The following is a 104,445-nucleotide window of genomic DNA, read 5'->3' as shown; positions in this document are numbered from 1 at the left end:
CGGCGGTCACGGCCCGGTCGCGCCGGTGGAGCTCGGCGGGGAGGCTGTCCAGGGCTTCGGCGAGGGAGGCCGGGTCGGCGCTGCCTCCGCGCGCCGGTGGTGCAGAATCGTCCTTGCGGTCCGCCCGCGAGGACGATTCGCACATCGCCGGACCCACCTGCCCACCCGCCCTCCTTGCCCGCCGCCGGGCAGGAGGGGCCCATAGCCCGTACGGAGCCACGCCTTGAACGACGCCGCGCACGACCTGCACGCCCCGCACTTCATCGGCATCGGCGGCGCCGGGATGTCCGGTCTGGCGAAGATCCTCGCAGTGCGCGGCGCCAGCGTCTCCGGCAGCGACTCCAAGGAGTCCGAGACCGTCCTCGCGCTGCGCGCCCTCGGCGCGACGGTGCACGTCGGCCACGCCGCCGAGCACGTGCCGAACGGCACCAGCAGCGTGGTCGTCTCCAGCGCGATCCGCGCCGACAACCCGGAGCTGGCCGCCGCCCGCGAGCGCGGCATCCCGGTGGTGCACCGCTCCGACGCGCTGGCCGCGCTGATGGGCGGCCGCCGGGCGCTGGCGGTGGCCGGCACCCACGGCAAGACCACCACCACCAGCATGCTGGCCGTCGCCCTCGGCGAGCTGGGCCTGGACCCGTCCTACGCGATCGGCGGCGACCTCGACGCGCCCGGCTCCAACGCCCACCACGGCGTCGGCGAGATCTTCGTCGCCGAGGCCGACGAGAGCGACCGCAGCTTCCACAAGTACGCGCCCGAGGTGGCGATCGTGCTCAACGTGGAGCTGGACCACCACGCCAACTACGCCTCGATCGAGGAGATCTACGAGTCCTTCGAGACCTTCGTCGGCCGGATCACCCCCGGGGGCACCCTGGTGGTCTCGGCCGACCACGACGGCGCCCGCGAGCTGACCGCCCGGGTGGCCGGCCGTGAGGGGCTCGACGTGGTGACCGTCGGCTCCGCCGAGGACGCGGACGTCCGGGTGCTCTCGGTGGTCGCCCGCGGCATGACCAGCGAGGTCACCGTGCTGCTGGACGGCGCCGAGCTGACCTTCACCGTCTCCGTCCCGGGCCGCCACTACGCCCACAACGCGGTGGCCGCGCTGGCCGCCGGTGTCGCGCTGGGCGTCCCGGCCGCCGACCTGGCCAAGGCGATCGGCGCCTACACCGGCGTGCGCCGCCGGCTGCAGCTCAAGGGCGAGGCGGCCGGTGTCCAGGTGATCGACTCCTACGCCCACCACCCGACCGAGATGACCGCCGACCTGGAGGCGATCCGCGAGGGCCTGGACGGCGAGGGCCGCGTCCTGGTGGTCTTCCAGCCCCACCTGTTCAGCCGCACCCAGCAGCTCGCCGAGGAGATGGGCCGGGCCCTCGCGCTGGCCGACGCCTCGGTGGTGCTGGACATCTACCCGGCCCGTGAGGACCCGATCCCGGGCGTGACCAGCGAGCTGATCATCGACGCCGCCCGCCGGGCCGGCGCCGACGTCACCGCCGAGCACGACTTCGCCGCCGCCCCCGCCCTGCTGGCCGGTCTGGCCCGCCCGGGCGACCTGCTGCTCACCATGGGCGCGGGCGACGTCACCAACCTCGGGCCCGCCGTCCTCGACGAGCTGGGGGGAAGTCTCAACCACCTCGCGAACGTTGCCTCCAACGTCTGACGTACGCCGAGCGGGAGTCGTGATGAGCTACGAGATCCAGAAGACCGAGGCCGAGTGGCGCGCCCAGCTCAGCCCCGAGGAGTACCACGTGCTCCGCGAGGCGGGCACCGAGCGCCCGTTCGCCGGTGAGTACACCGACACCAAGACGGTCGGCGTCTACAGCTGCCGCGCCTGTGGAGCGGAACTGTTCAGCTCCGAGACCAAGTTCGACAGCCACTGCGGCTGGCCCTCGTACTACGCGCCGCTGGCCGAGGACCGGGTCGAGTACATCGAGGACGACTCGCTCGGCATGCGCCGGGTCGAGGTCCGCTGCGCCCGCTGCGGCGGGCACCTGGGGCACGTCTTCGAGGGTGAGGGCTACGGCACGCCGACCGACCAGCGCTACTGCATCAACAGCATCTCGCTGACGCTCCGGCCGGCCGAGTAGTACCGGCGGTGGAAGGCCCGGACGATGGCCGTCCGGGCCTTCGGGCTATCCGGCCAGCGGCGCGAAGCGGACCGGCAGGTGCACCAGGGCCCGGTGGAACGGGCCCGGACGCCAGAGCAACTCCCCCGCCGGGGTGGCCAGTTCGAGGTCGCTGAGCCGGCTGGTCAGCTGCTCGATCGCGGTGATCGCGATCAGCAGGGCCGGGTCGCGGGCCGGGCAGGCGTGCGGGCCGGCCGCCCAGGCCAGGTGGGCGCTCTCGCCGCTGCGCAGCTCGGCGCCGTCGGTGGCCGGCGCGGCCTGGGAGTTGGCGGCCGCGTACGAGACCAGCACCAGCGAGCCGGCCTTGATCTCCCGGCCGTGGAAGGTGATGTCGTAGCGCGGGTAGTGGGCGGAGAGGTTGGCCATCGGCGGCTCGTGCCAGAGCACCTCGTCGATCGCCTGGTGGGCGGTCATCGCGCCGCCGAACAGCGAGCCGGCGTAGCGGGCGTCGGTGAGCAGGCGCAGCAGGGCGTTGCCGATCAGGTTGGTGGTCGGCTCGTGCCCGGCGATCATGGTCAGGGTGATCTGGCGGATCACCTCGTCGTCGTCCAGCCCGACCGGGTGGGTGACGAACCAGGAGGCGAGGTCGTGCCGGGGGCGCTCGCGCCGTTCGGCGACCATCGCGGTGACCACCCCGACGAGGTCCCCGTAGGCGGCTCCGGCCCGCTCGCTGGACTCGATCAGCCCGGTGATCGCGGCGACCACCCGGGCGTGGTGCTCCTCGGGCACGCCGAACCAGGTGGTGAGCACGAAGGCGGGCAGCTGGCGGGCGTACTCGGCGATCAGGTCGGCGCGGCCGACCGCCGCGAAGCGGTCGATCAGCTGGTGGGCGACCTCGGCGACCCGCCGTTGCAGCTGGTGCGGCTCGAACAGGGCGAGGCCGTCGGTGATCACCGCACGGTAGCGGGCGTGGGTCCCGCCGTCGCTGAACAGGGCGGTGGGGCGGTAGCCGAGCACCGGCAGCAGCGGGGAGTCCGGCGGGATCGTCCGCTGCCAGGCGCGGGAGTCCTTGGAGAAGGTGTCGGTGTCGCGCAGCAGGTCCAGGGCGGCCTGGTAGTCGGTGACCAGCAGGGCGTCCACACCGGGTGCGATCTCCACCGGGGCGACCGCGCCGTGGCGGCGGAGCCGCTCGTACACCAGCTGCGGGTCGGCCGCGAAGACCGGTCCGTAGATCGGGGTGGGGCGGGTCTCGACGGTCACGGGCGCTCCCGGGCGGCGGTGGAGGCGGCGGGCAGGGTGTCGAGCACGTGCTCGGCCAGGGCGATCAACGCGTCGAGGCTGCTGCCGTGCTCGCGGGCGTCACAGATCAGCAGCGGGGTGGCGGCGTGCAGGTCCAGGTGGGTGCGCAGCACCTCGACCGGGTGGTCCGGGGAGTCCGGGAAGTGGTTGACGGCGACGGCGTACGGCAGGCCCTGCTCCTCGACCATGTCCATGATCTCGAAGGAGTCGGCCAGTCGGCGGGTGTCGGCGAGCACCAGGGCGCCCAGGGCACCGCGGGCGATGTCCTGCCAGAGCGGGAAGAAGCGGCGCTGGCCGGGGGTGCCGAACATGTAGAGCACCAGGTCGCCGGGCAGGGTGAGCCGGCCGAAGTCCACCGCGACGGTGGTGGTGGACTTCTCCGGCAGACCGGCCAGGTCGTCCACCGGCCGTCCGGTCTCGGTCATCGCCTCCTCGGTGTGCAGGGTGGCGATCTCGGAGAGGGTCCGGATCAGTGTGGTCTTGCCGACCCCGAACGGGCCGGCGACCACCAGTTTCATCAGCGTCTGGTCCCGGTCGGTCAGGTAGCCCACCCGGCTCGGCTGCCCCTCGGGGGAGCCGGCCCGGTCACCGGAGCGCACGGAGTCCAACGAGGAGCCTCTCGACGATGGAGCGGTCGGCCTGCTGGGCGCGCGGGATCGGTGCGCGGGCGTGCAGGCATCCCGCCTCGACCAGATCGGCCGCGAGGAAGACGGTGGCGCTGACCGGCAGACGCAGGTGCGCGGCGGCCTCCACCACGGTCAGCGCGCCGGGGCGCAGCAGTTCCCAGAGCCGGCGGTGTTCGGGTTCGAGTTCGGTCGGCGGTTCGGCGCGGTCGGACCGGTCGGCGAACAGCACGGTCAGCCGCTCGAAGCCCTCGGTGCCGGGGCGGCTGCGGCCGCCGGTGGCCAGGTAGGCGGGCACCATCCGCCTGCGGGGGACGGCGTTCATGCGCCCGCCCCTCCCCCAGCCTCCGGCCGGGGGTACCCCCACCGCTCGGCAGGGGCATTCACCCACGCGCGCCTGTCGATGATTCGCTCTCCCCCAGCCTCCGGCCGGGGGTACCCCCATCGCTCGCTCATGAGCCTGCGGTGGGGTCCTGCCGCCGGGACGGACTGGCGAGCGCGCGGCCCAGGGCGGCGACCTGGAGCTGCATCTGGTAGGCCACGTTGCCGAGTTGGGCGTCCGGGGCGGTGAACACGGCGAGCGAGGTGTTCTCCCCGGCGGGGACGACGACGGCGTAGCCGAGGTCGGACTCCACCACGGTCTGGGCCAGTCGGGGCCGTTCGGCGTCGGTGAAGGCGGTGGTGAAGGCGCGGGCGGCGGCGTGCACGGTGGCGGTCATCGCGGCGACCCGCTCCGCGGAGGCCCGGCCGAGGCCGTCGGAGGCGGCCTCGACGAGGCCGTCGCCGGTGGCGACGACCGCGTGCAGCACCCCCGGAAGCTCCAGCAGCGGGTTCAGCACCCAGGAGATCTCGTCGGTGGCGGTCGGGCTGGGCGAGCTGCTCACTGCTCGGCTCCTTCTAAGGTCGGGCCGGTGGTGTGGTCACCGGTGGTGCCGCTTTCGGTGGTCGCGCTGTCTTCGGGTACGGCCCCCTCACTGACGGCGCTGCCGCGGGCGGCCCGCGCCACGGCGGCCCGGCCGGAGCCGGTGCCCTGCTGCAGTGCCTGCCAGTGAGCGGCGGCTCGCTCGGGGGTGCGGGCGTGCGGTCCGGCCGCGGGTCCGCCCGGTTCCCCGGCCGGCTCCCCCGCGGGCTCCTCCGGCGCGAGCGGACGGCGGCGGCGCCGGGTGGGCAGGCCGCTGCCGTCGTCCGTCGCGGCGGGGGCTTCCGCGGCCGGGCCGGGCACCACGTGGACGGCCGGTGCGGGGAGCGGGCCGGGCTGGTTGTGGCGGTCGGCGAGCACCGGCTCGTCCTGCTCGTCGGCGTCGCGCATCGGCGCGACCGCCTGAACCGGGCCGGCCGGGACCGGCACGGCCTGGCCGGTGGGCGCCGGCGCCGGGCCGCTGCCGGCGCGCAACGGCAGCGGGGTGAGCACCGACAGCGGCTGCCCGTCGTCCACCACCGTCACCAGCGCGGCCGGGATCCGCAGGATGGTCCGCATGCCGCCGTACGGCGAGGGCTCGATGTGGCAGGTGAACCCGTACTGCCGAGCCAGCTTGCCGACCACCGCGAAGCCGGTCCTGGGCGGATTGCCGAGCTCGGTGAGCAGCACGTCCGGCGGGCCGGCCAGCAGTCGACGGGCCCGGCGCAGCTGGTCCTCGTCCATGCCGATGCCGCTGTCGTCGATGATCACCAGTGCGCCGCGGCCGCCTTGCTGGACGGTGACCGGGACGTCGGTCTCCGGGTGGGAGTAGGCGGTGGCGTTGGCGAGCAGTTCGGCGATCGCGATGGCGATCGGCTCGGCGGCCCGGGCGACCGCCGCGAGCCGCTGCTCCCGCAGGTGGTTGGCGACCTTGATCCGGGCGTAGCCGGGCACCCGGGAGAGCGCGCCGACCACCACCTCGGTGAGCGGGGAGTCGGTGCGGGCCAGGCCCGGCCAGGCCTCGCAGAGTACGGCGACGGTCTGGATCCGGCGCAGCGCGACCTCGTTACGGAAGTCGACCTCCAGCAGCCGGGGGTCGTCGTCGTCGTGCTGGAGCTGCTGGACCAGGCTCTGGATCTGGTACAGCAGGGTCTGGATCCGGGAGGTGGCGCCGCGCATGGCGGCCCGGGCGGCGGCGTCGACCCGCTCGCGCTCGTCGGCGAGGGCGGCGGTGGCGGCGTCCAGGACGGACTGCAGCGCCCGGACGGCCTCGGGGCCGACGGCCTGCGGGTCGAGCGGGCCGACCAGCGGGGCGTTGGCGTGTGTCAGCCGTACGGCGGTGGCGGCGACCCGCTCCTGGGCGAGGTGGCCGATCTCGGTGAGCAGGGCGGCGGCGTGCTGCTCGGCGGCGGCGAGCCGGCGTTCGGCCTCCTCGGCGCGGGTGGTCGCGGCGGCACCGCGCTGCTCCGTCTCCCGGGCGGCCTGCTCCGCCCCCCGGGCCCGCTGCTCGGCGGCCCGGCGGTGCTCCTCGGCCCGCCGGGCCTGCTCGGCGGACTGCCGTGCGGCCTCCCGGGATTCACGCGACTCCTCCTCGGCGCGGGCGAGTCTGGCCTCGGCGGCGCGGGCGCGCTCCTCGTCGTGGGCGCGGGCGGTCTCGGCGGCCGTGGCCCGGACGACGGCCCGGGCCCGGCCGCGGGAGAGCACGACCATGGCCGCGGCGGCGACCAGCGCCAGGGCGATCAGCGCGATCAGCGTCATCGAAGTCCTCGGAGTCCTCGGGTGTCCTGGCCGTCCTGGCTGTCCTCGGGCGTCCTGGCCCGCCGCCCCGGGCCGTCGCCCGGGGATCGGGTCCGGCCGGAGTGTCAGTTCCGGCCGGAGCGGGGCTGCGGGATGCGGGCGGTGTCCTCGGCCAGTTCGCGGGCCACCAGGGCGACCTGGCCCATCGACTCCAGGATGCCGGGCTTCTCGGAGCCGTCCAGGTGCCGGTACTCGGCCGCGACGGTGAGCACCAGCCGCTCGGGCAGCCCGAGTTCGGGGTGGCGCTGCTCGGCGATCACCCGCCGGGCGGCGTCCAGCGCGGGTATCCCGGCGCCGTGCAGGGCGTGGGCGCGCTCGCGGACGTAATCGAGGTAGCCGATGTGCTGCTGGACGCCGTCGCGGTCGAGCACCGGGCCGTGGCCGGGGACGAAGATCTCGGCGCCGGTGGCGAGGGCCTGCTCGCAGGCACCGATGATGTTCGCCAGTGGTCCGGCCCAGTGCGAGGGGTGGTCGCCGGGCTGTTCGGGGGTCGAGGAGAAGATCACGTCGCCGGTGAACACCGCGCGCTGGTGCGGGAGGTGGACCATCAGGTCGCCGCCGGTGTGGGCGGCGGGCAGGCTGGTGATCTGCACCGGGTAGCGGCCGACCTTGAACTCCAGCTCGCCGGTGAAGACGGTGTCCGGGTGCACCGGCTCGGTCTCGGACCAGTCGAAGCCCCCGAAGTGCTCCCGCAGGTAGCCGCCGAGCGGGGAGTCCGGGTCGCTGTTGGCGATCAGTGCGTGCTGCTGCTGCGGGGAGGGCTCCCAGTGGATGTGGTCCAGCGCCTCGCGGGTGGCGATCACCTCGGCGTCCGGGAGCACCCCGGCGCCCCACAGGTGGTCGCCGTTGGCGTGGGTGACGACCACCCGGTCGATCTCCACCCCGGTCGGCAGCAGGCGCCGGCTCGCGGCGAGGAACTCCCCGGCCAGCGAGGGGTCGTACGGGGTGTCGATCCAGAGCGCGGTGGTGTCGGAGGCCAGCAGGCCGCAGTTGGCCAGGCCCCAGCCCCGCTTCGGGGGGAGCCACACGTACAGGTCCTGGGCGATCGCGCTCACGTTCGCACGGTTGATCGTCATGCGCGCGATTATGCCCATGTCGTGTCGGATCCGGGGCAGAACCTGCGCGGACGACTGGAGTTCCTGCCCCGAACTCGCCCGGGCTGTCCGAATTCGCACCCCGAGGTCGAGACCGATCGTCTCGGACTCCGGAATGATTGGTCTACACCGCAGAGGCCTCGGGGCCCCGGGCTCACAGCGGCGGCAGGATCCGGCAGACCTCGACCGTGACGTCCACGGTGTCCAGGCCGATCACCCTGCCCTCCACCGCGACGAATCCCTTCTCTCCTGAGCGGAACAGCGCCGCCAGCGGCGACGTCCGGTTCGCCGTCGTCAGCGCCTCCACCGCCATCGCCGAGCCGAAGGCGAACACCCCGCACAGCACGATGCACGGCGCGTGCCGGGGCGTACGGGTGACGAAGATGAAGCCGTGGTCGCGGATCAGCTCCCCGGTCGCGTTGTACAGCGCCTCGAAGGTCATTCCGCCCCAGCGGGCGCGGGCCGCGTCCGGGTACTCGATCCGGAAATCCGGGAATACCGCGTCGAGCACCCCGCCCGAGTAGGAGTTGACGCCCGGCCCGCCGATCGAGAAGGTCGGCATCCGCGGGTCCTGCGCACCCGCCACCACCAGCTCGATGGTCGCTTTCCGGTTGACCTTCCGCAGCAGGTCGATCAGCTGCGCTATCGCCCTGGCCTCGGCCATCGGCACGAACAGCACGTTCCGCGGCTCCCGACTGGCCAGCAGGCAGCCGTCCGTGGCGTAGGCGAACTCCGCGACCTCCAGGCTGGGCGTGATGATCTGCACCCGGCTGTACGGCGCCAGCAGCGCCCGCAGGAAGCCGTACCGCAGGAACACCCTGGTCCGGGCGAGGGAGCGGGCGGCGAGGAAACCGATCACGGCCGGAACCGAAGCGATCAGGACCTGGAGCAGGATCTCCATATCATCCCCCCGGAGGAAGACTCGGCCACGAACTGTGCACCGATGGACAATTTCCCGCCCATGGCCGGAAATACCCCCTCACGCACAATTCGCCGCCGTGCCTCTCCGGACTTCGCAGGACTCCGTAGGAATTCACCACCCCTCGCGACCCCGCACACTATCGACGGCGCGTCGGATTCGCGGCTCGGCCGGCTACGTAAGCCGCTTGATCCCCTTGCGCTCCCCCGCGCAGCGCTCGTACCCCAGCCAGGCGTTGATCGCCAGCATCGGCGCGTTGGTCATGTCGTTGCTGGTGTACGCGTGCCGGTAGCCCGCCGTCGCAGCGAGCCGCAGCGACTCCAGCTTGGCCAGCTTGCTCAGGCCGCGGCCGCGGAACTCCCGGCGGCAGGCGGTGAACGCGGACCAGTAGCGGTCCACCCCGTCGGTCTGCACCATGGTGAACGCGGCCGGTGCGCCGTCCACCACGGCGACCACGGTCAGCCCCCGGTCCAGGTCCGGTCGGGCCCAATCGTCACGCAGCCACTCCTCGTAGTCCAGGGCGTCAATCGACACCTCGCCGGGCTCGTCCCGGATGGCCTCCGCCTCCACCAGGAACAGCGGGCGCGGATCGTCCGCCCAGTCGGTGGCCGGGCGCAGCTCGACACCGGCCGGCCGTACCGGCGCCTGGGGCAGCGGCAGCGTCAGGTCCCTCCCGCCGAACTGCGCCGTGCTCCCGAGCTCGTAGCCCCGGGCGGAGGCGAAGGCCAGTGAGTCGGGCTCCTCGTCCAGCCAGGTGTGCAGCTCCGTCACCCCGTGCCCGGCCAGGTGCCGTTCGGCCGCGGCCAGCAGCGCGGTCGCCGCGCCGCGCCGCCGGAACCCCGGCAGCACACTGCCGTTGGCGTAGCCGACGCCGGTGGTCGTCGTCCCGAGCACCAGGCCGCAGCGCACCGCGCCGACCACCCGGCCGTCCGACTCGACGACGAAGGTGCGGAAGTGCTCGTCGGGATTCTGTCGGGCGTTCATCCAGAGCAGGGCCTCGGCGGTCATCACCAGGTGCTCGCGCCCGGCCCGGTGGGCGGTCGCCACCGCCTCGGCGTCCTCGGGGCGGAAGTCCCGGATCGTCAGTTCAGTCGAAGTCATGGGTTCGCACGCTATACGGGGCCCCCGCCCGGCGCCTCCGGTTTTCCCGTCCGCGGGCCACCCCACCTGCGCGGACGGCCCGGGCCGGGGGCCGGAGTCCCTCCTCACCAGGACGGCAAGCTCAAATAATGCTCTGAGAAGACCGGGTGAGGCTTGGCAGCCACCCCACTCGGGGACATCCTCAGCAACACGGCCACGCGGTCCTGGCGACGACGCCCGCACCGCCCGACGGCCTCCCCGTCCAGCCCTCCGAAGGGGGCGAACCGATGACTTCCCCTGCCCTGGACCTGCCCGGCTCCGCCGCCGTCACCCGGCTCGGCGTGGGCCTCGGCTGGCGCAGCGAGATCGACACCGTGGTCGAGCGCCAACCCGGCCTGGACTGGGTCGAGGTGGTCGCCGAGAACATCTGCGCCGACCACCTGCCCACCTCGCTCACCGTGCTGCGCGAACGCGGCGTCACCGTCGTCCCGCACGGCGTCGGCCTCGGCCTCGGCGGCGCCGACCTGCCCGACCCCGACCGGCTCGGCAGGCTCGCCGGGGCGGCGCTCGCGCTCGGCTCCCCGCTGGTCACGGAGCACCTGGCCTTCGTCCGGGCCGGCGGACTGGAGGCCGGCCACCTGCTGCCCGTACCCCGCACCCGGGACTCGCTGCGGGTCATCGCCGAGAACGTCCGGATCGCCCAGGACCAGCTGCCGGTGCCGCTCGCCCTGGAAAACATCGCCGCCCAACTCGCCTGGCCGGACGACGAGTTCACCGAGGGCGAGTTCCTCGCCGAACTGGTCGAGCGCACCGGTGTCCGACTGCTGATCGACGTCGCCAACCTGCACACCAACCGGGTCAACCTGGGCGTCGACCCGGCCGCCGAACTCGACCGCCTGCCGCTGGAGGCGCTCGCCTACGTGCACGTCGCGGGCGGCACCCTGGTCGACGGCGTCTGGCACGACACCCACGCCCACCCCGTCACCGAACCGGTGCTGGAAGTCCTGGCCGAACTCTGCGCGCGGGTCGCACCGCCCGGCGTCCTGCTGGAACGGGACGCCGACTTCCCGCCGCCCTCGGAGCTGGCCGGTGAACTGGACGCCATCCGCCGGGTGCTGGAGGGGAGCACCCTGCAATGAAGGACCTGGAAGACGCGACTGAGACCGGCAACCGCGCCGAGCCGAAGAGGCGCGCCGGTACCGAAAGGGAGAAGCGAGGAGGCCCCGAGGAACGAGGGGCATCCAAGCGCCGACCGTCGGCACCGGGTTCGGAGCGCCTCGGAGGCGAGTGCGCGACCGGCACGGCCCGGGAGAGGTTGGCCCGGCGCCAGGCGGAGCTGCTGACCTCCCTGGTGGCCGGCGGGCCCGTCCCGCCCGGCTTCGACCCGGACCAGGTCCGCGCCCAGTCCACCGGCCTCGCCGCCAAACGGCGCGACACCACCACGAAGATCGCCCCCGACCTGCCCCTCCTGCTCGGGTCCCGGTACGGGCCGCTCTTCCTCGACTACGCCCGCACCCACCCGCAGACCGGCGGCTACCGCGCCGACGCCCGGGCCTTCGCCGAGTGGGTGCACACCGACGGCGGCCCGCTCGCCGCCGACCGCCGCCGGGCCCTGGAGCAGTGGCTCCACCCGGCACCCGAGCGGCCGCCCGGCCCGCTCGCCCGCCTGCGCCGGGCCCTGCGCGGACGCTGATCCAACGTCATCTCGGGGGAACCGCCCATGTGGCACAACAGCTACTTCCTGATCCCGGCCGTCCTGTTGGCCGCCGCCGCCCTGTACGCCATCCGGACCCGGCAGCGGGTCGGCCACGTCCCGCACCCTCAGGGCCTGCCCGGCCGCGGACTGCCGCTGCTGGACACCGCGTTCCTGGCCGGCGGCCCGGGTCGGGTCTTCGACACCGCGCTGGTCCGGATGCACCTCGGCGAGCAGGCCGTGATCAGCCGCGCCGGTCTGGTCACCCTCACCGGCGGCAAGCCGTACGACGCTGTCGACCAGGCGGTCCACGACGCCGCCGGCCCGACCGGCAGCCGTCAACTCGCCCCGCTGCGCCGTATGGTGATGCGCTCGGCCGCGGTCCAGGAGATCGGTGACCGGCTCGCCGACCGCGGCCTGATGCGCCGCCCCGAGCGGCTGCGACACGCCCGCAAGGCCCGTCGGCTGCTCTGGCAGACCGTGCTCCTCGTCGCGGCCTCCATCCCGGTCTCGCTGCTGCTCGACAACGGCGACCTCCTCGGCGACCGCCCCAACCTCTTCATCCCGGGCTTCCTGCTGTTCGCCGGCGCCGTCGCGCTGGTCACCACCGCACCGGCCAAGGGCCTGGTCACCCCGGCCGGGCAGCGCCAACTGACCCTGATGCAGGGCACCCCGTGGACGCCCGCGTCCGGTGTCTCACCGAAGCTGGCGGGCGGCGCGGTGCTGGGCGCGGTCGCCCTGGGCGGGCTGGCCGCGGCCTCGCTGGACAACCAGGAGCTGGAGGCCGCGATGCTGGCCGTGGCAGCCGAGGAGGAGGCGTTCCGGCAGGCTACCTCGGCCTCGGCCTCGTCCTTCTTCTCCTCCTCGTCCTCGCCCTCGTCCTCGTCGTCCTCCTCCTGCGGCGCCTCCACGACCTGGTACGACTCGCCGGACTCCGGTTCGACGCACCACTCCTCGTGCGGCTCCTCGCACCACTCCTCGTGCGGCTCCTCGCACCACTCCTCGTGCGGCTCCTCCTCCAGCTGCGGCTCCTCGTCGAGCTGCGGGTCCTCCTCCAGCTGCGGGTCCTCGTCGTCCAGCTGCGGTTCGAGCTGCGGGAGCAGCTGCGGTGGGTCCTGACGTCACAGTTCGGTATCGCGGTCCGGGAAGTCGTTCCCCACGCCGTCGACCCAGGCATACAACAAGCCCATGTGGTTGCTGTTCCTGATCCCGGCCTGCGTCGCGGCGGTGCTGTCCTGCCTCCGGCTGGTGCGGATGACCGCCACCGCCGACGCCCTGGCCGACCAGGAGCGGCTGCGCCCGCCGGAGGCCGTCGGTATCGGGCTGTACGAGACCGCCTACCTGGCCGGCGGCCCGGACCGGGTGGTGGAACTCGCCCTGGTCCTGATGGCCGGCCGGGGCCGTCTGCACCTCGCGCACACCGGCTGGACCACCGTGGTCGACCCCAAGGGCCGCAGCCGCCTGGAACGCGCGATCATCGCCACCGTCGGCCCCGAGGGCCAGTGCCGTACGGACGAACTGCGCCGGGCGATGGGCGAGCACCCCACCGTGCTGGAGATCGGCGCCCGACTCGCCCTGGCCGGCCTGGCCACCCCGGCCCTGGTGCAGCGCAACACCGTGGTGGTGGTCCGCCAGGTCCGGCACGCCATGCTGCTGACCCTGCTCCTGCTCGCCGCCTCCCTCTCGCTCAGCGGCTTCACCGGCGGCGACACCCTCGCCCCGCTCGCCTGGTTCTCGCTGCCCCTGGTCCTCACCTCGGGCACCCTGCTGATGGCCCGCGTCGATGTCTACCCCTTCACCCGCTGGGCCTCCCCCATCGGCCAGGAAGTCCTCCGCGAGGTCCGCCCCGCCCGCCAACGCGGCCTCGCCGACGACGAGGAACGCGAACTCCTCACCGCCGTCGCCATGAACGGCCCCGCCGCCCTCCCCGACCCCCGCCTGCGCGCCGCCCTCCGCCCGCACCGGACGTGAACCGGGCACGGCCCCGGAAACGGCCGGAGGCCGCCTCCCCCTTGCCGGAGCAGGGGGAGGCGGCCTCCGTCGTCACGGCCGAAGCGGTCAGACCAGGCCGTTCAGCAGCTCGCTCACCGGCTTGCGGCGGCCGGTGAAGAACGGCACCTCCTCGCGGACGTGCAGCCGGGCCCGGGAGGGGCGCAGGTCGCGCATCAGGTCGACGATGCGGTGCAGCTCGTCCGCCTCGAAGGCGAGCAGCCACTCGTAGTCGCCGAGGGCGAACGAGGCGACCGTGTTGGCCCGCACGTCCGGGTAGCCGCGGGCCATCTGGCCGTGCTCGGCGAGCATCGCGCGCCGCTCGGCGTCCGGCAGCAGGTACCACTCGTAGGAGCGGACGAACGGGTAGACGCAGACGTAGTCGCGCGGACGCTCGTCGGCGAGGAACGCCGGGATGTGCGACTTGTTGAACTCGGCCGGGCGGTGCAGCGCCATGTTCGACCAGACCGGCTCCAGGTGGCGGCCCAGGCCGGTGCGGCGGAAGCGGTTGTACGCCTCCTGCAGGTCGTCCGAGTCGCCGGCGTGCCACCAGACGAGGATGTCGGCGTCCGCGCGCAGACCGGACACGTCGTACGTGCCGCGGACCGTCACGTCCTTCGCGGCCAGCTGGGCGAACAGCTCGTCCACCTCGGCCGCCAGGGCCGTGCGGTCCTCGGGCAGGGCGCCCTTGAGCTTGAACACCGACCACATGGTGTAGCGGATGACCTGGTTCAGGTCGCGCGCCTTCTTCTTCTCGGGCTGCTGCTCCGGCTGCTGCTCAACGGTCTCAGTCATGCGCCCATTGTCCTCTCCGTGGAACCTTCCCCGGTCGCCGGGGTCAACAGTCTGTCGATGGCCGCCGCGGCGGCGGCCGCGGCGGCGGCCGCCGAACCGATACAGGCCGGAATGCCGACCCCGTCGTACGCGGCGCCGCACAGCGCCAGCGCGCCCACCGCCTCCGCGGCCGCCCGCACCCGGGCCACCCGGTCCAGATGGCCCACCGGGTACTGCGGCAGGCCGGCGGTGAAGCGCGAGACGAAGGTGTCGTACGGTCGGGCGGTCAGCCCGACCGCCTCCTCCAGGTCCGCCAGCGAGCGGGCCACCAGCTCCTCGTCCGGCAGCTCCAGCGCCTCGTCCTCGCGGTAACGGCCCAGCGAGGTGCGCAGCAGGAAGGCGTCCGGGGCGGAGCGCTCCAGCCAGCCCCACTTGTTGGAGGAGAAGGTCGAGGCCTTGATCCGCCGGCCGTCCACCGGCGGCACCAGGAAGCCGCTGCCGCTCGGCGGCTCGGCCAGGTCGGCCCGGCGGAACGCCAGCGTCACCAGCGCCATGCCCGCGTACTCGACGGAGTCCAGCTCGACGGCGGCCGCCGGGGCGTCCGTGCGCAGCAGCCGGGCCGCGGCCGGGGCCGGGACGGCCAGCACCACGGCGTCGGCGTGCAGCACCTCGCCGCCGGCCACCACGCGCCAGCCCTCGGGGGTGCGGCGCAGCTCGTCCACCGGGGTGTCGGTGCGCAGGTCCACGCCCGCCTTGACGCAGGCGGCGGCGACCGCCTCCGGCAGGGTGCCGAGGCCGCCGCGCAGCCCCTGGAACACCGGGGTGCCGACCACCTGCGGCCGGGAGGCCAGCTCGCGCACCCCCTCGACCAGCGAGCCGCCGCCCTGCGCGATCGGCAGCAGCTGCGGTACCGCGGCGCGCAGCGAGATCTCGTCGGAGCGCCCGGCGTAGACGCCGCCCAGCAGCGGCTCGACCAGCCGGTCCACCACCTCCTGGCCGAGCCGGTCGGCGACGTAGCGGCCGATCGCGACATCCGCCCCGACCTCGGTCCCCCGCTCGTGCCGGGCCCGCTCCAGCCCCTCGGCGGTCAGCACCCCCGAGGCCGCCAGCGCCTCCAGGTCACCCGGGACGCCCATCACCTGCCCGCCCGGCAGCGGCCGCAGCGCGCCCCGGGTCCAGATCGCCGCCTTCGCGGTGGTCGGCGGCTCCAGGTCCTCCCCCAGCCCGACCGCCCGCGCCAGCTCCACCGCCTCCGGCCGCCGCGCCAGCACCGATTCGGCCCCGAGGTCCACCCGGACCCCGCCGACCTCCCCGCCCCACAGCTTCCCGCCGACCCGCCCCGACGCCTCCAGCACCGTCACCCGGGCCCGCGCCGGCCCCCCGGCCGCCCCGCTCAGAAAGGCGGCCGCAGCCAGCCCCGCGATCCCACCACCGACGACGACGACCTGTGCATCCGACATGCTTCGCAGTCTCGCAGGTCTTTACGTCAGCGCCTCAATCCGCTGCACGCCCGCTGTTGGGCACCAGCCCGTCCAGGTCGATCTCGATCGGGAAGGGCACCGGACGTACGAGCTTTCCTCGGAAGATCCCGGCCGAGACGTAGGAGGAGGTCACGGGCTCCAGCTCGAAGACGTGCACAACCGGCAGACCGACCTCCTCCTCGACGATCCAGTAGTGCGGGATACCTGCCTCCGCGTACTTGCGGAACTTGACCGTTCGGTCGCGGTGCGCGGACTCCGGGGAGACGACCTCGACGACGAGGGCCACCTCATCGGGAGCGAACTGGGTGCGATCAGGCTCGAACTCGGCTCGGACTACGAGCACGTCCGGCTCGGGGCGGTTCCGCTTGTCGAGCTTGATCGACATCTCCCTGCCGACCCGGTGCCCCTTCGGCACCTGGCGACGCAGCGTGTACACGAGGTCCGTAACGACGTCGCCGTGCCACCAGCGCTGGGGAGACATCATGAAGACCAGGGCTCCGTCGATCAGTTCGGTGTGCCGCGGCGCCTGCGGCAAGTGGTCGAGGTCGTCGGCAAACCAGCCCTCGTCTCTGGGCGCGTACATCCAGTCCGGCAGCTCGCTCATGCCCCCAAGATAGCGAGTTCCGAGGCACTGCGACCCGCCGCTCAGAGCGTGTGGTAAGGAGGGGCCATGGTGCACCTGTGGGGCGGGCGGTCGTGGTCTGTCCGGAGGGGGCGGGTGGGTTGCCGACGCCTCGGCCGACGGCGGAGGTCTTGGGTGGGGACGGGCGGGCGCGGGTCGTGGACGCGACCGGGGCGGACTGCACCGAGGAGTTCGTCGCCGGTGCCCGGGCGGCGCTCGGCACCGCCGCGCCGGGCGGGGATCGAGGTCACGGCGGGATGGATCGCGTCCGTCCCGGCGCCGCGCTGTGACGGGGTCGCGATCTCCCGGGCGGGTGGCGGGCCCGCCGCAGTCGAAGGGCCCGCCACCGCCGTACGTCGGTACGCCGACGCGTCAGTGCGTCAGTGCGTCAGCGCGCACTGGCCTCGTGCACGAAGGCGACCAGGCGGGAGAGCGCGTCCGGGTCCATGGACGGCAGCACGCCGTGGCCGAGGTTGAAGATGTGGCCGCTGGTGCCGAGCGCCTGGGCGGCGTGCAGCACCTCACGGGCCTTGGTCTCCACGACCTTGGTCGGCGCGAACAGCACCGCCGGGTCGAGGTTGCCCTGCAGGCCCTTGCCGGGGCCGACCCGCTCGGCGGCGACGTTCAGCGGCACCCGCCAGTCGACGCCGACGATGTCCGCGCCGGCCTGGCCCATCAGCCCGAGCAGCTCGCCGGTGCCGACGCCGAAGTGGATCCGCGGCACCCCGTAGTGGGCGACGGAGTCGAAGACCTTGGTGCTGGCCGGCATGACCGAGCGGCGGTAGTCGTCCGGCGCGAGCGAGCCGACCCAGGAGTCGAACAGCTGGATCGCCGAGGCGCCCGCCTCGATCTGCACCTTCAGGAAGGCCGAGGTGATCTCCGCGAGCCGGTCCACCAGGGCTGCCCACAGCTCGGGCTGCCCGTACATCATGGCCTTGGTGTTCTCGTGGTTCTTCGAGGGCCCGCCCTCGACCAGGTAGCTGGCCAGGGTGTACGGCGCACCGGCGAAGCCGATCAGCGGGGTCTCGCCGAGCTCGTCCACCAACAGGCCGACGGCCTCGGTGATGTACGGGACGTCGTCGGGCTCCAGCGGGCGCAGCCGCTTGAGGTCCTCGAAGGTGCGGATCGGATCGGCGATGACCGGACCGATGCCGGGCTTGATGTCCACGTCGATGCCGACGGCCTTGAGCGGCACCACGATGTCGCTGAAGAAGATCGCCGCGTCCACCTTGTGCCGGCGCACCGGCTGGAGGGTGATCTCCTTGACCAGTTCGGGCCGCATGCAGGACTCCAGCATGGGGATGCCCTCGCGAACCTTCAGGTACTCGGGCAGCGAGCGGCCCGCCTGGCGCATGAACCACACCGGGGTGTGCGGCACCGGCTCGTGCCGGCAGGCGCGCAGGAACGCGGAGTCGTGCGCGGCGCCGCGGCGCGCGGGGGTGGGTCGGCCGTCGAGGGTGGCCGCCGTCGTGTCTGCCGTAGTCTCGCTCACGGGTCAAATCTTCGCATGCGCCTCGGTCCGCACTCCCCGGGCGGCCTCGTCGCTTCCTCCAAGATCTGGCCGGGTTTGCCGTTCCGGCACGCCGCGCGGACGGAAGTTGCGGCGATAACCCGGGTTTTCGACCTAGTCTTCGGGTCATGGCAGCGGTCGGCGGGCACCCCGCGCAGGGTGGCGGAGCAGGTGGCGGAACGGGTCGGGAGGGGGCGCCGAGTGAGTTCCGGGCCGCCGTGGAGGCCCTGAACGGGGCGCGGCTTCGGCCCGAGATCCAGCTCTCCCCCGCGCCGGCCCCGCGCCGGCTCGCCCCGCACGCGGTCGCGCTGACCGCCACCGTGGAGGTGGACGGCGAGGAGCTGGCCGACGGCCGGCTGGTGCTGCTGTACGACCCGGCCGGGCAGGAGGCCTGGAACGGGGAGTTCCGGGTGGTCACCATGACCCGGGCCGAGCTGGAGCCGGAGATGGCCGGCGACCCGATGCTCTCCGAGGTCGGCTGGGCCTGGCTGATGGACGCGCTGCAGGCGCACGGCGCCGGGTACACGGAGCCGTCCGGCACGGTGACCCGCTGCGCCTCGCAGTACTTCGGCGGCCTGGCGGACCGCCCGTCCTCGACCGAGATCGAGATCCGCGCCTCCTGGACGCCGGCCGACGGCCGGTTCGAGCGGCACCTGGCGGCCTGGGGGGACCTGCTCTGCATCAGCGCCGGGCTGCCGCCGGCCACCCCGGACCCGCAGCCGGCGGCCGAGGTCACGTCACTCGGCGGGGTGGTCCCGATGCCTTCCCGGCGACGCCCGCGGTCGCACTGACGAGTGGCGTCCGGGCCGGGCGGCACCTCCCGCCCCGACGCCACCCCCAGGACTGACGGAGTGTGACTTCAATCCCACTCTGCGTCAATTAACCGGCCAGAATCGACCGATCGGCGACGCTTCTGATCGATTTTGTACGAATTCGAAGCATGTTGCATCAGTCATATGCACGATTTGTCCGTATTGCTACTCACTAGATCGTGATCTTTCGCTAAAGCCGCACGCGGTAGCTGCCGAAGCAGACTGTGACCCTTTCCAAACGCGGAACACTCCGACCGCCCCCATCGGGGTTCCGTCCGCCACTCCCCGCAGGAGGCCTGGTGTCGGTCCTTCTTGAGCACCCCGCAAACATGGTCGCCTACCGCCCGACCAAGCCCACCGCCATGGTGGTCATCGCCGATCCCCGCGTCCGAAACACCGTCACCCGCCACCTATGGGCGCTCGGCGTCCGCGACGTGATCGAGGTGTCCTCAATCGCCGAGGCCCGCCCCCGGGTCTCCACTCCGCGCGACATCTGCGTCGCCGACGTGCACCTGCCCGACGGCTCCGGGCTGACCATCCTCGCCGAGACCCGCGCCGCGGGCTGGCCCAACGGTCTGGCCCTGTCCGCCGCCGACGACATCGGCGCCGTCCGCTCCGCCCTGGCCGGCGGCGTCAAGGGCTACGTGGTCACCGGCACCCGCACCAATGTCGCGATGTCCGGCCGCCCGGGCCTGCCGCTCGGCGCCGCAGGGCTGGCCGGACGGATGCGCCGCCCCGGGATGCCGGGCATGCCGGGTGCCGCCGGGGCACCGGGCGCTCCCGGTGCCCCCGGTGCCCCCGGTGCCCCGGGCCCGCAGCAGGCCGCCTACCGCGAGCTGTCCGGCCGCGAGGTCGAGGTGCTGCGGCTGGTCGCCGAGGGCCAGTCGAACAAGGCGATCGGCGTGGCGATGGGCCTGTCCGCGCTCACCGTGAAGAGCCACCTGGCCCGGATCGCCCGCAAGCTCGGCACCGGTGACCGCGCCGGGATGGTCGCGGTCGCGCTGCGCACCGGCATCATTCACTGAGCCGATCGGGGCCGAACCACTTGTCGAACCACTGCGGCGGCTCAGGAGGAACGTTTCCTCCTGAGCCGCCGCAGACGTGAGAAGAGGGACGCCGCAGGCGTAACAGGAGCTGCCGCAGGGATGCGTGAGGGGAACCCCGGGCGTGGGAAGGGGCGCCGCGGCCGTGCGCGGAGGGACCCGCCGCCTCCGCCGGCAAGGGTCTGACCAGTCCGACAACACTCCCAGTTCCGGGGACCGTCGTACCCTTGGTGGGTGACCGACGCCGTAGCAGCCATCCCAGAAGAAGCAGCCCCGGTCCCGCTCCTCGAACCGAAGGAGGGGATCCCGCCCGTCGTGGCGGACGAGCGGGCGCTGGCCGCCACGGTCGCCGCCTTCGCCGCGGGCACCGGACCGGTCGCCGTCGACGCCGAGCGGGCCTCCGGCTACCGCTACGGGCAACGCGCGTACCTCATCCAGCTGCGCCGCGCGGGCTCCGGCTCCGCCCTGATCGACCCGATCGCCTGCCCCGACCTCAGCGGGCTGGGCACCGCCATCGCGGACGCCGAGTGGGTGGTGCACGCCGCGACCCAGGACCTGCCCTGCCTGGCCGAGGTGGGGATGAGACCGCAGCTCCTGTTCGACACCGAGCTGGCCGGGCGGATCGCCGGCTTCGCCCGGGTCGGCCTCGGGCCGATGACCGAGAACGTGCTCGGGCTGAGCCTGGCCAAGGAGCACTCCGCGGTCGACTGGTCCACCCGCCCGCTGCCCGAGCCCTGGCTGCGCTACGCGGCTCTGGACGTCGAGGTGCTGGTCGAGCTGCGCGACGCACTCGAACAGGAGCTGGACGCCCAGGGCAAGCTCGACTGGGCCCTGGAGGAGTTCGCCGCGATCGCCGCCGCGCCCCGCCCGGCGCCGCGCACCGACCCCTGGCGGCGCACCTCGCAGCTGCACAAGGTCCGTCGGCGCCGCCAGCTGGCCGTGGTGCGCGAGCTGTGGCTGACCCGCGACCGGATGGCGCAGGAGCGCGACGTCTCCCCCGGCCGGGTGCTCTCGGACGCCGCGATCGTCAACGCCGCGCTGGCCATGCCCCTGAACATCGCCGCGCTGCAGGCCGTGCAGGGCTTCGGGCCGCGGCTGCACCGGCGCCAGCTGGACCAGTGGCTGGCGGCGGTGCAGCGCGGCCGGGAGATCCCGGAGAACCAGCTGCCGCCGGCCGCCGCGCCGCACGACGGACCGCCGCCGCCGCGGGCCTGGGCCGAGAAGGACCCGGTGGCCGCCGCCCGGCTGTCCGGCGCCCGCGCCGCGGTCAGCGAGCTGGCCGAGCGTCACCACCTGCCGGCCGAGAACCTGATCACGCCGGACCTGGTGCGCCGGGTGTCCTGGGAGCCGCCGGGCGAGCTGAACGCCGACGGCGTGGCCGCCGCGCTGCGTCGGCTCGGCGCCCGGCAGTGGCAGGTCGACCTGGTGGCGCCGCCGGTGGCCGCCGCGTTCGTCGCCGCCGCCGCGGCCCAGAGCTGACCCGGCGGTACTTCGAAGACAGGGCTCCGAAAAGGGGATGCCGTCCGTACGGACGGCATCCCCTTCGGCGTCTCCGGGAAGCCTTCCTGGTCGGACGTGTCGCGGGACACATGGTCCGAACCCTCCGAGGGGCCTGGGCAGGTTGGTTACCGACCGGTAGCATGGCCGTGATGCGGCGCCGCTCGGGTCTTCACCGGCGGCAGCCTGCCCACCTCGAAATGTTGGTCCCTGGGAGGAGAGCCCCCGTGCCTCGTACCGCGAGGGACGTCGTCTTCGTCGATGGCGTCCGCACCCCGTTCGGCAAGGCCGGCCCGAAGGGCATCTACCACGAGACCCGCGCCGACGACCTCGTCGTCAAGTGCATCCGGGAACTCGTGCGCCGTAACCCGAACCTGCCCGTCGAGCGCATCGACGAGGTCGCCATCGCGGCCACCACGCAGATCGGCGACCAGGGTCTGACGATCGGGCGCACCGCCGCCCTGCTGTCGGGCCTGCCGAAGTCCGTCCCCGGCTACGCGATCGACCGCATGTGCGCCGGCGCGCTGACCGCCGTGACCACCACCGCCGGCGGCATCGCCTTCGGCGCGTACGACGTGGTCGTGGCCGGCGGCGTCGAGCACATGGGCCGCCACCCGATGGGCGAGGGCGTCGACCCGAACCCGCGCTTCGTCTCCGAGAAGCTGGTCGACGAGTCCGCCCTGTTCATGGGCATGACCGCGGAGAACCTGCACGACCGGTTCCCGCACCTGACCAAGGAGCGCTGCGACGCCTACGCCGTGCGCTCGCAGGAGAAGGCCGCCAAGGCGTACGCCAACGGCGACATCCAGCCCGACCTGGTGCCGATCTCGATCCGCAACACCAACCCCGAGGTCGGCGAGACCGGCTGGGGCCTGGCCACCGTGGACGAGCCGATGCGCCCGGGCACCACGATGGAGAGCCTGGCGAACCTCAAGACCCCGTTCCGCCCGCACGGCAACATCACCGCGGGCAACTCGGCCGGTCTGAACGACGGTGCCACCGCCTCGCTGCTGGCCGCCGAGGACGTCGCCGAGGAGCTCGGCCTCCCGGTCAAGATGCGCCTGGTCTCGTACGCCTTCGCGGGCGTCGAGCCCGAGGTCATGGGCATCGGCCCGGTGCCGGCCACCGAGAAGGCGCTGGCCAAGGCCGGTCTGACCATCGACGACATCCAGGCCTTCGAGGTCAACGAGGCCTTCGCCGTCCAGGTGCTGTCCTTCCTGGACCACTACGGCATCGCGGACGACGACGAGCGGGTCAACCCGTTCGGCGGCGCGATCGCCTTCGGCCACCCGCTGGCCTCCTCGGGCGTGCGCCTGATGAACCAGCTGGCCCGCCGCTTCGAGCAGCGCCCGGACGTCCGCTACGGCCTCACCACGATGTGCATCGGCTTCGGCATGGGCGGCACCATCATCTGGGAGAACCCGCACTTCGAGGGTGGTAAGTGACCATGACGAGCACCACTGAGCTGCTCCAGCACGGCGCCGAGCTGTTCCCGGGCGAGGTCGTCACGACCGCCCACGTCCGCCACCTGGACCTGCCGCTGCAGGCCGGCAAGCTGGCCCTGATCACCCTGGACAACGGCTTCGACCACACCAAGCCGACCACCTTCGGCCCGGGCTCGCTGCTGAAGCTGTCCGAGGCGCTGGACCAGGTCGAGGCCGAGGCCGCCGAGGGCAAGATCGTCGGCGCCGCGATCACCGGCAAGCCGTTCATCTTCGCGGTCGGCGCCGACCTCAAGGGCGTCGAGCTGCTCAAGCAGCACGCGGACGCGCTGGCCATCGGCAAGGGCGGCCACGAGGTCTTCAAGCGGATCGCCGCGCTGCCCGTCCCGACCTTCGCGTTCTACAACGGCGCGGCCATGGGCGGCGGCGTCGAGGTCGGCCTGCACTGCGACTACCGCACGGTGTCGGCGGGCGTCCCGGCCTTCTCGCTGCCCGAGGTCTTCCTCGGCCTCGTCCCCGGCTGGGGCGGCTGCACCATCCTGCCGAACCTGATCGGTGCCGGTAAGGCCGTCAAGGTCATCATCGAGAACTCGATGAACCAGAACAAGCAGCTCAAGGGCAAGGACGTGTTCGAGCTGGGGATCGCCGACGCGATCTTCGAGCCGGCCGACTTCCTGGAGCAGTCGCTGCTGTGGGCCGCCAAGGTCCTCAAGGGCGACGTCGTCGTCGAGCGCGAGGCGATCGACCGCGGCAAGGCCTGGGACGACGCGGTCGCCTGGGGCCGTCTGGTCGCCGACGGCAAGGTGCACGGCGCCGCCCCGGCCGCCTACAAGGCGCTGGACATCATCGCCGCCGTCAAGGACGCCGACTTCGCCGACAAGGCCAGCCTGCAGGCCGGCTTCGACGCCGAGGACGCGGCCCTGGCCGACCTCATCATGAGCGGCGAGCTGCGCAGCGGCATCTACGCCTTCAACCTGGTGCAGCGTCGGGCCAAGCGCCCGGTCGGCGCGCCGGACAAGTCGCTGGCCCGCCCGGTCTCCAAGGTCGGCGTCGTCGGCGCCGGTCTGATGGCCTCGCAGCTGGCGCTGCTGTTCGCCCGCCGTCTGGAGGTGCCGGTGGTCCTCACCGACATCGACCAGGAGCGCGTCGACAAGGGCGTCGGCTACGTCCACGCCGAGATCGACAAGCTGCTCGGCAAGGGCCGGATCGGCCAGGACAAGGCCAACCGCCTCAAGGGCCTGGTCTCCGGCTCGCTCGACAAGGCCGCCGCCTTCGGCGACGCGGACTTCGTCATCGAGGCCGTGTTCGAGGAGATGGGCGTCAAGCAGACCGTCTTCGCGGACCTGGAGAACGTGGTCTCGCCGACCTGTGTGCTGGCGACCAACACCTCCTCGCTGTCGGTCACCGAGATGGCCTCGAAGCTGAAGCACCCCGAGCGGGTCGTCGGCTTCCACTTCTTCAACCCGGTCGCGATCCTCCCGCTGCTGGAGATCGTCCGCGGCGAGCAGACCGACGACGCGTCGCTGGCCACCGCCTTCGCCGTGTCGAAGAAGCTGAAGAAGACCTCGGTCCTGGTCAAGGACGCCCCGGCGTTCGTGGTGAACCGGATCCTGACCCGCTTCATGGGCGAGATCCAGAGCATCATCGACGAGGGCACCCCGATCGCCAGCGTCGAGAAGGCCGTCGAGCCGCTCGGCCTGCCGATGTCCCCGATCGTGCTGCTGGAGCTGGTCGGCCCGGCCATCGCCCTGCACGTCTCGGAGACCCTGCACGGCGCCTTCCCGGAGCGGTTCACCGTCTCCGAGAACCTCGGCAAGGTGGTCAAGGCCGGCAAGCGCGGCTTCTACACCTGGGTCGACGGCAAGCAGGTCCTCGACCCCGAGGTGCTGGAGCTGCTGTCCTTCGGCGACTCGGTGCTCACCGAGGAGCAGGTCCTGAACCGCGCCCTGGAGGCCGTGGCCCAGGAGATCGGTCTGATGCTGGAGGAGGGTGTCGTCGCCGAGGCGCAGGACATCGACCTCTGCATGATCACCGGCGCCGGCTGGCCCTTCCACCTGGGCGGGATCACCCCGTACCTGGACCGTGAGGGCGTCTCGGAGCGCGTGATCGGCAAGAAGTTCCTCGCCCCCGGCGTGGCCTCGGTGCCCGCGTAGCGCTACGGAAGGAGCCCCCGGCGACCTGGTCGCCGGGGGCTCCTTCCGTCTGTGCTCGGTGTTCGGGGGTGTGCTCGGTGTCCGGGGGTGTGCTCGGGGCCTGAGCGTGGGTGCTCAGTGCTTGAGGCGGTACACCACGGTGTCGCCGATGACGCCGATCATCTCGTAGTGGGTGTCCAGCAGGTTCTCGATCCGGGGGATCATCACCGGCTGGTACGGGGCGATGCCGGAGTCGTCCACGAAGACCTCGGGCAGGCCGTTGGCCAGTTCCTTGTCGAAGGTCTGCCAGGCGTTGTTGACGCTGAACTGCTCGCCCACGTTCTGGCTGCCGTCCTTGCCGCCGCTGTAGTTGGTGAGGAAGCCCGCGGTCAGGTAGCGGGTGGCGGGCTTGCGGTCGGCCAGCCAGTACAGCTCGGGGTGCATGCCCCAGACCAGCACGGTGTCCTTGGGGGTGGTCTGGGCGGCGACCGCGGTGGCGACCTCGGTGTTGCGGTTCATCTGCTCCCCCGGCCAGGCCAGCGCCAGGCCCCAGAAGACCGTGGCGGCGACCGTGGTGTACACCAGGACGGGCTTCCAGCGGATCGCCGAGGTGGCGACCGCGCCGGTGCCCAGCAGCACCAGCGGGGGGATCAGCTGCAGGTAGTAGTGGCCGAAGAAGTGGAAGCCCACGCTGACCGCGATGGCCGAGGAGAACAGCCAGACCCACAGGTCGGTGGTCGAGCCGTGCTCCTCGCCGGCCACCGGCAGCGGGCGGTGGCGGTGCTTGAACCAGAGCCGGCGGCCGACCGGGTACAGGAAGCCGAGGCCCGCCGCGGCGAGGATGCCCAGATTGCCGAAGGCCCGGCCGAGCATCTGCAGCCAGGCGCCGCCGAAGGTGGCGTAGTCGCCGCTGCCGGTGACCACCCAGAAGAGGAAGCCCTTGGGCTTGGTCAGGATGACCGCGACCAGCGCTATCGGCAGCGCGAAGCCGAAGCCGATCTTGAACAGCGCGGGCGGCCAGCGCACCCCTCGTCGGCGGGCGTCCTGCAGCAGCATCCAGAGCACCGGCAGCAGCACGGCCCCGCCGGTCTGCTTGGTCAGTGAGCAGAGCGCGACCGCGATGCCCGCCGCCAGCCAGCGGCGCCGTTCGGCGTACCGGAAGGCGGCCACCATGGCGGGCAGCATGAAGACCTCGAAGGTCGCCGCCTGGGTGTCCTCCGGGGAGAGCCCGATGGAGACCAGCAGGTAGAGCAGTCCGGCCCCGGCCCCGGCGCGGTTGCCCCAGCGACCGCGGGCGATCGAGGCCAGCAGGATCGCGGTGACCAGGTGGGCCGCCACCGCGAGGGTGCGCAGCGGCCACAGCGAGGCGGAACCGAAGACGGCGAAGCAGGCCTGGTAGAGCCAGGGGAGCAGCGGCGGCTTGCGGTCCACCACGGTGTCGTACAGCACCCCGCCGTCCGCCAGCATCCGGGCCTGGGTGGCCAGGAAGCCCTCGTCCGGGCTCCAGACGGGCCGGGCGAAGGAGGGGATGTGGGTGAACAGCGCGACCAGCGCGAGCACCGGCACCAGCCTGGTCCAGTACCCCTGACGAAGGTGGGTACGGGCGCGCTCGGGCAGGCGCTCGGCCAGTCCGGCGGGGCGGAGGCGGGTGGGGGTCGGCACGGTTGACAACCTACCGGGCGGGATCGGCGCGGGTGGCGCCGGTCCCGCCTTTCAGTGCGATTGTCAGCTTGTTCCGTGGCGAACTGTTACGGGGTTACGACAAACCGTCGGCGGCGAAACGGGCTACGGCCCCCACGTACTGTCGGGCGCCGCACCGGCCTCTCTCAGGCCTGGACCGGTGCCGCGTCCAGCTTGGCGACCAGGGCGGTCACCTTACGGGCGATGTCGGGGGCGTTCAGGCCGATTTCGGCCAGGATCTCGTTCCGGCTGGCGTGGTCCAGGAACTCCTGCGGGATACCGAAGTCGCGCACCGGCAGGTCCACGTCCGCGTCCCGCAGCGCCTGCGCGACGGCCGCGCCGACGCCGCCGGTACGGCCGTTGTCCTCGATCGTGACGACCACCCGGTGCTCGGCGGCCAGGCCCGGCAGGGCCGGGTCGACCGGCTTGACCCAGCGCGGGTCCACCACGGTGGCGGTGATGCCCTGGGCGGCCAGCAGGTCGGCGACCTCCAGGCTGGTGGGGGCCATCGCGCCGACCGAGACGATCAGCACGTCGGCGCGGTGGGCGCCGGAGGGCTCCTCGGCGGCGCGCAGCACGTCCATGCCGCCGACCCTGCCGACCGCCGCGACGGCCGGCCCGACCGTGCCCTTGGAGTAGCGGACCACGGTCGGGGCGTCCTTGACCTCGACGGCCTCGCGCAGCTGGGCGCGCACCTGGTCGGCGTCGCGCGGGGCGGCCAGCCGCAGGCCCGGGATGACCTGGAGGATCGACATGTCCCACATGCCGTTGTGCGAGGCGCCGTCCGTCCCGGTGACACCGGCCCGGTCCAGCACGAAGGTGACGCCCAGCTTGTGCAGGGCGACGTCCATCAGGACCTGGTCGAAGGCCCGGTTGAGGAAGGTCGCGTAGACCGCGAACACCGGGTGTAGCCCGTTGGTGGCCAGGCCTGCGGCACTGGTGACGGCGTGCTGCTCGGCGATGCCGACGTCGAAGATGCGGTCCGGGAAGGCCTTGGCGAACGGGGCCAGGCCGACCGGGTGGAGCATGGCCGCGGTGATGGCGACGATGTCCTCGCGCTCGCGGCCGAGCGCGACCATCTCCTCGCCGAAGACGGAGGTCCAGTCCTTGCCCGAGCTCTTGACCGGCAGGCCGGTGTCCGGGTGGATCACCCCGACGGCGTGGAAGCGGTCCTCGTCGTTGTTCTCGGCGGCGTGGTAGCCGCGGCCCTTCTCGGTCAGGCAGTGCACGATCACCGGGCCGCCGAAGCCGCGCGCCTTGGTCAGCGCGGACTCCAGGGCGGTCAGGTCGTGGCCGTCGATCGGGCCGATGTACTTGAGGCCGAGGTCCTCGAACATGCCCTGCGGGGCGATGAAGTCCTTGAGGCCCTTCTTGGCCCCGTGCAGCGTCTCGAACAGCTGCTGGCCGACCACCGGGGTGCGCTGCAGCGCGTCCTTGCCCCAGGACAGGAAGCGCTCGTAGCCCTGGGTGGTGCGCAGGGTGGCGAGGTGGTTGGCCAGGCCGCCGATGGTCGGCGAGTAGGAGCGCTCGTTGTCGTTGACGACGATGACCACCGGCAGGTCCTTGGCGTCGGCGATGTTGTTGATCGCCTCCCAGGCCATGCCACCGGTCAGCGCGCCGTCACCGATCACCGCGACGACCGGGTCGTTCTTGCCCAGCAGCTGGTTGGCCTTGGCCAGGCCGTCGGCGTACGACAGCACGGTGGAGGCGTGCGAGTTCTCGATCACGTCGTGCTCGGACTCGGCGCGCGAGGGGTAGCCGGACAGGCCGCCGCTCATCTTCAGCCGGGAGAAGTCCTGGCGGCCGGTGAGCAGCTTGTGGACGTAGCTCTGGTGGCCGGTGTCGAAGAGGATGCGGTCGCGCGGCGAGTCGAAGACCCGGTGCAGCGCGATGGTGAGCTCCACCACGCCGAGGTTGGGGCCGAGGTGGCCGCCCGTCTTGGAGACCTCGGTCACCAGGAAGGTCCGGATCTCCTGGGCCAGTGCGGCCAGCTGTCCGGGCGTGAGCCGGTCGAGATCGCGCGGTCCCCGAATGCGGGTCAGCAGGGCCACCCGTTCCTCCTCGTTCAGTGTTCACGGACCGCGGACGGTCCGACGGGCGTCGCTGCCCGGTCCGGCGGCAAACCGGCGGTCGCGGTCGGTGCCGACCGGTCGAGTCTAATGTCCGCCTGCCGGGCACCGAGCGGCACGCCCGGTGCCACCGACCGGTTACCGCCATTCCGGGAGGTGGGGCCGGGGTGCGGGTCAACATGGTGTTGACGAATGGATGTTCTGGTCGCGCGGGCGGGCCGCTCTGCGCCAGGGGTTCTCAGTGGCGGCCGAGGGCCCCGGACTCGCCCATCTCGCTCATCACCAGGGCCAGCGCGCCGAGCACCTCCGCCCGGCCGCCGAGAGTGCCGGGGACCACCGAGAGCTGGCGGGCGGCGCTGGGGATGGCGTAGCGGGCGACCGAGTCGCGGATCGGGGCGAGCACCAGCTCACCGGCCTCGGCGAGGTCGCCGCCGAGGATCACCCGGCGGGGGTTGAGCAGGTTGCACAGGGTGGCCACGCCCGTGCCGATCTGCCGGCCGGCGTCGGCGATCACCCGGCGGCAGCCGAGGTCGCCCTGGTGGGCCAGCTCGACCACCCGGGGCAGGGTGAGGTCCGGGCCGAGGGTGGAGGTGAGCAGCGAGAGCAGGTAGCGGGAGCCGACGAAGGTCTCCAGGCAGCCCCGGTTCCCGCAGCGACAGACCGGGCCGGCCTCGTCCAGGGTGATGTGCCCGATCTCACCTGCGGTGCCGCCGGGGCCGCGGTAGATCTGGCCGTTGACCACCAGGCCGGCGCCGACACCGCTGGCGATCTTGATGTACGCGAGGTCGCTCAGCCCGCGGCCGGCGCCCCAGACCAACTCGCCGAGCGCGCCCAGGTTGGCGTCGTTGTCCACGTGTACCGGCATGCCGAGCCGCTCGGCCAGCTCCCGGCCCGGGGCGATGCCCGTCCAGCCGGGCAGGATCGCGGTGGAGCCGAGCGCGCCGGTCTCCACGTCGATCGGGCCGGGCACGCCGAGGCCGACCCCGATCACCTTCTCCGGGCGGAAGCCGGCCTGCTCCAGCAGCCGCTCGACCATCGCCTCGGCCCGGTCGAAGCCCTGCGCGGCGGAGACGTCCACGTCGATCGGGGCGCTCTCCTCGGCCAGCACCCGGTGCGCCAGGTTGCCGACCGCGACCCGCAGGTGGGTGTGGCCGAAGTCGATGCCGACCACGATGCCGGCGTCGCCGCTGAGCGAGACGCTGCGGGCGCGGCGGCCGCCGGAGGAGGTGTCGGCGACCACGACGGTGCCGCTCTCCTTCAGTTCCCGCACGATGTTGGAGACGGTGGCCGCGGAGAGACCGGTGCCGCGGGCGATCTCGGCCTGGGTGAGCGAACCGGCCATCCGCACCGCCCGGAGCACCCGCTCCAGGTTCGCCCGGTGCAGGGACGACTGCGAACCCGGTGTGTCCGTCGACATGATCCACCCTCCCAGGGGCGGGGACCCCTCCGCCGGGCGTCCCCTTCAACTCCTGAAGCCTACGGCGCAAGGGGTGTTCGTGCGGGGGTGGGTTCCCGGGAGGACGGGTACGGGGCGTCCTCTCGCCCGATCGGGTGAGCGGCGGGTGGGACGGGGCGCGCGGCTTCGTGCTGCGCGCCCGCGGGGAAGGAGTGTGCGACCGTGGCGGCGCGGTGGGTGGCCGGTGAAAGTGTTGCGCGGTCAGGGCCCGTGGGGGCTGGGTTCGGCAGTCCTGGCGACGGCCGAAAACCACCCACCACTAGCATGGTGCCGAATCTCACCCGTCCCACCGGACCGCAGACGGTACCGACACGGGGACGCTTCCAGACATGACGGGGAATCAGATGGCAGGGGATCACCCTACGCCGGGTGCGGGCGAAGCGCCCGGCAGTGGCCCGCAGGGGAACCGGGGCGTCTCGTTGGGACGCCCGGCAGGGGGCGGCGTGGATCCGGCCGCCGTCGCGGACCAGATGACGCAACTCGACGGCTCGGCCGTTCCGGGCCAGGCCGCACCCGCCGGCCCGCCGGCCCAGCCGCCGGCGCCGCCCGCGCAGCCGCCGGGCGGCGTCGACTACGCGGCGTACGCGCCGACCGCGGCCGGCGTCCCCGCCCAGGCCCCGCCGCCTCCGGGCGGCGCGCCCGTCGGCCCGTACGACCCGGTGCCCGGTGGCGGCTACGCCGCTCCGGACGCCTCCCAGGGCTACAACACCGGCGGGTACGACTACCAGCAGCAGCCCGGGTACACCTACCCGGGTGCGCCGGTGCCCGTCGCACCCAAGCAGCGCAACCCCGTGATGCTGTGGGGCGGTGTCATCGGCGGTGTGCTGGTGATCGCCATCGTGATCGGGCTGGTCGTCCTGCTCAAGGGGAACGACCCCAAGCCCAACCCGGGGCCGGCGGCCGACTCGGGCGGCACCACGACCAGCACCTCCAACAGCGGCAGCACCTCCGCCGGCACCGACGGGGGCCCCACGCCCGTCCCGGGCAACGCCACGTACAAGGTCGCCTGGAACGCCGACAAGCCGCAGAACTCGGACTCCAGTTCGCAGCTGCTCGGGGTCTGGGGCGCCGGCCAGACCGCCGTGCGCGCGGACAGCACCGGCATCCGGGCCTACAACCTCTCGGACGGCAAGGAGGCCTGGAACATCCCGGTGCCGTCCGGCTCCAAGGAGCTGTGCACCGCCTCCTACTCGCACAACTCCAAGAACATCGTCGCGGTCTCCTTCAACACCGGTGACTACGACTGCTCCACCATCGGTGCCGTCGACATCGCCCAGGGCAAGCTGCTCTGGACCGTCAAGGCCGCCACGGACCGGCTGTCCTCGCCGACCCTGAGCGTCACCGACAAGGTGGTCGCCGTCGGCCCGGTCGGCGGGCTGAACATCGACAACGGCCAGCCCGTCTGGCAGTTCAAGGGGCGCGGCAAGGACTGCACCGTGTACGGCGCCGCCGCCGGCTCGCAGATCGCGATCACCGACCGCTGCTACGACACCAGCCCGAAGTCGGTGCTGCAGATCGTCAACGCCGACACCGGCCAGCCCACCAGCCAGCCGATCACTCTCACCGGCAGCATCGAGCGGATCGACAAGGTCGTCAGCACCAACCCCCTGGTGGTGCTGATGTCCAGCGGCCCGAACGGCGACTACATCCTGCCGTTCGACAAGGACAACAAGCCCGGCAACCAGATGTCGACCAAGGAGGCCGGCTCCGACAGCCTGCGCCTGTCCGGCCAGTCCGACGCCATCAGCAGCAACGTGGTCAGCGGCACGACGCTGTACGTCCAGGTCTCCGGCAGCAAGTCGGGCATCAACGCGTACGACCTGAACACCGGCAAGCGCCTCTGGTCCACCGCCTCCGCCTCGACCAGCAACGACATCCGGCTGGTCTCCGGCACCACCAAGGACGGCAAGGTCCGGGCGATCGTCGGCCAGGGCTACGACAAGCCGGCCAAGCTGGTGACGCTGTCGCCGGGCGACGGTTCGATGAGCGACATCGGCACCATGGCGATGCCGGACGGCATGGACATCGGGATGAGCATGTCCGAGTACTTCGTCACCGACGACAACAGCGCGATCCTCGCCTACCGGCGCGCCAGCAGCTACACGTCGCCGATGACCAAGTGGTCGAAGTGACGCCGGTGGTGACACCGGCCGCGACCTCGGGGGTCTGACCCCCGGTCGCGGGCACTCGTCCGGCGGGGCGGGCACGGACCGGGACTGTCTGAGACAGGCCCTGCGGTCCGGGCCCGCCCCGCCTGCGATTTTCCGGGGGGCTCAACCGTTGGGCATGCGAGGATTCGGTCCATCAGCCTGACAAAGGAGTGCAGCGAGTGCCCGGCACCAACCTGACCCGCGAGGAAGCCCGCACCCGGGCCGACCTCCTCCGGGTGGACGCGTACGACATCGAACTCGACCTCGGCTCGGCCCGCGAGGGTGGCACCTTCCGGTCCACCACCGTGGTCCGGTTCACCGCCGCGACGCCCGGCGCGGACAGCTTCATCGACCTCGTCGCCCCGAGCGTCGAGGAGATCACCCTCAACGGCGCCCCGCTCGACCCGGCCAGCTTCGCGGACAGCCGCATCCCGCTGCCGAACCTGGCCGCCGAGAACGAGCTGCGCGTGGTCGCCGACTGCGCCTACACCAACACCGGTGAGGGCCTGCACCGGTTCGTCGACCCGGTCGACGGCGAGACCTACCTGTACACCCAGTTCGAGGTGCCGGACGCCCGTCGGGTCTTCGCCAGCTTCGAACAGCCGGACCTGAAGGCCACGTTCGCGTTCACCGTGACCGCCCCCGCGGGCTGGGTCGTGGTCTCCAACGCGCCCACCCCGGAGCCGGTCGGCGAAGGGGACACCCGGGTCTGGAAGTTCGAGCCCACCGGCCGGATCTCCACCTACATCACCGCGCTCGTCGCCGGCCCGTACGTGGGCGTCTTCGACGTCTACGAGAACGGCGAGCAGCGCGTGCCGCTGGGTGTGTACTGCCGTCCGTCGCTGCGCGAATTCCTGGACGCCGAGGCGATCTTCGAGGTCACCCGGCAGGGTTTCGACTACTTCCAGGAGAAGTTCGACTACCCGTACCCCTTCGCCAAGTACGACCAGCTCTTCGTCCCGGAGTTCAACGCCGGCGCGATGGAGAACGCGGGCGCCGTCACCTTCCGCGACCAGTACGTGTTCCGCTCCAAGGTCACCGACGCCGCGTACGAGGCGCGCGCCGCGACGATCCTGCACGAGCTCGCCCACATGTGGTTCGGCGACCTCGTCACCATGGAGTGGTGGAACGACCTCTGGCTGAACGAGTCCTTCGCCACCTTCGCCGAGGCCGTCTGCCAGGCCGAGGCGCCCGGCTCCCGGTGGCCGCACTCCTGGACCACCTTCGCCAACCAGATGAAGACCTGGGCCTACCGGCAGGACCAACTGCCGTCCACCCACCCGATCATGGCGGAGATCAACGACCTGGAGGACGTCCAGGTCAACTTCGACGGCATCACCTACGCCAAGGGCGCCTCGGTGCTCAAGCAGCTGGTGGCGTACGTCGGCCAGGACGCCTTCTTCCAGGGCGTGCAGGCGTACTTCAAGCGCCACGCCTGGGGCAACACCCGGCTCAGCGACCTGCTCGGCGCCCTGGAGGAGGCCAGCGGCCGCGACCTCAAGGCCTGGTCCAAGTCCTGGCTGGAGACCGCCGGCATCAACGTGCTGCGGCCGTCCATCACGCTGAACACGGACGGTGAGATCGAGTCCTTCGCCGTCCTGCAGGAGGCCCCCGCGCTGCCGGCCGGCGCCAAGGGCGAGGCCGTGCTGCGGCCGCACCGGATCGCCGTCGGCCTGTACGAGCTGGCGGACGGCGCGCTGGTGCGCACCGACCGGATCGAGCTGGACGTCGACGGCCCGCGCACCGAGGTGCCGGAGCTGGTCGGGCGTCACCGGCCGGCCGTGGTGCTGCTCAACGACGACGACCTCTCGTACGCCAAGATCCGGCTGGACGAGGACTCGATGGCCGTGGTCACCGAGCACCTCGGCGGCTTCACCGAGTCGCTGCCGCGCGCGCTGTGCTGGGCCTCCGCCTGGGACATGACCCGCGACGGCGAGCTGGCCACCCGCGACTACCTGTCGCTGGCGCTGTCCGGCATCGGGCGCGAGAGCGACATCGGCGTGGTGCAGTCCGTGCACCGCCAGGTCAAGCTGGCCCTGGACGCCTACGCCGACCCGGACTGGCGCGAGCAGGGCCTCGCCCGCTGGGCCGCCGCCGCCGAGGAGCACCTGCGCGCCGCCGAGCCCGGCAGCGACCACCAGCTGGCCTGGGCCCGTGCCCTCTCCTCCGTCGCCCGCACCGACGGGCAGCTCGCGCTGCTGGCCGGGCTGCTGGACGGCTCGGTGGAGATCAAGGGCCTGGCGGTGGACACCGAGCTGCGCTGGACGCTGCTGACCCGGCTGTCGGCCACCGGCCGGGCGGACGAGGCCCTGATCACGGCCGAGCTGGAGCGGGACAACACCGCGGCCGGCCAGGAGCACGCGGCCACCTGCCGCGCGGCCCGGCCGACCGCCGAGGCCAAGGCCGAGGCCTGGGCGTCGGTGGTGGAGTCGGACAAGCTGACCAACTACGTCCAGGAGGCCGTGATCGCCGGCTTCCAGCAGTCGGACCAGCGCGAGCTGCTGGCGCCGTACGCGGCGAAGTACTTCGCGGCGGTCAAGGGCATCTGGGAGACCCGCAGCCACGAGATCTCGCAGCAGATCATCGGCGGGCTGTACCCCTCGCTGCAGGTGTCGGACGAGACGCTGGCGGCCACGGACGCCTGGCTGACCGGGGCCGAGCCGGCCCCGGCGCTGCGGCGCCAGGTGGTCGAGGCGCGGGCCGGGGTCGAGCGCGCGCTCAAGGCCCAGGCTGTGGACCGGGCGGCGGGAGCTCGCTGACCGGGCGTCGGTAACGCCCGAAGGGGCGCCGGACGGGATCGTCCGGCGCCCCTTCGGGGTTGTACGGGTCCTGGTGGACGCTGGGTCCGGGGGACGCGACGGCTACTTCTTCTTCTTGCCCCACGGCATGCCCGCGAGGGCCGCGATGACGGCGAAGACGGCGAGCGGAATCAGCACGTACAGGCCGATGGTCTGGCCGACGCTCAGGCCGGGACCCGGGTCGTCGCCGTCGTCCCTGGTGAGGGCCATGGCGGGCGACGACAGCAGCATCATCAGCGTGACCGTTGCGGAGACCGCGCCGGCTCGCAAAGCGTTCCTCTTGTCCACGTTTCCAACTTACCCGCCGCTTATGGGAGGGCGCGCGTCGGGGTCGGCCTTCCGGTTCGTGGGCCCCGCGCGGGTCACCGGGACGGGTTCTGCGGGCTGGGCAGGGCGAGGAGCTGAGCCAGGAGGCGGGCTGCCGGGACGGTGGCGAGGCGGTCGAGGGTGACCGGGCCGCCGGCGCCGTCAGCGACCGGGAGGCGCCAGTTCGGGTACTGGTCCCAGGTGCCGGGCAGGTTCTGCGGGCGCGGGTCGCCGACCAGGTCCGGCAGCCAGACACCGACCAGCTCCGCCGGGGTCGCCCGCAGGAACCGGTACAGCACCGGCATCGACAGCGGCTCGCCCGGGGTGAGCAGCCCCAGCCGGGCCAGTTCGGCCCGCCAGTCCGCCAGCTCCGTCGCGGCCTCCTCCTGTTCCTCCCCCAGCGGCCGGGCCAGCAGGCCGAGCCGGTGCCGCAGCTCGACGTGCTCGCCGGAGAGCCGGGCCGCGGTGCTCGGCAGGTCGTGGGTGGTGAGGGTGGCCAGGCAGCCGGGCCGCCAGCGGTCCGGGGCGAGGATCCGCCCGGCCGCGTCCCAGTCCCGCTCGAACCAGAGCACGGAGGTGCCCAGGATGCCGCGCGCCGCCAGTTCCTCCCGCACGCCCGGCTCGACCGTGCCCAGGTCCTCGCCGATCACCGCCGTCCCGGCCCGGTGCGCCTCCAGTGCCAGCACGCCGAGCATCGCCTCGGCGTCGTAGCGCACGTACGCGCCCTCGGTGGGCGGGTGGCCCTGCGGGACCCACCAGAGGCGGAACAGGCCCATCACGTGGTCGATCCGGACGGCCCCGGCGTGCCTCGCCGTCGCTCGCAGGAGTTCCGCGTACGGGGCGTAGCCGGCCGCGGCCAGCGCGTCCGGGCGCCAGGGCGGCAGACCCCAGTCCTGGCCGTGGGCGTTGAAGGCGTCCGGCGGCGCGCCGACCGAGATGCCGCCGGCCAGCACGTCCTGCAGTGCCCAGGCGTCCGCGCCGTCGGGGTGGACGCCGACCGCCAGGTCGTGGATCAGACCGACCGGCATGCCCGCCTCGTGGGCACTGTGCTGGGCGTGGGCGAGCTGCCGGTCGACCTGCCAGGCCAGCCAGCGGTGGAACTCGACCCGCTCGGTGAGCTCCTTGGCGGCCTGCTCGACCTGTGGGCCGCCCGGGTGACGCAGGCCCTTCGGCCAGTGGTGCCAGTCGGGGCCGTGCACCTCGGCCAGGGCGTTCCAGAGCGCGTGGCGGCGCAGCCACTCGCCCTCGCGCCGCCGGTACGCCTCGTACGCCGCCCGGCGGCCGGGGCCGCACGGCACCTCGTGCAGCAGCTCCAGCGCCTCGCGCTTGAGCGCCCAGACGGCGTCCCGGTCGATCAGGCCGTCGTGGACGAGCACCTCGTCGCGCAGCCGCGCGGCGCGGCAGGCCAGGTCGTCGGTCTGCGCCCGCTGTTCGGCGTTCAGGTACGCGTACTCGGGGACCGCCTCGATCCGCAGGTGCACCGGGTCGGCGAAGCGGCGGGAGGACGGACGGTACGGGGACGGGTCGGTGGGCACACCCGGGACGCCGGGCAGCGCCTGGTGCAGCGGGTTGATCTGCACGAAGCCCGCGCCGAGCCCGGCCCCCGCCCACTGGGCGAGCTCGGCGAGGTCGCCGAGGTCGCCCATGCCCCAGGAGCGCTCGGACAGGACGGAGTACAGCTGGGCGAGGAAACCCCAGCTGCGGCCGGGGAGTTGGGGAAGCCTCTGCGGCGCGACGATCAGCGGCGCCGCTGCTGATCTGCCGTCGGTCTCCGCCTTGAGCGTGTGCCGCCCGAGCGGCAGGTCCGCCGGCAGCCAGTGGGAGTGGCCGCACGGCAGCTCCCAACTGCCCCCGCCCTCAAGCTCAACCCGCAGCCGGGCGTCGGCCGGCACGTCCAGCGCGGTGCGCCGCCCCTGCCGGACCACCACGCACGGCGGCAGCAACCGGCCCTGCTGGTCGGCACGGTGACGCTCCAACGCCTCCCGCACCTCCTCCGGCGACCCGGCCGCCACCCCCAACGCCCGCAACACCGCCACCAGCGTCCGCGCCCCCACCGTCTGCCCACCCGGCCCCGGGTGCCGGGTGTCCACCCCGTGCGCCTGCGCCAGCGCCACCAGCTCCGCCGGCGGAGGCGGTGCGTCCTGCGGCGGCACCTTCAGCCCGTCGGCTCCGTCACTGTCGTGGTAAGCGGCCACTCGCGGCTCCTGCGATGTCTCGGCGACGCCCGGTCAGGGCTCCCCAAGTCCTACCCGGGTGACGACCCGATGACGCTGCGCGACACGTGCGCGCGGGGTGGATCGGTCGGGCCTGTGCGGCGCGGCGCACGCGCGCGCCTGACCGGGAGTCCGGCTGGTCGGCGCGGAAGGCCCGGAGGTCCGGCCCCGCCGACCGCTCCCCCGGTACGGCTGACGCGTCGCCGCCCCGTGCCACCGGTTCCGGCCGTCGCGACAGCCGTCGCGCCGGGGGTGGAACAGGGGGATGAAACCGGGCAAAGTCTGCATAGCCGTCGGCGGCGTTGACACCGGGTTGGGTAGCTGGTGGGGTTGCTCGCGTTGTGGTCAGGCCTGTTCGAGGAGGCTCCTGTGCAAGCCCGTGTGTCCGTTGTGGCCGGGCGGCGGCTGCGGCAGCAGTTGGAGCAGAGTCCGGCGCTGCGGGAGGTGCTGCAGCATCCGGCCGCGCTGAGTGCTCGGCGGGCCACCGCACGGACGTGTCGCCAGCTGGCGCCGAGGACCGCGGACCGGCTGATCGCCGATCTGAAGGGGACGGAGCCGCTGTTGGCATCGGTACGGGCGGAGCGTGCGGCGGGGCGGCCGGGGCGGCGGGCGATGCAGATCGCGGCCGGGGTCGCGGCCGCGGCGGTGGTCGGCGGGCTGTTGGCCGGGCCGATGCCGTCGGCGGCGTACGCGGCGACGCCCGGACCGGACGTGGTGAGCACCGCGCCGCAGACTCCGCTGGGCAGCGTGACGAACCCGCAGGTGTTCCCGCACCCGCAGGAGCAGACCGTGGCGGGCAAGGCCGTCACGGTGCCGGCCGCCGTGACGCTGGTGCCCGCGCCCAAGGTGGACCGGGGCGCGGTGGACGCCGTGCGCGAGGTTCTGGCCGTCGCCGGGGCCACCTCGGTGACCCCGCAGCCGGACGGCGGGACGCCGGCCGCCGGCTCGCTGGTGGTGTACGTCGGCGGGGCCGCCGAGGACGCCGGGGGCGAGGTGGACCGGACGCTGCGCCAGCTGGCCGCCGCGGCCGGCGCCAAGGACGGCTCCGGGCCCTCGACCGACGGCATGACGGCCGGCGGCTACGTGCTGTCGTCCGGTCAGCTGCCCGCCCAGGGCGGCGGGACGTACGGCGCGGTGGTGCTGGCGGGCGTGGACCCGGCCGGCACCTTCTACGCCGCGCAGAGCCTGCGCCAGCTGCTCGCCGCCGTACCGGCCGGGCAGGGCCAGGGGCCGGGCGCGGCCGGGCTCGGCCTGCCCGGGATCACGCTGCGGGACTGGCCGAGCGGGGCGGCGGTGCGCGGCGCCGCGGAGGCGTTCTACGGCACCCCGTGGAGCGCCCAGCAGCGGCTCGACCAGGTCGACTTCCTGGGCCGCTCCAAGCAGAACTTCTACCTGTACGCCCCCGGTGACGACCCGTTCCGGCTGTCCCGCTGGCGCGACGCCTACCCGGCCGCCCAGCAGTCGGAGCTGCGCGAGCTCGGCGACCGGGCCCGGCAGAACCACGTCACCCTCGGCTACGCGATCGACCCGGGGCAGTCGCTCTGCTTCAGCTCCGACGGGGACGTCAACGCGCTGGTCTCGAAGCTGGACGGGCTGCGCAAGCTCGGCTTCACCGCCTTCCAGCTGCAGTTCCTGGACGTCAGCTACGACGAGTGGCACTGCGACGACGACCACGACGCCTACGGCAGCGGTCCGGCCGCGGCCGCCAAGGCGCAGGCCGCGCTGGTCAAGAAGGTGCAGGACCGGCTGATCGCGAAGAACCCGGGCCTGGCGCCGCTGTCCATCGTGCCGACCGAGTACCACAAGCAGGGCACCACGCCGTACCGCAAGGCACTGGCCGACGCGCTGCCGAGCGGTGTGCAGGTGGCCTGGAGCGGCGGCGGGGTGATCCCGGAGAAGATCACCGGCGCCCAGACCTCCGACACCGGCAGCCTGTACGGGCACCCGCTGGTCACCATGGACAACTATCCGGTCAACGACGCCAACCCGGACCGGCTCTTCCTCGGCGCCTACACCGGCCGCGAGCCGGAGGTGGCCACCCGCTCGGCGGTACTGCTGACCGGCGCGATGCAGCAGCCGGTGGCCTCCCGGATAGCGCTCGCCACGGCCGGCGACTTCGCCTGGAACCCGACCGGCTACAAGCCCGACGACTCCTGGCAGGCAGCGGTGCGCTCGCTGGCCGGGCCGACCGGCGCCGGCGCCACGCCCGCCGGATCGGCGCTGTCCGCGGTGACCGCGCTGGCCGGCAACAGCACCTCCTCTCCGCTGTCCAAGCAGGAGTCCGGCTACCTGACGCCGCTGCTGGACCGGTTCTGGGCGGCCGCCGAGCCCACCTCCGGCGCCACCCCGGACCTCGCCAAGCTGATCGAGGCCGCGGCCCCGCTGCGGGACGCCTTCTCCGCGATGGCCACCGCCCAGCAGACCCTCTCCGGCACCCAGGCCACCGCCCAGCTGGCCGCCGAGGCCGGGCCCTGGCTGGGCCCGCTGCGCGACTACGGGCTGGCCGGGCAGGCCGCGCTGGACATGCTGCTGGCCCAGAAGGGCGGCGACGGCGGGGCGGCCTGGAAGGCCCGGGTGCAGCTCAACCGGCTGCGCGCCCAACTCACCCAATCCCCGGCGACCATCGGCCCGGGGGTGCTCGCCCCGTTCCTGGACCGCGCGGTGCGCGCCGCCGACAACTGGTCCGGCGTGGTCAGCGGCGGGGTCACCCCGACCAGCAGCATGGGCACCGCGCAGGACCACCTGCCCGCGCTGATGGTCGACGGCCAGGCCGACACCTTCTACTGGAGCTCCGCTCCCCCGCAGCCCGGCGACTCGGTCGGCGTGGACCTCGGCGCAGGGCGGCCGATCAGCGGCGTGACCGTGCTGATGGGCGGCTGGGGCAACGGCCCGGACGCCCGGACCGCCGTGGACGACTACATCCGCGACGGCGTGCTGGAGTACAGCACCGGCGAGGGCGGCTGGCAGCAGCTCGCCGTGGTGAAGAACCAGAAGACGGTCAGCGCCCAGCTGCCGCCCGGCACGGTGGTACGGGCGGTACGGCTGCGGGCCACCGCCGCGCAGAAGACCGCCGTCGCGGTGCGCGAGTTCACCGTCACCGCCCCCGACGACGCCCCGGCCAGCGTCTCCGGCGGGCCCGCCGCGCTGCCCGGCTCCTCGGCCGCGGCCGTGCTGGACGGCAACCCGGACACCGCCTACCGCGCCGCCAACCCGCCCACCGCGCTGGACCAGCCGCTGACCGTCGAGCTCGGCAGCGCCCGTCCGCTGGACCGGCTGACCGTACTGACCGACCCGAACGTGCACGCCACCGCCACCGTCGCGGTACGCCGCTCCGACGGCACCTGGACCGACATCGGCACCGTGCAGCCCGGCTACAACGAGCTGTCGGCCGGCGGGCAGCTGGCCGACGCCTTCCGACTGACCTGGAAGCCCGGCGGCGACCCGCCGGTGGTCAACCAGGTGATCCCCTGGTACGCGGACGTCCCGGCGGCCCGGCTCGGCCTGGCCGACCCGGCGCTGGACGTGGTCGCCGGCGCGGCCTCGCCCGCCAAGACCCAGGCCACCGTCGAGGCCGGCCGCCCCGAGGGCACCACCGGCGAGCTGCGCACCGAGGTGCCGGCCGCCGCCAAGGGCCTGACCGTGACCCCGGCCGGCCCGGTGACCGTGCCGCGCGGCGGCCGGGTGGGCGTGCCGCTGCTGGTCACCGCCGCGCCGGGGACGCCGTCCGGGACGTACCAGGTGCCGGTGTCGTACGTGGCGGGCGGCACCACCGTGAAGCAGGTGCTGCAGGTGCACGTGGTGCCGGCGACCTCCGGGCCGGACCTGGCGGTGGGCGCGAAGGCCACCTCCTCGGGCGACGAGACGCCGGCCTTCCCGGCCTCGGCGGTCTCCGACGGCGACCCGAAGACCCGCTGGTCCTCGCCGGCCAAGGACGACGCCTGGGTGCAGCTGGAGCTGCCGCAAACCGTCCACCTGGGCGCGGCGGTGCTGCACTGGCAGTCCGCGTACGCCTCCTCGTACAAGATCCAGGTGTCGCCGGACGGCAGCACCTGGACGGACGCGGCGACGGTGGACAACGGCAAGGGCGGGGACGAGACGGTGCGCTTCGACGCCTCGGGCGTCCGGTTCGTCCGGATGCAGGGCGTGGCGCGGGCCACCAAGTTCGGCTACTCGCTGTACGGCATCGAGCTGTACGCCGTCACCGCTCCGGTCACCCCGCCGCAGCCGCCGCCGACCGCCCCGCCGGCCCAGCCGGGCCAGCCGAACCCGGGCCAGCCGGGCACCACGCCCACGACGCCACCGGCGGCGCCGCCGAAGCAGTAACGCGGCGGGCCGCCGGGCTCCCCGGTGCGGGGGGCGCGGCGGCCCATGAGGCGCGTACCGACGTTGTGACGGGCGGGCCCTTGTGGAGCTTCGGTCAGGCGGAGAGCGGTTCGGGCTGCTCGCCGCGGCGGACGGGGGCGGGGTGGGCGCCGTGCGCCCGCCCGATCGGGACGGAGTGGTTCGGCTCGGTATGGTCGTGGTGCTCGTACTCGCCCCACTGTGGGGCGCGCAACTGGTCGCCGCCGCCGTACGGCTCCAGGTAGGGCCGCCAGCGCGGGTCCTTGATCCCGGTGCCGATGATCCGCCAGGCGAGTCCGCTGGGCGGTGCGGGCGGGCGCTTCATCCGCCAGCCGAGTTCGGTGAGGTGGCGGTCGGCCTTGGTGTGGTTGCAGCGGCGGCAGGCCGCCACCACGTTGTCCCACCGGTGCTGGCCACCCCGGCTGCGCGGGATGACGTGGTCGACGCTGGTGGCGGCGGCCCCGCAGTAGACGCAGCGACCGTGGTCCCGGGCGAACAGCGCCCGGCGGGTGAGCGGGACGGGCCCGCAGAAGGGGACCCGGACGAAGCGGGTCAGACGGACGACGGACGGCGCCGGAAGGGCGCTGGTGGCGCTGTGCAGAGTGACTCCCGATTCCTCCAGGCTGACCGCCTTGTGGTTGAGGACCAGGATGAGTGCGCGGCGCATCGATACGACGCCGAGTGGCTCGTAGGACGCGTTGAGGACCAGGACATGCGGCACGGATGCCTCCTTGGACGCCTGCGGCGCGTGGCTCGCGCCGGGACGAGCGGTTGGATCGCACAACGAGTGCGTGATCTCCCCCAGTGTCGCCTTACGCCTTTGTACGGCGCCACCACTCCTGTGTAACGGACCTGACGCGAACTCCGGGTGTGGTCTCTGTCATACCCGGTATGCCCTGGGGAAGGTTGGGTTGCACCCCGGTGCCGCCGAGGCCCGGCCCGGTGTCCCGCCCGGGGGACGGCTCAGCCGGTCGGAGCAGCGCCGTGGGCCGTCCGGCGGCGGCGTCTCGGCCGTTCGGGCACCGTTCCGGGTGGCACGGGGTCGGTGCGCGGGAGGAGCGCACCGGGGCGTTGACGGGGCGTCCGGGATGGTGCGTACGCCCTCGGCGTGTCGGGGCTGGTGTTCGGTAACGGATAGGCTAAGAGGAACGGTCCGCGGGCCGCTTGCGGCGGCGCGGTCCCGTCACGCCCCCAGCAAGGAAGGCCCCGCACGTGTTCCGCTCCGGCGCCACCGGTCTGACCGACGCGTCCTCGACGCTCTCCACCCCGACGCCGGCCCCCTCCCCCACCGCGCCGGCGCTGCCGCAACTGGACCTGCGCATCCCCACCAGCACGCAGGAGGTCACCGACACCACCAAGCAGGCGGCCAGCTGGTTCGACACCCACTGGCAGAGCTGGCTGGCGGGCGGTCTGCGGATCGTCTTCATCGTCGTGCTGGCGATGGTCCTGCGGACCGTGGTGAACAAGCTGATCACCCAGCTGATCGCGCGGATGGCGCGCAGCCACGAGCACCGGGAGGAGAGCCGGCTGGGCGGGCTGCTGGCCAACCACGGGGTGGTGAACCCGGAGCGGCGCCAGCAGCGGTCGGAGGCGATCGGCTCGGTGCTGCGCAGCGTGGCCTCGTTCAGCATCCTGGGCACGGCGGCGCTGATGGCGCTCTCCGCGCTCGGGGTGAACCTGGCGCCACTGCTGGCGAGTGCCGGTGTGGCCGGTGTGGCGATCGGTTTCGGCGCCCGCAACCTGGTGACGGACTTCCTCTCCGGGGTCTTCATGATCATGGAGGACCAGTACGGCGTCGGCGACGAGGTCGACACCGGGGTGGCCACCGGCACGGTGCTGGAGGTCGGGCTGCGGGTGACCAAGCTGCGCGGGGCGAACGGCGAGATCTGGTACATCCGCAACGGCGAGGTGAAGCGGATCGCCAACATGAGCCAGGGCTGGGCGACCGCCTCGGTGGACGTGCAGGTCGGGTACAAGGAGGACCTGCAGCGGGTCGAGGACCTGATCCTGGAGACGGCCGAGTCGCTGGCCAAGGAGTCGCCGTACGACGAGCTGGTCTGGGCGCCCGTGTCGATCCTGGGCGTGGAGTCGGTGGCGGCGGACTCGGTGATGGTGCGGGTCGAGGCCCGGACGGCCCCGGGCAAGGCGTCGGTGGTCTCCCGGGCGCTGCGCCAGCGGCTGAAGTCGGCCTTCGACCTGGCCGGGATCAAGGTCAAGGAGGAGGCCACGGCGGTGGCCGCCGGGGTGGCGATCGCGGAGCCCTCGCCGCCGTCGGCGCTGTCCGACCCGACCTCGCCGCGCTACCGGGCGGCCGAGCCGATCCCGCTGCCGAAGCCGCCGACGGACGACCTGACGATCGCCAAGCCGTAGCGTTTCCCGTTCTGCCGTCGAGCCCCGCTCCCACTCCGGTGGGGGCGGGGCTTTCCGCTTGCCGGTAACGCTTCGGCATCCTCCGCTCCACCGACCATTGACACCCCACCGACACGGCCCGTACGGTCCTGTCCAAGCAACTGGAAAGTTTCCTAACAGTTCCCGTTCATCGGCCGAAAGAGGAGGATTCCGGGCATGACCAAGAGCACCGCGAAGGTCCCCCTCGCCGGCACCCCGAGCCTCCTGCGCGCCATCAACGACCGCGCCGCCCTCGAACTCCTGCTGGAGAACGGCCCGCTCTCGCGCACCCAGATCGGCACCCTGACCGGGCTGTCCAAGCCCACCGCCTCCCAGCTGCTGGCCCGCCTGGAGGCGGCCGGGCTGGTCCTGCCGGTCGGCACCACCGAGGGCGGACCCGGTCCCAACGCGCAGCTGTACCAGGTGAATCCGGCCGCCGGGTACGTCGCCGGGCTGGACGTCACCAACAGCGGGATCCGGGTCGCGATCGCCGACATCACCGGCACCACGCTGACCGAGCACAGCGTCCCGACCAGAGGCGTCCCGGCCGCCGAGACCGTCCCGAGAGTCGCCGCCGCGGTCGCCGAGGCGGTCCGGGCCGCCGGGCTCGCCGAGGGGAGCCTGCGCACCGTCGCGATCGGCGTCGGCGGCGCCCCCGACCCGGTCACCGGCAAGCTGCGCTACGCCTCCCACCTGCCGGGCTGGCACTCGCCGCGGCTGGTCGAGGAGCTCTCCGAGGCGATCGGCGCGCCGGTGTCGATCGAGAACGACGTGAACCTGGCCGCCGTCGCCGAGCAGGCCTCCGGCGCGGCGGCGGGCTCCGAGGACTTCGTCCTGCTCTGGGCCGGGGCGGGCACCGGCGCCGCGATCGTGATCGCCGGGCGGCTGCACCGCGGCTTCACCGGCGGCGCCGGGGAGGTCGGCTACATGCCGGTGCCCGGCTCGCCGGTCGAGTGGGACGCCCGCTGGCGCAAGTTCGGCGGCTTCCAGGCCCTGGTCGGCGCACCCGCCGTCCGGGCACTGGCCCGTGAGCACGGCCTCGGCGCGCCCAGCGCGGAGGAGTCGATCGCCAAGGCCCTGGCCACCCCGGGTGCCGGCGACACCTTCCTCACCGAGCTGGCCGGGCGGCTCGCCGTCGGGCTGGCCGTGATCGTCGCCGTGGTCGACCCCCAGCTGGTGGTCCTCTCCGGCGCGGTGCCGAGCGCGGGCGGGAAACGCCTGCGCGCACTCGTCGAGGACGAGCTGGCCCGGATCTGCCTCGCCCGGCCGGAAGTCCGCAGCAGTGCCCTGCCCGGCTCACCCGTTCTGCTCGGTGCCCTGCAACGCGCCCTCGCCGACGCCCGCGAGGCGGTCTTCTCCACCCACTGACGCTCCCCCTGCCACCCGACGCTCCCGCCCGCGCCACCTCTCCCCAACCCCCTACGCGGGACCCGAGGCGATGACGCCTGCCCGCGCACCCCCAGGAGGACCCCGAAGTGCACGCCACCACCTCCCGCAGAGGCCGCCGCACGATCGCCGCCGTCGCCGGCAGCGCCGTGCTGGCCCTGCTCGCCACCGCCTGCACCGGTTCCAACGACGCGGGCGGCACCGACGCCTCGGCCGGCGGCAAGGACGTCACCATCACCTTCTGGCACGGCTGGAGCCAGGACAACGAGGTGAAGGCGATCAACGACAACATCGCCGCCTTCGAGAAGGCCCACCCCGACATCCACGTCAAGACCGTGGGCAACATCGCGGACGACAAGGTCAACCAGGCCCTGCGGGCCGGTGGCGACGACGCACCGGACGTGGTGTCCTCCTTCACCACCAACAACGTCGGCATGTTCTGCTCGACCAAGGCCTTCATCGACCTCAAGCCCCTGCTGCAGAAGAGCGGCACAGACCCGGCCAAGACCTTCCCGGCCGCGATGCTCGACTACACCCGGTTCCAGGGCGACCAGTGCTCGCTGCCGCTGCTCGGCGACGCCTACGGGCTGTACTACAACAAGAAGGCCTTCGCCGCGGCCGGCATCGCGAACCCGCCCAAGACCTTCAGCGAATTCGCCGACGACGCCAAGAAGTTGACTTTTCCCGACGGCGACTCGTACAAGCAGCTCGGCTTCATGCCGCTGTACCACGGCTACGAGTCCACCGTCGAGCACTTCCTCGGCCAGTACGGCGCCGCCTACTTCGGCGCCGACGGCAAGTCGAACATCGCCGCCGACCCGAAGGTCGCCGCGATGCTCGACTGGCAGAAGGGCATGGTCGACCAGCTCGGCGGCTACGCCAAGCTGGACAAGTTCCGCGCCACCTTCGGCGAGGAGTTCAGCGCGAAGAACCCCTTCCACACCGGCCAGGTCGCGATGGCCATCGACGGCGAGTGGCGCACCGCCTCGCTCGCCGAGAACAAGCCCGACTTCGACTGGGCCACCGCGCCGTTCCCCGTCCCGGACGACCAGGCGGACACCTACGGCCGCGGCTACCAGACCGGCACCATCGTCGGCATCGCCGGCACCAGCAAGAAGCAGGCCGCGGCCTGGGAGCTGGTCAAGTTCCTGACCACCGACACCGACGCGGTGGTCGGCTTCGCCAACGCGATCCACAACGTGCCCAGCACCTTCGACGCGCTCAACTCGCCGAAGCTGATCAGCGACCCCAACTTCAAGACCTTCCTGGACGTCGCCAAGAACCCGCACTCGGGCACCACCCCGGCCAGCGTCAACGGCGGCGGCTACATCCTCTCGCTGCAGAACCTCGGCTTCGACTACGAGTCCGGCAAGCAGGCCGACCTGCGGGCCGGCCTGGCCGCCACGGCCAAGCAGATCGACACCGACATCGCCCAGGCGAAGTAGCGGGAACGGTCCACGGAGCTCCCCATGTCACTCGCGTTCGGCACCCGCAAGGGCGCTGGAGCCACCGACCGGGCGGCGTCCTCCACGCAGCACCTGCTGCGCCGGAAGCGCCGCCGGGAGGCGGCCCGCACCCTGGCCTTCCTCTCGCCCTGGCTGATCGGGTTCAGCGTCTTCTTCATCTACCCGCTGGTCTCGACCGTCTACTTCTCCTTCACCCGGTACAACGGCTTCGGCGCGCCCGGCTTCAACGGGCTGAAGAACTGGGACTACGTCTTCAACGAGCTGCCGACCTTCTGGCAGGGCCTGCGCAACACCCTGTGGCTGGTCGTCGTCATGGTGACCCTGCGGGTCGCCTTCGGCCTCGGCGTCGGGCTGCTGATCACCAAGATCAAGACCGGCGTCGGCTTCTTCCGGACGGTCTTCTACCTGCCCTACCTGGCCCCGCCGGTGGCCGCCACCGTCGCCTTCGCCTTCCTGCTCAACCCGGGCACCGGGCCGCTCAACCACCTGCTCGGCGAGGTCGGCCTGCCGCAGCCCGGCTGGTTCGCCGACCCGGACTGGTCCAAGCCGGCGCTCACCATGCTCGCCATGTGGGGCGTCGGAGACCTGATGGTCATCTTCATGGCCTCGCTGCTGGACGTCCCCGCGGAGCAGTACGAGGCGGCCGAGCTGGACGGCGCCGGCCCGTTCCAGAGGTTCCGGTACGTCACGCTGCCGAACATCTCGCCGATCATCATGTTCGCGGTGGTCACCGGGGTCATCCAGACCATGCAGTACTACACCCAGGCGATCGTCGCCGGGAAGGTCGCCAGCGGCATCGCCGGCAACTCCGGCCAGCAGTTCGAGCCGGGCTTCCCGCAGGGCTCCACCTGGACCCTGCCGCAGATGGTCTACAACCTCGGTTTCCAGCGCTTCGACTACGGCGCGGCCTGCGTCGTCGCCCTGGTGCTGTTCGCCATCTCGATGGCCGTCACCTCGATCCTGCTCCGCCGCCGCTCCGGCTTCATGGCGAGCGACGACTAGCGGACCCCTGAGGACCCCACCATGACTCTCAGCTCCACGCTCACCGAGGCGCCCTCCCCGGCCGGCGCCGCCCGGGCCGACGGCCCCGCCGCCCGGGCGGCCCGGCGCCGCGCCGTGCTCGACTGGGTGGCCGTGCACTCGCTGGCCGTCGCGGCCGCGCTGTTCTTCCTGCTGCCCTTCGTCTTCGTCTTCCTCACCTCGGTGATGGACGACCGGCAGGCGCTCACCACCGACTACTGGCCCACCCACTGGGAGTGGGGCAACTACGGCAAGGTGTGGGACACCCCCGGCTTCCTCACCTGGTGGCGCAACACCCTGGTGTACGCCGGCGCCGGCACCCTGCTGACCGTCGTCTCCAGCCTGCCGGTCGCCTACGCGCTCGCCAAGTTCCGCTTCCGCGGCCGCAATCTGGCACTGATGGCGGTCATCGCGATGATGATGCTGCCGCCGCAGGTCACCGTCATCCCGATGTACCTGTTCTGGGCCAAGCAGATGGGCATGGGCGGCTCGCTCTGGCCGCTGATCATCCCGATGGCCTTCGGCGACGCGTTCTCGATCTTCCTGCTGCGCCAGTTCCTGATGACCATCCCCAAGGAGTACATCGAGGCCGCCCGGATCGACGGCTGCGGCGACCTGCGCACCCTGCTGCGGGTGGTCCTGCCGATGGCCAAGCCGGCCATCGCCGCCGTCGCCCTGTTCCAGTTCTTCTACTGCTGGAACGACTACTTCGGCCCGCAGATCTACGCCAGCGACAACCACGAGGCCTGGACGCTCAGTTACGGCCTGGAGTCGTTCAAGGCCGCCCACCACACCAACTGGAACCTCACCATGGCCGCCACCCTGATGGTGATGGCGCCGGTGATCGTCCTCTTCTTCTTCGCGCAGAAGGCCTTCATCGAAGGCGTGACACTGACAGGGGTCAAGGGCTGATGTCCGCCACACTCACGTCCGGCAGTTCCCCGCTCAAGCTGGCCGTCGTCGGCGGCGGCTCGACGTACACCCCGGAGCTGATCGACGGCTTCGCCCGGCTGCGCGACACCCTGCCGATCGGCGAGCTGGTGCTGATCGACCCGGCCGCCGAGCGGCTGGAGCTGATCGGCGGCCTGGCCCGGCGGATCTTCGCCAAGCAGGGGCACGACGCGGTCGTCACCGTGACGACGGACCTGACGGCGGGGGTCGCGGACGCCGACGCCGTCCTGCTCCAGCTGCGGGTCGGCGGGCAGGCGGCGCGCAACCAGGACGAGACCTGGCCGCTGGAGTGGGGCTGCGTCGGCCAGGAGACCACCGGCGCGGGCGGGCTCGCCAAGGCGCTGCGCACCGTCCCGGTCGTGCTGGACATCGCCGAGCAGGTCCGCCGCACCAACCCGGACGCCTGGATCGTCGACTTCACCAACCCGGTCGGCATCGTCACCCGGGCCCTGCAGAACGCCGGCCACAAGGCCGTCGGGCTGTGCAACGTCGCGATCGGCTTCCAGCGCAAGTTCGCGGCGCACCTGGGGGTGGACCCGGAGCTGGTCCGGCTGGACCACGTCGGGCTCAACCACCTGACCTGGGAGCGCGGGGTCACCCTGCTCGACGCGCCCGGTTCCGCCACCGGGCTGGAGGTGCTGCCCGCACTGCTGCAGGACTTCGGCGAGGAGATCGCGGACGACCTCCACCTGCCGCAGGCCTTCGTGCAGCGGCTCGGCGTGGTGCCCTCGTACTACCTGCGGTACTTCTACCGGCACGACGCGGTGGTCGAGGAGCTCAAGGCGCAGGGCTCGCGGGCCGCGCAGGTCGCCGAGATCGAGCGGCGGCTGCTGGAGCTGTACGCCGACCCCGGTCTGGACACCAAGCCCGAGCTGCTCGGCAAACGCGGCGGGGCGTTCTACTCGGAGGCGGCCGTCCAGCTCATCGGCCCGCTGCTGGGCACCGGCGGCGGGACCTCCGTGCAGGTGGTGAACACCCGCAACGACGGCGTGCTGCCGTTCCTGCCGGACGACGCCGTCATCGAGGTCCCGGCCGAGGTGGACGCCGCCGGCGTGCGGCCGCTGCCGCAGCGGCCCGTCGAGCCGCTGTTCGCCGGGCTGATCGCCGCCGTCACCGCGTACGAGCACCTCGCGCTCGACGCCGCCCTGCGCGGCGGCCGCGACCGGGTCTTCGACGCCCTGCTCGCCCACCCGCTGGTCGGCCGGATCGAACTCGCCGACCGGCTCACGGACCTGCTGCTCGCCCACAACCGCGAGCACCTCGCCTGGGCCTGATCCGGGCCGGTGCCCGGCCCGCCACGGATCGTCACGGATCGTCACGGATCGCGGGCCGGGCACCGCGAGGAGATCGACCATCCCCGGCCGGGGTTGACGGCCGGGCACCCCGGCCGGGGCTCACGGCCGGGCCACGTACGAGCCGCGGGGACCCGATGACCCACCAGTCCGCACCACTCCTGCCCGGTGTACTCGCCATCGACGCGGGCAACTCCAAGACCGACGTCGCCCTGATCGGCGCAGACGGCACCGTCCTGGGCACCGCCCGCGGCGGCGGCTTCGCACCCCAGAAGATCGGCGGCGCCGCAGCCGTCGCCGGCCTCGCCCCGCTGGTCGAGGAGGCCGCCGCGGCGGCCGGCCACCCCTCCTGGCACGGCCCGCTCACCAGCCACGTCAGCGCCTGCCTGGCCAACGCCGACCTCCCGGTCGAGGAGGAGGCACTGCGCACCGCCCTCGAATCGCACCCCTGGGGCGCCGGCAACACCGTCGTCAACGACACCTTCGGCCTGCTGCGGGCCGGCACCGACGGCCCGCGCGGGGTCGCCGTGGTCTGCGGCGCCGGGATCAACTGCGTCGGCCTGCTGCCGGACGGGCGCACCGCCCGCTTCCCCGCCCTCGGCGAGCTCACCGGCGACTGGGGCGGCGGCTTCGGCCTCGCCATCACCAGCATGTGGCACGCCGTCCGCTCGGAGGACGGGCGCGGCGGGCCGACCGCGCTGGCCCGGGCCATCGCCGAACACTTCGGCCTGCCCAGCGCCGGGGCCGTCGCCGAGGCCGTCCACCTCGGGCACCTGCCGAGCACCCGGCTGCACGAGATCGTCCGGCTGCTGTTCGCGGTCGCGGGCGAGGGGGACGCCACCGCCCTGAAGCTGATCGACCGGCAGGCGGACGAGATCGTCCGGCTGGCCGTCGTCGCGTTGAGACGGCTGGACCTGCTGGACGCGCCCACCCCGGTGGTGCTCGGCGGCGGGGTGCTCGCCTCCCGACAGCCGCTGCTGCTCGACAACCTCACGGCCCGTCTGGCCGAGGCCGCGCCGCTCGCCGAGCCGCGGGTGGTCGTCGCGCCGCCCGTCCTGGGCGCGGCGCTGCTCGGGCTCGACCGCCTGGGCGGGGACCCGAAGGCCCAGGCGCGGGTGCGCGAGGCGTACGAGGCACAGCGGCCGGTCGCGGCCTGAGACCTTCCCGGTCGTCGACCGCGCCGCCTCCCCGAGACTTCCCGCCCCCGCCGGATCCGCACGTCCGGCGGGGGCGGGAACCGTTCACCGCGCGCCGGTCGTATACCCGGGTGCAGACCATCGCCGCCGCCCGGGGAGACTTGTGCCATGGCCGCGCCCCGCATCCTCCTCGCCGCCGCCGTGCTGACCGGCACCGCGCTGGTCTGCCTCACCGGCTGCACCCCCGCCGACTCCCGCCCGACGGTGACCGCGGCCTCCTCCGCCGCGGCCCTCGCCGACGACGGGGCCGACGACCTGCTGGACGACGATGACGACCTCGCCGACGACGCGGCCGCCGATTCCCCCGTCGCGGGCACCGTCGCCGCCTCCGCCATCAGCGACCCGTGCCCGGCACCCAGCCGGCCGCCCGGCCACCAGGTGCTGGTCATCGTCTCCGCCGACCCGGGCGACATCACCGCCCAGCCCGCCCGCTACACCTGCAGCCCGCCCCACTACGAGGCCACCGGCACGCCCGTCCACTACGGCTTCGCGGCGTCCGGCGTGACCGCGATGCTGGTCGACCGCCCGCACGAGGACGCGGCGAAGCCCGTTCAGCTGGACGAGCTGGTCACCCACCTCGACGACTGCCTCGCCGACCGCGACCCGGCAGACCCGTACGCCTGCTACGGCAACGCCTACGACGTGGTGCTCGACTCACACGGGCGGATCATGCGGATCTCGGAGATCGAGGGGTCGGGGTCTTAGCCCGGCAAGCAGCTTTCCGAACCAGCTGATCCGGCAGGGCAGAGGCAAGGACCAGCAGTCAGTCCAGTGTCATACAATCAGATAATTACTGTCCGTTAGGTTGCAGTTCCGGGGGGAACCGAATGGGCGTTGTACTGCCGACCTACCTGAACACAGCTCTGAACCTGATCGGCGTCTCCTGGCCGAACGTCGATGAGGACGACTACCGCCACATGGCCAAGGAGCTGCGCGAGTTCTCCCACAGCCTCGAGAACGGCACCGGGGATCTCCACAACGCCATCGTGAAGATGGTGGGGGCCCACGAGGGGCCGGCCGTCGAAGCGATGGAAGCCCACTGGCGCAAGGTCAAGGACAAACACCTCAAGAAGTTGGCGGAGATCGGACGCCTGGCCGCCGACGGCCTGGACGCCATCGCCGTGCTCATCGAGGGCGCCAAGCTCGCGGCCATCGCCCAACTCGGCATCTTGGCAGCCGAGATCACAGCGGCGATAGCGGCGGCACCGATCACCCTGGGCCTCTCCGCGCTGGAAGGCGTCGCTGGGCGGCAGGTCTGCCGTGCCGCAGTCAAGCGCATCCTCAAGGAGGTGGAACGGGCGGTCGTGGACCACATGACCGCCACGGTCCTGGGGCCGCTCGAGGACGCCCTCGGCGCGATGGCGGGTGACCTCGTCGTACAACTCGGGGCCAACGCCCTGGACCTCCAGCACGGAGTCGACCTCAAGCAGACCGCAGCCGCCGGGGCCTCATCGATGCAGCTCAACTCGGCCGGTGGCGGCGGGAACCCCGACGGCCCCGCACCCGGCCAGATCCAGGTCAACCTGAACTCGTACACGGAACTCGACGGCGCATTTTCCCAAGCCTCCGCGCATTTCAACGAGCACACCGCGGGAAAACTCCACAAGGCCCGTCAGCACCAGAACCGGACCCGCGGCAAGGATGCCATCGCCAACGCGGCCAACACCGTCGTGGACAAGACGATCGAGGGCATCAAGAAGGGGAGCCCTCCACCGAAGACAGGGGAACACCGATATGAGCCGGATCGATCGCAGCATGATGGAGTCCGTCTTCGATGCCGACGAAATGATCACGCTCGACGAGGACGCGCTCGCGGTGATTCCGCACGAGCCGACCAAGGCATTCCTTCGTGACATCGGCCTCCCCGGCCAGTTCGACACGTGGCTGCAACTCGACGGGCCGCTCGCCGACGAAGGCGCGGTGACCATCGTGGGCACCGCCGGTGCGGCAGAGTTGGCTGCCAAGTACCCGGGCCTCGGTACGGACACGTCCACTTGGATGTCGATCGGCGCCATCGGCCTCGACAGCTTCGCACTCGACATCGAAGACGGCACGATGTACTGCGTTCCCGAGAGCGGCGCCCAGCCCTGCGTCCTCAACAGCAGCATCGGAGCCTTCGCCTACTTCCTCTACGCGCTGGAGGTGGAACGACCCAACTACGACCTCGAGGCGGCAGAAGGCAACCCCATCATCGGCAATGCCGAGGACCGGCTCCGAGCCCTCATGGAGGAGGTGGACCCGGTGGCCCTGGCCAGTCCGGACTCGACCTGGTACCTCGTCCTCGAAAACGTCCAGCACCTGCTCGATTACCGTTAACGCCGCCAGCAACAACCCACCGAACGATCCAGGGGCTTGACGTGACGCTGCCCAGCGACCGCCTCGTTCAGCGGTTCGGCGAAGCCGGCGTCCGCCGGTTCGACGCCGAGCAGACCGACCCGTTCGCGGCGGAGCGGCAAGCGCTGCAGAACATCAGCCGTCTCGTCCTGCCGCTCCAAGTCCTGCCGTACTTCCACACGGTGGCCGATGAATCGGCGTCCCTCAGCCGGTACGCGAGCTCCATCGAGCGTCAGCTCGACCAGGAGTCCCAGCCCCTCCCCCGCCGGGACGGCTCCGGCGGCGCCCGTACTCCCCCTGTTCCCCACCGGAGCCGGCTGGCGCGCCGCGAGCACCGAGGTGCGGGAGACTGCGATCCGCCTCGCGTACAGGTCCGGGATCGTCTACGAACTCCTGTGCGACCCCCGCTACTTGGCTCACGGACCGGTCCCGGCGATCACCGCCGCGTTGTCGGACGACGCTGCGCCCGCAGAGCTGTCCGGGGTGTGGAACGCAGTCGGGCCGGCGCTCTCCTCCGATGACCTGTACGGTCCGGAACGGGCTTCGGTCGTCCACCTCGCCGCGCTGGGACGCGATGCCGAACTGGCGGAAGCAGCACGTCCTCTCGCCGGGGGAAGCCGGTGGAACGCCCTGTGGCACCGGCCCGGGGCAGCCGTCTCGGCGGTGACGCTGCTCCCCGGGTCCTCGAACGGCGCGGGCACGATCATCACGGCGGATGCGCTCGGGCGGTGTACCGAACGAGTTCTGTCGGACGGATCGGCAACCCGTCGCCTGCCGGCTCAGGAACCCTTCGTTCCGACCGGTCTGACCGCGATCTCCCCGGACTGCCTGCTCACCCTGGAAGACTCGGGGACGCTCCGATCGACCCGCCTCGTCGACGGTGCGCCGGTACCGACCGCCTCGGACCGCTTGATGATTCACCACAACCGCCATGCCATCGACGGCTCCGTAGCGGCGGCGTCGGCGATAGCCGCGCACCGGGGCCAGGTCGCCGTCGGTGATGTGCAGGGCCTGGTGAGCCTCTGGTCCCTCACCGATCACTCGGCCGCCCCGCAGGCCGTCCGCCTTCACGAGGTCGGTGTGACGGCCGTCGCCTGTCTCACCGTCCAGGCCGATGTCACCACCATCCTGGTGGTGTCCGGAGGACTCGACGGCACGGTCCGCCTCTGGGACTCCACGAGTGGCGAGGCCATGCCGGGCGCCGTCGAACGTCGCCAGGCGATCCCTCTGGCGCTGACGCTGTCGGACACCGACGCGGTGGGACCGGTCCTGGCGACAGCCTGGTCCGATCTCCGGCTTCACATCTGGCACCTACGACGCGCGCAGATGATCGCTGTTCCGCTGCTGTTCAGTCCCATGGCCCTGGCGATCTCCTCGGACGGCGTCGTCATCGTGGCAGGCCCGGACGGCGTTGCGGCCGTTCAGATCGATCTCGTGGGCTCGTTCGAGACTCTCGACGCTTAGGGACGGTCAGCTCCGAGGGCGGTCGGCGTAGGACAAAGTAAGGCACCGTGTTCCCGCTGAGGAAGGGGGCGGTTGCGTGCGGTTCGCGCAGGTTTTCGGGCTGCCTTCATACGGTGTAGAAGGCCCCTTCAACTGTTGAGATACGGCTGCGCTACGCGTGTCAACGGCCCGTCAGCTGGGGCCTTTTGACTTTCGATACGTTCGCCGGGTGTTTCCTTGGGGCTCGTCTTACTGTCGCCGTCGTTGACCCGGTTTCGGCGGCGGTGCTTTGCTTCCGGCCGTCGGCAGTGAACCGGTCCCCCGTCCCCACTTCACTGACTGTTCATGACGAACCGCCAGTGGCTCCGGGCCACCGTCGTTGCTCCACCCCATTTGTCCCCCACAGTGCCGCCGCGCCCTACCGGTGTGCGGTCGGCATGAGAGAGGAACCCTCACGATGGGCATGTCCCCCACCTCCCGCCGGGCGCGAGTCCGGGCCCTGACCGGGCTCAGCGCGCTGGCGCTGGCCGCCACCGGCTTCGCCGCCGCCCCGGCCGCCCAGGCGGACCAGCCGAGCAGCGAGTTCGCCGGGAACAGCCACCCGTACCGGCACGGCGTCGTCCCCACCAAGGAGGCGGCCAAGACCGCTTCGGCGCAGCGCACGACGAACCTGAAGTACGGCGGCGGGGTCGACGGCATCGGTGTCACCACCGGCGCGCCGAAGGTGTACCTGGTCATCTGGGGCTCCCAGTGGGGCACCCAGGGCACCGACGCCAACGGCTACACGACGATGTCCGGCGACCCGTCGGGCGAGGCCGTCCGCGCGCAGCAGCTGTACAAGGGCCTGGGCACCAACAACGAGCTCTGGTCCGGCGTTCTGACCCAGTACTGCGAGGGCGTCGCCAAGGGCTCCACCACCTGCGGGTCCACCAACCCGCACGTCGGGTACCCGACCGGCGGCGCGCTGGCCGGCGTCTGGGTGGACGAGTCGGCCGCCGCCCCGAACCAGGCCACCGGCAACCAGATCGCGGCCGAGGCCGTGAAGGCCGCCGGACACTTCGGCAACACCACCGCGGCCTCCAACCGCAACGCGCAGTACGTGGTGCTCTCGCCGACCGGGACCCACCCGGACGGCTTCAACACCTCCACCGGCAACTTCTGCGCCTGGCACGACTGGAACGGCGACACCACGCTGACCGGCGGTGCGGCCACCTCCCCGTACGGTGACGTGGCGTTCAGCAACGACCCGTATGTGACCGACATGGGCACCTCCTGCGGCCAGAACTACGTCAACAGCGGCAGCGCCGGCACCCTGGACGGCGTGACCATCGTGTACGGCCACGAGTACGCCGAGACCGTCACCGACCAGAACCCGGCGGGGGGTTGGACCGACTCCTCCGGCGCCGAGAACGGCGACAAGTGCGCCTGGAAGGGCACCGGCGGCACCGGCGGCGCGCAGAACGTGAACTTCTCGACCGGTTCCTTCGCCATGCAGGCGACCTGGTCGAACGCGGTCAGCGGCTGCCAGATCTCGCACGCGATCGTCCCCTGAGGCATCGCCTATGACGATCTGACACAGGGGTAGAGCGCCGAGGTGGGTTGTGCGGGCCCACCCCGGCGCTCGTCGCGTTCCCGGAGCGCGGCCCCGGGGCGTGTCCTAGGAGGGCGCGACGAGGCCGAACTCGTAGGCGTGGATGACCAGATGGACCCGATCCCGGGCGTCCAGCTTGGTGAACAGCCGGGCGACGTGCGCCTTGGCGGTGGCCACGCTGATGGTGAGCTCCTCGGCGATCTCCGTGTTGGACAGGCCGCGGCCGACCAGGGTCAGCACCTCGCGCTCGCGCTCGGTGATGCCCTCGGCGGACTTCCGGGGCCGGGCGGCGGCCTCCGGGCGGGCGGCGAACTCGCCGATCAGGCGCCGGGTGATGCCGGGCGCGAGCAGGGCGTCCCCGGCGGCGACCACCCGTACGCCGTCCAGGATGGTCTCCAGTGCCAAGTCCTTGACCAGGAAGCCGCTCGCGCCGGCGCGCAGCGCGCCGTACACGTAGTCGTCGTCGTCGAAGGTGGTGAGGACGAGCACGTGGGTGGGCAGCTCCGGGTCGGCGAGGATCCGGCGGGTGGCCTCGATGCCGTCCATGCCGGGCATCCGGATGTCCATCACGGCGACGTCCGGGCGCAGCCGGGCGACCAGTTCGACGGCCTCGGCGCCGTTGCCCGCCTCGCCGACCACCTCCAGGTCGGGGGCGTCGGCGATGAGCACCCGCAGGCCGGTGCGGATGAGCGGCTGGTCGTCGACCAGGACGACACGGATCACGGTCCCACCTCCAGGGCGGCTGTTTCGGGGATCGGCAGTCGGGCGGCGACGCGGAAGCCGCCCTCGGCACGCGGGCCGGCGTTGAACTCGCCGTGCAGCAGGGCGACCCGCTCGCGCATGCCGACCAGGCCGTAGCCGGTGCCGGGGGTGCCGGTCGCGGCACCGGCACCCAAGTCCAGTACGGTGACGCCGAGTTCCCGGTCCTCGTACGCGACGGTGACGTGGCAGTCGCGGGTGCCGGAGTGCTTCACCACGTTGGTGACGGCCTCCTGGACGATCCGGTAGGCGGCGAGGTCCACCTCGGGCGGCAGGGTACGGGCGTCGCCGCGCCGGGTGAGCGCGACCCGCACCCCGGCGCCCGCGGTCTTCTCCACCAGCCGGTCCAACTCACCCAGCCCGGGCGCTACTTCGAGCGGCGCCGACTCCCCCTCGCCCTGCCGCAGCGCGCCCAGCATCCGGCGCAGCCCGGCCAGGGTCTCCCGACTGGTGGCCTCGATGGCGTTCAGCGCGTTGCGGGTCTCGGCCGGCTGGGTGTCCATGACCCGGCTGCCCATGCCCGCCTGGATCGCGATGATGCCGATGTTGTGGGCGACCATGTCGTGCAACTCGCGGGCGATGCGCAGCCGTTCGGCGGTGACGGCCTGCTCGGCGGCGCGGCCGCGCAGGGAGTCGGCGTGCGCGCGGCTCTGGCGGACGGTGTTGCCGATCAGCCAGGCGATCAGGACGGTGGCGGCGAGGCCGAGGTAGGCGTACGGGTTCACGGCGTAGCCGTTGACGGTGCCCCAGGCGAACAGAGTGGCGAGCACGGTCAGCGGCATCGACACCGCGATCGCCGAGACCAGGCGGGAGCGGGTGACCACGCAGTAGCCGACCACCACCTCGGCGATCAGGAACTGCACCGGCGCCGCCGTGACGGTCCACATCCCGAGCGCGTAGACGCCGCCCACCAGCGCCGCCGCGATCGCCGCCAGCGGCAGCCAGACCAGCAGGAAGGCGACCAGGGTGGTGACCACGGCGGTGACCACCAGCGGCATGTCCTCGGTGTTGCCGTTGTAGTCGAAGAGGTGGCTCAACTCGTTGTCCCGGGTGAAGAACCGGAACACCACGATGGTCGTCCAGAACGCCGCCACCCACACGCCCGCGGGCAGGCGCCTGAGCAGGGGCGGGCGGGGTTCGGTGATCATGACGCGATGGTAGCGGCGGGCGGTGCGGCGGCGCATTGGCCCGCGGGAGTAATCCCGGGGGCGGGGGCGGCCGCTCCCGGTTGTGTCCCGCCGCCCGATGCCCGACCACGGCCCCGACCGACACCGTTGTCCCCGTGATCGAGATCGAGCGACTGACCAAGCGGTACGGCGCCACCACGGCCGTCGACCAGTTGACCTTCACCGTCCGGCCGGGCGCCGTCACCGGCTTCCTCGGCCCCAACGGCGCCGGCAAGTCGACCACCCTGCGGATGATCCTGGGCCTCAACACCCCCACCGAGGGCACCGTCACCGTGGACGGCGTGCCCTTCGCCGACCGGCCGCGCGGCCTGCGGCACGTCGGCGCCCTGCTGGACGCCGGGGACGTGCACGGCGGGCGCAGCGCCAGGGCGCACCTGTCGGCGCTGGCCCGCAGCAACCGGATCCCGCTCGGGCGGGTGGACGAGGTACTGGCGGAGGTCGGCCTCGGCAAGGCCGCCGGGCGGCGGATCGGCGGCTACTCGCTGGGCATGAAGCAGCGGCTCGGCATCGCCGGCGCCCTGCTCGGCGACCCGCCGGTCCTGCTCTTCGACGAGCCGCTGAACGGGCTGGACCCGGAGGGCGTGCTCTGGGTGCGCGGGCTGTTCCGGCGGCTCGCGGACGAGGGGCGGACGGTGTTCGTCTCCAGCCACATGATGGCCGAGATGGAGCACACCGCCGACCACCTCGTGGTGATCGGACGCGGACGCCTGATCGCGGACGAGAGCCTGGCCGAGTTCTCGGCCCGCAACGCGGAGTCGAGCGTGGCCGTACGGGCGCCGGAACTCTCGCAGCTGGCCGCCGCCTTGCGCGCCGAGGGCGCCGAAGTCAGCGTGGTGGAACCTCAGTTCGGGATCGTCATCGGAATGCCCGCCGAGCGGATCGGTGAACTCGCGCTGCGCCGCGGCGTGGTGCTGCACGAGCTCGCCACCCGGACGTCGTCCCTGGAGTCGGCGTTCATGTCCCTGACCGCCGACAGCGTCGAGTACCTGGCAGGAGAGACCCGATGAGCACCATGACCCTGATCCGCGCGGAGGCCGCCCGCGCCACCGAACCGGCACCCCGGTTCACCGACCTGCTCGCCGCCGAGTGGATCAAACTGCGCTCGCTGCGGTCGACGTACTGGGTGCTGGCGCTCGCCGCGCTGGTGGCGATCGTGATCAACATCAACGCCGTCCACAGCGACCTGACGTACATCGACCACCCGCCGCCGCGGATGCCCGGCATGAAGCCGTACAAGTACGACCCGCTGTTCCACGGCCTCAGCAGCATCGCCAGTGACCTGATGGCGGTCGCGGCCGGCAGTCTCGGCGCGATCACCGTGTTCGGCGAGTACACCACCGGCCTGATCCGCACCACCTTCGCCGCGGTGCCGGACCGGCGGGGCGTGATCGCGGCCAAGGTGCTGCTGATCGGCGGGATCACCGGGCTCGCCGGGGTCGTGGTGTCGACGGCGTCCTTCTTCGGTATCAACGCGATGCTGGCCTCCCGGCACGTCGGGCTCTCCATCACCGACGAGGGCTGCCTGCGGGCCGTCCTCGCCTACGCGGCGATCGTGCCGACCTGCGCGCTGATCGGAATGGCGCTGGGCGCGCTGCTGCGGCACGCCACCGCCTCGATCGTGTCGCTGGTGATGCTGATGTTCATCATGCCGCTGATGTTCGGCGGGGACCGCTACCGCTGGCTTAAGGAGATCGGCACCCACCTGCCGCTGGCGGCCGTCAATCGGCTCACCATCAACCCCAACTCCTCGGCCACGATGGGCAAGTACGCGCCGAGCGTGCTGGACTCCTGGATCACGATGGGGGTGTGGGCGCTGGTCGCGGTGGCCGTGACGGCGGTCGTGGTGCGGCGCCGGGACGTTTGAGGCCCTACCCGAGGTCGAGGCGCCGCGCGGTCCCGGCGGGCAGCCGGTACGGGCGTTCGGGCGGCAGCAGCCGTTGCGCCTTCGCCGACTGCCCGCCGCGGACCAGCGCGGCGATCCGCTGCACCTGCGGGGTGAGGTCGGTGAGGTCGGTGACCCACTCCTCGGCGAAGGTGCGGATCAGCGACCGGCCGATGCCCACTTGAATGCTGTAGTGGTTCAGCGCCGCCCCGCGCAGCGACCGCTCCGGGTCCCACTGCACATGGACCTCCGCGCGGGCCAGCTCGTCCGGGTGGGCGGTGGTCAGCACCGGCGGGTAGGCCTGGTAGGGCACGATCGTGCGGTCGTCGTGGTCGGCGCGGATCTCGCGCAATGCGGTCATCGGGACACCTCCTGACCGGGCGCGGTGCCAGGACGGACGGGGGCGGCGCAACGGGATTGTCGAGGGCTCACGGGATGAGCTGGGCGCCGATCATGCCGTGCCCGGCCTCGACGGTGGCGCGCCAGACCGGGACGACGGCGTCGAAGAGGCCGGAGACGTCGTCCGTCCCCCGAAGGACCTCCAGTGCCCGCTCCTCCGCCGCCGCCCGGGCGGCGTTGTCCAGGTCGAACACCGCCTCGACGGCGGGCAGGGCGGCCTCCGCCTCCTCCGGGGTGAGGACCATGTCCCCGAACCAGCCGGGAAGCCCCGCCAGCCGCTCGGGGCCGAGGGCGTGGGCCAGGCCGAGCACCGGGTAGCGGTTGCGGGCGGAGACGCAGACGTACGGGCCGATCTCCTTCCCGCAGTCGTTCCAGGCGTCGTACAGCCCGTCGGGGTCCTGCCCGAGCGGGCCGGACGCCAGCCACTCCAGCTCCTCCGGCCGCAGCCCGTCCCGCCGCCAGCGGCGCAGCAGCTCGCGGTTGTCCGGGTCCGCGGCGCGCTCGGCGAGGAGCGCCCGCAGCCGGGGACCGTGCCGCTCGACGGCGGCGGCGGGCGCGGGGATCAGGAACCACATGCCGTAGTAGCTCATGGCCCGTCAGGCTAGGCGGGGGCGCCGACAACCCCGCTCAGGTCGGGACCACCTGGGCCCCGATCAGCCCGTGCCCGGCCTCGACGGCGGCGCGCCAGACCGGGAGGACGCCGTCCAGCAGGTCGGGTTCCCTGCTTCCGTCCAGCGCGATCCACAGGCGCTCCCCGGCCTCGGCGCGGGTCGCCTCGTCCATCGTGAACACGGCCTCGACGGCAGGCAAGCTCGCCCGCACCGCTGCCGGGTCCAGCTGGAACGCTTCGAGGCCGGGCGGCAGTCGGGCGAACCGCTCCGGGCCGAGCGCGTCCGCGAGCCCGTGGATCGGATAGCGGCTGAGGGCGGAGACGCTCACCCACGGGCCCGCGTGCTGGCAGATCTCCCACAGCTCGTAGAGGGTCTCGATCCGGTCGTCGAGCGGGCAGAAGTCCGGCGGGTCCGACTGCGGCGGCGGGAACAGCTGCGGCAGGAACCGTTCGGCCTCGGCGGCGGGCAGCGGCATCAGGATCCACATGGCGACAAAACCCATGGCCGTCACGGTAGGCGCCGCCACCGACAACGAGCCCGGCCCTCAGACGGCCGGGACGGCCGCCTTGGCGCGGAAGGCGCCGAGGGTGGCGGCGTCGACGCCGCAGGCGGGGAGGAAGGCGGCGGCGCCGCCGTGGTGGGTGTGGACGCGGGCGAGGAAGACCGACATGGCCTCGGCCGGGGCCTCCAACAGCGGGGCCGGGATGGAGAGGTGGCGGCCCTCGGAGTCGGTGACGCGGGTGGCGCCCTGCTCGTTGAGGGCGGTGCGGTGGCGTTCGGCGAGGTTGGCGAAGATCTGCGGGAGGGCGTCGGCGGTGCGGGCGTAGTCGGCGACGATGAGGTCGGCGGGGACGCCGAGGAGGTCGAGCAGCAGGGCGGTCAGCAGGCCGGTGCGGTCCTTGCCGGCGGCGCAGTGGAGCAGGACGGCGCCGGGGCGGGCGGCGGCCTCGACGGCGGCGGTGACGGCCTCGGGGGCGGACTCGGCGAGCAGCAGATAGAACTCGCCGAGGTCGGCGGCGGTGGTCATGGTCGCCATGCGGGCGGTGAGGGCGTCGGTGGCGGGGTTCACCGGGGCGGCGACGACGGCTATCCCGGCCTCCTCGGCGGCGGCCCAGTCGGCGGGGTGGGTCTCGCGGGGGTCGCGCAGGTCGACGATGGTGCGGATGTCGCAGGCGCGCAGCTGGGCGACGACGGACTCGTCGGCGGCCGGGTAGGGCTGGGCGGAGCGGTAGAGCACACCGGGGCGGATCCGCAGGCCCTCGGGGTCGCTGAGGACGGCGGAGTCGCGGAAGTTGACCAGGGACATGGCGAGGGGCCTTTCGGGTGGAACCGCACGGTGAGCAGAGGAGACATCTAGACGTCTAGATGTCTAACCTGTCACCGGGGTGCCGGGCAAGCCGCGACCCGCGGGGCACCTCTCCATCCCACCTCCGCCGACTGGCCGCGGCGAGCCGGGGCGGGACCGTCGGCTTCGTAGGATCGGGTTCGTGGCGACGAACCCCCCGAGCACTCCCCCGAGCACTCCCCCGGGCACTCCCCCGAACATCCCGCTGTACCGCCGGCTGGCCCGGCAGCTCCAGGAGCGGATCGACGCCGGCGGCTACCCGGCGGGCGCCCGGCTGCCGAGCGAGCCGGAGCTGAGCGCCGAGTTCGGCGTCAACCGGCTGACCGTACGGCAGGCGGTGGCGGAGCTGGAGCGGGCGGCCGTGGTGGAGATCCGCCGGGGCGTGGGCACCTTCGTCCGCCCGCCCGCGGTGCGGGTGTCGATCGCGGTGGACCCGCGCAGCCAGCGCTTCGACCTCGGCAGCGTGCACGAGGCCCTGCCGGACGGCGGCCAGGGCGCCGGCGACCGGGGCGACGGCGACCGGGGCGACGGCGAGTTCGTGGTGGCCGCACCCGCCGTGACCGGCTCGGCGGAGGACGAGGAGGCGGCCCGCCAGCTGGGCCGTACGCCCCGGGAGCTGTCCCGGGTGGACTCGGTGATCCGTCTCGGCGGGCGGGCCCGGGCGGCGTGCAGCTACTGGGTGCCGTTCGGGCCGCTGCCCGCCGAACTGGTCCGGCCGGGTCACGCCGGGAACCTGGTGCTGGACCTGGCGCGGGCGGCCGGGGTGGAACTGGAGTACGACTGGCGGGCCTTCGGCGCGATCGGCGCGGACCTGGCGGACGCCGAGCTGCTGGGCGTCCCGGCGGGTACCCCGCTGCTGGTGCGCGAGGGGGTGAGCTGCACCCCGGACGGCACCCCCGCGCTGTACGTCCGGCGCCGGATCGACGGCAGCAGCGCGCGCTTCGTGCTGCACTTCCGTGAGCGCTGACACCGACGACGGCGCCAGCCCCCCGCCCGTAAGGGTCCTGATAAAGTTCACCGCCGAAAAATCAGGCCGCACGGGGGTTGGCAGGACACGGTGACCGAGGCGAACGAGTGCGACATACCCACCGAACTGGCCGAGGCCTACCTCGACCTGCTCGCCGACGTCTCCCGCACCGGGCGCCTGCTGCGCCGGGACGAGCTGGAGGGCCTGCGCCGGCTCGGTGAACACTGCGCCGAGGCCGGTTACGGGCTGCGCGAGGTGGTCTCGCAGTGCCTGGCGACGGCCCGGCGGGCCTGGCAGACGCTGCCCGGCACGACCGCCGCGAGCAGTGTCGGCGAGCTGCGCCGGATGGGCGACGCCGTACTGGCCGCCACCGACGCCGCGCTGGCCGCGCTCGGCGAGGGGCACGAGCGGGCGCAGCGCCTGGCGGTCCGTCAGGAGGAGGCGGCCAGGCGGGAGTTCATCGACGACCTGCTGTTCGGTCGCAGCGACCTGGGCCTGCTGGCGGAGCGCGCGGAGCGGTTCGGGCTGCGGCTGGCGGGCGCGTACACGGTGGCGGTGGCGGTGGGCGACGAGCAGTTCGCGGACGTGCATCCGCTGGTGCACCGGGTGGAGCGGGAGCTGGCCGGCCGGTTCGGCGAACGGGACGTGCTCCTGGCCAGCAAGGACGGCCGGCTGGTCTGCATCGCCCCGGACTCCGAGCGGGCCGTGCTGGGGGCCTTCGCGGACCTGACGCTGCGCCCCGGCCCCGGCTACCGCCCGGTGCTGCGGGTGGCGACCGGCCGCCGGCACTCGGGCGCGAGCGGGGTGCTGCGCAGCTACGAGGAGGCGTTGGACGCGCTGGACTACGCCCAGCGACTGGCGCTGCCGGCCGAGGAGCTGAAGGCCGAGGAGCTGCTGGTCTTCCCGGTGCTGATGCGCGACCGGGCGGCGATGGCCGACCTGGTGCGCAGCGTGCTCGGCCCGCTGAGCGAGGCGCGCGGCGGCGCCCGACCGCTGCTGGACACCATCGCGGTGCAGGCGGAGGCGGCGTACGTGAACGCGGAGGCGGCGCGCCGGCTGGGGCTGAGCGTGCGCACCCTGAGCTATCGACTGGAGCGGATCAAGGCGCTCACGGGGTACGACCCCTCGGACGCGCTGCAGCGCTTCACCCTGGAGACGGCGGCGATGGGTGCGCGGCTGCTGAACTGGCCGGAGCAGCCGCTCTAGGAACCCCCGCTGACCTGCTCGGGGCCGTCCTGTTGCCCGGTTGTCGCAATGTCACGGGGAGCGTGCGTACCAGGGTGTCAAAAGGCCGTAAAGATTGCCGGATCCTGGCAATGTGCGGACGCCGCTCCCGCTGCCATGATCTCCCCGGCGCCGAAGCGCGGCGTCGTGGGGAAGACGGGGGAGCGTGGCCGGGATGGGGGGATTCTTCGCGGCCGCGCTGGCCTTTCCGACGGCGCTGTTCAGCTTCGCGCTCGTGGTGGTCGTCGGGTACTGGTTGCTGATGCTGCTCGGCGGCCTGGTGCCCGGTGTGCTGCACGGGGGGCACGGCACCGGGCACGACCTGAGCGCCGGGCACGCCGGGCATGTGGGCCAGGTGGGTCACGTCGGACACGGTGTCGGGGGGCACGGTGTCGGGGGGAGCGTGGCCCACGGGGCGCCCGGCGGGGGAATCGCACACGGCGCCCATGGCGCCCACGGCACCCACGGTGGTGACGGCGCCCGTGGGGAGAAGGGCGCCGGCCACCACGGGGGCGTGCTGGACGCGCTGGGGCTCGGCGGGGTGCCCGTGACGGTGGCGGTGTCGCTGCTGGTCGCGCTCGCCTGGTTCGTCAGCCTGGCCGGCACCGTCCTCACCACGGGGGCACCGGCGCGCGGCGGCGTGTTCGCCGTCGCGCTGGTCGCCTCCTGGGCGGGCACCCGGGTGCTCGTCCGGCCGCTGCGGCGGCTGTTCCCCGAGGACCGGCCCACCACCCGGGGGGACTTCGTCGGCCGGGTCTGCGTGATCCGCACCGGTCGGGTGACCGCCGACTTCGGGCAGGCCGAGGTCACCGCCGAGGACGGCTCCACCGCGACCGTCCAGGTCCGCGTGCTCGACGCCGAGCCGAGCCTGACGGTCGGCCGCACGGCCCTGATCTTCGACTACGACGCGGCCGGCGAGCACTTCCTGGTGGCGCCGTTCGACCCGTCGCCGCCGGGCCCCTGACGTCCACGACGCTCCCGGCACTTCTGACGCAGCGCCATGTCATCCACCTTTCCGCCTACTTCGCACCATCGTCTCGTCAAAGGACACCGTGATGGACACCATCGCCGTGGGTTTCGGCGTACTCGTCGCCGTCGTGCTGCTCATCCTGTTCGCCCTGCTGCTGTTCGTCGGCCGCCTGTTCCAGAAGGTCGAGCAGGGCAAGGCACTGATCGTCTCCCGGACGAAGAAGGTGGACGTCACCTTCACCGGCACGATCGTGCTGCCGGTCCTGCACAAGGCCGAGCTGATGGACATCACCGCGAAGACGGTGGAGATCCACCGGGCCGGCCGGGACGGGCTGATCTGCCGGGACAACATCCGGGCGGACATCCGGATCTCCTTCTTCGTCCGGGTGAACAAGACCGTCGAGGACGTCATCAAGGTGGCGCAGTCGATCGGCACCGCGCGGGCCAGCGACCCGCAGGCGATCCAGGACTTCTTCGCGGCCAAGTTCGCCGAGGCGCTCAAGACCGTCGGCAAGCAGCTGGACTTCACCGACCTGTACACCCACCGGCACGAGTTCCGGGACCAGATCATCGCGGTCATCGGCACCGACCTCAACGGCTACACCCTTGAGGACGCGGCCATCGACCACCTGGAACAGACCCCGATGAGCCAGCTGGACGGCGACAACATCCTGGACGCCCAGGGCATCCGCAAGATCACCGAGCTGACCGCGATCGAGCACGTGCGCACCAACGAGTACCAGCGCACCGAGGAGAAGGAGATCACCCGGCAGAACGTCGACGCCCGGGAGACCGTCCTGGAGCTCGAACGCCGCCAGGCCGACGCCGAGATCCGCCAGCGCCGCGAGATCGAGACCCTGCGGGCCAAGGAGGACGCGGTGATCGCCCGGGTGCAGGAGGAGGAGCGGCTCAACGCCCAGACCGCCTTCCTGCGCACCGAGGAGCTGCTCGGGGTGCAGCGGGAGAACCAGGCCCGCGAGGTCGCGGTGGCGCAGAAGAACCGCGAGCGGGTGATCGCGGTGGAGAACGAGCGGATCGAGCGGGACCGCCTGCTGGAGGTCGTCGGCCGCGAGCGGGAGACCGAACTCGCCGTCATGGCCAAGGAGAAGGAGGTCGAGTCCCGCCGGCGGGAGGTCGCCGACGTGGTCCGCGAGCGGGTCGCGGTCGAGCGCACCGTCGCCGAGCAGGAGGAGGCCGTCAAGACGCTGCGCGCCACCGAGGAGGCCGAGCGCGTGCGCAAGGCGGTGGTCATCCAGGCCGAGGCGGAGGCACAGGAGAAGCTCGTCAAGGACATCAAGGCCGCCGAGGCCGCCGAGCAGGCCGCCTCGCACAAGGCCCGCGAGGCGCTGGTGCTGGCCGAGGCCCGGCAGCAGGCCGCCGAGCTGGACGCGACCGCCAAGGTCCGGCTGGCCGAGGGCATCCGGGCGGAGGCCGCCGCCGAGGGGCTGGCCCGGGTGCAGGTGCGCGAGCAGGAGGCCGCGGCGGTGGAGAAGGTCGGCCGCGCCGAGGCCGCCGTCCAGGCCGAGAAGGCGAAGGCCGCCGCCCTGGAGGTCGGCGCCAAGCTGAAGGCCGAGGCCGAGGGCCTGACCGAGAAGGCCGCGGCGATGGCCAAGCTGGACGAGGCCTCGCGCGAGCACGAGGAGTACCGGCTGCGCCTGGCCGCAGAGAAGGACGTCCGACTGGCCGGGCTGGACGCGCAGCGGCAGATCGCCGAGGCGCAGGCCGCGCTGGTCGCCGCCGGGCTGGAGAAGGCGAAGATCGACATCGTCGGCGGGGACTCGGTGTTCTTCGACAGGCTGGTGCAGTCGGTGACGGCCGGCAAGAGCGTGGACGCCTTCGTCGGCCACTCGGAGACCGCCCAGGCCCTGGCCGGGCCCTGGCTGGACGGACGGGCCAGCTTCACCGAGGACCTCACCCGGGTGCTGTCCTCGGTGTCCACCGCGGACGTGCAGAACCTGACGGTCTCCGCGCTGCTGATGCGGATGATCGGCACCGGAGGCGGCGAGCAGGCCGGGCCGCTGCGCCAGCTGCTCGACTCCGCACGGAAGTTGGGCATCGCGGAGACGCCGATCGGGGCGCTGGCCGGCGCCTCCGTCAACGGCTCCAAGTGACCTGCCGAACACCTGAGCACCTGAGGAACTGACCGTGGACGCCCTCGACGCCCGGCTCGACGCCGGCACCTACGAGGTCCTGCGCGACCGGCTCGCCCGGGCCGCCGCCGAACTCGCCGACCGCGCACAGGCGTTGAACGCCCGCCGGGTCGCCGAGTTCGGCGGCGGGGAGCTGCGGCTCACCGGCACCGGGCGGCTGAGCACCGCCCGGGCCTGCCTGCCGCAGGACCTCACCGCCGCCGGCGGACTGCTGCTGCTCGGCACCCGTCCGGTCGACGTCGTGGACGGCGTCGAGGACTTCGCGGACGTCCTCGGCCTCCACCACCCCGCCGACCTCTCCCCCGCCCCCGCCGACGGCACCCTGCTGGACGACCCGCGGCTGCGCCAGGACCTCGCCGACCTGCGCCGCTACTTCCGCGACGCCCGGCTGGAGCGGCTGCGCCCGGTCGGCGGCCGACTGCTCGCGGTCTTCCGCACCGGCCCGGCCGCCGCCGACGTCCGGGTGCTGCGCTGGCTGCTCGACGACGAGCGGGCCGCCTACCAGGACGGCCGCGGCGAGCGCGACCACGTCCCCGCCGGCGGCCGGCAGCTGGAGTGGACGGCGCTGACCCGGGACGACCAGCTGCCCGCCGCCCCCGGCACCCCGCCGCGCGCCGACCTCGCCGGGCAGCTCCACCTCGGCGTGGACGGCGGCCGGTTGACCCTGCTCACCCCCGACGGCCGGGAGCTGCACCACGAGCCGCTGGCCGAGGCCCTGCAGACCCTCGCCGACGCGCAGATCGCCCACGCCCGGCTCGGCACCCTGCTGCTGGTGCGGGTGCGCCCGTACCAGGAGGAGGCCGTCCGGCACCTGGTGGTGCACCTGCCCACCGGGAGGGTCACCCGGATCGACGCGCTCGGCCGGGCCTGCCTGCGGCTGCCCGCCGACCAGGGCGTGGCCTTCCCCGGCGGCTGCCACCTCGTCGACGGCACCGTGCGCACCTTCGACCAGCCGGTGGACGGCCTGGCGTACGAGCGCACCGTCCACTCGCCCAACGGCGAGGACGTGCTGTACGAGTTCCGCTCCGCCGCCGACGGGCGCGCGCTGCTGCAGCCGTACAACAGCGTCCGCCAGGAGGCCGCCACCCCGCTCGTCTGCCAGGGCTACGCGCTGTTCCCCGACGGCACCCTCATCGCCCTGCGCCCGGCCGAGGACGGGCCCACCCGGCTGCACCCCGTCCAGCTCTGGCAGAGCCCGTTCACCAGCGAGCGCCACGCCGCCGAACAGCCTCCCGGCACCGGCCCGTTGGCCCGGATCGGCAACGCCGACCTGGTCCGCGGCCTGGCCGACTGTCTGGCCCTGGCCCGGCTGGCCGCCGCCGGGGCCGACACCCCGGCCGGCCACCAGGCCGTGCTGGCCGCCTGCACCCGCACCGCCGACCGGCACCACTGGCTCGGCCAGAGCGGCCTGGGCGACCTGGCCGCGCCGCTCGCCGGGATCCGCGACACCGCCCGGCAGGTCATCGCCGAGTACGAGGCGATCGCCCAGCTCACCGCGTACGCCGCCGGACAGACCGAGGAGGTCGCCGAGCACGTCGAGGGCCTGCTGCGCACCGCGCGCGGCGAGACCCTGGCCGACGCCGCCGAGTGGGTCGACCGGCTCGCCGGGCTGCGCCGCGCCCAGGGCAGGGTCGAGGCGCTGCGCGAGCTGCCGCGGGCGGACCGGGAGCGGATCGACGCGCTCGCCGAGCACCTCGCCCAGGGGCTGGCCGAGGCCGCCGACCGGGCGGTGGTCCAGCTCGCCGAGCCCGCCGCCTTCGAGCCGCACCGGCGGCGGGCGGGCGAGCTGGCCGAGCACTGCGCGGCCATCGCCACCGCCGCCGAGGCCGCGCCGCTGCTGGCCCGGCTCGGCGAGCAGAGCGAGGCCCTGCAGACCGTCTCGGAGCTGGTCGGCACCCTCGACCTGGCCGACGCCACCACCCGCACCGCGATCCTGGACCGGCTCGCCGACGTGCTCGGGCTGCTCAACCGGGCCCGCAGCACGTTGACCGTCCGGCGCCGGGAGCTGCGCACCCGCGAGGCGGCCGCCGAGTTCGCCGCCGAGACCGCACTGCTCGCCCAGGCCACCACCACCGCGCTCGCCGCCGCCGACACCCCCGAGACCTGCGACGACCAGCTCGGCCGACTCCTGCTGCGGATCGAGCAGTTGGAGACCCGTTTCGCCGACGCCGACCCGGCGCTCGGCGACCAGCTCGCCGACCGGCGCACCGAGATCCACGACGCGCTCACCGCCCGCCGCCAGCACCTGCTGGAGGAGCGGGCCCGCCGGGCCGACCGGCTGGCCTCCTCCGCCGGGCGCATCCTGGACACCCTGCACCGGCGCCTGGCCGCCCTCGACACCACCGCCGAGATCGACGCCGCCCTGGCCGCCGACCCCAGCGCCGTCAAACTCCGCGACCTGGCCCGGCAGTTGACCGGACTGGGCGACCGGGTCCGGGCCGAGGAGCTGACCGGACGGCTGCGCGCCGCCCGCGGCCGCGCCCACCGCGCGCTGCGCGACCGGGCCGAACTCGCCGGGGACGGCCCCGGCACCCTGCGGCTGGGCCGCCACCTGTTCGCCGTCACCACCCAGCGACCCGAACTCACCCTGCTGCCCTGGCGCGGCCGCCCCGCCTTCACCCTCACCGGCACCGACTACCGCTCCCCCGTCGCCGACCCGGCCTTCGCCGCCACCGAGCGCTACTGGGCCCGGCCGCTGCCCTCGGAGACCCCGGCGCTCTACCGCGCCGAATACCTGGCCGCGAGCCTGCTGCTGGCCGCCGAACCGGGCACCCTGTCGCCGGACGCGGACCTGTTGGAACACGTCCGTCGGGCCGCCGAGCAGCGCCCCGACGAGGGCTACCAGCGCGGGGTGCACGACCACGACGCCGCACTGGTGCTCCGCGCCCTGCTCGAACTCGGCGCCGAGGCCGGCCTGCTGCGCCACCCGGCGGACGCCCGGGCGGCGGCCCAGCTGTACTGGGCGCACGGGACGGACGCGCGGCAGCGGCTGGTCTGGCACACCCGGGCCCGCTCGCTCGGCCTCGCCCGGCAGGCCTACGGCCCGGTCCCGGCGCTGGACGCGCTGGCCGCCGAACTCGGCGCCGCCGTCGCCCGGTTCGTCCCCGGCGCGGAACACGCAGGCGACTACCTGGTGGCCGAACTCGCCGCCGACGAACCGGCCTTCGCCTACTCGGCGGGAGCGGCCGCGCTGCTCGACAAATTCCACGCCGCCCCCGAGTCCGCCGGGCTCACCGAGGCACTGGCCGCCCTGCCCGAGGACCCCGCACTGCTGCCGGTGCGGCGCCAACTCACCGCCGCCTGGCTGGAGTCGAGCGCCGCCGACGCCGACCCGGGCGACCTCGCCGAGGCCGCGGCCGTACTGCTCTGCCCGACGCTGCCGCGCCGCGCCGCCGAGGGCGCCGCCGCCGCCCGGCTGACCGGGCTGCTCGGCGACCACCCGCGGCTGACCGGCGGCTCGCTCGACCTGAGACTGGACGAACTGCTCGGCCGGGTCAGGGAGTTCGAAGCCGTGGAGGTCCCCGGCTACCGGGCCTACCAGCGGCTGCGCGGCGAGCTGCTGGCCGCCGAGCACACCCGGCTGCGGCTCGACCGGTACCGGCCCGCACCGCTCAACGGATTCGTCCGCAACCGGCTGATCGACCAGGTGTACCTGCCGCTGATCGGCGACAACCTCGCCAAGCAGCTCGGTACGGCGGGCTCCGGCGGGCCCGTGGACCGCAGCGGCCTGCTGCTCCTGGTCTCCCCGCCCGGCTACGGCAAGACCACCCTGGTCGAGTACCTCGCCGAGCGGCTCGGCCTGCTGCTGGTCACCGTCAGCGGCCCCGCGCTCGGGCACCGCGTCACCTCGCTGGACCCGGCCGAGGCCCCGGACGCCACCGCCCGGCGCGAGCTGGAGAAGCTCAACTTCGCGCTGCACGCGGGCGACAACGTGCTGCTCTACCTGGACGACGTCCAGCACGCCTCGCCCGAGTTCCTGCAGCGCTTCATCCCGCTGTGCGACGCCCAGCGCCGGATCGACGGCGTCTGGGACGGCGAGGCCCGCGAGTGGGACCTGCGCGGCAAGCGCTTCGCCGTGGTGATGGCCGCCAACCCCTACACCGAGTCCGGCCGGCTCTTCCGGCTGCCCGACATGCTCGCCAACCGCGCCGACGTGTGGAACCTCGGCGACGCCGTCGCCGGACGCGAGGACCTCTTCGCGCTCAGCTTCGTCGAGAACGCCCTGCCCGCCAACCCGCACCTGGCCCCGCTCGCCGATGTCGGGCGGGCCGACCTGGACACCCTGCTGGCCCGCGCGGCCGGCACCCCGGGCGGGCGGCTCGCGGGCGCCTGGCCGGGCCCCGAGGTCGAGCGGATGACCGCCGTCCTGGCCGGGCTGCTGCACCTGCGCGGCACCGTCCTGGCCGTCAACCGCGCCTACCTCGCCTCCGCCGCCCAGGACGACCGCGCCCGCACCGAGCCGCCCTTCCTGCTCCAGGGCTCCTACCGCAACATGGCCAAGCTCGCCCAGCGCCTCGACCCGGCGCTCACCCGACCCGAGCTCGACGCCCTGCTGACCGACCACTACCGCGCCGAGGCCCAGCCGCTGGGCGCCGACGCCGAGGCGCAGCTGCTGAAGCTGGCCGAGCTGCGCGGCACCCTGACGCCGGAGCAGGCGCAGCGCTGGGAGGAGCTGAAGCGCGCCCGGCGGGGCTGAGGGGGAACCCGGGGGTGTAGCTGGCTACACCCCCAGAAGTGAACCCCCGGTCATTGAGCCACCCCCGTCCCGCGCGATGGGATGTGATCATGAACGCCACGGACTTTGCCGTTGAACTCCGCTCCGTCCGCCGGACCTACCGGCGCGGGCCCGAGCCCGTCATCGGCCTGGACGAGGTGAGTGTCGGATTCCCCTTCGGCACCTTCACCGCCGTCATGGGCCCCTCCGGCTCCGGCAAGTCCACCCTGCTGCGCTCGGCCGCCGGCCTGGAGGCGATCGACCGGGGCGAGGTGCGGGTCGACGGCATCGTCCTGGGCGGCCTGCGCGACAAGGAGCTGACCGTGCTGCGGCGGGAGCGGATCGGCTTCGTCTTCCAGTCCTTCAACCTGCTGCCCGCCCTGACCGCAGCCCAGAACGTGGCGCTCCCGGCCAGGCTGTCGGGCCGTCGCCCCTCCCCTTCCGAGGTGACCGCCGCGCTGGCCGCGGTCGGCCTCGCCGACCGGGCCGGGCACCGGCCGGGCGAGCTCTCCGGCGGCCAGCAGCAGCGGGTCGCCATCGCCCGGGCGCTGATCACCCGCCCCGCGGTGCTGCTGGCCGACGAGCCGACCGGCGCGCTGGACACCCGCAGCGGCCGCGAGGTGCTCGCCCTGCTGCGCACCATGGCCGACGACCCCGGCCGGGCCGTGGTCATGGTCACCCACGACCCGGTCGCCGCCTCCTACGCGGACCGGGTGCTCTTCCTGCGGGACGGCCGGCTGGACGGCTCGCTGGAGCGGCCCACCGCCGAGCAGGTCGCCGCCCGGATGACCGCGCTGGAGGCCGTGGCATGCTGACCCTCGCCCTCGCCGGCCTCCGGCTCCGCTGGGCCTCCTTCGTCGGCAGCTTCGTCGCGCTGGCCTGCGGGGTCGCCCTGATGGCCACCTCGATCCTGGTCATCGCCGCCACCTCCGGCGTCCCCGACCAGGGCCGCCAGCGCTTCTCCGAGGCGCCGGTCCTGGTGATGGCCGACCAGAACGTGGATTTCAAGCCCGCGACCGGTGACGTCCAGCCGACCCAGGTCCCCGCCCAGCCGGGACTGCCCGCCGCACTGATCGCCGCCGTGGCCGCGACCGGCCGCACCGTCGAGGACCGCACCTTCTACGCCCAGCTCGCGGACGGCCCGCGCGGGCAGGTCGGACGCGCCTGGTCCACCGCCGCCCTGGGCGGCTACCGGCTCACCGCCGGCGCCGCCCCCGCCACCGACGACCAGATCGTCATCGGCGGCGGCCGCCCGGAGCAGGTCGGTCGGCAGGTCCGGTACGTCACCGCCGACGGCCCGCACACCGCGACCGTCGCCGGCGTCACCGAGGCGCAGCCCTTCGAGCACGCCGTCTTCTTCACCGACGCCCGGGCCGCCCGGTTCTGCCCCGCAGTCGGCGTGCTGGCCGCCTTCGGCCCCGCCGACGCGGTGCGCCGGGCCGTGGACGCGACCGGCGGCGCGAGCGTCGCCCGGGTGCTCACCGGCGCCGAGCGCAGCCAGGCGGACCCGCACCACGCCGAGGTCGGCAGCCGACTGGACGGCGTCCAGACCCCGCTCGGCCTGTCCGCCGCGGTCTCCGGCGGCACCGCCGTGTTCGTGGTGGGCGGCACGTTCGCGCTGTCCATCGCCCAGCGCCGCCGCGAACTCGCCCTGCTGCGGCTGATCGGCGCCACCCGCCGGCAGCTGCGCGCCCTGGTCAACCGGGAGGCGCTGGTGGTCGGCGTGCTGGCCTCCGCCGCCGGGTGCGCGCTCGGCGCGGCCGGGGCGGCGCCGGCCGCGCGCTGGCTGATCGACCACGACATGGTGCCGGCCGAATTCACCGTCCCGGTCACCTGGTGGGGGCTGCTCGTCGCGGCCTCGATCGGGCTGCTGACCGCGATCACCGGCGTGGTGTTCTCCTCGATGAAGGCCGGGCTGATCAACCCCGGCGAGGCGCTCGCGGAGGCGGATGCCGAACGGACCTCGCGCGCCGTGCTGGCGTTCCGCTGGGCGAGCGGCCTGCTGGTGCTGGGCGGTGGCATCGCGGCCCTCGTACTGACGGCCCGCAGCTGGCCCGACGCCGCGGCCAACGCCGCCGACTCGCTCTCCCTGCTGCTGGCGATCGTCGCCGGCTGCGTGCTGCTGGCGGCCGTGCTGGCCGGCCCGGCGATCCGGCTGCTGACGGTGCTGCCCGCGCTGGTGGCCCGGCTGCGCGGCCGCTCCGCCGAGGACGCCGGCGGCATCGCCTGGGCCACCGCCCGGCAGAGCTCGCTGACCGCCTTCCGGCGCACCGCCGCGACCACCACCCCGGTGGTGCTGATCATCGCCTTCGCCGGGTGTCTGCTCGGCAGCATCGACACCATCAACCGCTCGCAGGTCACCGAGGTCCGTGACCAGCTGTCCGCCGCCGACCTGGTCGTCACCCCGGCCGGCACCCCCGGGCTGAGCCGGGCCGTGGCGGAGCGCGTCCGTGCCGTGCCCGGGGTGCAGGCCCTGGTGATCACCCCGACCTCCGTCATGGCGACCGTGGCCGACGGCCGGGCCCTGGTGCCCTTCCGCGCCGCGACGGCGGACCCCACCGCGCTGGCCGCGGTCGACCGGCTCCCGGTCGTCGCGGGCTCGCTCGCCGACCTCGGCCCCGACTCGATCGTGCTCAGCCGCACCTGGCCCGGCTCGCCCGCGGTCGGTGGGCAGGTGTCGGTCCGGCTGGCCGACGGCACCCCGCGGGACCTGCGGGTCGCCGCCCTGCTCGGCACCGGCGCCGAGGCCGTCCAGGCCTGGGTGACCGGCCCCAACGCCGTCACCGGCGGTGTCGGCGGCCCGGCCTTGGTCAGCCGGATCGACCTGCGGCTGCTGCCCGGCACCGATCGCGAGCAGGCCACCGCCGCGCTGCGGACGGCCGTGGACGGGCTGGGCGCCCGGCTCACCACCCCGGAGGCGGTCTGGTCGGCCGCCACCGACAGCACCGAGCAGGAGTCCTGGAACGCCCTGCTGATGATCCTCGGCCTGGTGATCTGCTACGCGGCCGTCACACTGGCCAACTCGCTGGTGATGACGGTCAGCGACCGCCGGCAGGAACTGTCCCTGCTACGGCTGGCCGGCGCCACCAGGGGCCAGGTGCTGCGCGCCGTCGCCGTCGAGACCCTGATGTGCGTGGCGGCCGGTACCCTGCTGGGCGTGCTGGGCACGGCGATCAGCGTCGGCGGCTCCTGGGCCGCGCTGACCAACCTGGTCGGCCCGACGCCCGCGGTGGTGCCGTGGACGGTGCTGGGCGCGCTCGCCGCCTGTTGCGCGGCCATCGCCCTGCCGGCGGCGGTGCTCCCGGCGGCGCTGGCGCTGCGCGGGCGGGACGGGCAGGGCATCCTGCGCGGGGCGGCGGGGGCGGTCTGAGCCCTCGACCGGAGCGCGGGGACGTGGGACGAGGCGATGGCGCTGATCACCTCCTGGCCGAGGACCGCCCTGGTCAGCTGATCACTCAAGTCCTACGACCGTACGGCTGCTCCCGGTGGGGTGGACCCCCGTGGCGCCGCCGGGAGCGGTCGCGGGCCCGCCGCTAGCGTGTCCGCATGGGCGCTCAGGAACTCGATCTCTCCGGGCTGCGACGGGTGTACGGGCGGGCCGGGAGCCGCTGGTTCTACACCCGGGTGGCCCGCAACGCCCGGCACTGGGGGTGGACGGAGCCGGGCCAGTCGAAGTGGCGGCTGTGGCGGGCACAGCGACAACTGGAGGACGTGCTCGGCCGCAAGCTGGCGCTGCCGCCCGGTTCGCGGGTGCTGGACGCCGGCTGCGGGGCGGGCGTGGTGGCCCGGGCGATGGCGGACCGGTTCGGGCTGCGGGTCACCGGGGTCGACGTGCTGGACTTCCACCTCGCCGAGGCCCGGCGTCTCAGCACCCGCACCGCGCTGGCCGACCGGACCGCCTTCTCCTGGGGCGACTACCATCAACTCCCCTTCTCTGATGGCGAGTTCGCCGGCGCCTACTCGATGGAGACGCTGGTCCACTCCTACGACCCGCCCCGCGCGCTGGCCGAGCTGCACCGGGTGCTGCGCCCCGGCGGCCGACTGGTGCTGCTCGGCCCGATGAGCACCGCCCCGCTGGACGAACTGCCGTCGCGCGCCCGGGCGTTGCTCGAACCGTACCTCGACGCCATGGTGATGACGGGCGCCAAGCTCTACCACGCCCGCAACCTGCCGCGCCTGCTCACCGAGGCCGGCTTCGAGGTCGAGGAGGCACTGGACGCGACGGCGCACTACACGCCCACCACCGAGGCCGTGCACACCTACTTCCGACTTCCGTGGGAGCTGCTGCGCCGCGTCGGCGACCCGGCGAAATGGCTCAATCTCCGTTCCACGGTGGAGATGTACGGCGTGCGCGAGTACGTAGCCTGGTACGTTCACACGGCCGTCAAGCCGCCGAGGTGACCCCTGCCACGGATCGGGCCGTTCCGGCGCCGGGCGCAGCCGTTCTATCCCGGGGGCTCCGAGGTCGACGACATCACCGAGGCGGCCAGCGACTCCCAGAGCGGGTCGGGCAGCCCGGGGACCGTCCGCCCCTCCGACAGCCACAACCGGGCCAGCTCGACATAGATGGGCACCTCCGGATCGGGTTCCGGAGGGCGCCCCGCTCCTGGCAGGATCGTTTCCTCGGCTGGCCAATACTGCGGGACCGGCATCACCCCAAAACTACTCACATCCGCCCAACGCGCCCCGCCCGCCCCGGGTCACGGCCGCGTCAACCCGACGGCACGCACATCAACCCCACGCGGGCCGGGCACCCGGCCGTACGCGGGAAGTCGGACCGGCCGCCCTCCCGCGCACGCCGTACGGCCTACCGCCGCCGCCCCGCCGCCAGCAGCTCCGCCACCGTGGCCAGCTTCACCCGCGGCCGCCCCTGCGCCTCGCCCCGCTCGCGCTCCGCCCGCTCCACCGCGCGCAGCTCCCGCAGCCCGACGGCGTCCGGCCGGCGCCGTCGCACCAGCCGTTCGAAGTCCCGGCGCCCCGCCGCCGGGGCGGGCAGCGCCCGGGCCACCGCGTCGTCCAGCAGCGCGTCCACCGTCTCCCGCGCGCAGGCCCGGTTGGCGCCGATCCCGCCGGACGGCCCCCGCTTGGCCCACCCGACCACGTACGCCCCGGGCAGCGCCCGCCCGGTGGCCGGGTCGACGACCCGCCCGCCGCGCTGCGCGACCGTCCCGGTCCGCTCGTCGAAGGGCAGCCCCGGCACCGGCACGCCCCGGTGCCCGATGGAGCGCACCACCAGCGCGGCCCGCAGGGTGTCGGTCCCCCCGGTGGCCTCGGCCTGCCCCGCCGCCGTCATCCTCGTCCGTTCGACGGTCACCGACTCGACCCGCCCGTCCCCGGTCAGTGCGACCGGCGCGGACAGGAAGCGCAGCACGATCCGCCGCCCCGGCCCCGGCTCCGCGCCCCCGTCGTACGGCACCAGCGGCAGCCCGGCCAGCAGCGCGGCCCGCGAGTCCGGCGCGGCCGTCTCGATCGCCGCCCGCACCCGCGGGTGGTCCTCGACCACCAGCTCGACGCCGGGCAGCCGACGCAGCGCCAGGAACTCCGGCCTGGTCCAGGCCGCCTGCCCGGGCCCGCGCCGGGCCAGCAGCACGACCTCCCGCACCCGGCTGCGGCGCAGCGCGGCCAGCGCGTGGTCGGCGATGTCGGTGGCGGCGAGCCGGTCGGGGTCGGTGAGCAGGATCCGGGCGATGTCCACCGCGACGTTGCCGTTGCCGACCACGACCACGCGCTCGGCGGACAGCTCCACGGCGTCGGCCGGCACCGTCGGGTCGGCGTTGTACCAGCCGACGAAGGCGGTCGCGGGCAGGCTGCCCGGCAGGTCCTCGCCGGGGATGCCGAGCCGCCGGTCGGAGGCGGCGCCGACCGCGTACACCACCGCGTGGTGGTGCGCGGCCAGCTCCTCGTGGGTGACGTCGGTGCCGACCTCCAGGTTGAGGTGCATCCGCAGCCGAGGGTCGTGGAAGACGCTCGCGAAGCTCTCCGCGATCCGCTTGGTGGACTGGTGGTCGGGGGCGACGCCGTGCCGCAGCAGGCCGCCGGTGACCGGCAGCCGGTCGATCATGGTGAGCTCGGCGCTGGTGCAGCACAGCAGCTCTTGCGCGGTGTACCCGGCGGAGGGCCCGGTGCCGACCACGGCGATCCGCAGCGTGCCGAGCTCGCCGGGCAGGCTGCGCGGGAAGCCGGGCGCGCCCCAGGCGTGGTCGTTGGGGTGGTCGCGGAACCAGTCCCGGTTGAGGTCGCCGAATACGGTGTCCGGCCCGCGCAGCCGGTCGACCGGGAACACCGCGTCCACCGGGCAGGCGTCCGCGCAGGCGCCGCAGTCGATGCACGCCTTCGGGTCGATGTAGAGCATGTCGGTGGTGCCGAACTCCGGCTCGTCCGGGGTCGGGTGGATGCAGTTGACCGGGCAGACCGACACGCACGAGGCGTCGTTGCAGCAGGTCTGGGTGATTGCGTAGGCCATGGCCGGATCGGGGCCCCTCGTTGTGACTGATTGACCGTCAGAGCATGTGTACGCGGCGGTAGACGGCCGCCGAGCGGCTGGTGAGCAACCCGGCCTCGGCGAGGAAGGCCATCAGGTGCCGTGAGCTGTTGCGCATCATCGCCTTGCGGTGCTCGCTGCCCTTCACCTCGGCGAGCGCCCGTCCGACGTCCAGCCCGGCGGCCTTGTACACGCCCGGGTGGACCATGCTGCTGACGATGACGTACGCGCCGACGGCGATGCCGGTGGCCGAGGTGCGGCGGCGGGCCGGGCCGGCGTGGCGCATCCGCTCGCGGATCTCCTGCCGGGCGAACTTCATGTGCCGCGACTCCTCGACCACGTGGATCCGGGAGGTACCGCGGACGATCTCCAGGACGTTCTCGCCGCGCATCCAGTCGCGCTGCATGACGTCCAGCACCTCCTCGGCCACCAGGATGCCGCCGTAGGCGAGTTCGCCCTTGGCGAGCGCCTTGAACGCGCGGCCGGCCTGGGCGATCACCTTGTTCGGCCGGTAGGCGGGGACGCCCATCTTCTCGCAGGCGCGGGCGAACATGATCGAGTGGCGGCACTCGTCGGCGATCTCGGTGAGCGCGAACTGGAACTCGGCGCTGGCGGGGTTCTTGAGGTACTGGTCGCGCAGCACCATCTGCTGGAGGATCATCTCGAACCAGATGCCGGTGTTCATGATCGAGCAGACCTCGTGTCGGGTGAGCGTGATCCGCTGCCGCTCGGTCATCTCGCCCCAGAGCCGGGTGCCGTAGAGCGTGCTCCACTCGGGGTTGAGGCCGTAGTGCTCCTCGGGGAGGGGCGCGTCCCAGTCGATCTCGGCGGAGGGGTCGAAGGAGAGGGTGGCGGCCGACTCCAGCAGCCGCTTCGAGACGTCGTCGTCGGCCGCGGTGTGGCCGTGCTCCGCCTGCCGGGTGAGAGCCATGGCTGCCTCCAGGTGCCTGCCCCGCGGGTTCCCGCTCACCCGCTTATTAGACGGACAGTACAATAAGAGCCCGCCGCCGAGAACCCCCTGCGCGGCAGGGATACGGCGCACGGAGCCGCGGCGCGCGCCCCGTCGCGGGCCAACGCGAAGGGCGGGGCCCGCCCCGAGGCCCCGCCCTGATCGCACCTCTCAATCGAAGCGACGGACGGGGGCTTCGACATCGGGCGAGAATGTTCTTCGGAGATTCTCGGCGTCAGTCGAGGACTTCCCCGGGCCGCCGCAACGCGGACCGGCGGCGACCGAGAGTCGGGGCCAGATCCGGCTCACCCCGAAGAAGGCGTCGAGTTCCTCGTCGCCCAGCAGGTCGCGCCGTTTCGCCGCCCGGATCGAGTCGCCCTCGCACACCACGGCGAAGTGCGCGCCGTACACCTTCTCCGCCGCGATCCACTCCCGGCCGGCGGACACGCCGGAGCAGCCCCGGGCGGGGATCTTCGGGTAGGGCCGCAGCTCGGACTCCTCGAACGTCGTCTCGGACACGAACAGATCCTCGCCGGGGAACCCGCCCGTCGGCAACGGGGATTCAACGTCCGGCGCCGGTCCGGGCCCGGACCCGGTCACCGGCCCGCCGTTGCTCCGTCATGTCCGCCACTCCCCGGCCGTTCGCTCCTCGCCATTCGCTCCGCAGCCGCTTCACCCAGCCTCCCAGAGCCGGGCCAGGTGCGCGTGCAGGAGTTCCTCCGCCTCCTCCGACGTCCGCTGGCCGATCAGCACATGCCCGGTGAGCCCGTCGGCGAGGGCCAGCACGGTACGGGCCTCGCGCCGGGCGTCCACGGATCCGGAGGCCTCCGCGACCAGCCGGGTCAGCAGCCCTTCCAGGTCCGCGTAGCTGCTGCGCAGGCTCGCCGCCAGCGACGGGTTGACGGCCGCGGCGGCGAGGAAGGCGAGCCAGATCCGCGCCTCGGCCCGGCGTTCCTCCCGCAGCAGCGCGACCTCACCGACCACGTGTCCGACGGCGCTGGCCGCCGACTGCGCGGGCGCCGCGACCAGTCGGGCGTGGGCCCGGCCGGTGACCTGTTCGCCGATGTGGTCGAGGGCGAAGCGCAGCATCTCGTCCTTGGTGCGGAAGCAGCGCTGGACGGCGCCCATCGAGACCTCTGCCCGGGTGGCGACGTCCCGCAGGGTGACGCCCTCCAGGCCCTGCGAGTCGATCAGCGCGCAGACCGCCTCGGCGATCCGTCGGCGTCGTTCCTCGTGGTCGACCTGCTTCGGCATTCGAAGACCCCCTTTAATCCGATGCAAGCGTATCGGCTTCCCGGCTAGGGTTCCGATGCAATCGCATCGGAACCTGTCGGAAGTCCCGTCGGAAATCCCGTCGGCAACCCGTCGGAGAACCTGTCGGAGGACCACATGTGGAAACTCCCCGCCACCGCCATCGCCGCCGCCGTCCGCGGCGGTGAGGTGTCCGCCCTCGACGTGGTGGACGCCCACCTCGCCCGGATCGCCGAGGTCAACCCGCGCGCCAACGCCGTCACCCAGCTCCTCGCCGACCGCGCCCGCGCCGCCGCCCGGGCACTCGACCGCCGCCACGCCGCCGGGGAGCCGCTCGGCCCGCTCGCCGGAGTGCCGTTCACCGTCAAGGAGTGCACCCGCATCGAGGGCGTCCCCACCACCTTCGGCACCCCGCGCTTCCGCGACCTGACGGCCCCCGCCGACGCGATCCCGGTGGCCAGGCTGCGCGCCGCCGGGGCGATCCCGATCGGGCACAGCAACCTGCCGACCCTGATCCTGGCCGGGATGCACACCCGCAGCGAGCTGTACGGCGACACCCGCAACCCCTGGGACGCCCGCCGCACCCCCGGCGGCAGCAGCGGTGGGGACGGCGTGGCGGTGGCCACCGGCATGGCCGCGCTCGGACTGGGCAACGACTCCGGCGGCTCGCTCCGCATCCCGGCCGCCTTCTGCGGCGTCGCCGCGCTCAAGCCGACCACCGGCCGGTTCGCCGCCGACCAGCGCGTGCTCGGCCCGGACGACCCCGGCCCGGCCTCTCAACTCCTTGTCACCGACGGCTCCTTGGCCCGCACGGTGGCCGACCTGCGGCTCGCGTACGAGACCCTGGCCGGCCCCGACCCCCGCGACCCGCGCGCCGTCCCCGCGCCGCTGTACGGCGGCCCGCTGTTCGGCCCCGACGGCCCGCCCCGGGTCGCCGTGGTCGCCGACCCGGGCGGCCACGGCGTCCACCCCACCGTCCGCCGCGCCGTCGAGGCCGCCGCCGGGGCGCTGCGCGAGGCCGGGTACGACGTCCGCGAAGTCCCCGACGTGCCGCGGCTGGACGAGGCCATGGACGCCTACCACCGGCTCGCCGTCACCGAGTTCGCGCCCAGCTGGCCCGCCGTCCGGCAGCTGCTGGGTGAGGGCGGCGACCGCTTCATCGAGCTGACCATGCGCAGCGCCCCGCCCGTCGACGGCGCCGGGCTGATCGGCCTCATGGGCACCTGGATGAACGTCCGCCGTTCCTGGACGGAGTTCCTCGACGAGTACCCGCTGCTGCTCGGCCCGGTCTTCACCGAGCCGCCGGTCGAACCCGGCCTGGAGTCGCGGGACCAAGCGGGCCGCGACCGGGTCGCCACCGCGATGCGGCTCTGCTCGGTCACCAGCTTCGTCGGCGTCCCCGCCGTGGCCGTCCCCACCGGACTGGCGGCCGACGGCCTGCCCACCGGCGTCCAGTTGGTCGCACGGCCCTTCCGCGAGGACCTCTGCCTCGCCGCCGCCCAGCACATCGAGGACCGCCTCGGCGTCCTCACCCCGATCGACCCGCGGCAGGACCGGCCCGGACGGCGGGATTCGACCTCCGCCTGACACCCGCCTTGCCATTGCGCGACGCCGTCGACAAGGGCTTGGGGATTCCGACGAAGCCCTCGAACCGGGGCCGTTGAACCGCCCGCCCGGCGCGAAGAAGCTGGGTACCAGGATCCCGTGCGGCGTGTGCGGGCCCGCCGGGCCGTCGCGGACAGCGGCCTGGCGACCGCCGCGCTCGACCCGTACCGGACCCGGCGTCAGCCTGGGCACCGCCTTCGGCACCCTCGCCGGACTGGAGGCCCGGTACCGGCTGTTGAGCGACGGCGGTCGCCGCGGACCGGGCGCTGCACTTCTCGCTCTCGCACAGCGGGGACCTCGCCCTGGGCGGGGTGGCGACCCGGCCGATCGGCGTGGACGTGCAGCGGCTACCCTCGGCCGTGGCCGTGGCCCTGCCGGCCCTGCACCCGGACGAGCGGGCCGAGCTGCTCGCCCGGCCGCCCCGCGCGGCGCGGCAGGCGCTGTTCGGCCGGCTCCGGACCCACAAGGAGGCCTACCTCAAGGGTCTGGGCACCGGCTGCACCGCGCCGAGCGCCGACCACCTGGGCGTCGGCCCCGCCCTGCACCCGGGCGGCTGGACGGTGGCGGGCATCCCCTGCGATCCCGGCCGCGCCGCCTCGGCGGCCGTGCGCGGAGCCCCGCCGGCCACCGCGCAGGTCCACCGGCGGCCGGAGTCCCGGCTCACGGCCGCCGAGCAGCCCTTTCCCATCACCGCAGGAGTCCCCATGGCACGACGGACATCGCCCACCACCGCCCCCGCCGGACCGGAGGCGGCCGCATGAGACTGCTGGTCACCGGCGGCGCCGGGTTCATCGGCTCGCACTTCGTCCGCACCCTGCTCGACGGCGGCTACCCGGGCCACGAGGCCTCCCGGGTCACCGTCCTCGACAAGCTCACCTACGCCGGCAACCGGGACAACCTGCCCGCGGCCCACCCCCGGCTGGACTTCGTCCGCGGCGACATCTGCGACCCGGAGCTGCCGGCCGGCCTGCTGCCCGGGCACGACGCGGTCGTGCACTTCGCCGCCGAGTCGCACGTGGACCGCTCGGTCCGCTCGGCCGCCGAGTTCGTCCGGACCAATGTGCTCGGCACCCAGACCCTGCTGGACGCCTGCCTCACGGCCGGGGTCCGGCGCTTCGTCCACATCTCGACCGACGAGGTCTACGGTTCGATCGCCGAGGGCACCTGGACCGAGGAGTGGCCGCTGCTGCCCAACTCCCCGTACGCCGCCTCCAAGGCCTCCTCCGACCTGATCGTCCGCTCCTACCACCGCACCCACGGCCTGAACGTGTCGATCACCCGCTGCTCCAACAACTACGGGCCGTACCAGCACCCGGAGAAGCTGATCCCGCTGTTCACCACCAACCTGCTGGAGGGCCGGCCCGTCCCGCTGTACGGCGACGGACTCAACGTCCGCGAGTGGCTGCACGTCGACGACCACTGCCGGGCGATCGCCCTGGTGCTCGACCGGGGCCGCCCGGGCGAGGTCTACAACGTCGGCGGCGGCGACGAGCGGACCAACCGGGCCGTCACCGAGCGGCTGCTCGACCTGTGCGGCGCCGACCGATCGAGCGTGCGCCGGGTGGCCGACCGCAAGGGCCACGACCTGCGTTACGCCCTGGACGAGACGAAGATCCGCGAGGAGCTGGGCTACGCCCCGCGGATCCCCTTCGAACAGGGCCTCGCCGACACCGTCGCCTGGTACCGCGACAACCCCGGCTGGTGGAAGGCCGCCAAGTCCGCCCGACCCATCGAGGAAGGCGACGGCCGATGAACGACCACGAGGGCCTGCTACTCGACGAGACCGCCGAGTACCACCAGGACCTGCGGGGCGACGCCCCCCTTCGTCCCGGGGACGACCGAGATCCGGCCGGCCGGCGCCGGCCTCAGCCCTCGTAGGGACGGGCGGCGCGCCCCTCGCGCAGGGTCAGGCCCCACCAGGCGAGCTGGTCGAGCAGCACGGTGGCGGCCTTTCCGGCGCCGTCGGCGTCCTCGGGGCGACCCTGCTCGTCGAACTTCTCCCAGGCCATGTGGAAGCTGACGGTGTCCCGCAGGGTGACGGCGTGCAGCTCGGCGAAGACCTGGCGCAGCTGCTCGACGGCCCGCTGGCCGCCGACCATGCCGCCGTAGGAGACGAAGCCGACCGGCTTGGCCCTCCACTCGCTGTAGACGTAGTCGATGGCGAGCTTCAGGGAGGCCGGGTAGCCGTGGTTGTACTCGGGGGTGATGACCACGAACCCGTCGAGGCCCTCGATCCGCTGGGCCAGGGTGAGGGCGCCCGGCTGCGGCTCACTGGCGTCCAGGGTGAGCTTCAGCTCCTCGACCAGGGCGGGCTCGGACAGGTCGATGACATGGACCTCCATGTCGTCGCGCCCGCCGATCTCGGAGAGGAACCACTGGGCCACCTTGTCGGCGAAGCGACCGGTGCGGACGCTGCCGATGATGACGCCGATCTTGAGCGGGTTGCTGGCCATGGGGACTCCTGATGCGTGACGGATGGGAGTAGGGGGTGGAGCAAGGAGGTCGGCCCTCGGGGCGCGACGTCGGGCAGCGCCCCGGGGTGCCCGGGAGGGGGTGGCTCAGCCGGGCGGGTTCCAGCCCTGGCGGGCCGCGCAGTCGGTCGGCTGGGCGCCGGCCGCCTTCACCTTGACCCGCACCTCGCCCGGGCCGGGCCGGGGCGTCGGCAGCTCCATCAGCTCCAGGACCTCGGGGCCTCCGAATGCGCGGAATGCGGCAGCCTTCATGGCAAATCCCTTGTACAGAAACGGAATTGGTGTCAGATCCCCCTGCCGGGGACGGCAAAGCGAAGATAAAACCTCAAGCGGACTTGAGGTCAACCCGGTGGGCTGAAACTCTTCCCCGATGGCCGAATCCCGCCAGTCGTGGCCCCTGGCGGGGCGACAGCGGGCCGACGCCGCGTCAGAAACGGCGCGACGCCGGGCGGGGAGGCACGACAGGCCTCCCCCCCCCGGCGTCGCGGGGGGACTTCGCAGGTCAGCTGACCGTGGCGGTGGACAGCCGCGGCGCCTGGCCGGGTCCGGGTGGCACTGGACCGGGGTGAAGTCGTGTGCGGGAAGTCGACCCCGCCGACTCCCCGCACAGAGGCACCGACCGACCTTTCCTCACCCCGCCCGCAGCACTTCCCGGTACCACCGCGCCGACCTCCGCCACCCCTCCGGGAACGCGACCCCGGGCGGCTGGCCGAGGTCGGCCCACAGCCGGGTGCCATCGAACACGTGATCCGTCGTCAGCATGTCCAGCGAGGAGCTCGGCAGCCCCCGCGCGGCCAGCGCGGCCCGCGCCGTCTCCGCGTCGATCCGGCCGGCCGGGCAGGCGATCGCCCCGCACGCGGCCACGGCCCGCAGCAGCGCCGCGATCGCCACCGGCTCCGGGTGCGCCGCGTGGTAGACGGAGGCGCTCAGCGTGCCCGCCGGGGCGAGGCCCGCGGCCACCAGCAGCCGGGCCAGGTCCGTCACCGCGATCATCGAGGTCCGGGCCGGCCAGCCGTCCACGGTGCCCGGCAGTGCCCGCAGGATCCCGGCGATCCCGGGGCCGACCCATGCGTCGCCGGAGCCGTACACCAGGTGCGGCCGCAGCACGACGCCTCCGGCGCCGAGGACGGCGTCCTCGGCGCCGGCCCGGGTGCGGGAGGTGGCCGATCCCGGGTTGCGGACGAGGTCTTCCGGGTGGCTGCCGCGGAAGGTGCCGCGGCCGTACACGGAGGCGGTGCTGAGCTGGACGATGCGCCGCACGCCCGCCCGGCGGGCCTCGGCGACCAGGGCCGCGGTGCCGCGGGCGTTGACCGCCTCGTTGGTCTCGGCGTCGCCGCCGATCTGTGCGGCGCAGTGGATCAGGACGTCCACGCCCTCGCAGATCCCGGGCAGGCTCGCGGGTTCGGCCAGGTCGGCGTGGACGAGGTCGGCGGTGGGCTCGCAGGGGGTGCGGCGGTGGACCGTGAGCCGGAGTCGGGCGTGGTGCCGGCGGGCTTCACGGGCGACGTGTCCGCCGACGAAGCCGGCGGCTCCGGTGATCAGGACGGTGGGGGGCATCGCTGGTCTCTCGGTGCTCTGGTGCTGGTGGTTCGCGGGGTGGCGGGGTGGCGGGGTGGCGGGCTCGGAACCCTCAGGGCCGTACGGTGAGTTCGGCGGTGAAGACGGTCTCCTGGGACTGGCTGCCGGTCACCCGCACCCGGACGTCGCCGTCGGGGCCGGCCGGCGCCGGGTGGGCCTCGATCCAGCAGGGGGTGTCCAGTTCGGCGTAGCGGGCGAACTCGCTGCGTACGCCGAGCACGAGGGCGTCGGGCAGCCCGGTGGAGGCGTGCGCGGCCTGCCGGGCGGCTTCCAGCAGCACCATGCCCGGCACGTGGTCGACGGGGTGGTCGAAGTAGGTCGGGTGGGCGGTGTCGACCCGCAGCTCCCAGCGGTTCCGGCTGCCTTCCTCGGGCTCGGCGAGCACGACGTGCCGGGGGCTGCTGTGCCCGACCGCCACCGGAGCGAGGGCCGGGGACGTGGCGCGCGGGGCCAGGGTGGGCCGGTCGCCGCGCAGCCGCCGGAAGACGTGCGGGCTCATGCACCGGTACGCGGCGGAGGCGTCGGCGAGCGCCCTGCCGTCGCGCAGCACGGTGACGTCGTAGCGCATGCCCGCGAACCGGCCGGCCTTGCCACCGAGTTCGCGGCAGACGGTGCGCAGTTCGATCTCGGTGGGGGTGGGGCCCGCGAGGAGCAGGTCGGGTTCGGCGGTCACCGAGAAGTCGGTCAGCAGGAACTGGTGGCCGAAGGGCACGGCGAACTCGGCGTGGGCGAGCAGGGATCCGATCTGGCGCACGGACTCCATGAGCAGCATCGGGTCCTGGTGGACGCCCTCGCGGGCGAAGAGCGCGTGGCTGCGCGGCCATTGGGCGGTGACGGTGAAGGCGTGCTCGCGTTTCGCCCCCTCGCCTTCGGCGGTGGCCGTCCAGCCGGTCAGCAGGACCTCCGACACCGCGGCCCGGTGCACGTATTCGCGCGGGACGGTCGTGGTCAGCTTGGGCTCGCGTATGTGGGGGACGGTGCGACCGGCGACGTACGGCATGGACAGCGCTCCTGTCAGTTCCTGGGCAGGGGGGAGCGAGCCGTGACGTCGTCGTCATTCCCCCACGGCCGACGCGTTGCGCTCTAAGATACAGACATGTCAGTCCGGAATTTCACGTACGGATTTACTCTTCCTTTGCGACTGACCCCATCGCGCTCCAGGTCCGTCTCCTGGCCGGATTCGGTCCAGCGAGTGGATCACCAGGGTCCGCGGCGTCGACTTCCGCCTGGGGCACCCGCGACGGGGAATCGGTGACGGGGAATCGGTGACGGCACCTCCGCGACGGGCGCTCCCGCGTGGGCCCTTGCCGTCCACAGGGCTGGCCTAGTATACAGACAGGTCTGTTCATTAGGCGTGAAGGATTCGGCAATGGCCCAGCAGGAACGCGGCAAGAAGTCCAAGCGCTCGATCCTCGAAGCCGCCGCCCGTGTCTTCGACGAACGGGGCTACGACGCCGCGAGCACCAACGAGATCCTCGCGCGCACCGGGCTGACGCGTGGCTCGATGTACCACCACTTCCCCTCCAAGGAGGCCATCGCCCTGGCGCTGCTCGACGCCCACGGCGAGGCCCTGGCGGTGATCGACCACCCGGTGAAGGTCCAGTCCGTCATCGACCTGACCCTGACCTTCGCCGAACGGCTGCTGCACGACGCGGTGTTGCGGGCCAGCCTGCGGCTGACCATAGAGCGGACGTCCCTGCCCTGTCCGCCGCAGACCGCCTACGAGCAGTCCACCCGGACCATCCTGGCGCTGCTGCGCCAGGCCCAGGAGCAGGGCGAGATCCTGCCGGGCACCGATCTGCAGGAGGCCACCGAGACCATCGTCGGCTCGTTCACCGGCCTGCAGATCATGTCCCAGGCCTACACCGGCCGGGAGGACCTGGCCCACCGGGTCACCGCCTTCTGGCGTTTCATGCTGCCCGGCCTGGTCACCCCCGGCCTGATCGGCCGGTTGCGCATCACCCCGCCGCCGGTGGTCCCGCCGGCCGCCGACGCCGACTGACCGGCCCGGCACCACACCCACACCCCGCACCACTGCCCGCACGACCCCCCAGGGCGCGTCTTCTCAGGTCAAGGCCCGATACTGGCTGCCATGGCACGGGCACTGCTGATCGATGACGACTCCGAGCGCGGTTTCGGCTACCGTTTCGGACCGCTGTGACCATCGCCGACACCCCCGCTCCCCCACCCGAGCGCCCCAAGCCACTCCCGGACCCGCGCCCGCCCCGCCTGGTCCGCCTTCGCCGCGCCGTCGCCGGGCTGCGCCCGCGGCTGGTGGTCGCCTTCGTCGCCGTCGCCGCCCTGAGCGCCCTGGCCACCGCCGTGCTCACCTACCGGGCCGCGACCACCTCCACCCTGGACCTGACCAAGGACACCGCCCTGGACGAGCTGCGCCGCCGCATCGACATCCTCGCGCCGGCCCTGCCCTTCCCGCCGAACCAGAGCGAACTGGACCACCTGGCGAGCCAGTTGTCCGGCACCGGCGGCTTCCGCGACTGGCGCGTGCTGGCCTCCTACGGCACCGGCGCAGGCGCCGAGCACTCCCAGTGGACCCAGCCCGTGGCCGTCCCGCCCACCCTGGAGGCCACCGTCGGCCGCGGCCACGCCGCGTTCCAGCGCTTCACCGCGGGCGACGACCACCCCTGGCTCGCCGTCGGCGTCCCCGTCACCTACGCCACCTCCGGCCCCGCCGGTCCGGCCGGCGCCCCCTCCGGGCTGACCGTCTACGCCGTGCTGCCGCTCGACCGCGAGCAGAGCGCCGCCAACGCGCTGCTCGCCGGAGCCGCCGGGGCCGGGGTGCTGGTCGCGGTCCTGGCCGCCGGGCTGGCGCTGCTGGGAGCCCGCCAGGTCCTGCACCCGGTCCGGGCCCTGAGGGACGCCGCCCACGCCCTCGCCCAGGGCAAGCTGGACACCCGGCTGACCGTCACCGGGCACGACGAACTCGCCCAGCTCTCCAAGACCTTCAACCACACCGCCCGCACCCTCCAGGGCACCATCGAGGAGCTGCGCGCCATCGAGTCCCAGGGCCGACGGTTCGCCGCCGACGTCTCGCACGAACTGCGCACCCCGCTGGCCGCGATGCTCGCCGTCACCGACATCCTCGACGAGGACGCCGAACAGCTCCCGCCCGACACCGCCGCCGCCCTGCGCATGGTCAGCAACGAGACGCTGCGCCTGACCCGGCTGGTCAACGACCTGATCGAGATCTCCCGCCTGGACGCCGGGGCCGCCCCGCTGCGCGCCGAGTCCATCGACGCGGCCACCGCCGTCCGGGAGACCCTCGACCTGCGCGGCTGGATCGACCAGGTCGAGCTGGAGCTGCCCACCGCCCTGCCCGTACGGCTGGACCCGCGGCGCTTCGACGTCGTCGTCGCCAACCTGGTCGGCAACGCCCTGCGGCACGGCCGCCCGCCCGTCCGGGTCGCCCTGCGCGGTTCGGACGACGACCTCGTGCTCACCGTCACGGACAGCGGTCCGGGCATCCCGCCCGCCGAACTCCCGCACCTGTTCGACCGGTTCTACAAGGCCGACAAGTCCCGCGCCCGCTCCGAGGGCAGCGGTCTCGGCCTCGCCATCGCCCAGGAGAACGCCCGGCTGCACGGCGGCGTCATCGAGGCCGCCAACTCGCCCGACAGCGGCGCGGTGTTCACCCTCCTCCTGCCCCGCGGCCTGGACACCGAGGAGGACCAGTGACCACCCGTCGACGCCTTCGCCTGGCCGGAGCCGCCACCGCCCTGCTGCTGGGCGCCTGCGGCTGCTCGATCTCCACCACCGGCCCGGTGCGCAGCGGCCAGCCGGCCACCGGCATCGACCCGGGCACCCGGCTGTACTTCCTCGACCAGCACGGCATCCGGCTGGCCATCCGCTCCAGCGCCCACCGCGAGGATCTCCAGCAGACCCTGAACACCCTGGTCGCCGGGCCCGACCAGGCGGAGAAGCACTCCGGCCTCTACAGCGACCTCCCACCGAACGGCCGCGTCCAGGCCACCGTCACCCCCGACACGGTCACCCTGCGGCTGTCCTGGTCCGCCGCCTCGCTGTCCGCCCCTGCCATCCAGCAGCTCGTCTGCACCGCCGAGGACGCCCCGACCGCCGGCCCGGCGCCGAGGATCGCGATCGTCAGCAGTGACGCCCCCTCCGCCATCCACCAGGAGTGCGACCTGCACCGCACCGGCTGAGCCGGGAGACGTCGGGCCGAACCACGGCAGGGCCGAACCACGGCGAAACCAAGAAGAAGGGCAGAACCAAAGAGAAGACAGAACCAAAAAGAAGGCGGGACAAAAGAAGCGGCCGGTCGACTCGAAAGTCAACCGGCCGATCTCTGTGCGCGAGGGGGGAGTTGAACCCCCACGCCCTTTCGGGCACTGGAACCTGAATCCAGCGCGTCTGCCTATTCCGCCACCCGCGCATCTGGGTGATGGGTTAAGCATAGACCATCTGGAGGGGTACCTCTGACCACCCCGGAACGGCCGGCAGGCGACGCCGGTCACCGACGACGCTGCCACCCCGACCCGGCCCCGGGCGAGCGCTGCTGGCCGATTGGAGTGAGAGGCCGCGCGCCGGGCCCGGTGCCTGCTCGTTTCGGGCGTAGTTCGCCGCGCCGCCCGTCGGAGGTCTGTGCACGCTTGACCAGGGCCCGGAAGCCCGCACGGCGTCGACCGCACCGGTCCGCCGTCCCCCCGGCCCATCACCGCACCGACGGGAGCACAGCATGATCGGGACCCCCGAGCCCTTCGATGACGCCGCGGGGCCGCCGCCCCTGCCGGGTTGCGCCGAGGACGCGGCCGCCGCGCTGAAGCAGATGTTCGTGGACCTGACCCAGGGCGCCCGGATGGCCCGCGGCCAGGACCCGGTCAAGCGGCCGGTGTTCCTCAAGCCGCACGGCGTCGCCCGCGGCACGCTCACGGTCGCCGACGACCTGCCGGCGGAGCTGCGCGTCGGTTTCCTGGCGGCCGCCCGCACCCGGCCCGGCGGCCTGGAGGCCTGGGTGCGGTTCTCCAGCGACACCGTGCCCGGTCTGCCCGACCTCAAGACCACCCTCGGCGTCGGCCTCAAGCTGTTCGGCGTGCCCGGCCCGAAGCTGCTGGAGGGCTACACCGAGGCCGACACCCAGGACCTGCTGCTGCAGAACCACGACGTGTTCTTCGTGGACACCGCCCAGGACATGTGCGAGTTCACCAAGGCCGGTGTCATCGACGGCAGTTACGACAAGTACCTGGCAGCCCACCCGATCACCGCCGGGATCCTCGACGACATGGCCAAGTCCGAGGCCAGCGTGCTGACCGCCGTCTACTGGGGCGTGCTCCCCTACGCCTTCGGGCCCGACCGCTTCGTCAAGTACAAGCTGGTGCCCGCCGGTTGCGAGCCGGGCGACCCGTCCGCCACTCCGCCCGACGAGGACCCGACCTACCTCGCCGCCGACCTGGTCCACCGGCTCGGGGCCGGCCAGGCCGCCTTCGACCTGATGCTCCAGTTCCGCACCGACGACGAGAAGATGCCGCTGGACATGGCGACGGTGCGCTGGGAGGAGTCCGAGAGCCAGCCCGTGAAGGTGGCCCGGCTGACCCTCCAGCAGCAGGACGTCACCGCGCGCGGCCAGGCCGCGTACGGCGAGAACCTCTCCCTCAACCCCTGGCACGGCCTCGCCGAGCACCGCCCGATCGGCAGCATCTCCGACGTGCGCAGGACGGTCTACCTGGCCTCGGCCGAGCAGCGCCGCAACGTCAACGGCGTCCCGACGGCCGAGCCCGGCCCGGCCCGCCCGCAGCTCACCCCGCCGCCGGCCCGCGACACCCGGATCGTCCGGGCCGCCGTGCACCCGGCGATCGGCGTGGCCCGGGTCGGCGACAGCATGATGGACGACTTCGTCCTCGCCCCCGAGGTCGACGACCCGCCCCCGCTGCCCGTCGGCAGCTACAAGGACGTCACCGGCGCCCTGAAGCGCCAGGCCGTCCGGTTCCGGGTCTACGGCTACAACGCCGCCGGCGAGCCGGTCGCCGAACTGACCGCCGACAACGCCGACCTGCGCTGGAAGGTGCACGTCGTCAACTCCAAGGCGGCCTGGTACCAGTTCCAGATCGCCCTGGACATCCCGGAGGCGGGCCAGGCCGACCCCAGCAATCTGCGCAACCCCAAGATCCAGGCCGACCAGCGCAAGGACCTCCTGGTCATCGACCCCGGCCCCCGCTGGGTGCGCGGCCGCAACCGCTCCGCCCGGCCCGAGTACCGCTTCGACACCGGCACCTTCATGGGCAAGCCCGTCTACCTCGGTGAGCTGCGCACCGACGACAGCGGCCGGCTGATCTTCCTCGGCGGCCGGGGCGTCTCGGCCTCGGCGACCGGCACACCGGCCGACACCTTCGCCAACAACGACGGCTGGCACGACGACGTCTCCGACGGCCCGGTCACCGCCGAGGTGAGCATCGACGGCCGCCCGATCCCGGTCGAACCGGCCTGGGTCGTGACGGCCCCGCCCAACTACGCGCCCGAACTCACCTCGGTGCGCACCATGTACGACCTGATCTGGGACGCCTTCGTCACCGAGGGCCGACTCCCCGAGCCGCCGCAGGTGTCCTTCACCTGGGACGTCCTGCCCGTGCTGCGCGGCCTGTGCGGCCTGCAGTGGGTCAACAAGGGCCTGGCCACCCAGTTCGGCTTCGACGGCCGCGAGGACCTGCTCACCGGACTCGGCGATCTGTCGGATCCCTCGCCGGTGCAGCGGGAACTGCGTCGCCAGGTCTGGCTGGCCGTCCGTAACTACGACCGCGACGGCATGTCACCCGTGCCCTGGCCGGCCGTCTACGGCGACGCGATGAACATCCCGCCCCAGTCGGTCCGGCAGCACGTGACGCTCTCCGCGCTCCAGTACCGGCTGCTCAAACGGTGGGCCGACGGGGACTTCGTCAACGACTACGACCCGCACGCCGCGTCGCCCACCACCCTGGACGACGTCCCGTTCGCCGACCAGCCCGCGACCGTGGACCGGGCAGCACTCTCCTTCTGCCTCGCCGACGCCTTCCACCCCGGCTGCGAGCTCACCTGGCCGATGCGCCACACCACCATGTACACCACCCCCTTCCGGATCCGTCACCGCGACCCGAACGCGCCCGATCCCTCCTACGGCCCCACGCTCACCCCGGCCATCGCGCTCTCCTTCGACGGCCCGATGTACGCCCAGGCGCCGGGCGACCTGACCCGGTGGATGGCCGTGCCCTGGCAGACCGACACCGCGAGCTGCCGGGCCGGCTACGAGTACGGCTCCGGGCTCGGCCCGTACGACCCGTACCTGCCCACCTTCTGGCCGGCCCGGGTGCCCAACCACGTGCTCGCCGAGGAGGACTACGAGGTCGTGCTCGACACCTCCCGGCCGATCGCCGACCGCCTGGCCGCGTTCCAGAAGCGCCGGACCTGGCTGCGCTGGCTTCCCCACGACTACGTGGCCGCCATCAACACGATGGTGCAGGACTTCGGCAAGCTCGGCGTGGTCGAACGCCGCCCCGGCCCCACCGACGACCCCCGGCTCCCGGCGGAACTCCTGGTGGAGTCCGAGGTGAGCTTCCCCCGCGAGCCCGCCCCGCCGGCCGGGCGCAACCTGGTCACCGTGCACGTGGAACGCGGCGCCGACCCGGTCCTGGGCGCGGCCGCCCTGGCATCGGCGATCACCATGGCGGAGGCCCCCGACGAGGAGGTCTCGGCCGGGTTCATCGACAAGGTCAAGCGCCTGCGGCCCAGCCGGTGACCCACCTTGACGCCGTCGTCGCGGGCGGCGGTCCGGCGGGTGCCGTGGCGGCGCTCGTCCTGGCCCGGGCCGGCCACCGCGTCCAGTTGCTGGACGACGGCGGCCCGGGCCGGCAGGTCTTCAAGATCGGGGAGTTCCTGCCGCCTGCGGTTCGGCCGCTGCTGGCCGACCTCGGCTTGCTGGACGAGTTCCTCGCCACGGGTCATCCGGTGTCCACGGGGACGTACGCGGCGTGGGGGTCGGAGCGGCTGCACGGTCGCAGCCACCTGTTCGACCCGTACGGGCACGGCTGGCACCTCGACCGGCTGCGGTTCGACTCCTTCCTCAGGGACGCGGCCGTCGCGGCCGGCGCCGAGCTGCGGCAGGCCAGTGTGCTGGACCGGGTCGGCGGCGGTCTCGTCGTCCGCGAGCGGGCCACCGGTGCGGTGCGGGAGGTCTCGGCCCGCTGGACGGTGGACGCGACCGGCCGACGCTGTGTCATCGGGCGGCGGGGCGGACGTCGTCGGCGGCAGGATCGGCTGGTCGCCGCGTACGCGGTGTTCCCGGACGGCGATCCCGAGGCCAGGACCCTGGTGGAGGCGGTGGCGGACGGCTGGTGGTACACCACCCTCGTCCCGGCCGGGCGTCTGGTCGCCCATCTGACCGACGCCGATCTGGTGGACCCGTCGCTGCGCACTCCGCAGGGTTTCAGGGCGGCGCTCGGCCGCACCGAGCACGTGCGGCGTCGGGTGGCCGGGCGGGGTCCGGGCGCAACTCCCGTGCCGCGCTGGGCTCCGGCCCACGGCCTGCGGCTCACGCCGTCGGCCGGTCCGGGCTGGGTGGCGGCCGGGGACGCGGCGCTCGCCTTCGACCCGCTGTCCTCGCAGGGCATCCTCATGGCGCTGCACACCGGTGCCCGGGCGGGGCGGGCCGTAGCCGACTGCCTCGCCGACGAGGGGCGGACGACCGCCGCGCTCGCCGACTACACGGCGTTCCTGGACGGGATCGCGACGGCCTACCGAAGTAACCATGCGCATGCGTACGAGCAGGAGCGGCGTTGGCCCTTGAGCCCTTTCTGGGGTCGCCGCCGAACGGCGATCAGCCGCTCAGCGGCCTAGCCTGAAAGAGCCGAAACGTTCGCCCAAGGGGGTCAGTCATGACTACTCCGACGGGCGCCGTGCTGGATGCCGTGGAGGTCACCCAGTCCATTCAGGACCTCCAGCACGACGTCACCCTGATCGCCGGCAAGGTCACCGTGATCCGCGCCTACGTGAACGGCGCGAGCGGCCCCGCCATCGGCGTGACAGGCACCGTGACCCTGCTCCGGTCGGCCACGGATCCCCCGATCACCGTCACCTCGGCCAACACCGTCTCCCTCGATCCGACCGCGCCCAAGGACGTGCCCACCCGCCGGGCCGACGCCGGCCTGAGCCTCAACTTCGTCGTGCCGGCCGCACTGACGACCGCCGGAGGACTCATGGTGAGCGCGATCTCCCTGACCGACACCCTGACCGGTGCCAACGTCCCGTTCACCGGGCCCACCAGTGGCCCGGCGGTCTGGTTCCACGACTCCCCGCCGCTGCGGGTGCGAGTGCTGGGGCTGAGCTACACGATGGGGAACCCTCCGGTCACCTACACCCCGCGCGACATCGACTACAACTTCCTGATCAGCTGGCTCAAGCGCGCCTACCCGGTGGCCGACGTCATCGAGGCGCCGCACGCCATCATCAACGCCACGGCCACTCCGCCCTTCCAGTGCACCGACACCAACGCCCAGCTCGCCGCCATCCGCGCCCTCGACATCAGTGCGGGCGTCGACCGGCGCACCCACTACATCGGCCAGGTGGCCGACGGGGGGTTCTTCCTGCGCGGATGCGCCTCCGGCGTGCCGGACACACCCGACCCCACCACCGTCGCCTCCTCGCCCTGTGGCGCGGCGACCTGGAACTGGGACTTCGACGGTTCCTACGCCGACTGGTACGGCGGGCACGAACTGGGCCACACCTACGGCCGCAAGCACCCGGGATTCTGCGGTGAATCGCAGGATGACCTGCAGAACTACCCGTTCCAGAAGGGACAGCTTGCCGACACCCCGAACAGTTTCTGCGGGTTCGACGTGGGCGATCCCCGGCTGAACCTGCCGATGGCCGCCAAGCCGGGGGTGGATTGGCACGATGTCATGACCTACTGCAACTACCAGTGGCCGTGCAGCTATACCTACGAGGGCATCCGCCAGCGGCTGGTGGCGGAGGACACCCTTGCGGCCGGCGCCCCGGCACCGGCGGGCACTCCGGCGGCAGCCGCGCCCGTCTCAGCGGCCCCCCGCGAACTGAGAGTCACCACGGTCGGCGGCGGAGGCCGTCCCGACGAGCGGTTCCCGAAACTCTCGGTGACCGCCGCGCCGACGCCGGCGCCCGCCATGGCAGCGATGGGGGAGGGGCCCGGGGGCGGGCAACTCGTCAGCGTGGTGGGAACGGTCGACCTCACCAGCCGCAACGGCGCGATCAAATTCGTCAACCCGGTGCAGGCGACGGCCGGGCCGCCGGCCCAGGCCGGGCAGGCCGATGGGGCCGGACCGGACGGCGAGGTCCCGGTGGCGCTACGGGTCCAGCAGGCCGGCGGCGGGGCGCCGATCGACTTCCCGATCACGGTGAAGCTCACGTCCGACCCGGCGCCGGGGCAGGAGAAGACCGGCCTGGTCGATGCGGTCGTGCCGGTCGGGACCAACCCCGCGTCGGTCGAACTGCTCGTCGGCGGGCAGGTGGTGGACACCTTCCGCCCGGCGGCCCCGCCGCCGGCGCTACAGGGAGCTCGTCAATCGACGGCGGGGGAAGGCAAGTTCGGGCTGGCTCTGGACTTCGGTGCGGCCCCGATGGACGGCCACACGTTCGCCACGCAGGTCAGCACGGATGGCGGGAGGATCTGGCACACGATCGGGGTCGGGCTGAAGGACCCCGTGATCACGGTTGATCGGACTCAGTTCCCGCCCGGGACGGAGGTGAGGGTGAGGGTCATCTCGACCAACGGCTTCACCAGCACGACGTCGGACATCGAGAGCTTCCGGGTGTGAGCACTACACCGGGAAGTCACCGGCCTGGACGCCCGAGAGAAAGGACGCCCAGGCCGAGGCGGGGAAGGTGAGAACCGGGCCGTGCGGGTCCTTGGAGTCACGCACGGGGACGGCGCCGGGGAGAAATCCGGGGGCTACCTCGATGCAGTTGCCGCCGTCGTTGCCGCTGTAGCTACTCTTCCGCCAGGCGAAGGCCACCTCAATGCAGTTGCCGCCGTCGTCGCCGCTGTAGCTGCTCTTCCGCCAGGTCACCATAGCCAGCTCCTCGGAGGCCTTACGCCGGAAGGTCGCCCTCGCGGACGGCCGCTACGAAGGCTTCCCAGGCGGCGGCCGGGAAAACGAGGACCGGGCCGCTGGGGTCCTTGGAGTCACGCACTGGGACGGCGCCGGGGAGGGATCCGAGGGCTACCTCGATGCAGTTGCCGCCGTTGCCGCCGCTGTAGCTGCTCTTTCGCCAGACGGTCTCGTCGAGCCTGTTCCTCGTCATTTCTGAACCCTTCCAGCGCATCGGCGATCAGCGCAAGCGAGTCGGCTACCGACAGTGCCTCCCCGTGGAGCAGATCATAGCTGCGGCGATGCCGAGCCACGGTCGCCGGAACGTCGCTGGAATGGCCTCGATCGAGGCTCTCGGAGTACACCCAGGTCCGCCCGTCTGGCATCTCCAGAAACACCATGGAGGTGTTGACGACAGCTGGCCGACGAGTGAACGGCACAACCTGGATAATCACATTCGGAAGCTCCGCAACAGCTAGCAGGTGTTCCATCTGGCGCCTCATCACACGCGGCCCGCCGAAGACCGTCCGGATGGCGCTCTCATCGAGGATCACCAACAGGAGCGGTCCATCAGCCTCCAGGAACCGCTTTTGCCTCGCCAATCGAGCTGCCGTTCGTTCCTCGATGACGTCAGGCATGCCAGCCGCATCACTTACCGAGAACACCGCCTGCGCATACTCGCGACACTGCAACAGCCCGTTCACCACCGCGAGTTCCACGGCCTTGACGGCCACAGCTTCGGCTTCCATGTCGACATGGCTCTGGAACCAGTCCGGGTGCTCGACCGTCGCGTTCCAGTCCACCCGGCGCCAAAGCCGCTTCAGCGCCCCGCCAGTCCCGAGCAGCTCGTCCACGCGCTCGACCATCTCTGGAGCCATGCGCCGCTGGCCGCTCTCGTAGCGCGTGATGCTCACCCGCGTGCAGTGCAGGAGCTTGCCCAGATCCTCCTGCGTATAGCCAGCCGATTCCCGGTAGAACCGTAGCTCTTCGCCCCACATGACCGCCGAACTGGCCGTCAGTTCTGTCTTGAGTCGCCTATGTACCACGCCAGTCCCCCTCACGTACCGCATGTAACCGGTACCTGATTTCGGCCATCACCGTACCTCCACACCCCGATCATTGATACCGGAACGCAATCCTATGCATGCGCAGCGTGACAGCGCGCTCCGTTCGTACGCCCCCTTCCGCCCCCTCCGAGGTACCCCCATGCTCAAAACCCACCGCCCCCGCACGTTCGCCGCGCGCCTCGACTCCCGCACGGAGTCCACCCCCCTCGCGCGCCACCTCCTCCGCGCGTACCTCGCCGCGCTCCCCGCCGGCGACCGCTACTGCGACATCGCCGAGCTCCTCCTCGGCGAGCTGTTCGCCAACGCCGTCCAGCACTCCGACGCGCCCTCGGACCGCCTGATCGAGATCCGGTTCGCCCTCATCAACTCCCGCCTGCGCCTGGAAGTCCACGACGCCGGCAGCGGCCGCCCCACCCTCCACTCCGCCTCCCCCGACGACGAGCGCGGCCGTGGCCTCTTCCTCGTCAACGAACTCGCCGAGCGCTGGGGCTGCTGCCCCCGAGCGGGCGGCATCGGCAAGTTCGTCTGGGCCCTGGTCGCGCCCTCCCTCTCCCCCGCCACCGTCCCCGCCCTCGCGATCTGAACGGAGGCACCCCCATGCGACTCGCCCTTACCGCCCGGCACCTCCTCCACACCGGCCGCACCCCCGCCGAGGCCTATGCCGCCCTCGCCCGCCGGACCGGCGACCCCCTGCGTTCCGCCCGCGCGGTCTGCGCCGCCCTCGACATCCCGGCCGCCGACACCACTCGCCGCCTCGACGACTGCTACGGCGCCCTGCTCGCCAACCCGCGCCCCGACTCCGAGGCCGACACCGGCGAACTCCTGGAAGCCCTCGGGGTGTTCGACATCCCCAAGACCCTCGACGCCCGCGACCTCGCCGTCGTCGACCTCTTCCTCGCCGCGATCGACGCCATGGGCGGCATCCGGGCCGGCCACCAGCACGGCCTGGCCCGCTGGTTCACCACCGGTAACCTCACCGCCGCCTACCTCTCCCTGGCCGCCGCCCAGCCCCTCCCCCGCACCGGCGACCCGGCCCACTACTGGACCACCCTCGTCACCGTCGGCGAGCTGCTCTCCTCCTCCCCCACCCCCGACCCCCGCATCAAACCCGCCCTCACCCACTGCCGCACCCGCGCCGCCCAGGCCACCGCCCCTGGATGACTGATGCCAAAGGTCGATGGCCGTAGCCGGTCAGTGAGCACGTCATGAGCTGTCCGCTGTGGTCGTTGTGCCGGATCCCGGCGGTCAGCGCGGCGCTCGGTCAACGGCGCCCACCTCGTCCCGCTCGTCCGCGCCGGAGCCCGCTTCGAACGCGGCCCGCTGGTCGAGTGCGGGGCCCTACACCAGGTCGCTGATGACCGGGTGGTCCGTCGAGAGCGGGCAGATGAAGATGCGCATGGTCTCTCCCCGCCCGAGTACGACGTCGGTCGGCTCCTGGCGCTGACGCCGATCGCGTGAACCACCTTCGAGGAAGCCGACCGGAGCCCAGCTTTCCGTGCCGCCGTCCCATTCCCTGCTGGCGACCGCAGCGACGAAGCGCATCCCGCTGCCGCACGTGTCGCACCGCACCGGGCCGAAGTAGCCCTGATAGTTCCAGGGTTCATGGCCACCGAGCTTCCAGCCCGGGGCGGTCGAGAGGTCCCAGGAGTAGCGGGGGTCGTACTCCTCGGGGTCGTCGGGGTCACCGAAGGTCGCCATCTCCCATTCCTCGACTCCGGCTTCGAACTCCTCGCCCAGGGCGCCCGGGTGCGGGTACTCGGTCACCGGCTCCGGCCGCAACAGGCACGGGGTGGGCAGATAGCCGGGCTCACCGATGGCCACCGGCTCCGGCGGGGTCAGGAAGCGGTCTCCCAGGTCACCGGTGTGGCGGTAGCGGACCTGGACCCACGGGCCGGCGATTCCGTTGTAGGACGTCGCCGGATCGTCGTAGACGTGCTGGAACGGGCACCACAGGATCTGAAGGATGTCCGTGCCCTCCGGAAAACCGTCGTACCAGGGCACGTCGTGCGCATACACCTGCATCACGGGCAGCAAGGGCCACGACGCGTCCGCGGGTATCCGGTCCCAGGTGATCTCACCGTGGTAGGCAAACCTTGTCGACCGATCACCTCGGACGTTGGCGGGGCGATGGGGCTGCCGGCGCATCGGATGACGGCCACCCGGACAGGTCGGCCACGCCTCATCCTCCGGCCAGGCCGGCGGCCCTCCCACGGAGCTGTCACGCGGACCCGGATCCGCCGCCGCAGGGTGCAGCCGGACCGCTGTCCGCGCATGGGCGGCGAGCTCGGGAAAGACCGAGGCGACATCCAACGGCCGCGGCGGAGACACCGGGGCTTTCATCGCCACCCCCGACGGATTCCCGCGTAGCCGACACGGCCGACAGGAAGACCATCGGACGGCCATGACGTCTGGGCCGGACAAGCAGGCATTTCCTTGATCACGCGCGGAATCGTACGCAGGCCCGTTCTTCCGCAACAGGGAGCCTGCGACTTCCCGCGCAGCAGACCCCACCCTGAGCGCCGCACCCACACCACCGAGATTCCAGCCCGAGAGCCCCTGGGGGGGCGGGCCACGCTCGGACAGAATCGCGATGACTTCCGGCGCGAAGCCGTCTACTGTCCAGCGGATGAACGCCCAGGCCACCGAACCCACCGACACACCGGCCGTCACCGTCCACTCCCGGGACGACTCCTGGGAAGCCTCGGTCACCATCTGGCTGGAGGCCGGGGCGCAGCTGGCCGCCTTCGCCTCGGACATCCGCTGGTTCCTCGACCCCGGCACCGCGCTTGGGGGTCCTGCGTGTTCGTCGTGAAGACGTACCGCCGGAACGCGGCGGTCGATCACGACCGTCACGAGTTCAGCCTCCTGGGCAAGCGGCAGAACAGCGGGCTGGTCCCCGCACGCCCGATCACCACCGGGGTGCGCTCCCGCGCGGTCCTGGAACTGCACCGGAACCACGGCCGTACGCGTTCCGCAGCCCTGTTGGGCGGCGAGTTCACGCCGGGCGAGGGCGACCGGCTGGACTGGCGGGTCAGATACTTCGAGACCGTCCGGCCCGCGCCGCGGCGAGGACTCCTGCACGGGCCGCTGCTGCCGGGCCTGCCCGAAGGGCTGGACGACGCCGTGTCGACCGGCCTTCGCGCCGACCTGTACAGCGACGCCCTGCCGGCCGGCCGACTGGTGATCGACCGCGCGGGCTACGACCAGGACTCCTCCCCGCTCCTGTTCGAGGCAGCCGCCGAACTGCTGCTGCACGTCCTGCTCGCCGGCGCCTTCGGGGCGCCCGTCCAACCGGTGGTCACGTCCTGGGTGGCCACCGGAGGAACCCCCACCGCGCTACCCGGCCCCGACAGCGCGTCGACCGCGCGCTGCGGTTAGCAGTTCCGGGCCCCGCAGTTCCGGGCCCCACAGTTCCGGGCCCCACAGCTCCGGGCCCCACAGCTCCGGGCTTCGCCGCCTCATGTCGATGGCGGCCTACCGCGCGCGTCACCTGTGATCACTCAGGAAGGCGGGGATCTCCTCGCGAGTGGGGTAGTTCGGCAGAGGTGCCGGCTCGTCCTGGAGGAAAGCGGTGATGACAGCGGCGGCTCGGTCGTTGTTGTCGTCCAGGCCGTTCCACAGGTGATGCCCGACTCCGGGCATGTACTGGGTGCGCTGGACGGCGGGGTCGTCGGCGAGGACGGTGGTCTCCTGCTCGCGCACCTTGGGGGAGCACTCGGCGATCATCAGCATGGTGGGCGTCTTCGATCGCCCCAGTTGCGGGGCGATCGAGGGGGAGTCCATCACCGTCTGCTGGACGCGCAGGCTGGCGACGGGGCTGAAGGAGAAGTTCCGTGGCGTGTCTTCGGACGGGATGCGGTGCGCGTCCCGCGCGCAGTAGTCGGATGCGGTGTCGCTGCCGAGGTCAGCGGCGGTGAACGCGTTGTCGCCTTCGGCCTGTCCGATCAGTCCGGTGTCGGGGGTGAGGAGTCCGAGCTTCATGAGGCCGAACGCCACGGCGTACCGGGGTATGTGCGTCGATCGCGGTCCGACCATGCCCGGTGCGAGGTCGCGCGCGGACGGACGCCCGGTGTTCCCGGTGATGCGCGATGTGGGGCCGTCCATCGGGCCGGGCTCGGCGATGATCGCCCGGTGCAGGTGTGTGGCGACGGAGGGGTCGGCCAGGGCTCGGGTGAGCACGACCCCGCCTGACGAGAATCCGAGGACGTCGACGTCGCCGTTGCCCAGACGGTGGATGAAGGCGTCCAGGTCACGGACCGACCTGGAGATCGTGTACTGCTCCATGGGGAGCAGGTCGCTGCGTCCGCCGCCGGCCTGTTCGTAGGCGTAGACGTCGTAGCCCCGGCCTGCCAGGAGTTGCAGGAACCGGTGGTCGAGCAGCGACACGCCGCGAACCGGCCCCCCGTTGAGGTACACGAGCGGGATCGGGTGCCGGGCGCCGGAGCCCGCAGGCGGGTAGTGGTACACGGCGACCCTGCTGCCGGTGTCCAGGGTCCAGTGCTGTACGGCCACGAAGGGCAGGTCGGGCGGGTACTGCCGGGTCGTGGGCGCGGTCGGGACACAGACCGTCGCCGTCAACGCCGCCGCGACGGCCACTGGCCCGAACAGCCTGAGCTTCGCCGCCCGGCTACGGCCCCGGCTCCGCCACAGTGCGGCGGCGGAAGCGACTCCGAGGGTCGTCAGCCAGGCGGCGAGTCCCGAGCCGGCCCCGTCCGTGAGGACGATCAACGCGAGAAAGACAACAGCCAGTGCCGCGACGGCGGTCAGCGCCAGCAGTAAGCGTCCGGTGAATCGGACGAGGCGCATGCCGAATGTGTCCATGGTGCCCCCCAAGTTTCAGAACACTGTTTCAAAACGACGTTATCAGAGCGGGTAGGCTTCTCGTCATGGGCAGACCGAGGACGAACGACGAAGCGGTCAAAGAGCGGCTC

General features: G+C 73.0%; 87 protein-coding genes, 1 tRNA gene and 3 pseudogenes (1 of these 91 cut by a window edge). 52 read left to right on the top strand and 39 right to left on the bottom strand.

From position 1 onward, the window contains the following. Positions 1-223 precede the first annotated feature (223 nt). Both murC and msrB read left to right on the top strand, forming a co-directional pair. The gene (gene murC / locus ABZW30_RS16610; protein WP_355671810.1) at positions 224-1,654 is read left to right on the top strand and encodes a UDP-N-acetylmuramate--L-alanine ligase; all 1,431 of its coding nucleotides are present in this window, start codon (positions 224-226) and stop codon (positions 1,652-1,654) included. 22 nt (positions 1,655-1,676) lie between these two features. Further along, a complete protein-coding gene (gene msrB / locus ABZW30_RS16605; RefSeq protein ID WP_355671809.1) occupies positions 1,677-2,081 on the top strand; it encodes a peptide-methionine (R)-S-oxide reductase MsrB in 405 nt (134 codons plus the stop codon). 45 nt (positions 2,082-2,126) lie between these two features. Here msrB and ABZW30_RS16600 read toward each other — a convergent pair whose 3' ends face one another. From ABZW30_RS16600 to ABZW30_RS16565, 8 genes are all read right to left on the bottom strand, one after another. Beyond that, entirely contained in the window at positions 2,127-3,320 is a 1,194-nt protein-coding gene (locus ABZW30_RS16600; protein ID WP_355671808.1) for a cytochrome P450, read from the bottom strand. Continuing rightward, positions 3,317-3,877 carry an ATP/GTP-binding protein gene (locus ABZW30_RS16595; RefSeq protein ID WP_355671816.1) on the bottom strand — a complete coding sequence of 187 codons (561 nt, stop codon included), beginning with the start codon at positions 3,875-3,877 and terminating at the stop codon, positions 3,317-3,319. Before ABZW30_RS16595 ends, ABZW30_RS16600 begins: the two co-directional genes overlap by 4 nt. A gap of 67 nt (positions 3,878-3,944) precedes the next feature. Further along, positions 3,945-4,307 carry a DUF742 domain-containing protein gene (locus ABZW30_RS16590; protein ID WP_355671807.1) on the bottom strand — a complete coding sequence of 121 codons (363 nt, stop codon included), beginning with the start codon at positions 4,305-4,307 and terminating at the stop codon, positions 3,945-3,947. A 127-nt stretch (positions 4,308-4,434) separates the two neighbouring features. Next, the gene (locus tag ABZW30_RS16585) at positions 4,435-4,866 is read right to left on the bottom strand and encodes a roadblock/LC7 domain-containing protein (RefSeq protein WP_355671806.1); all 432 of its coding nucleotides are present in this window, start codon (positions 4,864-4,866) and stop codon (positions 4,435-4,437) included. Then, a complete protein-coding gene (locus ABZW30_RS16580; protein WP_355671805.1) occupies positions 4,863-6,638 on the bottom strand; it encodes an ATP-binding protein in 1,776 nt (591 codons plus the stop codon). The genes ABZW30_RS16585 and ABZW30_RS16580 overlap by 4 nt, the downstream gene beginning before the upstream one ends. Positions 6,639-6,742: 104 nt before the next feature. Further along, a complete protein-coding gene (locus tag ABZW30_RS16575) occupies positions 6,743-7,753 on the bottom strand; it encodes an MBL fold metallo-hydrolase (RefSeq protein WP_355671804.1) in 1,011 nt (336 codons plus the stop codon). 172 nt (positions 7,754-7,925) lie between these two features. Continuing rightward, a complete protein-coding gene (locus tag ABZW30_RS16570; protein WP_355671803.1) occupies positions 7,926-8,672 on the bottom strand; it encodes a hypothetical protein in 747 nt (248 codons plus the stop codon). Positions 8,673-8,864: 192 nt separating this feature from the next. Then, positions 8,865-9,791 (bottom strand): GNAT family N-acetyltransferase, encoded by a 927-nt coding sequence (locus ABZW30_RS16565; RefSeq protein WP_355671802.1) that lies wholly within the window; start codon positions 9,789-9,791, stop codon positions 8,865-8,867. Positions 9,792-10,111: 320 nt separating this feature from the next. Between ABZW30_RS16565 and ABZW30_RS16560 the strand changes: the two are divergent. From ABZW30_RS16560 to ABZW30_RS16545, 4 genes and pseudogenes are all read left to right on the top strand, one after another. Beyond that, positions 10,112-10,879 (top strand): annotated as a pseudogene (locus tag ABZW30_RS16560) (DUF692 domain-containing protein); the annotation flags it as partial. Positions 10,880-11,085: 206 nt separating this feature from the next. Further along, complete coding sequence (locus ABZW30_RS16555) at positions 11,086-11,463, top strand: hypothetical protein (RefSeq protein ID WP_355671801.1); 378 nt, start codon at positions 11,086-11,088, stop codon at positions 11,461-11,463. Positions 11,464-11,490: 27 nt separating this feature from the next. Continuing rightward, on the top strand, positions 11,491-12,582 hold the full coding sequence (locus ABZW30_RS16550) for a TIGR04222 domain-containing membrane protein (RefSeq protein WP_355671800.1): 1,092 nt from the start codon (positions 11,491-11,493) through the stop codon (positions 12,580-12,582). A 69-nt stretch (positions 12,583-12,651) separates the two neighbouring features. Continuing rightward, positions 12,652-13,434, top strand: a complete 783-nt coding sequence (locus ABZW30_RS16545) for a TIGR04222 domain-containing membrane protein (RefSeq protein WP_355671799.1) — start codon at positions 12,652-12,654, stop codon at positions 13,432-13,434. 87 nt (positions 13,435-13,521) lie between these two features. On the opposite strand, the gene hemQ is transcribed toward ABZW30_RS16545, so the two are convergent. The 3 genes from hemQ to ABZW30_RS16530 are packed head-to-tail and all read right to left on the bottom strand — an operon-like array spanning position 13,522 to position 16,311. After that, the gene (gene hemQ / locus ABZW30_RS16540) at positions 13,522-14,247 is read right to left on the bottom strand and encodes a hydrogen peroxide-dependent heme synthase (RefSeq protein ID WP_355671798.1); all 726 of its coding nucleotides are present in this window, start codon (positions 14,245-14,247) and stop codon (positions 13,522-13,524) included. Next, positions 14,244-15,686, bottom strand: a complete 1,443-nt coding sequence (hemG, locus tag ABZW30_RS16535; protein WP_355671797.1) for a protoporphyrinogen oxidase — start codon at positions 15,684-15,686, stop codon at positions 14,244-14,246. Before hemG ends, hemQ begins: the two co-directional genes overlap by 4 nt. Before the next feature lie 34 nt (positions 15,687-15,720). Beyond that, positions 15,721-16,311, bottom strand: a complete 591-nt coding sequence (locus tag ABZW30_RS16530; protein ID WP_355671796.1) for a Uma2 family endonuclease — start codon at positions 16,309-16,311, stop codon at positions 15,721-15,723. A gap of 50 nt (positions 16,312-16,361) precedes the next feature. On the opposite strand from ABZW30_RS16530, the pseudogene ABZW30_RS16525 reads away from it, so the two are divergent. Then, a pseudogene (locus ABZW30_RS16525) lies at positions 16,362-16,547 on the top strand (DUF523 domain-containing protein); the annotation flags it as partial. 170 nt (positions 16,548-16,717) lie between these two features. On the opposite strand, the gene hemE reads toward ABZW30_RS16525, so the two are convergent. Then, positions 16,718-17,731, bottom strand: coding sequence for a uroporphyrinogen decarboxylase (gene hemE / locus ABZW30_RS16520; protein ID WP_355671815.1), 1,014 nt, complete (start codon positions 17,729-17,731; stop codon positions 16,718-16,720). A 236-nt stretch (positions 17,732-17,967) separates the two neighbouring features. On the opposite strand from hemE, the gene ABZW30_RS16515 reads away from it, so the two are divergent. From ABZW30_RS16515 to ABZW30_RS16495, 5 genes are all read left to right on the top strand, one after another. Beyond that, positions 17,968-18,630: a DUF3000 domain-containing protein gene (locus ABZW30_RS16515; protein ID WP_355671795.1), complete on the top strand. Its 663-nt coding sequence runs from the start codon at positions 17,968-17,970 to the stop codon at positions 18,628-18,630. A 320-nt stretch (positions 18,631-18,950) separates the two neighbouring features. After that, positions 18,951-19,676 (top strand): response regulator transcription factor, encoded by a 726-nt coding sequence (locus tag ABZW30_RS16510; protein WP_355671794.1) that lies wholly within the window; start codon positions 18,951-18,953, stop codon positions 19,674-19,676. A gap of 252 nt (positions 19,677-19,928) precedes the next feature. Then, positions 19,929-21,173, top strand: coding sequence for a ribonuclease D (locus tag ABZW30_RS16505; RefSeq protein ID WP_355671793.1), 1,245 nt, complete (start codon positions 19,929-19,931; stop codon positions 21,171-21,173). Positions 21,174-21,418: 245 nt separating this feature from the next. Then, a complete protein-coding gene (locus ABZW30_RS16500; protein WP_355671792.1) occupies positions 21,419-22,636 on the top strand; it encodes an acetyl-CoA C-acyltransferase in 1,218 nt (405 codons plus the stop codon). Between the two features lie 2 nt (positions 22,637-22,638). Then, positions 22,639-24,786 carry a 3-hydroxyacyl-CoA dehydrogenase NAD-binding domain-containing protein gene (locus tag ABZW30_RS16495; RefSeq protein ID WP_355671791.1) on the top strand — a complete coding sequence of 716 codons (2,148 nt, stop codon included), beginning with the start codon at positions 22,639-22,641 and terminating at the stop codon, positions 24,784-24,786. 114 nt (positions 24,787-24,900) lie between these two features. Here the strand turns inward: ABZW30_RS16495 and ABZW30_RS16490 are convergent, their stop codons facing one another. From ABZW30_RS16490 to ABZW30_RS16480, 3 genes are all read right to left on the bottom strand, one after another. Continuing rightward, complete coding sequence (locus ABZW30_RS16490) at positions 24,901-26,427, bottom strand: glycosyltransferase family 39 protein (protein WP_355671790.1); 1,527 nt, start codon at positions 26,425-26,427, stop codon at positions 24,901-24,903. Positions 26,428-26,591: 164 nt separating this feature from the next. Then, positions 26,592-28,496 carry a 1-deoxy-D-xylulose-5-phosphate synthase gene (dxs, locus tag ABZW30_RS16485; RefSeq protein WP_355671789.1) on the bottom strand — a complete coding sequence of 635 codons (1,905 nt, stop codon included), beginning with the start codon at positions 28,494-28,496 and terminating at the stop codon, positions 26,592-26,594. Between the two features lie 256 nt (positions 28,497-28,752). Then, positions 28,753-29,931 (bottom strand): ROK family transcriptional regulator, encoded by a 1,179-nt coding sequence (locus ABZW30_RS16480; RefSeq protein ID WP_355671788.1) that lies wholly within the window; start codon positions 29,929-29,931, stop codon positions 28,753-28,755. Between the two features lie 482 nt (positions 29,932-30,413). Between ABZW30_RS16480 and ABZW30_RS16475 the strand changes: the two genes are divergently transcribed. Both ABZW30_RS16475 and pepN read left to right on the top strand, forming a co-directional pair. Further along, the gene (locus ABZW30_RS16475; protein WP_355671787.1) at positions 30,414-32,102 is read left to right on the top strand and encodes a PQQ-binding-like beta-propeller repeat protein; all 1,689 of its coding nucleotides are present in this window, start codon (positions 30,414-30,416) and stop codon (positions 32,100-32,102) included. 197 nt (positions 32,103-32,299) lie between these two features. Next, positions 32,300-34,879, top strand: a complete 2,580-nt coding sequence (pepN, locus tag ABZW30_RS16470; RefSeq protein ID WP_355671786.1) for an aminopeptidase N — start codon at positions 32,300-32,302, stop codon at positions 34,877-34,879. A gap of 102 nt (positions 34,880-34,981) precedes the next feature. Here the strand turns inward: pepN and ABZW30_RS16465 are convergent, their stop codons facing one another. Continuing rightward, entirely contained in the window at positions 34,982-35,206 is a 225-nt protein-coding gene (locus ABZW30_RS16465; RefSeq protein ID WP_355671785.1) for a hypothetical protein, read from the bottom strand. Positions 35,207-35,280: 74 nt separating this feature from the next. Next, positions 35,281-37,377 carry a 4-alpha-glucanotransferase gene (gene malQ, locus ABZW30_RS16460; protein ID WP_355671814.1) on the bottom strand — a complete coding sequence of 699 codons (2,097 nt, stop codon included), beginning with the start codon at positions 37,375-37,377 and terminating at the stop codon, positions 35,281-35,283. Positions 37,378-37,806: 429 nt separating this feature from the next. On the opposite strand from malQ, the gene ABZW30_RS16455 reads away from it, so the two are divergent. Continuing rightward, positions 37,807-41,760, top strand: a complete 3,954-nt coding sequence (locus ABZW30_RS16455) for a beta-N-acetylglucosaminidase domain-containing protein (RefSeq protein ID WP_355671784.1) — start codon at positions 37,807-37,809, stop codon at positions 41,758-41,760. A 94-nt stretch (positions 41,761-41,854) separates the two neighbouring features. On the opposite strand, the gene ABZW30_RS16450 is transcribed toward ABZW30_RS16455, so the two are convergent. Beyond that, on the bottom strand, positions 41,855-42,499 hold the full coding sequence (locus ABZW30_RS16450) for an HNH endonuclease (protein WP_355671783.1): 645 nt from the start codon (positions 42,497-42,499) through the stop codon (positions 41,855-41,857). 587 nt (positions 42,500-43,086) lie between these two features. Here ABZW30_RS16450 and ABZW30_RS16445 point away from each other — a divergent pair. The 12 genes from ABZW30_RS16445 to ABZW30_RS16390 all read left to right on the top strand — a co-directional run bounded on the left by ABZW30_RS16445 (position 43,087) and on the right by ABZW30_RS16390 (position 56,806). Continuing rightward, positions 43,087-44,148, top strand: coding sequence for a mechanosensitive ion channel family protein (locus ABZW30_RS16445; protein WP_355671813.1), 1,062 nt, complete (start codon positions 43,087-43,089; stop codon positions 44,146-44,148). A gap of 195 nt (positions 44,149-44,343) precedes the next feature. Further along, positions 44,344-45,534, top strand: a complete 1,191-nt coding sequence (locus tag ABZW30_RS16440; protein ID WP_355671782.1) for an ROK family transcriptional regulator — start codon at positions 44,344-44,346, stop codon at positions 45,532-45,534. A gap of 107 nt (positions 45,535-45,641) precedes the next feature. Then, positions 45,642-46,997 carry an ABC transporter substrate-binding protein gene (locus tag ABZW30_RS16435; RefSeq protein WP_355671781.1) on the top strand — a complete coding sequence of 452 codons (1,356 nt, stop codon included), beginning with the start codon at positions 45,642-45,644 and terminating at the stop codon, positions 46,995-46,997. A gap of 24 nt (positions 46,998-47,021) precedes the next feature. After that, positions 47,022-48,020 carry a sugar ABC transporter permease gene (locus ABZW30_RS16430; RefSeq protein WP_355671780.1) on the top strand — a complete coding sequence of 333 codons (999 nt, stop codon included), beginning with the start codon at positions 47,022-47,024 and terminating at the stop codon, positions 48,018-48,020. Between the two features lie 21 nt (positions 48,021-48,041). Then, positions 48,042-48,950, top strand: a complete 909-nt coding sequence (locus ABZW30_RS16425; protein ID WP_355671779.1) for a carbohydrate ABC transporter permease — start codon at positions 48,042-48,044, stop codon at positions 48,948-48,950. After that, on the top strand, positions 48,950-50,263 hold the full coding sequence (locus ABZW30_RS16420; RefSeq protein WP_355671778.1) for a 6-phospho-beta-glucosidase: 1,314 nt from the start codon (positions 48,950-48,952) through the stop codon (positions 50,261-50,263). Before ABZW30_RS16425 ends, ABZW30_RS16420 begins: the two co-directional genes overlap by 1 nt. Positions 50,264-50,418: 155 nt before the next feature. Further along, the gene (locus tag ABZW30_RS16415) at positions 50,419-51,438 is read left to right on the top strand and encodes a BadF/BadG/BcrA/BcrD ATPase family protein (RefSeq protein ID WP_355671777.1); all 1,020 of its coding nucleotides are present in this window, start codon (positions 50,419-50,421) and stop codon (positions 51,436-51,438) included. A 147-nt stretch (positions 51,439-51,585) separates the two neighbouring features. Then, on the top strand, positions 51,586-52,182 hold the full coding sequence (locus tag ABZW30_RS16410; RefSeq protein WP_355671776.1) for a hypothetical protein: 597 nt from the start codon (positions 51,586-51,588) through the stop codon (positions 52,180-52,182). Positions 52,183-52,304: 122 nt separating this feature from the next. Next, positions 52,305-53,330, top strand: a complete 1,026-nt coding sequence (locus ABZW30_RS16405; protein ID WP_355671775.1) for a hypothetical protein — start codon at positions 52,305-52,307, stop codon at positions 53,328-53,330. Next, entirely contained in the window at positions 53,263-53,793 is a 531-nt protein-coding gene (locus ABZW30_RS16400; RefSeq protein WP_355671774.1) for an SUKH-4 family immunity protein, read from the top strand. Before ABZW30_RS16405 ends, ABZW30_RS16400 begins: the two co-directional genes overlap by 68 nt. A gap of 357 nt (positions 53,794-54,150) precedes the next feature. Continuing rightward, positions 54,151-55,275: a hypothetical protein gene (locus ABZW30_RS16395; protein ID WP_355671773.1), complete on the top strand. Its 1,125-nt coding sequence runs from the start codon at positions 54,151-54,153 to the stop codon at positions 55,273-55,275. A gap of 436 nt (positions 55,276-55,711) precedes the next feature. Next, complete coding sequence (locus ABZW30_RS16390) at positions 55,712-56,806, top strand: hypothetical protein (RefSeq protein WP_355671772.1); 1,095 nt, start codon at positions 55,712-55,714, stop codon at positions 56,804-56,806. A 105-nt stretch (positions 56,807-56,911) separates the two neighbouring features. Here ABZW30_RS16390 and ABZW30_RS16385 read toward each other — a convergent pair whose 3' ends face one another. Then, positions 56,912-57,568 carry a response regulator transcription factor gene (locus tag ABZW30_RS16385; RefSeq protein WP_355671771.1) on the bottom strand — a complete coding sequence of 219 codons (657 nt, stop codon included), beginning with the start codon at positions 57,566-57,568 and terminating at the stop codon, positions 56,912-56,914. Next, positions 57,565-58,752: a histidine kinase gene (locus ABZW30_RS16380; RefSeq protein ID WP_355671770.1), complete on the bottom strand. Its 1,188-nt coding sequence runs from the start codon at positions 58,750-58,752 to the stop codon at positions 57,565-57,567. Before ABZW30_RS16380 ends, ABZW30_RS16385 begins: the two co-directional genes overlap by 4 nt. 134 nt (positions 58,753-58,886) lie before the next feature. On the opposite strand from ABZW30_RS16380, the gene ABZW30_RS16375 reads away from it, so the two are divergent. Both ABZW30_RS16375 and ABZW30_RS16370 read left to right on the top strand, forming a co-directional pair. Beyond that, positions 58,887-59,798: an ATP-binding cassette domain-containing protein gene (locus ABZW30_RS16375; RefSeq protein WP_355671769.1), complete on the top strand. Its 912-nt coding sequence runs from the start codon at positions 58,887-58,889 to the stop codon at positions 59,796-59,798. Then, positions 59,795-60,655 (top strand): ABC transporter permease, encoded by an 861-nt coding sequence (locus ABZW30_RS16370; protein ID WP_355671768.1) that lies wholly within the window; start codon positions 59,795-59,797, stop codon positions 60,653-60,655. The genes ABZW30_RS16375 and ABZW30_RS16370 overlap by 4 nt, the downstream gene beginning before the upstream one ends. 4 nt (positions 60,656-60,659) lie before the next feature. On the opposite strand, the gene ABZW30_RS16365 is transcribed toward ABZW30_RS16370, so the two are convergent. The 4 genes from ABZW30_RS16365 to ABZW30_RS16350 form a co-directional block, all read right to left on the bottom strand. Continuing rightward, positions 60,660-61,034 (bottom strand): DUF4291 family protein, encoded by a 375-nt coding sequence (locus ABZW30_RS16365; RefSeq protein ID WP_355671767.1) that lies wholly within the window; start codon positions 61,032-61,034, stop codon positions 60,660-60,662. A 67-nt stretch (positions 61,035-61,101) separates the two neighbouring features. Further along, complete coding sequence (locus ABZW30_RS16360) at positions 61,102-61,662, bottom strand: hypothetical protein (protein ID WP_355671766.1); 561 nt, start codon at positions 61,660-61,662, stop codon at positions 61,102-61,104. A gap of 37 nt (positions 61,663-61,699) precedes the next feature. Next, a complete protein-coding gene (locus tag ABZW30_RS16355) occupies positions 61,700-62,185 on the bottom strand; it encodes a hypothetical protein (RefSeq protein WP_355671765.1) in 486 nt (161 codons plus the stop codon). Between the two features lie 42 nt (positions 62,186-62,227). Continuing rightward, positions 62,228-62,989, bottom strand: a complete 762-nt coding sequence (locus ABZW30_RS16350; protein ID WP_355671764.1) for a tyrosine-protein phosphatase — start codon at positions 62,987-62,989, stop codon at positions 62,228-62,230. Between the two features lie 181 nt (positions 62,990-63,170). Here ABZW30_RS16350 and ABZW30_RS16345 point away from each other — a divergent pair, with 181 nt between their 5' ends. From ABZW30_RS16345 to ABZW30_RS16310, 8 genes are all read left to right on the top strand, one after another. Next, on the top strand, positions 63,171-63,995 hold the full coding sequence (locus ABZW30_RS16345; protein ID WP_355671763.1) for a GntR family transcriptional regulator: 825 nt from the start codon (positions 63,171-63,173) through the stop codon (positions 63,993-63,995). A gap of 90 nt (positions 63,996-64,085) precedes the next feature. After that, positions 64,086-65,201, top strand: coding sequence for a helix-turn-helix domain-containing protein (locus tag ABZW30_RS16340; RefSeq protein WP_355671762.1), 1,116 nt, complete (start codon positions 64,086-64,088; stop codon positions 65,199-65,201). A 193-nt stretch (positions 65,202-65,394) separates the two neighbouring features. Continuing rightward, positions 65,395-66,183 carry a hypothetical protein gene (locus ABZW30_RS16335; protein WP_355671761.1) on the top strand — a complete coding sequence of 263 codons (789 nt, stop codon included), beginning with the start codon at positions 65,395-65,397 and terminating at the stop codon, positions 66,181-66,183. A 91-nt stretch (positions 66,184-66,274) separates the two neighbouring features. Then, positions 66,275-68,299 carry a flotillin family protein gene (locus ABZW30_RS16330; RefSeq protein ID WP_355671760.1) on the top strand — a complete coding sequence of 675 codons (2,025 nt, stop codon included), beginning with the start codon at positions 66,275-66,277 and terminating at the stop codon, positions 68,297-68,299. 34 nt (positions 68,300-68,333) lie between these two features. Next, entirely contained in the window at positions 68,334-73,034 is a 4,701-nt protein-coding gene (locus tag ABZW30_RS16325; RefSeq protein ID WP_355671759.1) for a DNA repair ATPase, read from the top strand. A gap of 89 nt (positions 73,035-73,123) precedes the next feature. Further along, the gene (locus ABZW30_RS16320; protein ID WP_355671758.1) at positions 73,124-73,867 is read left to right on the top strand and encodes an ABC transporter ATP-binding protein; all 744 of its coding nucleotides are present in this window, start codon (positions 73,124-73,126) and stop codon (positions 73,865-73,867) included. Beyond that, positions 73,861-76,422, top strand: a complete 2,562-nt coding sequence (locus ABZW30_RS16315; RefSeq protein ID WP_355671757.1) for an FtsX-like permease family protein — start codon at positions 73,861-73,863, stop codon at positions 76,420-76,422. Before ABZW30_RS16320 ends, ABZW30_RS16315 begins: the two co-directional genes overlap by 7 nt. 176 nt (positions 76,423-76,598) lie before the next feature. After that, positions 76,599-77,453, top strand: coding sequence for a methyltransferase domain-containing protein (locus ABZW30_RS16310; RefSeq protein WP_355671756.1), 855 nt, complete (start codon positions 76,599-76,601; stop codon positions 77,451-77,453). A gap of 44 nt (positions 77,454-77,497) precedes the next feature. Here the strand turns inward: ABZW30_RS16310 and ABZW30_RS16305 are convergent, their stop codons facing one another. The 5 genes from ABZW30_RS16305 to ABZW30_RS16285 form a co-directional block, all read right to left on the bottom strand. Then, entirely contained in the window at positions 77,498-77,626 is a 129-nt protein-coding gene (locus tag ABZW30_RS16305; RefSeq protein WP_355671755.1) for a hypothetical protein, read from the bottom strand. 233 nt (positions 77,627-77,859) lie between these two features. Further along, positions 77,860-79,515 carry a 4Fe-4S binding protein gene (locus ABZW30_RS16300; RefSeq protein ID WP_355671754.1) on the bottom strand — a complete coding sequence of 552 codons (1,656 nt, stop codon included), beginning with the start codon at positions 79,513-79,515 and terminating at the stop codon, positions 77,860-77,862. Positions 79,516-79,552: 37 nt separating this feature from the next. Then, entirely contained in the window at positions 79,553-80,464 is a 912-nt protein-coding gene (locus tag ABZW30_RS16295; RefSeq protein WP_355671753.1) for a diiron oxygenase, read from the bottom strand. A gap of 189 nt (positions 80,465-80,653) precedes the next feature. After that, on the bottom strand, positions 80,654-81,001 hold the full coding sequence (locus ABZW30_RS16290; protein WP_355671752.1) for a hypothetical protein: 348 nt from the start codon (positions 80,999-81,001) through the stop codon (positions 80,654-80,656). A gap of 153 nt (positions 81,002-81,154) precedes the next feature. After that, positions 81,155-81,736 carry a TetR/AcrR family transcriptional regulator gene (locus ABZW30_RS16285; protein ID WP_355671751.1) on the bottom strand — a complete coding sequence of 194 codons (582 nt, stop codon included), beginning with the start codon at positions 81,734-81,736 and terminating at the stop codon, positions 81,155-81,157. A 135-nt stretch (positions 81,737-81,871) separates the two neighbouring features. Here ABZW30_RS16285 and ABZW30_RS16280 point away from each other — a divergent pair, with 135 nt between their 5' ends. The 4 genes from ABZW30_RS16280 (at position 81,872) to ABZW30_RS16265 (ending at position 85,216) form a co-directional block, all read left to right on the top strand. Then, positions 81,872-83,320 (top strand): amidase, encoded by a 1,449-nt coding sequence (locus ABZW30_RS16280; RefSeq protein WP_355671750.1) that lies wholly within the window; start codon positions 81,872-81,874, stop codon positions 83,318-83,320. A gap of 329 nt (positions 83,321-83,649) precedes the next feature. Continuing rightward, positions 83,650-84,099, top strand: coding sequence for a hypothetical protein (locus ABZW30_RS16275; RefSeq protein WP_355671749.1), 450 nt, complete (start codon positions 83,650-83,652; stop codon positions 84,097-84,099). After that, positions 84,096-85,091, top strand: coding sequence for a dTDP-glucose 4,6-dehydratase (gene rfbB, locus ABZW30_RS16270; protein ID WP_355671748.1), 996 nt, complete (start codon positions 84,096-84,098; stop codon positions 85,089-85,091). Before ABZW30_RS16275 ends, rfbB begins: the two co-directional genes overlap by 4 nt. Then, positions 85,088-85,216: a hypothetical protein gene (locus ABZW30_RS16265; RefSeq protein WP_355671747.1), complete on the top strand. Its 129-nt coding sequence runs from the start codon at positions 85,088-85,090 to the stop codon at positions 85,214-85,216. The genes rfbB and ABZW30_RS16265 overlap by 4 nt, the downstream gene beginning before the upstream one ends. Here ABZW30_RS16265 and ABZW30_RS16260 read toward each other — a convergent pair. From ABZW30_RS16260 to ABZW30_RS16245, 4 genes and pseudogenes are all read right to left on the bottom strand, one after another. Next, on the bottom strand, positions 85,204-85,791 hold the full coding sequence (locus ABZW30_RS16260) for an NAD(P)H-dependent oxidoreductase (RefSeq protein WP_355671746.1): 588 nt from the start codon (positions 85,789-85,791) through the stop codon (positions 85,204-85,206). The two genes, ABZW30_RS16265 and ABZW30_RS16260, sit on opposite strands and share 13 nt — an antisense overlap. Positions 85,792-85,947: 156 nt before the next feature. Next, positions 85,948-86,061: pseudogene (locus ABZW30_RS16255) on the bottom strand (NADP-dependent oxidoreductase); the annotation flags it as partial. Between the two features lie 378 nt (positions 86,062-86,439). Next, on the bottom strand, positions 86,440-87,366 hold the full coding sequence (locus ABZW30_RS16250) for an NAD-dependent epimerase/dehydratase family protein (protein ID WP_355671745.1): 927 nt from the start codon (positions 87,364-87,366) through the stop codon (positions 86,440-86,442). A 73-nt stretch (positions 87,367-87,439) separates the two neighbouring features. Continuing rightward, positions 87,440-88,387, bottom strand: a complete 948-nt coding sequence (locus ABZW30_RS16245) for a ScbA/BarX family gamma-butyrolactone biosynthesis protein (RefSeq protein WP_355671744.1) — start codon at positions 88,385-88,387, stop codon at positions 87,440-87,442. Positions 88,388-88,756: 369 nt separating this feature from the next. Between ABZW30_RS16245 and ABZW30_RS16240 the strand changes: the two genes are divergently transcribed. From ABZW30_RS16240 to ABZW30_RS16230, 3 genes are all read left to right on the top strand, one after another. Then, entirely contained in the window at positions 88,757-89,389 is a 633-nt protein-coding gene (locus ABZW30_RS16240; RefSeq protein WP_355671743.1) for a ScbR family autoregulator-binding transcription factor, read from the top strand. A 155-nt stretch (positions 89,390-89,544) separates the two neighbouring features. Next, on the top strand, positions 89,545-91,080 hold the full coding sequence (locus ABZW30_RS16235) for a HAMP domain-containing sensor histidine kinase (protein WP_355671742.1): 1,536 nt from the start codon (positions 89,545-89,547) through the stop codon (positions 91,078-91,080). Beyond that, a complete protein-coding gene (locus ABZW30_RS16230) occupies positions 91,077-91,565 on the top strand; it encodes a GerMN domain-containing protein (RefSeq protein ID WP_355671741.1) in 489 nt (162 codons plus the stop codon). The genes ABZW30_RS16235 and ABZW30_RS16230 overlap by 4 nt, the downstream gene beginning before the upstream one ends. 146 nt (positions 91,566-91,711) lie before the next feature. On the opposite strand, the gene ABZW30_RS16225 is transcribed toward ABZW30_RS16230, so the two are convergent. Continuing rightward, positions 91,712-91,795, bottom strand: a tRNA-Leu gene (locus ABZW30_RS16225). A gap of 303 nt (positions 91,796-92,098) precedes the next feature. On the opposite strand from ABZW30_RS16225, the gene ABZW30_RS16220 reads away from it, so the two are divergent. From ABZW30_RS16220 to ABZW30_RS16210, 3 genes are read left to right on the top strand one after another with little or no spacing between them, the layout of a single operon-like run. Further along, positions 92,099-95,125 (top strand): LodA/GoxA family CTQ-dependent oxidase, encoded by a 3,027-nt coding sequence (locus tag ABZW30_RS16220; RefSeq protein ID WP_355671740.1) that lies wholly within the window; start codon positions 92,099-92,101, stop codon positions 95,123-95,125. After that, on the top strand, positions 95,122-96,222 hold the full coding sequence (locus ABZW30_RS16215; RefSeq protein ID WP_355671739.1) for a tryptophan 7-halogenase: 1,101 nt from the start codon (positions 95,122-95,124) through the stop codon (positions 96,220-96,222). The genes ABZW30_RS16220 and ABZW30_RS16215 overlap by 4 nt, the downstream gene beginning before the upstream one ends. 38 nt (positions 96,223-96,260) lie before the next feature. After that, positions 96,261-98,174: a hypothetical protein gene (locus tag ABZW30_RS16210; protein WP_355671738.1), complete on the top strand. Its 1,914-nt coding sequence runs from the start codon at positions 96,261-96,263 to the stop codon at positions 98,172-98,174. A gap of 3 nt (positions 98,175-98,177) precedes the next feature. Here ABZW30_RS16210 and ABZW30_RS16205 read toward each other — a convergent pair whose 3' ends face one another. Genes ABZW30_RS16205 through ABZW30_RS16195 form a run of 3 tightly spaced genes read right to left on the bottom strand, consistent with a single transcriptional unit; the run spans position 98,178 to position 99,445 of the window. Further along, a complete protein-coding gene (locus ABZW30_RS16205; RefSeq protein WP_355671737.1) occupies positions 98,178-98,429 on the bottom strand; it encodes a DUF397 domain-containing protein in 252 nt (83 codons plus the stop codon). A gap of 19 nt (positions 98,430-98,448) precedes the next feature. Then, on the bottom strand, positions 98,449-98,589 hold the full coding sequence (locus ABZW30_RS16200; protein ID WP_355671812.1) for a DUF397 domain-containing protein: 141 nt from the start codon (positions 98,587-98,589) through the stop codon (positions 98,449-98,451). Then, positions 98,543-99,445, bottom strand: a complete 903-nt coding sequence (locus ABZW30_RS16195) for a helix-turn-helix transcriptional regulator (protein ID WP_355671736.1) — start codon at positions 99,443-99,445, stop codon at positions 98,543-98,545. Before ABZW30_RS16195 ends, ABZW30_RS16200 begins: the two co-directional genes overlap by 47 nt. A 208-nt stretch (positions 99,446-99,653) precedes the next feature. On the opposite strand from ABZW30_RS16195, the gene ABZW30_RS16190 reads away from it, so the two are divergent. Together ABZW30_RS16190 and ABZW30_RS16185 are read left to right on the top strand one after the other, a co-directional pair. Continuing rightward, entirely contained in the window at positions 99,654-100,097 is a 444-nt protein-coding gene (locus ABZW30_RS16190; RefSeq protein WP_355671735.1) for an ATP-binding protein, read from the top strand. Positions 100,098-100,111: 14 nt separating this feature from the next. Next, positions 100,112-100,675, top strand: a complete 564-nt coding sequence (locus ABZW30_RS16185; RefSeq protein ID WP_355671734.1) for a hypothetical protein — start codon at positions 100,112-100,114, stop codon at positions 100,673-100,675. A 177-nt stretch (positions 100,676-100,852) separates the two neighbouring features. On the opposite strand, the gene ABZW30_RS16180 is transcribed toward ABZW30_RS16185, so the two are convergent. After that, positions 100,853-101,860, bottom strand: coding sequence for a hypothetical protein (locus ABZW30_RS16180; RefSeq protein ID WP_355671733.1), 1,008 nt, complete (start codon positions 101,858-101,860; stop codon positions 100,853-100,855). 244 nt (positions 101,861-102,104) lie between these two features. On the opposite strand from ABZW30_RS16180, the gene ABZW30_RS16175 reads away from it, so the two are divergent. Together ABZW30_RS16175 and ABZW30_RS16170 are read left to right on the top strand one after the other, a co-directional pair. Continuing rightward, positions 102,105-102,326, top strand: coding sequence for a DUF6228 family protein (locus tag ABZW30_RS16175; RefSeq protein WP_355671732.1), 222 nt, complete (start codon positions 102,105-102,107; stop codon positions 102,324-102,326). Next, a complete protein-coding gene (locus ABZW30_RS16170; protein ID WP_355671731.1) occupies positions 102,323-102,892 on the top strand; it encodes a hypothetical protein in 570 nt (189 codons plus the stop codon). Before ABZW30_RS16175 ends, ABZW30_RS16170 begins: the two co-directional genes overlap by 4 nt. Before the next feature lie 108 nt (positions 102,893-103,000). On the opposite strand, the gene ABZW30_RS16165 is transcribed toward ABZW30_RS16170, so the two are convergent. After that, the gene (locus ABZW30_RS16165; protein ID WP_355671730.1) at positions 103,001-104,320 is read right to left on the bottom strand and encodes an alpha/beta hydrolase; all 1,320 of its coding nucleotides are present in this window, start codon (positions 104,318-104,320) and stop codon (positions 103,001-103,003) included. A gap of 80 nt (positions 104,321-104,400) precedes the next feature. On the opposite strand from ABZW30_RS16165, the gene ABZW30_RS16160 reads away from it, so the two are divergent. Further along, positions 104,401-104,445, top strand: partial view of a TetR-like C-terminal domain-containing protein gene (locus ABZW30_RS16160; RefSeq protein ID WP_355671729.1) — the 5' end (the start) only. It continues 573 nt past the right edge of the window; only the first 45 of its 618 coding nucleotides appear in the window; its start codon is at positions 104,401-104,403; its stop codon lies off the right edge, out of view.

The organism is Kitasatospora sp. NPDC004669 (assembly GCF_040609455.1).
Classification (GTDB): Bacteria; Actinomycetota; Actinomycetes; order Streptomycetales; family Streptomycetaceae; genus Kitasatospora.
The sequence above is the reverse complement of the archived record's forward strand: the minus strand, read 5'-3'. Positions and strand labels throughout refer to the sequence as shown.

Coding starts and splice junctions, on each gene's coding strand:
- ABZW30_RS16330 (WP_355671760.1), top strand. CDS start 66,275: ATGGACACCATCGCCGTGGGTTTCGGCGTACTCGTCGCCGTCGTGCTG.
- ABZW30_RS16240 (WP_355671743.1), top strand. CDS start 88,757: ATGGCCCAGCAGGAACGCGGCAAGAAGTCCAAGCGCTCGATCCTCGAA.
- ABZW30_RS16410 (WP_355671776.1), top strand. CDS start 51,586: ATGGCCGCGCCCCGCATCCTCCTCGCCGCCGCCGTGCTGACCGGCACC.
- ABZW30_RS16420 (WP_355671778.1), top strand. CDS start 48,950: ATGTCCGCCACACTCACGTCCGGCAGTTCCCCGCTCAAGCTGGCCGTC.
- ABZW30_RS16335 (WP_355671761.1), top strand. CDS start 65,395: ATGGGGGGATTCTTCGCGGCCGCGCTGGCCTTTCCGACGGCGCTGTTC.
- ABZW30_RS16365 (WP_355671767.1), bottom strand. CDS start 61,034: ATGACCGCATTGCGCGAGATCCGCGCCGACCACGACGACCGCACGATC.
- ABZW30_RS16545 (WP_355671799.1), top strand. CDS start 12,652: ATGTGGTTGCTGTTCCTGATCCCGGCCTGCGTCGCGGCGGTGCTGTCC.
- ABZW30_RS16370 (WP_355671768.1), top strand. CDS start 59,795: ATGAGCACCATGACCCTGATCCGCGCGGAGGCCGCCCGCGCCACCGAA.
- ABZW30_RS16220 (WP_355671740.1), top strand. CDS start 92,099: ATGATCGGGACCCCCGAGCCCTTCGATGACGCCGCGGGGCCGCCGCCC.
- ABZW30_RS16355 (WP_355671765.1), bottom strand. CDS start 62,185: ATGGGTTTTGTCGCCATGTGGATCCTGATGCCGCTGCCCGCCGCCGAG.
- ABZW30_RS16495 (WP_355671791.1), top strand. CDS start 22,639: ATGACGAGCACCACTGAGCTGCTCCAGCACGGCGCCGAGCTGTTCCCG.
- ABZW30_RS16210 (WP_355671738.1), top strand. CDS start 96,261: ATGACTACTCCGACGGGCGCCGTGCTGGATGCCGTGGAGGTCACCCAG.
- ABZW30_RS16440 (WP_355671782.1), top strand. CDS start 44,344: ATGACCAAGAGCACCGCGAAGGTCCCCCTCGCCGGCACCCCGAGCCTC.
- ABZW30_RS16425 (WP_355671779.1), top strand. CDS start 48,042: ATGACTCTCAGCTCCACGCTCACCGAGGCGCCCTCCCCGGCCGGCGCC.
- ABZW30_RS16190 (WP_355671735.1), top strand. CDS start 99,654: ATGCTCAAAACCCACCGCCCCCGCACGTTCGCCGCGCGCCTCGACTCC.
- ABZW30_RS16405 (WP_355671775.1), top strand. CDS start 52,305: ATGGGCGTTGTACTGCCGACCTACCTGAACACAGCTCTGAACCTGATC.
- ABZW30_RS16260 (WP_355671746.1), bottom strand. CDS start 85,791: ATGGCCAGCAACCCGCTCAAGATCGGCGTCATCATCGGCAGCGTCCGC.
- ABZW30_RS16515 (WP_355671795.1), top strand. CDS start 17,968: ATGGCAGCGGTCGGCGGGCACCCCGCGCAGGGTGGCGGAGCAGGTGGC.
- ABZW30_RS16570 (WP_355671803.1), bottom strand. CDS start 8,672: ATGGAGATCCTGCTCCAGGTCCTGATCGCTTCGGTTCCGGCCGTGATC.
- ABZW30_RS16360 (WP_355671766.1), bottom strand. CDS start 61,662: ATGAGCTACTACGGCATGTGGTTCCTGATCCCCGCGCCCGCCGCCGCC.
- ABZW30_RS16580 (WP_355671805.1), bottom strand. CDS start 6,638: ATGACGCTGATCGCGCTGATCGCCCTGGCGCTGGTCGCCGCCGCGGCC.
- ABZW30_RS16400 (WP_355671774.1), top strand. CDS start 53,263: ATGATCACGCTCGACGAGGACGCGCTCGCGGTGATTCCGCACGAGCCG.
- ABZW30_RS16245 (WP_355671744.1), bottom strand. CDS start 88,387: ATGCCGTACGTCGCCGGTCGCACCGTCCCCCACATACGCGAGCCCAAG.
- ABZW30_RS16300 (WP_355671754.1), bottom strand. CDS start 79,515: ATGGCCTACGCAATCACCCAGACCTGCTGCAACGACGCCTCGTGCGTG.
- ABZW30_RS16185 (WP_355671734.1), top strand. CDS start 100,112: ATGCGACTCGCCCTTACCGCCCGGCACCTCCTCCACACCGGCCGCACC.
- ABZW30_RS16280 (WP_355671750.1), top strand. CDS start 81,872: ATGTGGAAACTCCCCGCCACCGCCATCGCCGCCGCCGTCCGCGGCGGT.
- ABZW30_RS16350 (WP_355671764.1), bottom strand. CDS start 62,989: ATGTCCCTGGTCAACTTCCGCGACTCCGCCGTCCTCAGCGACCCCGAG.
- ABZW30_RS16250 (WP_355671745.1), bottom strand. CDS start 87,366: ATGCCCCCCACCGTCCTGATCACCGGAGCCGCCGGCTTCGTCGGCGGA.
- hemQ (WP_355671798.1), bottom strand. CDS start 14,247: ATGACTGAGACCGTTGAGCAGCAGCCGGAGCAGCAGCCCGAGAAGAAG.
- ABZW30_RS16285 (WP_355671751.1), bottom strand. CDS start 81,736: ATGCCGAAGCAGGTCGACCACGAGGAACGACGCCGACGGATCGCCGAG.
- ABZW30_RS16195 (WP_355671736.1), bottom strand. CDS start 99,445: ATGTGGGGCGAAGAGCTACGGTTCTACCGGGAATCGGCTGGCTATACG.
- ABZW30_RS16565 (WP_355671802.1), bottom strand. CDS start 9,791: ATGACTTCGACTGAACTGACGATCCGGGACTTCCGCCCCGAGGACGCC.
- ABZW30_RS16295 (WP_355671753.1), bottom strand. CDS start 80,464: ATGGCTCTCACCCGGCAGGCGGAGCACGGCCACACCGCGGCCGACGAC.
- ABZW30_RS16205 (WP_355671737.1), bottom strand. CDS start 98,429: ATGGTGACCTGGCGGAAGAGCAGCTACAGCGGCGACGACGGCGGCAAC.
- rfbB (WP_355671748.1), top strand. CDS start 84,096: ATGAGACTGCTGGTCACCGGCGGCGCCGGGTTCATCGGCTCGCACTTC.
- ABZW30_RS16265 (WP_355671747.1), top strand. CDS start 85,088: ATGAACGACCACGAGGGCCTGCTACTCGACGAGACCGCCGAGTACCAC.
- ABZW30_RS16390 (WP_355671772.1), top strand. CDS start 55,712: ATGGGCATGTCCCCCACCTCCCGCCGGGCGCGAGTCCGGGCCCTGACC.
- ABZW30_RS16175 (WP_355671732.1), top strand. CDS start 102,105: ATGACTTCCGGCGCGAAGCCGTCTACTGTCCAGCGGATGAACGCCCAG.
- hemG (WP_355671797.1), bottom strand. CDS start 15,686: ATGTCGGATGCACAGGTCGTCGTCGTCGGTGGTGGGATCGCGGGGCTG.
- ABZW30_RS16480 (WP_355671788.1), bottom strand. CDS start 29,931: ATGTCGACGGACACACCGGGTTCGCAGTCGTCCCTGCACCGGGCGAAC.
- ABZW30_RS16380 (WP_355671770.1), bottom strand. CDS start 58,752: ATGATCACCGAACCCCGCCCGCCCCTGCTCAGGCGCCTGCCCGCGGGC.
- ABZW30_RS16320 (WP_355671758.1), top strand. CDS start 73,124: ATGAACGCCACGGACTTTGCCGTTGAACTCCGCTCCGTCCGCCGGACC.
- ABZW30_RS16575 (WP_355671804.1), bottom strand. CDS start 7,753: ATGACGATCAACCGTGCGAACGTGAGCGCGATCGCCCAGGACCTGTAC.
- ABZW30_RS16590 (WP_355671807.1), bottom strand. CDS start 4,307: ATGAACGCCGTCCCCCGCAGGCGGATGGTGCCCGCCTACCTGGCCACC.
- ABZW30_RS16415 (WP_355671777.1), top strand. CDS start 50,419: ATGACCCACCAGTCCGCACCACTCCTGCCCGGTGTACTCGCCATCGAC.
- msrB (WP_355671809.1), top strand. CDS start 1,677: ATGAGCTACGAGATCCAGAAGACCGAGGCCGAGTGGCGCGCCCAGCTC.
- ABZW30_RS16530 (WP_355671796.1), bottom strand. CDS start 16,311: ATGAGCGAGCTGCCGGACTGGATGTACGCGCCCAGAGACGAGGGCTGG.
- ABZW30_RS16550 (WP_355671800.1), top strand. CDS start 11,491: ATGTGGCACAACAGCTACTTCCTGATCCCGGCCGTCCTGTTGGCCGCC.
- ABZW30_RS16165 (WP_355671730.1), bottom strand. CDS start 104,320: ATGCGCCTCGTCCGATTCACCGGACGCTTACTGCTGGCGCTGACCGCC.
- ABZW30_RS16595 (WP_355671816.1), bottom strand. CDS start 3,877: ATGAAACTGGTGGTCGCCGGCCCGTTCGGGGTCGGCAAGACCACACTG.
- ABZW30_RS16310 (WP_355671756.1), top strand. CDS start 76,599: ATGGGCGCTCAGGAACTCGATCTCTCCGGGCTGCGACGGGTGTACGGG.
- ABZW30_RS16430 (WP_355671780.1), top strand. CDS start 47,022: ATGTCACTCGCGTTCGGCACCCGCAAGGGCGCTGGAGCCACCGACCGG.
- ABZW30_RS16315 (WP_355671757.1), top strand. CDS start 73,861: ATGCTGACCCTCGCCCTCGCCGGCCTCCGGCTCCGCTGGGCCTCCTTC.